Below are 85,642 nucleotides of genomic sequence, written 5' to 3'. Positions count from 1 at the left end.
CGGCACCCGCCACCACACCCCACCCACCATCCGGCACCACCCAGCCACAGCAACAAGATCAAACTAAGCTACGTGGCATTGCCGCCGGAGGCGCCTTTAGCCCTTAGCCCTTGACCTCGCCCTTGACCTCGCCCTTGTCCACGCGAACCACCGGCCGCCAGTGCCGTGTGTGGAACGACGCGGCGGGCGGCCGGGTGAGACCACAGTGACGTCCTCCCGCCGTGCCCGCTCGGTTGTGCCCGGATCAGGACCCGCCCGGTTGCTGCGGAGGCTGCCCGTGCAGCACGGTCAGCCGCGCGGTGTACTCCTTCTCGTCGATCTCGCCGGCGGCGAAGCGCCGGGCCAAGACCTGCTCGGCGTCCTGGTCTGGCGGGGGTGCGGTGGGCAGGTGCGCGTGGGCGGAGCTCAGGCGGTAGAGCGTCACCCCGACGGCGATCAGGAGCGCCCAGAAGGCCAGCATGCCGAGGGTCATCAGGAAGCCCCAGGCTCCGATGCCGTGGTGTCCGTACTGGTACATCATCGCGGTCGTCTCCTTCAGGTCGGTCTCCACGAGATCAGCGTGGCGACCGGTCGCGCTGGGCCGTAGGGCCTCGGGACCCGCGCACGGCGGGTCCAAGGGCACTGTCCGGGCCGGCCGGACGCCACGAGGCTGGCTCCGGCACCCACCACCGACCAGCCCTTCGAGGAGGAGACCGCTGTGAGCCAGCCCGTCATCGTCGGATTCGACGACACCGAGCACAGCACGTACGCCGTGAGCTGCGCCGTCCGGGAAGCCGTCGCCAGAGACGCGACGCTGCGCCTGGTCCACGCCTATCAGTGGATCCCGCCGGGGACCTTCGGCCTGCCGCCGGGGATCGCGGCGGAGGCGGCCGTCGCCGCCGCGTCCCAGGCCATGCTGGACAAGGCCGCCGTCCGACTGCGTGCGGAGAATCCCGGCCTGACCGTGCACACCGTGTCGGCCGGCGGCGACCCGGCCGGGGCGCTCGCCGGCCAGGGACGTGACGCCTCGCTCGTGGTGGTCGGGGGACGCGGCCGCGGCGGGTTCGTCGGCCAGCTGCTGGGCTCGGTGGCGCTGCGTGTGCTGGACCTCGCGACCTGCCCGGTCATGGTCGCCCGCGGCGCCGGGTCGCCGGCCACCGGCCGGATCATGGCCGGCATCGACGTCGACCGTCCGGGTGCCGGTGCCGGGATCCTGGAGTTCGCGTTCGCCGAGGCGGCGCTCCGGAACGCGGAGGTCTTCGCCCTCCACGTCTGGGACGACCCGTCGCCGCTGTACGTCGCCGACAGCGGGTTCGCGGACGAGATCATCGACGCTGTCCGGGTCAACCGCGTGAACCTGCTCGCGGCGGCGCTTGAGCCGTGGCAGGAGAAGTATCCGAACGTCCGCGTCTCGTGCCAGGCGTTCCCCGGGACGCCCAGCCGCATGCTCGTCGACTCCACCCGGCTCGTCGACGCGCTCGTCATCGGCGGCCTCGCGCGCACCGGGGAACAGCCGGGCATGCGGGTCGGCGCGCTGGCGCACACCGTGCTGCACCACGCGCACTGCCCGGTGATCATCGTCCCCGAAGGCTGAACGCCGCGTCGGGTGCCCGGGGTCAGGGTCGAAAGTCCCGCTTCCCGCCCCTCCGTTGGCCTCTGCCAGGGTCCTGTCGCGCGGACGACGCTGAGGGTGAGTTTTCGTGGGCCGATCGAGCCCGACGCAGCGAGGAGCTGGTGATGGACAAATACGTGTACAGATTCGCCGAAGGCGGCCGGGGCATGGCCGAGTTGCTCGGCGGCAAGGGCGCCGGGCTGGCGGAGATGACGCGGATGGGGCTGGACGTCCCGCCGGGGTTCACCGTCACCACCGAGGCGTGCCGCGTCTTCCTGGAGACCGGAGCCGAACCGGCGAGCCTCCAGGACCAGGTGACCGACGCCTGGAAGCAGTTCGAGGACGAAGTCCGCGAGCGCTTCGACGCCGACCGCCCGGTGCTCGTCGCGGTCCGCTCCGGAGCGAAGCGCTCGATGCCGGGCATGATGGACACCGTCTTGAACGTCGGGCTCAACGATCAGAGCGTCGAACGGCTCGCCGTCTGGTCGGGCGACGAGCGCTTCGCCTGGGAGAGCTACGCCAGGTTCGTCCGCTCTTTCGCCCTGACCGTCCTGGGTATGGACGAGGAGCCGTTCGAGGCGGTCTTCCAGGAGTACCGGGACGCCGCCGGCGACTGGCGCGACAGTCTGACGACCGAGCATCTTCGTTCTCTGAGCCGGGTCTACCTGAACATCGTCGAGGAGGAGACCGGACGTCCGTTCCCGCAGGATCCGCGGCGACAGCTGGATCTGGCCATCCGTGCGGTGTTCGGGTCCTGGGACGGCGAACGCGCCCGGGTCTATCGCAAGCGCGAACACATCCCCGACGACCTAGGTACCGCGGTCAACGTCTGCCTGATGGTCTTCGGCAACCTCGGCACGGACTCCGGGACCGGCGTGGCGTTCACGCGCGATCCCGCCACCGGCGCCCCCGGTGTGTACGGCGACTACCTGCGGCACGCGGTCGGCGAGGACATCGTCGCCGGCGTCCGCAACGCGGTGGCGCTGCAGGAGTTGGAGCGGTTGGACCCGAAGTCCTTCGCCGAGCTGTGCGACAACCTCCGCGCGCTGGAGAACCACTACCGCGACATGTGCGACATCGAGTTCACCGTCGAGCGCGGGAAGCTGTGGATGCTGCAGACCCGCGTCGGGCAGCGCAGCGCGGCGGCGGCGTTCCGGATCGCCGCCGATCTCGTCGACGAGGGACACATCACGCGCGAGGAGGCGGTGCTGCGCGTCACCGGCGACCGTCTGGCGCAGCTGCTGTTCCCGCGGTTCGACGACCGGGCCCTGCCGGCACGGCTCGCGACCGGTGTGGCCGCGTCCCCCGGCGCCGCTGTCGGACGCGTGGTGTTCGACGCCCACGCGGCCGCGAGCCGCAACGCCCGCGGCGAGACGGTGATCCTGGTGCGCCCGCAGACCCGGCCCGAGGACCTGCCGGGGATGCTGGCCGCGGCCGGCATCCTGACCAGCCAGGGCGGCAAGACCTCGCACGCGGCCGTCGTCGCGCGCGGTCTGGGCCGGCCGTGTGTCTGCGGCGCCGAGGAGCTCACCGTCGACGTCGACCACAAGCGGTTCACCACCGCCGACGGCACCGTCGTGCACGACGGCGAGTACATCTCGATCGACGGCACGAGCGGGCACGTCTACGCCGGCGAGGTCCCGTTGATCGCCTCGCCGCTGGTCCGGCACTTCCAGGGGACGCCGGACGACGGATCCGGCACCGAGGACGCCTCGGTGCCGGCCGTGGACAGGATCCTCGGGTGGGCCGACGACTGCCGCCGCCTGGGCGTCCTGGCCAATGCCGACACGGTCGCCGACGCCGAGCAGGCGCGGCGCTTCGGCGCGGCCGGCATCGGCCTGTGCCGCACCGAGCACATGTTCCTGGGCGAGCGGCGCCCGCTGGTCGAGGCCCTGATCCTGGCCGACACCCCGACCGGACGGCGGGAGGCGCTGGATGCGCTGCTGCCGCTGCAACGTACGGACTTCACCGGGATCCTTCGGGCGATGGACGGCCTGCCGGTGACGGTCCGGCTGATCGACCCCCCGCTGCACGAGTTCCTCCCGGACCTCACCGAGCTGTCGGTGAAGGTCGCGATCGCCGACGGCCACGATCCGTCCTGGGTGCACGACACCCACGTGCTCGAAGCGGTGCGCCGGATGCACGAGCAGAACCCGATGCTCGGCCTGCGCGGCGTCCGTCTCGGCCTGACCGTCCCGGGCCTGTTCGCGATGCAGGTGCGGGCCCTGGCCGAGGCGGCGGCGGCGTTGCGCGCGGACGGATTCGACCCGCGGCCGGAGATCATGGTCCCGCTCGTGGGCGACGCCCGCGAGCTGCGCATCGTCCGGCTGGAGGTCGAGCAGGTCCTGGCCGAGGTCGCCGCGGCCACCGGCGTCACCGTGCCCTGCCCGATCGGCACCATGATCGAGCTGCCGCGCGCGGCGCTCACCGCCGGTCAGATCGCCGAGGCCGCCGACTTCTTCTCCTTCGGCACCAACGATCTGACCCAGACGACCTGGGGCTTCTCCCGCGACGACGTCGAGGCCTCGTTCTTCCCCGCGTACCTGGACCGCGCGGTGTTCCAGACGTCCCCCTTCCAGACCATCGACCCGGTGGTGGGGCAGCTGGTCCGCACGGCGGCGGTGGCGGGCCGCGCGGTGAAGCCCGACCTGGGGCTCGGCGTGTGCGGCGAACACGGAGGCGACCCGGAGTCGATCCGGTACTTCGACGAGGCCGGGTTGGACTATGTCTCCTGCTCGCCCTACCGGGTCCCGGCCGCGCGGCTGGAGGCCGGACGCGCCACCCTGCTCGGCAAGGCGCCCTGATCGCGCGGCGCCTCGGGCCCCGGCGGCGGCACCGCCGTCGAAACGGGACCATCGGCCCTGTTCGTCCATGTATCCAGGACATGTCCTGGATACATGGACGAACATCGTCTCGACGAAGTGATGGCATACCTGGTCCTGGCCGTGCAGTCCGGGGCCGCTGCCGGGGACTCGATGTCCTGGCCGGCGTTCGCCGCGGTCGAGCGCCCGCTCCGGGAGCACGCGACATGACCGGCACCGGTCACCGCGTGGTCGTCGGAGTCGACGAGACCGACGACAGCCTCGTCGCCCTCGACGCGGCGGCGGCCGAGGCGGCGCTGCGCCGGTGCCCGCTGCACGTGGTCCATGCCGACCCCTTCGCCACGGCCGCGAGCACGGACGCCGGGCCGTTGCCCGACGCGCCGGGGCGCTGGGTCACCCGGGCGATGAGGCAGGCCTCGGCCGCACATCCAGAGCTCACCGTGACCGGGGAGGTGGCCAGAGGGTTCGCACAGCCGGTGCTGGTTCAGGCGTCGGGCGACGCCGAACTCGTGGTCATCGGCGGATGCGGCCTGCGCGCGCCGGCCCGGGCACTGGTCGAGACGGTCGCCGGCGGCTTGGCCCTGCGCGCGTCATGCCCGGTTCTGGTGACCGCCGGCCGCGGCACTCCGAACGGCTCGATCGCCGTCGGCGTCGACGGCTCGCCGCCTTCCCGGGCCGCGGTGGGCTTCGCCTTCGCCGAGGCGGACCTGCGCGGTCGTCGTCTCGCCGTCGTTCACGCCTGGTCCAGGCCCGGGCCGCGCAACCCGGGCGGGGTGCTTCCGATCGACTTCGACGCCATGTCGGTGCGCGCGGGGGCCGAGCGCATGGTGGCCGAGTCGTTGGCCGGCTGGTGTGAGAAGTACCCCGACGTGCGGGTGCGGACCCTGGTGGTCCACGGACGCCCGCGCGAGGTGCTGACGGAGATCGGGCAGGCCGAGTCGCTGCTCGTCGTCGGCACGCGCGGCCGCACGGTGCCGCCGGTCCCCGAGCTGGGCTCGGTGAGCCGGCATCTGCTGTACCGGGCGCCGTGCCCGGTCGTGGTCGTGCCCCGGTACTGGGCCGAGCCGTAGCCGAGGAGACATCTGGAGACAACCGCGGTCGCCTGCCGGCTCAGCGGAGCGATTGGGGTACGTCGTCAGCGGTCGTGGGCGCCGTTCGCCGACGCCGTCTGTGACGCTCTTTGTGGCTGGGGCAGCACTATTGCCTGCCGCCAAGGCTTCCTGGTCCGCAGGGGGTGGAGGACCTCCGCGCGTTCGATGGCGGAGCACAGCCGTGTGGCGAAACGCGCCGCCTCCGCTTCGCCCACCAGGCCGTGGTCGAAGACCAGGGTCAGGTTGAGGATGTCGTGCCGTTCGATGACGTTGCCCGTCTGGTGCGGGCGGTCGCTGACGCTGCCGATCACCACGTGCAGGGGCATCAGCGTGGACGCCGGAACGCCGAACGCCTCGCCGACGTCGTGCATACCGGTGGTGGTGACCATCACCGTGCCCATCCGCTGGCGCAGCCGCACCGAGCGGTCCAAGACCGTGTACACAGTGCGGACGAGGCCGGGGATCCTGGCGAGCAGGGGGAAGCGCTCGAAGACCCCTGAGACGGATGAGGTTTCGGCGGCGAGCAGTTCCGTGGATATCCGCGTGACGTCGCGCGCGTCGGCGTCGCGGACGACGTGGAACACGGTACGGGACCCCCGTTCATCCTGGACCGGGACCATGACGTCGACGTGGCGATGCACGATCAGCCGTCCGCGCCAGTCCCGGTAGGCGTGCACCGTGGGATGCTCGGCCGCGGCCCGTGCCACGGACGCTGTGACGAAGCCGGTGAGGGACAACGTCTCCGGCGACATCGCCATCAGCCTGCGCGCGGCTGTCACGTCGGCCGTCATCAGGTAGTGCATGGTGGACCGGTGACGGCCCGCCCGATCGGCGCCGATCGCCAGCCGACGGGCCGTCGGCAGCGGGCGGACCTCGATGCCACGGGTCCGCGCCGACCTGGTGTCTTCTTCGGATCGCATGGTGTGCTCCTCGCGTCGGGGGTGCCGGCGCTGATAATGGGCCGACGCTGCGCCGAGGCCGACGCGGCAGTCATCGATGATGAGCTTGACGGGAAGCTTCGAGCGGCGAACCAGGCAGCTCTCGGTCAGCTCCGGCTCAGGACCACCTTGAGCGCGCCGGTGTCCGCGGCGTCGGCGAAGACCTGGTAGGCCTGTTCGAAATCATCGAGGGCGAAGCGGTGGGTGACCATGGGGCCGACGTCGAGCTGCCCGGCCTCCAGCATCCGCAGCAGTGTCGGCGTGGAGAAGGTGTCGACCAGCCCGGTGGTGATCGTGACGTTCTTGATCCACAGGTCTTCCAGGTGCAGGGTCGCGGGCTTGCCGTGCACGCCGATGTTCGCGACGTGGCCGCCGGGGCGGACCAGCGTGGTGCACAGCTCGAAGGTCTCCGGGACGCCCACCGCCTCGATGACGACGTCCGCGCCCAGGCCGCCGGTCAGGGCCCGCACCACCTCGGCCGGGTCCTGGTCGGGCTGAATCGTGGAAGAGGCGCCGAAGTGCTTGGCGGCCTGCAAGCGGGAGGCGGCCTTGTCGATCGCGATGATGTGCGAGGGGGAGAACAGCCGCGCGGTGAGGATGGCGGCCAGGCCGATGGGTCCGGCGCCGACCACGACGACGGTGTCGCCGGGCCGGACGTGTCCGTTGAGGACGCCGACCTCGTAGGAGGTCGGCAGGATGTCCGCGAGCAGCACCGCGGACTCGTCGCTGATGGTGTCCGAGAGCTTGTACGTGGACAGGTCGGCGAACGGCAGCCGGGCGTACTCGGCCTGCACGCCGTCGGTGGTGTGGCCGAGGATCCAGCCGCCGCCGGCCAGGCACTGGCCGTAGGCGCCGGCCCGGCAGAAGCGGCAGGTGCCGCAGGCAGAGATGCACGAGGCCAGGACCCGGTCGCCCGGGGTCAGCGTGCTGACGCCGGATCCGACCTCGACGACGGTGCCGACGGCCTCATGGCCCAGGACGGTGCCCGGCTGCGTCTCGGGCACGTCGCCCTTGAGGATGTGCAGGTCGGTGCCGCAGATGGTGACCGCGTCGACGCGGATGATCGCGTCGCGCGGGTCTGCGATGGCCGGATCGGCCTTGTCAGTCCATACCTTCTTGCCGGGGCCGCCGTAGACGAGCGCCTTCATGACTGGAACCTCCATGGGTCGGATGCGGACTTCCTAGCGGACTTCCTCCGACACCCAGACTCCTGCGACTCCGATCCGGGCCGTAGTGCCGTGGGGCCCGGGGGCGTCGGGCCGAAAGGCCCTGCGCGCCCCGTGACCGGCTAGAGCGCGCTGATCGTCTCGGTCAGCATGGCGGCGAGCCGTCTGCGCTCGTCCTCCAGGTGGGCCTGTTCGGCCAGCCAGGCGTCCCGCCCGGCACGATCGCCGCGGCGCGGTCTGCGCCGGTCCAGGTCGTCGACCGCCATGTGCCAGCACAGGTCCTCCACGGCCAGGCGCAGCAGCATCGGGTCGTTCTCCGCCATGGTCAGCGGCACCGTGGTGCCGGCCGAGGCCAGGTTCAGGCTCCGGGCCCGCAGGGCTGCCCGTTCCCGGCCGCGTCGCGTCGGGAGCTGCCACCGCCTGCGGCGCGGTGCTGGGACGAGGGTGCCCAGCGAAGGAACGGTCATGACACTCGCCTCCTGGAATCCTGTGTCGGCCGGGCATCAGAGCCCTTGTTCGAAGCATCGCCGGGCCGGGGCCGTGGCCGGGAGGGCCCGAGGTCACCTCACCGCGGGACCGACGGCCCGTGCCCGGCCGGGACGTTCAGCCCGGCCCGGAAATCACTGGGGTACCACGGCGACGGGGCATTCGGCGTGTTGCAGCAGTGTTTGTGTGACTGGTCCGATGAGCATGCCGTGGCGTCCTTCGCCGTGTCGGCGTGCGCCGGTGACCAGGAGGTCTGCTCGGTGGGATGCCTCGACCAGCAGGGCGGAGGCTGAGCCGATGGCGAGTTGGTGGAAGGCGTGGACGTCGGGTTGTTTGGCCTGGGCGGCCTGGACGAGGCCGGCCAGGCGGTCGTCGCGTTCGCGTTCGATGCGGGCGACGTCGTCGGCGATGCCGGGGTCTTGTTGGCCGTAGGCGACGATCCAGGGTTCGTCCCATACGTGGGTGACGGTCAGGCCGGCTCCGCGGCGTGAGGCTTCTTCGAAGGCGAAGGCGAGGATGGTGTCGCAGTCGGTGTCGATGTCGACGGCGGCGATGATCCGGTCGTGGGTGTCGTCGGTGTCGCCGCGGGCCACGATGACGGGGCAGCAGGCTTCGGCCAGGGTGCGCATGGAGGTGGAGCCGAGCATGAGGCCGTGGAAGCCGCCGGTGCCGCGGTTGCCGACCACCAGCAGGTCGGCTTCGTGGCTGGCGGCGGCGAGTACTTTGCCGGCGTAGCCGGCGACGGCGCGGGCTTCGACGGGCAGGTCGGGGTGGCGTTCGCGGACGCGGCCGGCGCCGTATTGGGCGATTTCCTCGGCGGCTTTGCGTGCGGTGGCTTCGGTGTCGGCGGGGGTCATGCTGTGCGGCTCGGGCGGGGTGAGCCAGTGGTAGGCGGAGATGACGAGCAGGGATCCGCTGCGGCGGGCGGCTTCGCGGGCGGCGACGCCGAGCGCGTGCTCGCCCGGGCGGGTGCGGTCGTACCCGACGGCGACGGTGGTGTTCATGAGGACCTCCACGGTGGGAGTGGTCTGTGCCTACCTTTCACGCTTGTCGCGGTCGGTGGTCCGGGCCAGGGCTTGAGGTCCCGGTGCCGACCGGGCCGTTGGACCCTGTGGGCCGGCTCTCGCGGTCGGCTTCTGAAGCCGGCTTCAGAAGCCGGCTTCGAGACGGTCCTGCTCGTCGCCTGCCAGTCCGGCCGTGTCGTCGACGACCTGGTGGACCAGGGCCCGGACGTCGTCGGGGCCTCCCGTGCCGAGGCGGCCGGCCAGTGCCTCCGCCTGCGCGACGTGCTCTTCGAGGCGCTTGCGGAGACGGAGCAGCCGGGTCTGCTCGGTGTCCATCGCCTGACGGACATCGAGGAGTTCGGTGAGGAAGGCGTGGGCCTGCAGCCGCTCCTCGCGGAGTTCACGGGCGACGTCGGCGGAGCCGTCGGCGTCAGCGGCCGCGGCGTCGCTTTCCAGCCGGGCGACGGTGGTGCGGCTCCGGGCGATCTCGGTGTCGACGTAGGCCCGCTCATCGGCCAGTTCGTCCAGGTCGCGGAGCAGGTCCGCCAGCATCGCCCGCTGCCGCCAGCGGGCGGTGGTGAGCTGGGCGGCCGGGTCGCTGTGACCGTCCCGGCCGTACCGCAGGGCGTCGGCGATCCGGCGGATGAGTTCCATCGCTCACACCTCCGGCACCATCACGACGGTCACGGTTTCCTCGAGGTCCCTGCGGCCGCGCAGGGCCCGGCGGACCATGCCGGCGGCCTCGGCCCTGGCGATGTCGTCGGACGAGCCCAGGACGTACACGAACACCGCCGTCGACGCCGCGGCGTGGGTGACCGCGACGTCGATGTCGCCGTGGTAGCCGTTGGCCCGCAACGCTTCGCGCGCCACCCGCTCGGCGTCCCGGCGCACCGCCGCCTCGACCGGCCGGGTCAGTTGCTCACAGGTGCCGACCAGCTCATCGGTGGTGCAGACCGCCGCGGCGTCGATCCAGGGGAAGCGTTCGGTGTCCGCCGGCCCGGTCACGATCAGCGGCAGATGGTTGCGCAGCGCACAGCAGGCACCGAACTCACGTGCGGTCGGGAGGGCCGGCGCGTCCGGGGAACGTGCGTCGATCACCGCGCCGATGTCGGCATCGGTGCGCAGCGGGCAGTGCCCGATCCCTCGCAGCACGACGCATCCGTCTTCGTCCGCGCGGTGGTCGGGGTGGCAGAAGGAGATGTCGTAGCCGGCTTCCCGGAGCCGCTGTTCGGCTTGGTCGGCCGCTCCCGGAGCGGACTCCGTCAACAGGACTCTCATGGGCCCGCACCTCCTGGCTCCGGACGCTCTCGTACCTGGACCACTCCCCGCATCTCCAGTCGATCGCGGCGGGAGCGTGTGCTCCAGGGGCGAACGACCCGGATGTCCAGGGGCCGATGGCGCCGGTTCCCCGGAGCCGGCGGGACCTTCGCCCGTGACCGGCTCAAGGCAGGAAGGCGCACCCGCCGACCTTGCTGTCGTCCACGACGGGGATCCGGGCCCTGATCACCGCGTGCGTGCGCCCGGATCCGTCATCACCCCGCGGACCGAGCCGGCCGCGGGCCACGAACAGGACGTGGTCCGGGTTCGGGAGTTCCATGACGTCGGCGTGGAGGGCGTCGGCGTACGCGGCGAGGACCGCCGTGGGGTCACGATGGCCGCCGCCGTTCTCGCGGTCCAGGGAGTGGATCTCCGCGTGCACCGTGTGCGAGGGACCGACGTACCAGTGCAGCAGCGGCAGGGGATGGTCGGCGTCGGGGCCGTGCTCGGTCACGAACACAGCCAGGTCGTGCAGGACGTCGCGTTCGTTTCGCCACATTTCCTGGGCGATGACGGTGGTCATGGCGTCTCACAGAATGATCGTCGGCCGGCTCGGTCGCCCGGCCTGCTTCTCCCACGATGACCGGTGACCGGGGGGCGCCGCCACGGCCGAAGGACCTGTCATGCCAGAGGCGGACGGTCTCAGCCCGCGTCGCCCCGGTGAGCCCCCCGCCGCACCACTGTCCGCGCCGGAGGTGTTCACTGTGGGAAGGACGCCTCGGCGAAGGAGGAACAGGTGAGCCTGGCCGTGCTCGCGCTGGTGCTGGCCGTCGGCCTGGTCGGCCCGCTGCTGGCCGCCGTGCGCCACGGAGCCGTCCCGGTCGCCGTCGGCGAGATCCTGGCCGGGGTGGTCGTCGGCCGCACGGGGTTCGGGTGGGTGGATCCGAGCGAGCCGGTGCTGGTGTTCCTGTCGCAGGCCGGGTTCGCCCTGATCATGCTGGTCGCGGGCAGTCACGTTCCGGTCCGGTCGGCTCGGCTGCGCCCGGCGCTGGGGCGCGGCGCGGCGCTGGCGGCCTTCACCGGGGCGCTGGCGGTCCCGGCGGGGCTGGGCATCGCCGCGCTGGCCGGGACGGGGCACGGCTGGATGTACGCGGTGCTGCTCGCGTCGAGCTCGGCCGCGCTGGTGCTCCCGGTGGTCCAGGACGCCGGACTGTCCTCGACACCGGCGTTGGTGATGATCGCCCAGGTCGCGGTGGCGGACACCGCGGCGATCGTGCTGCTGCCGCTGGCCGAGCAGCCGTCCCGGGCCGGGCACGCCGCGCTCGGGGTGCTGGCGGTGGCCGGTGCCAGCCTGGTGGTGTTCCTGATCGTGCGCCAGGCTCGCAGGCGGGGCTGGCAGCGCCGGTTGCACCGGTTGAGCCGGCGCCGGAATCTCGGGCTGGAGCTGCGCGAGCAGCTGATCATCCTGTTCGGTCTGGCCGGTCTGGCCGAAGCGGTGGGCGTCTCGGTCATGCTCGCGGGGTTCGCGGCCGGTCTGATCCTGGCGGCCCAGGGCGAGCCGCGCCGCCTGGCCCGCCAGCTGTTCGCGGTCGCCGACGGGTTCCTCGGACCGGTGTTCTTCGTCTGGCTCGGTGCGTCGCTGCAGCTCGACGACCTCGTCCGGCACCCTCGCCTGATCGGTCTGGCCGGCGCCCTGGCGGCGGCCACGGTCGCGGTGCACGCCGCGGCCCGGCTGCTGGGCCAGCCGCTGCCGCTGGCGGTTCTGGCCGGAGCGCAGCTGGGAGTGCCGGTGGCGGCGGTCACCATCGGCGAGCGCGCGGGGCTGCTGAAGCCCGGTGAGGGCGCGGCGATCCTGGCCGCCGCGGTGGTCGGTCTCGCGGTGACGGCCTGGGCCGCGGTGATCGCCCGGCGCGACGCGGCGCGGCGAGAGGCGTCCGCGCCCGCCGGCTGAGGCGGTTCGCGGTACGGCACCACGGCGTCGGCGATCGCCGTCGGCCGACTCCTGAGCGCGGTCGCGGAGCGGGTCACCTCCTTGACCTCGGTGCCGGTCAGGGAGATGCCCGCTTCGGCGCGGCTTCGTCACCGCGGGACGACCGCCACCGGGCAGTCGGCGTGGTGCAGCAGGGTCTGCGCGATCGGTCCGGGCCGCATGCCGAGGTGGCCGTCGCCGCGGCGGTGCGCGCCGACGACGATCAGGTCGGCGTCCTCGGTGCGGCCGGTCAGCACCGCGCTCGGGGTGCCGTCCGCGACCTCGACGGTGAGGCGGACGGCAGGGTACTTCGTCCGCCAGTGGTTCAGCCGGGCCTCCATCGTCTTGCGGATGTCGGTCACGGCCTGGGCCTTGGCGGTGTCGAGGTCGTCGGCGGAGTCCGGATCGGCGGAGCCGTTCCAGTCCAGGTCCCAGACGTTGACCGCGCGCAGTCGGGCGCCGCGCGCGGCGGCCTCGGCGAAGGCGAACTCCACGACCTCGTCGGCGGCGTCCTCGATGTCGAGCGCGAGCACGACCGAGTCGGCCGGCTCCCGGGGCTTGCCGCGCACGATCATCGTCGGACACGAGGCCAGGGTCAGGGTGCGCATCGACACCGAGCCGAGCAGCAGGCCGGCGAACCCGCCGCGGCCGCGGTTGCCGAGCACCAGCAGGTCCGCGTCCCGGGACGCCTCGGCCAGCGCCTCGGCGGTCGGGCCGGCGATGACCGCCGAGTCCACCGGCATCCCGGGGTAGCGGTTCCGCAGCCACTGCACGCCGTCGCCGGCGATCTTGCCGGCGATGTTCTTGACCGTGGTCTGGTAGTCCACCGGCATGTAGCCCATCGGCGACACGACGGCGACCGCGTGGTAGCCGGTGACCACGGTGACCGCCGCGTCGCGCCAGGCGGCTTCGCGTCCGGCCTGGGCCAGGGCGCGGTCGCCGGACGGGCTCTGGTCGTAGCCGACGACGATGGTGCGCTTCATGATGTCTCCTTATGTTGCGCTCGGCGCCACTGCTTCGCCTCAGCGAAGGCGGCGCAGGTAGGGGTCGGTGGGGGTACGGGGCTCCACCCGGATGCGGAAGTCCGCCGCTGTGACGCCGTCCGGGGTGGCGATCAAGGGGTTGATCTCGGCCTCGGCCACGCAGGTCTGCTCGGCGGCCAGCAGCGCCAGCCGGGACAGCACGTCGCGGACCTGGCCGATGTCGCCGCCGGGCCGTCCGCGATAGCCGGCCAGCATGCGCGCGGCCCGGGTGGCGTGCACGAGCTCGTCGGCGTCCGCGCCGGTCAGCGGGGCCAACCGGTAGGCGCGGTCGGCGGCCAGGTCGGTGACGGTGCCGCCGATGCCGAAGGCCACCAGCGGGCCGAAGATCGCGTCGCTGTCGACGCCGGCCAGCAGCTCCACACCGTCGGCCGCCATCTCCTGCACCACCACCCCCGAGAGCCTCTCGCCGAACTTGTCGTGCAGCCGGCGCCAGCCGGCACGGACCTCATCGGGACCGGACAGGCCCAGCAGCACGCCGCCGACGTCGCTCTTGTGGACCAGCTCGGGCCAGTACGCCTTCAGCGCGACTGGACCGTCCCACACGTCCGCCGCGGTGAGAGCGGTCTGTTCGTCGGCGGCCAGCACCAGGCGCGCGCAGCGGATGCCATAGCAGGCCAGCAGATCGGCGGCGCGGTCCGGCGGCAGCCAGCCGCCCTCGGGGTGCGCGGCCAGGAACAGCGAGATCAGACGTGCCGCGTCCTGCGAGCGGGCATCCGGCAGCCGCGGAACCTCGCCACCCGGTCTGCGCAGCCATTCCGCGTAGTCGCACGCGTGGCTCAGGGCCCGGACAGCGGTCTCGGCGTCGCCGTAGCACGGCATGAACCGTCCGTCGGCGCCCATCACGGTCTCGACCCCGGCGGCTTGGTCCACCAGGACCGCGACCACGGGCAGCGGACCGGTCCGGGCCTCGACCGCGAGCGTCGGCGGCAGTTCCGCCAGCGCCGTCGGCACCAGCAGCAGGAGCACGGCGTCGACCTCGCCGGAGACGGCCACGGTCTCCACCGCGCCGCGCAGCGCGGCGGCGTCCGCCCCGGCCCCGGCATCGACCGGGTTCGCGCAGGACGCGGCCGGACCGAGCAGGGCGCTGAGACGTTCGCGCAGCGCGGTACTGAACTCCGGGACGGTGAGCCCGGCCTCGGCGCAGGAGTCCGCGGCCAGTACCCCGGTGCCGCCGGCGTTGGACACCACCGCGACCCGGCGCCCGGTCGGCAGTCGGCCGGTCCGCAGCAGCGCGGCGGCCTCGATCAGCTCGGCGACCGAGCGCGTCGCGACCACACCGGCCTGCCGGTACAGCGCCTCGCGCGTGATGCCGGGGGTGACGGCCGCGGCGGTATGGGAGGCCGCGGCCCGGGACCCGGCTGCGGAGCGTCCGGCCGCGACGGCCAGCACCGGCTTGGACCGTGCCACGCGCCGGGCGTAGCGGGCGAACTTGCGGGGGTTGCCGAAGGACTCCAGGTGCAGCAGCACCAACTCGGTGGCCGGATCGGCCGACCACCAGGCGAGCAGGTCGTTGCCGGAGACGTCGGCCTTGTCGCCGAGCGAGGCGAAGGAGCCGGCGCCGATTCCCAATCGGGACAGGTGATCCAGGATCGCGATGCCCACGCCGCCGGACTGCACCCCGATGCCGGCCGTGCCGCCCAGCGGGGTGTGCGGGCCGAAGGTGGCGTCCATCGAGATGCCCGTGCCGAACGAGGCGATGCCCAGGCCGTTCGGGCCCACCAGCCGCATGCCGTAGCGGCGGCAGACCGCCTTCAGCGTGGTGCGCACCGATGCCGGGACCGAGGAGGTGACGGCGGTCAGGGCCCTGATCCCGTGGCGGCCGCACGCGATCGCCGCCTCGACCAGGCCGTCCGCCGGAACGGCCAGGATCGCCAGGTCGATCCGGTCCGGCAGCAGGTCGACCGTGTGCGCGCAGGGCACGCCGGCGATCTGGTCGGCGTGCGGGTTCACCACGAACAGCGGCCGGTCGAACCCCGCGGCCAGCAGATGGTCCAGGATCGCGCGCCCGACTCCGCCCGGGTTGCGTCCGGCGCCGACCACGGCCACCGCGCGCGGCCGGAACAACGGTTCCAGCGACGCGGCGCTCGCCGCGAACTCGCGGTCGGCGACGACCTCCAGATACGCGTCGTCCTCGGTGAGGTCGATCTCGTGGAAGACGGTGCCGCCGTGCTCGAAGGTCGCACTGTGGTGCAGTCCCGCGGAGGCGATGACCCGCTTCATGGCCAGGTTCTCCGACAACGTCTCGGCCACGAAGGTCCGGATGCCCGCTGTCCGTGCGGCGCCGGCGAGGTGTTCCAGCAGCAGGGTGCCGATGCCGAGGCCGCGGTGGCCCTCGGCGACGGTGAAGCCGACCTCGGCGGCGTCGGCGTCCGCCCGCAGCCGCCAGGCCTCGCCCTCGCCGATGATCTCCTCGTCCTGGCCGTGGTGCGCCACGACCACCAGCGCGATCCGGTCCGGATGCGGATCGCACAGCCGCTGCGCGGCGCTGCGTCCGGCGGCGCTGCCGGAGGCGAAGAACCGCATGCGCAGGCTCTCCGGGGACAGCGCGGCGAACATCGCGTTCAAGCCGTCGAGATCCTTCGGCGTCGTCGGACGGAGGGACACCGTGGTGCCGTCGGTGAGCAACGCGTGGACGGCTTCTTTCGCCAGGGCGGGTGGCTGGGCCGTGGGTAGCGTGCCGGTCATGCCGTCCACTTCCATTCCCGGATCTCCGGCATGTCCTCGCCGTGCTCGACGATCCAGCCCCGGTGCCGGGCGCGGGCGTCGGTCATGGCCTGCCGGACCGACGCGGCCTTGGGCGCCAGCCGCGGCACCCGGTCGATGACGTCGCAGACCAGTTGGAAGCGGTCCATGTCGTTGCGGACCAGCATGTCGAAGGGCGTGGTGGTGGTGCCCTGCTCCTTGTAGCCGCGCACGTGCAGGTTCTCGTGGCCGTGGCGGCGATAGGCCAGGCGGTGGATCAGCGAGGGGTAGCCGTGGAAGGCGAAGATGACCGGCTTGTCGACGGTGAAGATCGCGTCGAACTGGGCGTCGGGCAGGCCGTGCGGATGCTCGGATTCGGGCTGCAGGCGCATCAGGTCCACGACGTTCACCACGCGGATCCGTAGTCCGGGCAGGTGCTCGCGCAGCAGCTGCGAGGCGGCCAGGACCTCCAGGGTCGGTACGTCGCCGGCGCAGGCCAGCACCACGTCCGGTTCGGTGGCCAGGTCGTCCTCGGTCCCGGCCCACTCCCAGATGCCCAGACCGCGGGCGCAGTGCAGCTCCGCCTCCTCCGGCGTCAGCCAGTCCGGGCTCGGGTTCTTCCCGGCGACGATGACGTTGACCAGGTCCCGGCTGGTCAGACAGTGCTCTGCGACCGACAGCAGGGTGTTGGCATCCGGCGGCAGGTACAGCCGGACCACATCAGCGGTCTTGTTCGCGACGTGGTCCAGGAATCCGGGGTCCTGGTGGGAGAAGCCGTTGTGGTCCTGGCGCCACACGTGCGAGGTGAGCAGGTAGTTCAGCGACGGCACCGGCGCGCGCCAGGGCAGTGCCCGCGCGGTTTTGAGCCACTTCACATGCTGGTTCAGCATCGAGTCGATGATGTGGATGAAGGCCTCGTAGCAGGAGAACAGTCCGTGCCGGCCGGTGAGCAGGTAGCCCTCCAGCCAGCCCTGGCACAGGTGCTCGGACAGCACTTCCATGACCCGGCCGTCGGGGGCCAGGTGGTCGTCGCCGGGCTTGGTGGGCAGCATCCAGGTCCGGTTGGTGACCTCGAAGACCGGGTCGAGGTGGTTGGAGGCGGTCTCGTCGGGGCCGAACAGCCGGAAGGTGCGGTGCGCGGCGTCGGCGGCGATGACATCGCGCAGCCAGGTGCCGAGCACCCGGGTCGGTTCGTGCAGCGTCTCGCCGGGCTTGGCGACCGGCGCCGCGTAGGGCGCGGTCTGCGGCAGGTCCAGCGAGCGGGTCAGGATGCCGCCGTTGGCGTGCCGGTTGGCACCGATACGTGCCTCGCCGTCCGGGACGCAGGTCAGGACGTCGGGCTTGGGGCGGCCGAAGTGGTCGAACAGTTCGTCGGGCCGGTAGGACTTCATCCAGTCGACCAGCATGTGCCGGTGCTTCGGGTTCTCCCGGACTTCGGCCAGCGGTACCTGGTGCGAGCGGAAGGTGCCCTCGATCTGCACGCCGTCCACGGTGTGCGGGCCGGTCCAGCCCTTGGGCGTGTGCAGGATGATGACCGGCCAGGGCGGGACGCCGTCGTGGGCGGCTTTCGGGTTCCGTTTGGTGCTTTGGATGAGGCGGATGGAGGCCAGCGCGGAGTCCAGAGCCTCGGCCATCTTGTGGTGCATCGTGTGCGGGTCGTCGCCGAACACCCAGCGGGGGTCCCAGCCGTGGGCGGCCAGCAGGCCGTCGAGCTGTTCGCGCGGGATCCGGTCCAGCACGGTCGGGTTGGCGATCTTGTAGCCGTTCAGGTGCAGGATCGGCAGGACCGCGCCGTCAGTGGCCGGGTTCAGGAACCTGATGCTCTGCCAGGAGGTGGCCAGCGGGCCGGTCTCGGCCTCGCCGTCGCCGACGACGCAGGCCACGATCAAATCCGGGTTGTCGAAGGCGGCACCGAAAGCGTGGGCCAGGCTGTACCCGAGCTCGCCGCCCTCGTGGATCGAGCCGGGGACGTTCGCGGCGATGTGGCTGGGGACGCCGCCGGGCGCGGAGAAGGCCGCGAACAGCTTGGTCATGCCGGCCTCGTCGCGGGTGACGTCCGGGTAGTGGTCGGTGTAGGTGCCGTCCAACCACGAGCAGGCCAGCGCGGCCGGACCGCCGTGGCCGGGGCCCAAGACGGTGATCAGGTCCAGGCCGTTCTGTGTGATCAGGCGGTTGAGATGCGCGTGGACGAAGGACAGGCCGGGGCTGGTGCCCCAGTGGCCCAGCAGCCTGGGCTTGATGTCGGACGGCTCCAGGCCGCGGTGCAGCAGGGCGTTGTCCCGCAGATAGATCTGGCCGGCGGACAGGTAGTTCGCGGCACGCCAGTAGCAGTCGACGGCGCCGAGATCAGCGCCCCCGCTTCGGGGGGCGTGGATGGGGGCGTGGATGGTCATGGCAACAGGACCTTTTCTCCCGGGCGGGGGACGACGGTCGTCCACCGCAGGCGTTCGGTGATGCGCTCGCGCAGGAACTCGGCGGCTGTCGGCTCGCCGTGGACCAGGTAGGTGGTGTTCGGGGCCGGCACGGTGCCGAGCCATTCCAGGACTTCGGGGTAGTCGGCGTGGGCCGACAGGCCGGACAGCTGCACGATGCGCGCGCGGACCGGGACGTAGCGGCCGTGGATCTTCAGCGCTGTGGCGCCTTCGGTCAGGTCGCGGGCCCGGGTGCCGGCGGCGGCGAACCCGACGATCAGCACGGTGGTCCGCGGGTTCGGCAGCATCGTCTCCAGGTGGTGCAGGATCCGGCCGCCGGTGGCCATGCCCGAGGCGGAGATCACGATCTGCGGGCCGTTGTGGACGTCGATGCGGCGGGACTCCTCCTGGGTCCGGGCCAGGCGCAGACCCGGCGGATTCAGCTCGGCGAGGCCGTTGTCGGTGACGGTCGGCAGGAACTGGGGACGGCGGTCCTTCAGGGCCTGGGCGTAGACGTCGAGCGCGGACAGGGCCATCGGGCTGTCGACGTAGATCGGGACGTCGCGCAGCACACCGCGCCGGGCCAGGCCGGCCAGCTCGTGCAGGATCATCTCGGTGCGGTCCACGGCGAAGGCCGGGATGAGCACCGTTCCGCCGTGTCTGAGCGTGGAGTCGACGGCGTCCTCGAACCGCGCCGCGGAACCGGCGTCGTCGTGGCGGCGGTCGCCGTAGGTCGACTCCAGGACCAGGGTGTCGGCGCCCTGGAACGGTGCCGGCGGCCGCAGCAGCGGATGGCGCGGGCGTCCCAAGTCGCCGGAGAAGACGATCGTCGAGGGCTGCGACGCGCCGTCCGGCCCCTCCAGGGTCAGCTCGGCCCAGGCCGAGCCGAGGATGTGGCCGGCGTTGCGCAGGCGGGCCTGGACGCCGTCGGCGATGCGGGCCGTGGTGTCGAAGTCGAGCTCGGCGAAGTACTCCAGGCAGCGTTCGACGTCCTTGGTGTCGTACAGCGGCAGCGCCGGCTCGTGCTTGCTCCAGCCGTGCTGGTTGGCGTGCTCGGCGTCCTCCTCCTGCAGATGCGCGGAGTCGCGGAGCACGATCCCGGCCAGCCGGATGGTCTCCGGCGTGGCGTACACCCGGCCGGTGAAACCGTCCCTGACCAACCGGGGCAGGTAGCCGCAGTGGTCCAGGTGGGCGTGCGTCACCACCACCGCGTCGATGTCGGACGCCGCGACCGGCAGCGGCTCCCAGTTGCGCCGCCGCAGCTTGCCCAGCCCCTGGAACAGTCCGCAGTCCACGAGCACGGAGGAGCGCGTGGTGCGGACGAGGTACTTGCTTCCGGTGACGGTGCCGGCGCCGCCCAGGAAGGTCAGCGTGGTATTTCCGGGAAACCGAGCTGCGTCCTGTGGTGCGCTCATGGCTACTCCTCGCCTGCCGAGATGGCCGGTCGGCGGCCACACCGCCAGCATCGTCCGGGGCGTTCCGGCCCGGCAGCGGCGCACGGCCCGGTTCGAACGGGACTTTCGGCCCGGTGGAAAAGGCGCCGCATGGCCGGTTCGGCGGCGGCGCGGTCGCAGGACTCTTTCGGTGGCACCGCAACCAGACATCGAAGAAACCCAGCGAACGTCCAATCGGAGGACACCATGAACATCACCCCCCGCGGCCTGGCCACCGGCATCGCGTCCCTGACCGGTGTGGCGCTGATCGCCGCCGGCCCGGTCATGATCTACGAGGGTGTGCACGGGCAGCACGAGGTCCGCAGCCAGCTCTCCGAGCAGCTGATCAGCTTCCCGGCCAAGGGCTCGGCGAGCCTGCCGGCCGCCCAGGCCGCCTACGCCGGACAGCAGGTCACCACCGGCGGTCAGGCCAAGGCCTACGCCGACATGATCGAGACGCACATCAAGGAGGCCACCGGCGGCAAGACCTACTCGCAGGTCTCCGCCGCGGCCATGGCCGCCCCGAACGACACCAAGCTGGCCGGCCAGAAGCAGACCGCCTTCATGGGCGAGTCGCTGCGCGGCTCCCTGATGGGCGCCTACCAGGCCTGGGAGGTCACCTACCTGGTCACCGGCCTGGGGCTGGCGTTCCTCGGGATCGGCGTGGCCACGCTGGCCGTCACCGGCCTGACCGAGGTCTCCCGCCGCAAGCTCCACGTCCCGGACACCATCGCCGCGCTGGCCGAGAATCCGAGCCCGGGGCAGCCGCTGATGTAGCCGATACCGCTGGTGACGCCGCGGGACCCCGCAAGGCCGGGGTCCCGCGGCGTCGTCGTGGTACCGCGGACGTCAATGGCAGCGTGCTTACTCGGGCACGATGACGACCGGACAGTGCGCGTGGTGCAGCACGGCGTGCGCCAGGCCGCCGAGTCGGACTCCGTCGCCGTCGGAGTTCCGCTGCGCGCCCAGCACCAGAAGGTCGGCCAGACGGCTGGAGTCCACCAGCACCCGGCTGGGCACACCGGTGAGGACCTGCGTCGAGACGTCGGTGTCCGGATGCTTGGTCCGCCACGGCGCCACCAAGGAGTCCAGGCACCGGCGGTGCTCGCTGTTCAGCTCGGTCAGCTGCGGACGAGGAAAGCTGCCGAGGGCGACCGGGTACAGGTAGCCGGGGTCCTGCCAGGCGTTGAGGCCGAGCACGCCGTAGCCGTGCAGGGCGGCCTCCTCGAACGCGAAGCCGAGCACGTCCGCGCCGGTGGTCGGGGCGAGGACGTCGACGCCGACCAGGACCCGCTGGGTCACGGCGGGGCCGGCGGCCGGCTCGCCGCGGACGACGAGCACCGGGCAGCGTGCGTGCACGACGGCGCTCAGTGCGGCCGAGCCCAGCAGCATCCCGGCGAAGCCGCCGCGGCCCCGGCTGCCGACCACCAGCAGCGCGGCATCTTCGGCCAGGTCGGCCAGGCACGGCCCGGGCTGCCCGCTCAGCGCGAAGGTGTGGACGTCCAGGTCCGGGTGCGCGGCGTGAACCGCGGTGAGGGCCCGGGCCAGCAGTTCGGTGGCGGCGTCGCGCACCGCGCCCTCGGGGCTGTCGTTGCCGGGCGTGAGGCCGACGGTCGCCGGCGGCAGCCAGTGGTAGGCGTGGGCGAGCCAGAGCGGTGCGCCGCGCAACCGGGCTTCTCGTGCTGCCGTCGCGATGGCACTGCCGCTGTGTTCGATGTCGTCGATGCCGACGACGACGGGGCGGGTCATGGGTGTCCTCCACTGCCTCGGTGGTGGGGTGCGGTGCCGGGGCTTCAGTACCGGGTTCCCGGCCTGCGGTGCATCGCCGGCTTCATGCCGGCGGCGGTCAGTCCTCTCCGGCTCCGTCGGCGCCGTGCGGAATGCGGCGGCCGGTGATGCGCTCGGCCACGACCCTGATGAACCCCGGCGCCCGACAACGGGCCCTTGCGGGTCCGGAGCACCACGTCACGGCCGTCGAGCTTGAAGTTCACGACGAAGACCGCCGGCAGAGCGTAGCGGCTGTGGACGATTCGCCCGACCGGGACCGTCGAGGCCAGGGCCAAAGCCTCGACTTCGCTGAAGTGTTCCATACTCAGTTCCACGGCCATGGCTCGATCGTCCTCAGAGCTGCGAGTCCTCCGAAAGGGTCTTTGGACCCTGTTCCACACCTGAGCTCCTCTGTTTCCCGGCGGCTGTGGCCGCACTAGTCTGGCCATGACAAGCAAGCCGATGCGGGCTATCGGCTCGCGCACTGTGGGGAAGGACGGTCCGGGGATGGCCGATCGGGAGTCGAGCGAGCCCAAGAGTTCTCTGCTGCCGCAACTGCGGTTCGACGACTTGCTCGACGAGTTGATCTCCCGGGTGACGCAGATCCGGGCCACCCGCGACCGGGTCCAGCAGCTGCTGCAGGGCGTGCTGGCCGTCTCCGGCGGGCTGGACCTGGACCAGGTGCTCAGCACCATCATCGGCACCGCCACTGAGTTGGTGGAGGCTCGGTACGGGGCCCTGGGGGTCATCGACAGCGGCGGAGAGCGCCTGGAGCGCTTCGTCACCGTCGGGCTGAGCCAGCAGGAGATCGACGCCATCGGGCCCTACCCGACCGGGATGGGGCTGCTCGGCCAGCTCATCCGGCATCCGGTGCCTTTGCGGCTGCCGGACATCGCCGCTCACGAGTCCTCGTTCGGGTTCCCCGACAACCACCCGCCGATGCGGGCTTTCCTCGGTGTTCCGATCCGGGTCCGGGACAAGGTCTACGGCAACCTGTACCTGACCGAGAAGCGCGGCGGCGCTTTGTTCGACGCCGACGACGAGACGCTGCTGACCACCCTGGCGGCGGCTGCCGGTGTCGCCATCGACAACGCACGTCTGTACGACGAGGCGCAGCGGCGCCAGCGGCGCATGGAGGTCACCGCCGAGCTGACCCGCGGCCTGCTCTCCGGCGCCGACAGCCACGACGTGCTGGCTGTCCTTGTCGAGCGGGTCCGCGGCCTGGCTGGGGCCGACCTGATGCTGGTATCGCTTCCGGACTCCGGGGGCGAGCGGTTGACAGTCCAAGTGGCCGCTGGGATGGGAGAGGAACGGGCTTGTGGTTCCTCCGCTTCCATCGCCGACTCCGACATCGGCCGGGTGTTCACCGAAGCCTCCGGGCAGGCGGTCGCGGCGGGGGAGTGGGATGACCGGCCGCTGTGGAAGGAACTGGGTCTCGGGCCCGCCTACATCGCGCCGCTGGGCACGGCCGGCAAGGTCCGCGGCGTCCTGGTCGCGGCCAAGCGGTTCGGGGCCCTGCCGTTCGACGCCGGTGTGGTCCGCATGCTGACCGAAGTCGGCGGGCAGGCCGCCGTGGCGCTGGAGCTGGCCGATCGCCGTTCCGACGCCGACCTGCTGGCCCTGTACTCCGATCGGGACCGCATCGGCCGCGACCTGCACGACCTGGCCATCCAGCGACTGTTCGCCACCGGCATGACCCTGCAGTCGGTGCTGAAGATCACTGAGAAGCAGTCGGTGCGAGACCGGGTCAACAAGGCCGTGTCCGAGTTGGACGACACCATCAAGGTGATCCGCTCGACCATCTTCGCGCTGTCCGAGCACGCGACAGGCGACGAAGTGCCCGGACTGCGGTCACAGGTGTTGCAGGTGTGCCAGGACTCGGCGGAAGTGCTGGGCTTCAGCCCGGCGGTGCGGTTCACCGGTCCGGTCGACTTCGAGGTCTCGGACCAGGCCGTCGAACACGCCCTGGCGGTAACCCGCGAAGCCTTGTCCAACGTGGCGCGGCACGCGAAGGCCTCACGGGCCGACGTGGACGTGGCGACCACCGACGGCTATCTCGTGCTGCGCGTCGCCGACGACGGCTGCGGGATGCCGGACGGCGGACGGCGCAGCGGCCTGGGCAACCTCGCGGAGCGGGCCGCGGCCTTGGGCGGAGAGTTCGAGGTCGGACCCGGTGAGGACGGCGGCACCGTTCTGGTGTGGCGGGTGCCGCTGGACGACTGATGCCGAGCGCGGTGCTCACACCGTGTTCTCGATGGTGCACCGCGTTCTCACTGGTGGCGAGTCTGTCCGGACTTGATCTCGGAGACCATCACCGCGGCCTGCACCCGCCTGGTCAGACCGAGCTTGGCCAACAGCGCGGAGACGTAATTCTTCACGGTCTTCTCGGCCAGGAACATCCGCTCGGCGATCTGCCGGTTGGTCAGGCCCTCGCCGATCAGGTCCAGCACCTTGTGCTCCTGCGAGGTCAGCTGCGCCAGCGGGTCCTTCTTCTCGTCGGCGGCGCGGAGCTTGGCCATCACCTTGGCCGCGAGCCTGGGGTCCAGCAGCGACTCGCCGCCGGCCACCGTCCGCACCGCCGACACCAGATCCGGCCCGAGGGTCTGCTTGAGCAGGTAGCCCGAGGCGCCGGCCATGATGGCGTCGAACAGCGCCTCCTCGTCGGCGAAGGACGTCAGCATCAGGCAGGACAGCTCCGGCAGCTTCGAGCGCAGTTCGCGGCACACCGTGACGCCGTCGCCGTCCGGGAGCCGCACGTCCAGCACGGCCACCTGCGGCCGCAGCGCCGGGACCCGGGCCAGGGCCTCGGCGGCGGTGGAGCCCTCGCCGACGACCTCGAAGTCGGGCTCGTCCTCCAGCATGTCCTTCAGCCCCCGCCGTACGACCTGGTGGTCGTCCAGCAGGAACACGCCGATCTTGCCGTCGTTCATGAATCCGCCTCCTGCAGGTCCGCTTCGGTGTCCTCCTGGAGAGGTTAGGGCTTCCGTGGCCGAGCGGGGCGGGCCGAAGGTCCTGTCTTCGGCGATCGGGGGGCGATCGGGGGATCGTGTTCTAGGGTGCGCCGCGCTGAAGGAAGATGACCTTGGTGTAGGGCGCGAGGGACGAGTACGGAGCCAGGGCGGCTCGGACCGCGCCCCGGATGTCCAGGCGGGCCGCGGATCCCGCGGCCCGGATCGTGCTCACGTAGACGGTCGAGATCCCGTTGCGCTCGACCACCGCGATGCGCGGCTGGTCGTCGTCCCAGTTCGCGGCCAGGGCGCGCTGCACCGCGAGCAGGACGTCTCGGTAGGCGTCGTGGTTGTGCTCCGGGTGGTCGCGGACGAGTGGTGCTTCGCGATCGATGGTTGTGCTCATGGCCGGGTCCTTTTGCGAGGGTTCTTCTCTTTCAAGAGTCGTACAACCGAGCCGGGCCGCGAAGCGGTCGATCGGCCTGACCTGACCGGGACTTCGGACCCTGGGACGCCGGCGCCGCAGCCGCGACGGTGGGAGCAGCGCGAGTGCCGCGCAGGCTTCAGCCCTTGTGGAGGAATGATGAACAGCACCGTCGTCGTCGGCTACGACCAGACCCCGCACAGCGACGTCGCGCTGGCCGAGGCGGCCCGCGAGGCGGCGATGCGCGGCGCGGACCTGAACGTCGTCACCGCGTTCCAGCGGCCGGTGGTTCCCGGCTCGTCCGTGCCGCCGGCGGACTCGCAGGACGCCGCGCGCAAGACCGCCGAGGCCGCCGCGCAGCACGGGGCCGACAGCGTCGTCAAGCGTCGTCCCGGGCTCCGGGTGACGCCCTACGCCCTGGTGGGTTCGGCCGGCAAGCTCCTGGCGCAGGCCGCCCACGGCGCCGAACTGCTGGTCGTCGGCAGTCGCGGCAAGGGCGGCTTCAGCGATCTGCAGGTGGGCTCGACCGCGATGCGGGCCGTGGCCGGCGCCTGCTGCCCGGTGCTGGTGGTCCGCGGCGAGACCGACGCCGACCACTCCCGGATCGTGGCGGCGGTGGACATCGACGAACCCTGCGAGACCGTCCTGGAGTTCGCGTTCCTGGAGGCCTCCCGCCGCCAGGCCCGGCTCACCGTGATCCACGTCTGGGACGAGCCCTGGATCCTGGCCTACGGCCAGCAGGACCCGGGCATCGCCGACGACATCGCGGCCATCGAGCGCGAACGCGAGGACCGGCTGTCCGCGCTCATCCACTCCGTCCAGCGCCGGCACCCCGAGGTCGAGCCGTTCCACCAGGTCGCCACCGGCTCGGCCGGCCGGCTCCTGATCGAGGCCTCGCACCGGGCCGACGTGCTCGTCACCGGCGCCCGGCGGCACGGCGAAGGCCACGGGATGCAGATCGGCCCGGTCACGCACACGGTGCTGCACTACTCCACGTGCCCGGTCGCCGTGGTGCCGCTGAGCTGAAGGCTCCGGTCCCGGCCGACAGCGCTCGTCGTCGGCGCCGCGGCCCGCTCCTTCGCCGGCGATCTAGCGGGCCGGCGCGTGCCGGTCGGCGGAGGGCTGCCGAGCCGGGCGGGGTACGGCGCGGACCGGGCCGTGGGGCACGATCACGACCGGGCAGTCGGCCCGCAGAAGCAGCGGGTGGACGGTCGGTCCCACGTGTGCGTCACCGATGGGCCGGCCCTGCGTGCTGTGGTGGTGGGCTCCGGCGACGATGACATCGGCGTGCGAGGAGGCGGCGATGAGGATCGTGGCGGCCGGGCCGTCGGCGAGCTCGCGCCGCACGTGGACCTCGGGGTATTCGGCCTGCCACGGCCTGAGCAGGTCCCGCAGGGCCAGGTCCGCGTTGTCCTCGCCCTGGATCGAGGCCGCCCGCAGCCCGCTGGTGTCGCCGGCGTAGGTGCGGGGCCAGAAGGATTCCCGAACGCTGATCGCCTTCAGCCCGGTTCGACGGAGCCGGGCCTCGTCGAACGCGAAGGCCAGCACTCCGTCGGCGGGTCTGTCGATGTCGACGGCCGCCAGGACGGTGCCCCGCGGCTCGTGCCGGCCACCACGGACGATCATGGTCGGGCGGCCCGGGCGGGTCGCCACCCGCTCGGCCACGGAGCCGAGCACGAGTCCGGCGACGTGCGCGTGGCATCCGACCACCAGCAGATCGGCGTCGCGCGCGGCCTCGGTGAGGACGGTCGCGGTGGAGCCTTCCGTCGCGAGGGTCCGGACTTCCAGGCCGGGATGGCGGGAGCGGACATGGTCGGCGCCCCGTTCGGCGATCCGCTGCGCGCCGGCGTGCGCGGCGTGCTCGGAGATCGGTTCCGTACCAGGTCTGGCCCCCCAAGTAGCCCGCTGGAAAGCGTGCACGATGGTCAGCACGCCTGCGCGCCGGTCGGCTTCGGCGGCTGCCTCGTCCAGGGCGAGCATGGTCTGCGGCATCTGGTCGTAGCCGACGACGATGGTGGGTTTCATGGTCTTGTCCTTTCGCCGTCGCCGGTCAGGAGTGGGGCACGATGATCACCGGGCATGCCGTGCCGCGCAGAAGGGCCTGTGCCACCGGTCCGATCCGCACCCCGTAGCGCTCGCCGCAATGCTCGCCGTGGCGTCGGCGGGCACCGGCGACGACCAGGTCGGCGCCGGCGGCCGCGGCGGTCAGCACCGAGGTCGGCGGTCCGGCGACGACTTCGCCGCCGGCCTGGACCCGCACGCAGCGCTCCTGCCGTTCTGCCAGGATCCGGTCGAGCGCGACCCGGGACCCGGCACGGGGGTCGGGCGCCGGCGCGGTCGCACCGACGAGCGCGCGCAGCTCAGCCGGTTCCACAGCGCTGACCGCGTGCAGGCGCGCCGCATGGAAGCGGGCCTCGGCGAACGCGAAGTCCACCACCTCCTCGGCCCGTTCCGCGAGGTCGATCGCAACCAGTACGACGCCCCGCGGGAAGCGCTCGCCACTGCGGACCACCATGGTCGGGCACGGTGTGCGGGCCAGCGTCTCCTCCGCCACCGGGCCGAGCATCTGCCCGGTGGCGTCGGGGCTGTCCGTGGATCCGAGGACGAGCAGGTCAGCGCCTCGGGCCGCCGAGGCGAGGACCTCGTGCGGGGCTCCCACGAGGGCCTCGGCGCGGATCGTCAGGCCTGGATAGTGGTGCCGCAGAACGCCGGCGCCGAAGGACGCGGTAGAGGCTGACGCTTCGCGTTCGGCGGCGTCCGTTCCGCGGGAAGCGGCTGTGTCCGGACGGCGAACATGGACGACGGTGATATCCGCGTCCCGGTACGCGGCCTCGCGGCCGGCTTCCAGGAGAGCTCTGCCGCTGGGCAGGGTGCGGTCGTAGCCGACTACGACAGTGGTTCTCATGGCGGGCTCTGATCATTCGGAAGGCAGTGGTGGCCTCAGAACCAGCTTTCGGGGCGGCCGAGGGGTTGCGACAGAGCCGAAGGTCCCGGATCGGGCCGGATGTCCGGTCCGGTGCCGGCTACCCGAGCCGGTCTCCCATGTACCGGGCCAGGTCGGCGAGCCGGGCGCAGTAGCCCCACTCGTTGTCGTACCAGCCGAAGACCTTCACCAGGTCGCCCTGGGCCTGGGTGAGCGGCGCGTCGAAGACGCACGAGGCGGGGTCGCCGACGACGTCGCTGGAGACGAACCCCTGCCCGGCCATGCGCAGCACTCCGTGCAGCCGGTCTTCCGACTCCTGCTGGAACGCCGCGTTGACCTCCTCGGCACCGGCCGGCCGGCGCAGCACGGCGGCCAGGTCCACCAGCGATCCGGTGGGGACCGGCACGCGGACGGCGACGCCGTCCAGCAGCCCGGCGACCTCCGGGATGACCAGGCCGACGGTCCTGGCGGCGCCGGTGGTGGTCGGGATGATGTTGCCGGCCGCGGAGCGGGCCCGGCGCAGGTCCTTGTGCGGGGCGTCCAGCAGGCGCTGGTCGCCGGTGTAGGCGTGGACCGTGGTCATGAAGCCGTGGACCAGGCCGAAGTGCCGGTGCAGGACGTCGACCATGGGGGCGACGCAGTTGGTGGTGCACGAGGCGTTGGAGACCACGTCGTGCTCTTGGGGGTCGTAGAACTCCTGGTTGATCCCCATCACGATGGTCGCGTCCACCGGCCCCTTGGCCGGGGCGGACATCAGGACCTTGCGGGCGCCGGCGGTCAGGTGCGCGGCGGCCTGCTCGCGGGTGCGGAACCGTCCGGTGGACTCGATGACCAGATCCACGCCGAGCTCGCCCCAGGGCAGGCGTTCCGGCTCGGTGTGCCGGGTCATCAGGATCTTGCGGCCGTCGAGGAGCAGCGTGCCGTCCTCGTAGGCCACCTCGGCGGCGGGCCGGCCGTAGGTGGAGTCGTGCGCGAACAGGTGGGCCATGGTCGCGGTGTCGGCGGCGTCGTTGACCGCCACCACCTCCAGGCCGCGCTCGGCGGCGATCCGCAGGAAGACCCTGCCGACCCGGCCGAATCCGTTGATGCCGATCCTCATGTCGCCCTCCGAAGTGTCGTGGCTTTTCAGCCGGTGTCCTCGCTGCCCACAGAAGCGCTGACCTGCCCGCGACGACCAGGGCCGAAGGGCCCTGTCCACGGCGATCGACCGACCCTGGCCGCGGTCTGCGGCCAGGCGCAGACTGCCCGGGAACAGGGCGGACACCGATCTCGGCTGGAGCGGGTGTGATGAGCGGAACAGTGATGCGGGCTGTCGGGCTCGGCAAGCGGTACGGCACCACCGATGCGCTGCGTGACCTGGACTTGGAGGTCGGTCAGGGCGAAGTGCTGGGCTACCTCGGTCCCAACGGCGCGGGCAAGACCACGACCATCAGGTTGTTCCTGGGCCTGATCCGGCCGACCTCGGGCCGCGCCGAGTTGTTCGGGCTCGACGCGGCCCGGCGCGCGGTCGAGGTGCACAAGCGGGTCGCCTACGTGCCCGGCGAGGCGGCGCTGTGGCCCTCGCTTACCGGCGCCGAGACGCTGCACCTGCTGGGCCGGGTACACGGCGACGTCGACCTGGGATATCAGCGTGAGCTGGTGGAGCTGTTCGACTTCGACCCGTCCAAGAAGGTCCGGGCGTATTCCAAAGGGAACCGGCAGAAGATCAACCTCATCGCCGCGTTCGCCGCCCGCACCGAGCTGCTGATCCTCGACGAGCCGACCGCCGGGCTGGACCCGCTGATGGAACAGGCGTTCCGGCACAGTGTGCGGCGTGCCAAGCAGACCGGTCGGACGGTGTTCCTGTCCTCCCACATCCTTTCCGAGGTGGAAGCGGTGTGCGACCGGGTGGGGATTCTGCGGGCCGGGACGCTGGTCGAGCTGGGCGCCTTGGCGGAGATGAAGCACTTGTCCGCGGTCTCGGTGGAAGCAGTCTTCGACGGCACGCCGCCGGACGTCAGCGGGGTGTCCGGCGTCAGCGCCGTCGAGGTCGCGGGCCACCGGCTGCGCTGTCAGATGACCGGGCCGGTCGCGCCTTTGCTGGAGGCGCTGTCGGGGACCGGTGTGCGCGAACTGCTCAGCCGGGAGCCCTCGCTGGAGGAGCTGTTCCTGGCGCACTACGGCCGACACGAGGAGAACACTGATGCACTCGCTGTCTGACCGCCCGCGCCTGCCGACGCTGCACCGGGCGTCGACTCCGGCGCTTCGGGCCCAGTCGCCGACGCGCTCGCCGCGTACCGTGGTCGCCTGGCTCACCGGACGGCGCGCCGTGCGCTGGGGTGCGTTGTGGGGCCTGGCCTACGGGTACTACATCGCCGAGTCGGCCCTGGCCTACAAGGCGGTCGGCGGCACGCCGGCAGCTCGGGAGCGGCTCGCGCAGACCCTGGGCACGAACAAGGGCATGGCGGCGTTGTTCGGCCCGGCGTTCGGTCTCGACACCGTCGGCGGGTTCACCGCGTGGCGGGCCTTGGGCTTCCTGTCGCTGGTCGGCGCGGTGATCGGGCTGCTCATGGGCACATCGGCGCTGCGCGGTCAGGAGGAGGCCGGGCGCTGGGAGATGCTGCTGTCCGGACAAGTCACGCGACGCGGGGCCGCGGCACAGGCGATGGCCGGTCTCGGCGCCGGGCTGGCCGCGCTGTTCGCCGTGGCCGCCGCGGTCGCGGTGGCGGGCGGCCGCCGGGTGACGCCTCCGGTGGCGGCGTCCGGGATGCTGATGGTGAGCTTGCTGGCGGTACTGATCACCGCGGTGTTCGTCGCGGTGGGAGTGCTGATGGGCCAGCTTTCGGCCACTCGGCGGCAAGCCAGTGTGCTGTCGGCGGTCGTGTTCGCCGCGGCGTTCCTGATCCGGGCCGCCGCCGACGCGTCCCCGGGTCTGCGCTGGGCCCGGTGGGCCACACCGCTGGGCTGGCCCGCGCAGTTCCACGCGTTCACCGGGTCCCGGCCGGTGGCGCTGATCCCGCCGCTGGCCACGGTGCTGGTGCTGAGCGTGGCCGCACTCGTCGTCGCGGATCGGCGTGACCTGGGCGCGGCGGTCCTGCCCGACCCGGACACAGCCAAGGCGCGCACCGGTTTGCTGGGCGGTCAGGCGGGGCTCGCGGTGCGGCTCACTCGGCCTCTGGCCTACGGCTGGATCGCGGGTCTGGCCGTCGGCGGACTCTTCCTGGGGCTCATCGCCCAGTCCGCGAGCGAATCGGTCTCCGGATCCAAAGCCGTGAACGACGCGCTGGCCCGCCTCGGCGCCCATCGCACCGGGGCCGAGTCCTACTTGGGCTTCGCGTTCGTGATGGTCGCGGTCCTGGTCGCCTTCGCCGGGGCGACCGTGGTGAACGCCACGCGCGGCGAGGAGGCCGGCGGCATGGTGGACAACCTCCTGGTGCGTCCGGTGAGCCGGACCCGGTGGCTGCTGTGCCGGGTGGCGGTCGCCGCCGTGCTGGCGCTGATCTGCGGTGTGGTGGCGGGGCTGGCCGCCTGGGCCGGGGCCGCCAGCCAGCACACCGGGATCGGATTCGGGACCATGGTCCAGGCCGGTCTGAACACGGTCCCGCCCGCGCTGTTGCTGATCGGACTGGGCACCGCGGTCCACGCCGTCGCTCCGCGTGCGACGGCTGTCGCGGTCTACGCGGTGCTCGGCTGGTCGTTCCTGATGCAGATCCTCGGATCCTTCGCAGGGATCGACCACTGGGTGCTGGACACCTCGATCCTGCACCACAGCGCTCCCGCGCCGGCCGCCGATCCGAACTGGGTCGGCGCGGCCGTCATGACGGGACTGGCCGTCGTGGCGGTGGCCGTGGCGGCTGTGGCGTTCCGACGCCGCGATCTGGCCGGGCAGTGACAGCTCCGGCGGTCCGCCGTTCGCCAGGGCCGTTGGACCCGGTGCGACCGGGTCGGACTGGTCTAGTCCACCCGGTGACGTGGCGGGATCCTGACAGTGCCCGGTGACCGGCACCGCGAGCGAGGAGGCAAGGAACATGACCGCTGTAGTGGCCGACATTCCTGTGACGGCCTGGGACGAATTCACCGCGGGCCCGTGGTGCGACGGGATCGACGTGCACGGGTTCATCCAGGCGAACTACACGCCCTACCTCGGCGACGGCGGGTTCCTGGCCGGTTCCACGGAGCGGACCGCCGCGTTGTGGGGGCGGCTGCGGGAGATGTTCGTGGTCGAACGCGCCCGCGGCGTGTACGACGTCGACGCGAGCACGCCGGCCGGCATCACCGCCCACGCCCCCGGTTACATCGACCGCGACCACGAGATCATCGTCGGTCTACAGACCGATGCCCCGCTCAAGCGGGCGATCATGCCGAACGGCGGCTGGCGCCTGGTGGCCGCCGGCCTGAAGGCGTACGGGATCGCCCCGGATCCGCGCGTCCAGGAGATCTTCACCAAGTACCGCAAGACGCACAACGACGGGGTCTTCGACGCCTACACCCCCGAGATCCGCGCGGCCCGCCGGGCCGGGATCATCACCGGGCTGCCGGACGCCTACGGCCGTGGCCGCATCATCGGCGACTACCGGCGCGTGGCGCTGTACGGCGTGGACCGGCTCATCGCGGCCAAGCGCGCCGACCGGGCCGTTCTGGACGCGCGCTGGGCCGACGAGGAGACGATCCGGGCGCGGGAGGAACTGGCCGAACAGACCAGGGCTCTGGAGGAGCTCAAGGAGATGGCCGCGTCCTACGGCTTCGACATCAGCGGGCCCGCCGCCGACGCCCGTCAGGCGGTGCAGTGGCTGTACTTCGGCTACCTGGCCGCGGTGAAGGAGCAGAACGGCGCGGCGATGTCGCTGGGCCGCGTCTCGACCTTCCTCGACGTCTACTTCGAGCGGGACCTCGCCGCCGGCCGGCTCACCGAGCAGCAGGTGCAGGAGATCGTCGACGACTTCGTCATCAAGTTGCGGATCGTGCGCTTCCTGCGCACCCCGGAGTACGACGAGCTGTTCTCCGGCGACCCGACCTGGGTCACCGAGTCCATCGGCGGTATCGGCGAGGACGGCCGGCCGCTGGTGACCCGCACCAGTTTCCGGTTCCTGCAGACGCTCTACAACCTCGGTCCGGCGCCGGAGCCCAACCTCACCGTGCTGTGGTCCCCGGACCTCCCGGCCGGCTTTAAGGAGTTCTGCACACGGGTCTCCATCGACACCAGCTCCATCCAGTACGAGTCCGACGACCTGATCAGGCCCCGCTTCGGCGACGACACCGCGATCGCCTGCTGCGTGTCGGCCATGGCGGTCGGGGAGCAGATGCAGTTCTTCGGCGCCAGGGTCAACCTGGCCAAGGCTCTGTTGTACGCGATCAACGGCGGCCGGGACGAGATGAGCGGCGAGACGGTCGCGCCCGGATTCGAGCCGATCGGCGGGGAGTACCTGGAGTACGAGAAGCTGGACGCCGCCTTCGACGCGATGCTCGACTGGCTGGCCGCGACCTACGTGCACGCGCTGAACGTCATCCACTTCATGCACGACAAGTACGCCTACGAACGCATTGAGATGGCGCTGCACGACAGCGACGTCGAGCGGCTCATGGGCTGCGGTGTCGCGGGGCTCGCGGTCACGGCCGACTCGCTGTCGGCGGTCAAGCACGCGCGGGTGAAAGTGATCCGGGACGCGAGCGGCCTCGCGGTCGACTTCCCGACCGAGGGCGCCTTCCCGGCCTACGGCAACGGGGACGAGCGCGCCGACGCCATCGCGGTCGGCCTGGTCGAGCGATTCATGGCGAAGGTCCGTCAGCACCCGACGTACCGGAACGCGCGGCACACCCAGTCGGTGCTGACCATCACCTCCAACGTCGTCTACGGCCACAAGACCGGCAACACCCCGGACGGCCGCCGGGCCGGGACGCCGTTCTCGCCGGGCGCGAACCCGATGAACGGCCGCGACACCCACGGCCTGGTCGCCGCGGCGGTGTCGGTCGCCAAGCTCCCGTACGACCAGGCGCTGGACGGGATCTCGCTGACCGCCTCGATCGTCCCGGCGGCGCTGGGCCGGGCCGACGCCGAGCGGGCGGTGAACCTGGCCGGGATCCTGGACGGCTACTTCTCCTGCGGCGGATTCCACATGAACGTCAACGTGCTGGACCGCGCGACGCTGGTGGACGCCATGGAGCATCCGGAGAAGTACCCGCAGCTGACCATCCGGGTCTCCGGCTACGCCGTCAACTTCGTGCGGCTGACGCGGGAGCAGCAGCTCGACGTGATCAGCCGTACCTTCCACGAGAAGGCGTGAACCCCTATGACCGCCACCGGACTCCCGGTCGGGACCACGGCCACGGCCGGCGCCAAGCCCGCCGAGGCCGTGGTCGGCTCGGTCAGCAGCTGGGACCTGAGCACCGGCGTCGACGGGCCGGGAACCCGGTTCACCGTCTTCACCGCCGGTTGCCCGTTGCGCTGCCGATATTGCCAGAACCCTGAGACCTGGCGGATGCGCGACGGCACCTCTACCAGCTCCGCCGAGCTGGTGGCCAAGGCCGCGGACTTCGTCCCGTTCATCCGGGCCTGCGGCGGCGGGGCCACGGTCAGCGGCGGCGAGCCGCTGCTTCAGCCGCGCTTCACGGCCGCGCTGTTGAACGGGTTCCGCGGCCTGGGGCTGCATACCGCGCTGGACACCTCGGGATACCTGGGAGTGCGCGCCGACGAGGAGCTGCTGGCGGCGACGAGTCTGGTCCTGCTGGACATCAAGTCCTGGGACCGCGCGCTGTACCGCCGGCTGACCGGCGGCGAGCTGCATCCGACCCTGGTCTTCGCCCGGCGTCTGGCCGAGCGTGCCGTCCCTGTGCACCTGCGGTACGTCCTGGTGCCGGGCCTGACCGACGGCGCCGCGAACGTCTCGGGCGTGGCGCGCTTCGCCGCCTCGCTGGGCAACGTCGAGCGGGTCGACGTCCTGCCGTTCCACAAGCTCGGCGCGGCGAAGTACCGGGCTCTGGGCATCCGGTTCCCGCTGGCCGACACCCCGACCCCGACGCCCGACCAGGTACGCCGGGCCCGGGACCGGTTCGCCGCGGCGGGGCTGCCGGCGTTCTGAGGCTGGAGATATCAGGCCCCGCAGGAACCAGAGGACCCCGACCAGAGGTCGGGGTCCTCTGGTCGCCGTTCCACGACCCGTTCAACAGATCCGTGGCAGCTGCTCGCCGACCAGCATGTCGAGCACCCGCTCCGCGCCGATCCCGGTGCGCACCACCACCCGGCGCGGATGCTCGGCCACTGCCTGCCCGATCCGCACCGCCCCGGGCGATTCCGGGCGCGACCGCATCGCCGCCAGCACCGCGTCGGCCTTGTCCGGGGCGACGAACGCCAGCAGGCAGCCCTCGTTGGCCACGTGCAGCACGTCCAGGCCGAGCAGGTCGCAGGCCGCCGACACCGGCTCCGGCACCGGCAGCGCGGTCTCCTCCACCAGCACGCCCACCCCGGAGGCGGCCGCGAGTTCGTTGAGCGCCGAGGCCACGCCGCCGCGGGTCGGGTCCCGCAGGGCGCGCACCCCGTCGCCGCCGGCGGCCACCGCGGCCGCGACGACCCGGTGCAGCGGCTGGGAATCGGAGCCGATCTCGGTTTCGAAGCCCAGGCTGTCGCGGGTGGACAGGATCGTGACACCGTGCAGGCCGATCGGGCCGGACAACAGCAGCACGTCGCCGGGCCGCACCCGGCCGGCCGACGGGCGCGCCAACGGCATGCGCACACCCAGCCCCGTGGTGGTGATGAACAGCCGGTCCGCGGCGCCGCGCCCGACGACCTTGGTGTCCCCGGTCACCACCTTCACGCCGGCGGCGTGCGCGGCCCGGCCCAGCGACTGGGATATCCGTCCCAGCTCCCGCATGCCGAAGCCCTCCTCGACGATGAACGCCACCGCCAGCGCCACCGGCACCGCCCCCATCATGGCCAGGTCGTTGACCGTGCCGTGGACGGCGAGCGAACCGATGTCCCCGCCGGGGAAGAACAGCGGGTCGACGACGAAGGAGTCGGTGCTCATCACGATCTCGGCCGTGGGCAACGGCAGCACGGCGGCGTCTTCCAGAGGCCGGCCCGCGGAGCCGGCCAGGCCGAACCCCGGCAGGATCACCTCGCTGAGCAGTTCGGCGGAGAGCCGGCCGCCTGAGCCGTGGCCGAGCAGAACGTGCTCGGTCTCGGCGGTGGGTGCCGGACACGCGGTGAACAAGGGGCTGGCGGTCATGGCGGTGTGTCCCTCCTAACTGGTCGCCGCGTTCAGAGCCGGCGATGGAGCGGCGGCGGTTCTTCCCGCCGAGAAGAAGGCCGCGCAGGTGCCCTCCGAGGAGACCATCGGCGCGCCCAGGGGATGGCGGGGCGTGCAGCGCGTGCCGTAAGCGGGGCAGTCGGTCGGAGTCTTCACCCCGGTGAGGATCTGGCCGGCGATGCATTCGGACGCGGACTCGGGGCTGCGGGGACCGGAGGGGAACCACAGCGCGGCGTCGAAGCGTTCGTATCCGTCGGCGAGCACCAGCCCGCTGTCGGGGATCGAACCGATACCGCGCCATTCCTTGTCCGCGACCCGGAAGACACGGCGTATCGCCTCCTGCGCCACCTGGTTTCCGTCCCGGTGGACCGCGCGTGCGTACTGGTTCTCGACCTCGTGCCGGCCGGACTCCAGCTGGTGCACCGCCATAAGGATGCCTTCCAGCAGGTCCAGCGGTTCGAACCCGGTGACCACCAGCGGTACCCGGTATCGCGCGGCGATCGGCTCGTACTCGGTGTACCCCATGACCGAGCAGACGTGGCCGGCGGCCAGGAACCCGTCCACCAGGCACTCCGGATCCTCCAGGATCGCCGTGATCGCCGGCGGCACCAGCACGTGGCTCACCAGCATGCTGAAGTTGGTCAGGCCCAGGGACTCGGCCAGCAGGACGGCCGCGGCGTTCGCCGGGGCCGTGGTCTCGAAGCCGACCGCCAGGAACACCACGCGGCGCCGCGGCTCGGCGGCGGCGATCCGGACCGCGTCGGCGGGGGAGTAGACCACTCGCACGTCGCCGCCGGCCGCCTTGACCTGCAGCAGGCTGGTCGAGGTGCCGGGCACGCGCAGCATGTCGCCGAAGCTGGTGAACACCACGTCGGGGGTGGCCGCCAGCTCCAGGGCGCGGTCGATCACCGCCACCGGGGTCACGCACACCGGGCAGCCGGGGCCGTGGATCATCCGGATCCCGGCCGGCAGCAGCTCGTCGATCCCTTGGCGGACCAGGGTGTGGGTCTGTCCGCCGCAGACCTCCATGAGGCGCCAGGGCCGGGTCGCCACCGCGCCGAGCTCGGCGAGCAGCCGACGGGCCAGCGCGGGGTCGCGGTACTCGTCCAGGTACTTCACGACACACCGCCGGCCAGTTCGGTCTCCACCACGTCGCCCATGGCGCGCAGCACCGCCAGGGTGCGCAGCGCCTCGGCCTCGTCGATCACGCCGATGGCGAAGCCGACGTGGACCAGCACGTAGTCGCCGATCGCGGCCTCGGGGACGAACACCAGGCACACCTGCTTGCGGATGCCGCCGAAGTCGGCGGTGCCGGTCGGGAAGGGGTCGGCCGGCTCGACGCTCTCCAGCCGCCCGGGGATGGCCAGACACATGGCGTTCTCCTCAGCGTTCCGCGAGCCGCGCCGCGGCGATCGCGGCCTGTCCGAAGCTGATGCCGCCGTCGTTGCACGGCACCCGCTGGTTGATCAGGACCCGGTATCCCTCGCCTTCCAGCCCGGCGGCGACGGCCTCGGTGAGCCGGTTGTTCTGCCACACGCCGCCGGACAGGCAGACGGTACGGACCCCGGTGTCGGCCGCGCACTTGTGGACCAGGTCCGCCGTGGCCAGCGCGAGCGCCTCGTGGAAGGCGGCGGCCAGTTCGGGGATCTCGGCGCCCTCCAGGCGGTGCGTGAGCAAAGCGGTCAGGGTCGTCATACAGTCCAGGACCCACAGGCCGTCACGTTCGACGATCCGCCACGGCAGCGGATCGGCGAGCACGCCTTGGGAGGCGGCTTCGAGGGTCACGGCGGCCTGTCCCTCGTAGGAGACGTGGTCGCAGAGCCCGAGCAGGGCCGAGGCGGCGTCGAAGAGCCGTCCGGCGCTGGAGGCCCGCGGCGAGCCGGTCCCGGACAGCGCCAGCCGCAGCACCGTGTCGTACTTGGGCTCCCGGTCCGCGATCCCGGCCAGCGCGGCGGCGACCGTCGCCGGATCCGGCCGGCGGCCGCCCAGGTCCTCACCGCCGGCCAGATAGCCCAGGGCCATGCGCAGCGGATGGCGCACCGCGGCCTCGCCGCCGGGCATCGGGGCGGTGCCGAACCGGGCCAGTCGGCGGAAGCCGCGCAGGTCCGCCAGGAGTACCTCGCCGCCCCACAGGGTTCCGTCGGCGCCCAAGCCCAGTCCGTCGTAGGCGACTCCCAGGACCGGGTCGGTAATGCCGTGCTCGGCGGCGCAGGACGCGATGTGGGCGTGGTGGTGCTGGACCGCGATCCGCCGGTCCGGATTCCCGATGGCGGCTGCGATCTTGGTGGACAGATACTCCGGATGTAGGTCGTGCACAACGGTCTCCGGACGGACGCGGTGGACGCGCTGCATGTGTTCGGCGGCCTCGTCGAACGCCTCCAGAGCCGCCAGGTCGGACAGGTCGCCGGTGTGCGGGCCGACGAACGCGCGGGCCCCGATGGCCAGGGTGAAGGTGTGCTTCAGGTGCGCGCCCACGGCCAGCAGCGGCTCCGGTGAGGCGATCGGCAGGCCGAGGGCGGCCGGTGCGAAGCCCCGCGCGCGCCGGATCACGGTCGTCCGCTCGTGCACGGCCCGCGCCACCGAGTCGTCATACCGCGCGCGGATCGGGCGGTCGTGGGCCAGGACGCCGTCGCAGACCGGGGCGAGGGTCCCGGCCGCGATCCGGTCGTCGACGATGATCGGGGCATCGGCGGTGTTCCCGCTGGTGACGACCAGCGGACGACCGGCCTCGAGCAGCAGGAGCAGGTGCAGCGCGGTGGTCGGGAGGAACAGGCCCAGCCGGGGCGCGTCCGGCGCCACCCCGGGAGCCAGGGCCGGGACTCCGACCGGCCAGGGGCGGACCAGCACGATGGGGCGCGCCGCACCGGCCAGGAGGTTCTCCTCGGTCCTGGTGACGCAGGCCAGGGCCCGCACCGCGGCCAGATCCGGGACCATCACGGCGAACGGCTTGTCAGGACGGTGTTTGATCTCGCGCAGCCGGGCGACGGCGCCGGGGTCGGTGGCGTCGCACACCAGCTGGTAGCCGCCCAGGCCCTTGACGGCGATGACGCCGCCGGCCGCGAGGCGTTGCGCGGCCAGGCTCAGCGCCGTCTCGCCGACGGCTTCGGAGACGTCCGGGAAACCGGGGCGGGAGTACCAGGCCGCCTGGGGGCCGCACTCCGGACAGGCGATCGGTTCGGCGTGGAAGCGGCGGTCCGCCGGGTCCAGGTACTCGGCGCGGCAGCGGGGGCACAGCGGGAAGCCGGCCATGCTGGTGCGGGCGCGGTCATAGGGGAGGTCGTCGATGATCGTGGCGCGCGGGCCGCAGGCCGTGCAGTTGGTGAACGGATAGCGGTGCCGGCGGTCGGCCGGGTCGAGGACTTCGGCACGGCACGCGTCGCAAAGGCCTGCGTCGGGTGGGATCTCGGCGGGCGCGACCTCGGCGGGCGCGCGGCCGTCGCCGCCGAGGTCGGCACTGGCCTGGATGGTGAAGCCGGCGGCGGCTTCGGGCGGGGCCGCGACTCCGGGCCGGCTCTCGACGATCGCGGTGATCGCGGCCAGCGGCGGCGCCTCGGCACTGAGCCGGGTTCGGAACTCCGCCAGCGCCTCGGGCGGGCCGAAGGCGTCGATCTCGACGACTCCGGCGCGGTTGCGCACCGACCCGGACAGTCCGAGTTCGGTCGCCAGCCGGTGGGCGAAGGGCCGGAACCCCACGCCTTGGACGGTGCCGCGCACCTGCCAGTGCCGTGCCGCCGCCGCGGCGGCAGGCGGGGAGTCGACGTCGCTGCTCATGGTTTCAGCCTCGGTCCAGGGGCGTCGTCGGACCAGGACAGGAGTTCCCGGTCGGACCGGGCCGAAAGACCCTCCCGCCGGAGTTCGTCGGCGATGTCGTGGGCCACGGTGTCCACGGCTCGGGCGACGGGTTCGGACAGACCCGGGCCGAGACTGAAGTCGGTGCCGACGACGGCGTACAGCACCAGGCGTTCGGGCACCCGGTCCAGGACGTTCGCCAGGGCGAGCGCGGCACCGGGTCCCAGCGCGTGGCCGGCGGCCGGGCCGAGCGCCGCGGTGACCCGGAGGGCGGCGGCGCCGGCTCGGCCCGTGCCGCCGCTGCCGTGCCCCGGTTCCCAGCGCACCACCTCGCCGGCCGCGAGCCCGGCCCCGGCGTCGGGGACGGCCGCGTCGACCACGATCGCCACCTGCGCGTCCCGCCACAGTTCGATCAACTCGGTCGGCTCGCCGAAACAGACCTCGAGCCGGGTGTCCGGCGGCACCAGGTGGGCGGCGGCCAGCTCGCGGAGCTGTGCGACCACCGCCGGGCCCGCGCCGTCGTCGTGCAGGAACTCCTCACCGACGCCGATCACGATCGGTGTTCCGGCGGACTTCATGATCGCTCCAGGTGCAGTTCGAGGAAGTGTGCGGAGCATGAGATGCACGGGTCGTGGTTGCGGATCGCCCGCTCGCACAGGTCGGTCAGCTCCGCATCCCCGAGCCCCTGGTGCGCCTCCAGCAGTTCGCACAGCTCAGCCTCGATCGCGGCCTGGTTCTGTGCGGTGGGCGGCACGATCCGCGCCTGGGTTATGGTGCCGTCCGCGGCGATGTCGTACCGGTGGTACAGCAGGCCGCGCGGGGCTTCGGTGACACCGTGACCCCGGCCGGCGCGCGGCGGCACCGCCACCCACGGCCGTTCCGGCGGTTCGTAGGCATCGATGATCCGCAGGGCTTCCTCGATCGCGTACACGGTCTCCACCGCGCGCACGATGATGCTCCGGAACGGGTTCCGGCACTCGGCGTCGAGGCCGGCCGCGCGGGCCGCGGCGGCGGCGTGCCGGGTCAGCTTCGCCGAGTGCAGGCTGTAGCGGGCCAGCGGACCGGTCAGGTAGGTGCTGCCGTCGGCGAGTTCGGCGTGCAGGGCCGTGGAGTGCGGGACCTGGTGTTCGAACACGTAGTCCTCGAAGTCGGCGGTCCTGAAGCCGTATCCGGCGTCGGTCGCGATGCCCTGGCCGCCGTCGATCGGATACCGGTCGCCTTGCGCCACCGCCAGCAGCCGGTGCTTGGCCTCGGCCGCGGGGAAGTCGAACCCGGCCACCCAGATCACTGTCTCCAGCGCGAGTTCCAGCGCCCGCCGCAGCTCCGGTGCGAACCGTGCGAGCTCTGACCGCGAGGGGACCCGGTGGAACCCGCCGACTCGGACGTTGACGGGGTGGATCGCCCGGCCGCCCACCAGCGCCATCAGGGCGTTGCCGGTCTTCTTGATCTCCAGGCCCCGTTCGACGTCCGCCCGGTGCTCACGAGCCATGTCGATCCCGCTCGCGTACCCCAGGAAGTCCGGGGCGTGCAGCAGGTGGACGTGCAGCGCGTGGCTCTCGATCCACTCCCCGCAGTACAGCAGCCGGCGCAGCTCGGCCAGTTGCCCGCCGACCGTCACCCCGCACGCGTCCTCCATCGCCAGACAAGCGCTCATCTGGTAGGCCACCGGGCAGATGCCGCACACCCGCGCGGTGATGTCCGGCGCCTCGGTGTACGCGCGCCCGGCCAGGAAGGCCTCGAAGAACCGCGGCGGCTCGTAGATCTCCAGCCGCGCCTCCCGGACGCGGCCGCCGGCGTCCAACCGGACGTGCATCGCGCCCTCGCCCTCGACGCGGGCCAGGGATCCCACGCGCAGCGTGCGCTCGTGCCGGTGTGTCATGACCGAACCTCCCGATCGGGGTCGTCGACGGACTCGGCTGCCGCCCGGAACGCGGGACTGGCGGCGTTGAAGGTTCGGAACACCCGCGCGATGTGCTCCGGGGCCTCGCCCTGCTCCCGAAGCAGCCGGACCAGCGCGGGGGTGTTGGGTTCACGCGCCGGCCCGAAGCAGCCGAAGCAGCCGCGCCGGAACGCCGGGCAGATCGCGCCGCATCCGGCGTGCGTCACCGGCCCCAGGCAGGGCGTGCCGTCGGCGACGCTCACGCACACGACTCCGCGGGCCTTGCACTCATAGCAGACGCTGCGGTCCGGGATCCGGGGCTTGCGGCCGGCCAGATACGCGGTGATCACCTCGAGCAGCTGGCCGCGGTCGATCGGACAGCCGCGCAGCTCGAAGTCGACCGGCACATGATCGGCGATCGCCGTGGAGTGCTCCAGCGTGCTGATGTAGTCGGGCCGGGCGTACACGGTCTCGGTGAACCCGCGGACGTCGCCGAAGTTCCGCAGCGCCTGGATCCCGCCGGCGGTTGCGCACGCGCCGAGCACCACCAGGAACCGGGAGTCGGCGCGTACCCGTTCGATCCGCTCGGCGTCCTCGGGGGTGGTGATGGAGCCCTCCACGAGGGCGAGGTCGTACGGGCCGGGCAACGAGGTCCGCGTGGCCTCGGTGAAGTGCGCGATCTCGAGGGTGTCGGCCAGCGCCAAGAGCTCGTCCTCGCAGTCCAGCAGGGTCAGCTGGCAGCCGTCGCAGGAGGCGAACTTGAACACGGCCAGTCGGGGCTTGCCGGTCATGGTCTGCCCTTTCACAGCTCTGGAACCGCGAGCAGCGGCTCGGCGTGGTCGTAGGTGGTCACCGGGCCGTCCAGACAGACGAAGTCCGGGCCGAGCTGGCAGTGTCCGCACAGGCCCGCGCCGCAGCGCATGTTCCGCTCCAGGGACAGCTCGATGTCCTCCGGACGCAGACCGAGCCGGATCAAGGCGGCGCCGGTGTGCGTCATCATCGCCTCGGGGCCGCACAGGTAGGCGGTGGTCCGCCCCGGACGCAGCCGCACCCGCGGCAGCACCTCGGTCACCAGGCCGGTCGAACCGGTCCACGGCCGCGGCAGACCGGTGCACGGATCCGTCTGCCGCCGGTCGACGGTGCGCAGCACCGCCACTCCGTTGGCGCGCCAGCACTCGTCCTCGACGCCGAAGAGATGCTCCGGCGGGGTCTTGGCGCCGGCGACCACCGAGACGAGCCCGTAGTCGCGGCGCGAGGCGAGGGCTTCCAACAGCGCCGGACGCAGCGGTGCCAGCCCGATACCGCCCGCTATGAACAACAGATCCCGGCCGCGGGAACGTCCCACGTCCCAACTGGTCCCGAACGGGCCCCGGACCCCGATCACGGTTCCGGGCTCGGCCCGGCACAGCGCCGCGGAGACCGCGCCGACCGCTCGGACGGTGTGGACCAAGGTCTGGTCACGCACCAGGGGCGAGCCGCTGACCGACAGCGGGATCTCGCCCACGCCGAAGACGTACACCATCGTGAACTGGCCCGAGGCGAAGCGGGGGAGCGGTTCGTCGACAGGCGCCAGAGACAGGGTTCTGGTGTCCGCGTTCTCCCGGCAGTTCTCGGTCACGCGGTAGCGCCTGGGCAGCATCGGGGCGGTCATCGTGATCCCCGCGTCTCTTCCAGGGACTGCTCGGCGCCGCCGATCCGGTCGATCCGGTCGATCCGGTCGATCCCGTCGTTCAGCGCCGCCAGTTCCTCGGTGACGTCGATCCCCACCGGACACCAGGCGATGCAGCGTCCGCAGCCGACGCAGCCGGAGGTGCCGAACTGGTCGTGCCAGGTCCCGAACTTGTGCGTGAGCCACTGGCGGTAGCGGCTCTTCGCCGAGGTGCGGACCGAACCGCCGTGGATGTAGGAGTAGTCGATGTCGAAGCAGGAATCCCAGGATTCCCATCGTTCGGCGTGGTCGCCGGACAGGTCGGTGGTGTCCTCGACCGAGGTGCAGAAGCAGGTGGGGCAGACCATGGTGCAGTTGCCGCAGGTCAGGCAGCGCGCTGCGACGTCGTCCCAGCGTTCGGCGTCCGCCGAGCGCGCCAGCAGCACCCGCAGGTCGGTGGCCGGCAGCGTGCGGCCCATGCGGCCCGCGGCGGCGGCGACGGCGGCCCGTGCCCTCTGGACGAGCCCGTCGGGGACCGGTCCGTGCGGCACCGCGTCCAAGATCGCGTCGCCGCGCTCGCTGCCCACGGTGACCAGGAACCGGTGTGCGGGCTCGCCGACGAGCTCCACCAGCGCCAGATCGAACTCGCCGGAGCGGTCGGCGCACCCCGGACCGGTCCCGGCCGACGCGCAGAAGCAGGTCGCGCCGGGCTCGGTGCACTCCACGGCGACGATGAACGGCCCGCGATCGGCGTCCGGTGCACGGCGCAGCGCCCGATTCAGGATCTTGACGGCGGCCAGATCGCAGGGCCGCACGCCGATGAAGGCGTAGTGGACCGGTTCGCTGTCCTCCGGCTCGGGGATGAAGTCACCGGTGGCCGGATCCCGGTCGGCGCTGAACAGCAGGCGCCGGGCGGGGTGCAGGAACTGCTTCCACGACTGCGGCCCGGCCGAGTGGCCGAACACCGCTCCGTCCTCGCGCTCCACGAGCCGGTACGCTCCGGGCGCCGTCGCCGAACCGCGGCCGTGCGGCAGGTCTGCCGCCGACCCCAGTTCGTCCAGGACGATCGCGCCGTCGCGGACCGTCGGGCCCACCGGCCGCAGGCCCGCGGTCCGCAGCGCGGTGATGAGGTCCTGGAGGGCGTCGGCGGTGATCACCGCCCGCCGCGGCTGACGCTGTGCGGCTGGTTCGGGTACGACAGTGCTCATAGCGTCAATGTGGCGCGCGTCCCGTGCCCTGCTCAGAGGACGGAGACCCGATGTCCACAGGGCCGAAGGTCCCGACTCTCACGGATCACGCCGTCCCCCGGAGTAAGACGGTCACGGCGGGTCCGGCCCAGGGGAGAAAGACCACTGACATCGGGTCGTTCGGCCCTGCTATGCGCTGCTTCATAGGAGTTGTCTGATAACCGTCCGAACCACCCCATCGAAAGGAGAGCCGCCTATGACCGAGATCAGCCGCCGCAACCAGTTCGTCCCGCTTCCGGACCTGCGAGACTGGTTCGACCCGTTCGCGATGCTGGACTGGCGTCCGAAGCTGGACTTCCACCCCATCCGCGTGGAGGACCGCTTCGAGCACGACGGCACCTACGTGCTGTCCGCCGAGATGCCCGGCATCGACCCCGAACACGACGTCGAGCTGGTGGTCTCCGAGGGCACGCTGACCATCCTGGCCGAGCGCTCGTCCGAGAAGCACGACAAGCGGCACAGCGAGTTCCGCTACGGCGCGTTCAGCCGCTCCGTGCGGCTCCCGGCCGGCGCCCTGGAGGAGGAGATCACCGCCTCCTACGTCGGTGGGATCCTCTCCATGCGGGTCCCGGTCGCGCAGCCGCAGAAGGCCGCCACCCGCAAGATCCCCGTCGCGGGCGAATCGCAGCCGGCCACGGCCAAGGCGACCGAGCCGAAGGCGAAGAAGAGCTGACCGCATCGAAAGGTGGCGACGGCCGCTAGCCCGGGGGGCAGCGGCCGCCGCCACCCGGCAGGGCCGCCAGACCGAAACTGCGCCGGCCGCCGAAGCCGAGCCGGGAGGCGCCGCCTCCGCTGCTCGTCGGCTCCGACGGCGCTCACCACTGCCTGAGCCCTCCGGGCTCGCCCGTGCCTGATCCGGTGCTGCGCGCTGAACTGCCTGCCGTGACCTGCCGCTTCCGATGACCGCCGGTGTCGTCGGCGAAGTGAGCCATCACAGAGTTCGAACACATGAGGTGTCCAAGCGATGAGAAGCACGACGAGCCGGCCCCTGGCTTCCAGGTACGGCGAGTTCCTGATCGGGGCCGCCCTCGGTTTCGCCGGCGGCCTGCTGCTCCCGGACCGGCGGTCCGGCGCGGCTCGGGTCGGGCCGGCCGCGCCGCGTCCTATCGAGGTGCCGATCAGGGCGCCGCATGAGGAGCCGGTCCGCCTGCCGCTCCGGCACGCGGCTTGACCGCGGCTGGGGCGGTTAGAGAGACCAAGCGGCCGCCGATGCTGATGTGGGCGCGCACTGCCAAGCTGGACCTGCTGGAGTCACTGGCGGCCCAGTAGGCGGTTTGTGCCGGCCTGGGCAGCCCTTGGACAATCCGTATGCGAGGAAGTGGATGCGAACAGATCAATTCGTCGACGACCTGGAGCAGGCCCTGCTGTCGGCGGCCGTCGCATGCATCGAGACCCTTTCACGCGACGCTGCCGGGGAGCAGGTTTACGCCTTCTGCCTGTACTCCACGTCCGGGTGTACGGGTGTGGGGTTCGCCGCCCAGACATCCGAGGCGCTCGACAGGGCGAACAACGCCCGCGAGCGCGATCAGCGTGCTGGGTTCGCGAATCTGGTTTGCGCCGACGAGTGGAGCTTCATCTACATGGATGCCGAGTCGCTTGTGCCTGCGGACCAGCTCATCGACGAGTTCTACGACGTGCTGTACCACGGCGACTTCGAGGACGTGGTTCTTGCCGATGATGCTCCGCCTGCGGAGCTGCAGACCTTCGTGGACGATCTGTTCTGCCGGGTGTTCGTTCGAGTCTTCCTGGCGCTCAAGGCGGCCGGGGCCTTCGACGCGGCGATCTTCACCGAGGACGTGTTCCTCGGTCTGCAGTTCGCCGACGCGTCGGACCATGACGCGAGCCTGATCGAACGTGTCTCCGCCCAGGTCAACTCTGTCGCGTGGCACGAGGATGTCAGGCTCTACCGCTCGTACTTGGGCTAGGCCGTGTCTGGTGAATGGCTCTGCTCGTTGATCGATTCGTGAACGGACCTGTGAGTGGTCGTGGTGACATGCCGGTGGCGGTGTGCCCGAGCGGTATGGGCCGTGGCAGACGGTGTAAGCCGGAGCGCAAAAAGGGGCGGAGCTGTCGAGTCGACAAGTCCCCCGACCGCGCAAGCGGCGGTACACCCCGAACCTGACCATCACGGGCTCGGGCGCTCGCGCGGCGGACTGACGACCAAGACCCACCCGGTGGCCGACGCCCGCCGCCGCCCGCTGGGCTTCGTGGTCACCGAAGGTCAGGCCTCTGACATCGCCCACGCCCAGGCCGCGCTGGAGGCCGTCGCGGTGCCTAGGCCTCGCGGGCCGGCGCGCACGGTCGACAAGGGCAGCGCCGGTGGCCGACCGACCGGATTCGACAAGCCCACATACAAGATCCGCAACACGGTTGAGCGTTGCTTCTCCAAACTCAAGCAGTTCAGAGGCTTCGCCCCCCGCTACGACAAGCTCAGCACCCGCTACCAGGCCGGAATCCAGCTCGTCTCCACCATCATCTGGCTCCGCACCCGCTGAATCAGCGGCGGCGTGTCGTCACGCCCACCAGTCCCAGGCGTGGAACAGGTCGAACAGCCCTGGGTCCCCGCAGCGATCCGAACACCGCGACTCCGAGCGCGCCGCCGATCTGCAGGGCCGAGCCGTTGGTCGCCGATCCGACGCCGGCGCGGTCGCGCGGCAGCGTCGCGGCCATCGCGGCGGTCGCCGGGGCGATCGCCGACCCCGCGCCCAGGCCCAGCAGGAGCAGCCCGGGCAGCGCGTGGGCGAATCCGTCGCCGGGGGTCGTCCCCGCCAGGACCCACAACCCGCCGGCCAGGCAGGCCAGCGCCGAGGCCACGACCGCCTTGGTGCCGAACCACCGGTCCAGCGCCGTCGAGGCGGGGGCGGCGACCGCGACGACCCCGGCGACCGGCAATATCCGCAGCCCGGCCGCCATCGGCGAATAGCCCAGGGCGAACTGGAGGTACTGGGTGAGCAGGAACATCGTGCCCATGAGGACGAACACCGCGAACGCCACCGCCGTCACCGACACCGAGAACCGGCGATCGCCGAACGGATCCAGCACGAGCATCGGGCTGGCCGTGCGCCGTTCCCAGAACACGAAGAAACCCAGGACCGCCAGGGCCGCCGTGCCGGCGCCCAGGACCATCGGCGAGTGCCAGCCCTGTTGTGGACTCTCGATGACCGCCCACAACAGTCCGGACAGTCCGGCCACCGAAGCCGCCGCCCCCACCGGGTCGAGCCGCCGGCGTTCGGTGTCCCGCGACTCCGGTACCAGCGCCAGTGCGGCCACCGCGCCCAGGACCACGAACGGGATGTTGACGAAGAACACCGAGCCCCACCAGAAGCGGGCCAGCAGCCAGCCGCCGGCGATCGGGCCGATGGCGATCCCCAGGCCGCTGGTCGCCGACCACAGGCCGATGGCCCGCGCCCGGCCGCGGTCGTCCCGGAACAGGTCCATGATGATCGACAGTGTGGCCGGCATGACGGCGGCCGCGCCCAGGCCCATCACCGCCCGCGAGACGACCTGGGCGTCGACGCCGGTGGCGAACGCCGATCCGGCCGACCCGGCGCCGAAGCCGAGCAGCCCGGCCAGGAACACCCGCTTGCGCCCGATCCGGTCGCCCAGGCTGCCGGCGACCAGCAGCAGGCCGCCGAACACCACCGCGTAGGCGTCGACGATCCACTGCAGCTGGGTCGAGGTGGCGTGCAGTTGGACGACCAGGGCCGGCAGCGCGATGTTCAGAATGGTGTTGTCGAGCGACACCACCAGCAGCGACACGCAAAGGACCGCCAGCGCGCAGGCGCGGCGGCGTGCCGACAACAGCCCGGATTCCGGGCATGTGATCCTTCTGATTCCCATGACACCCAGTCAGCTCCGCCCGCGGAGGGGGCGACCAGTGCCGAAGGACACCGTGGACGAGGGAGTCAGGACCCTGGTCGGGACCGGTGCGCGAGATCGGCACCGCGGACACTCCCGTCCGGTCCGTCATGACCATCGGCCCTGACAGTCGGGACTTTCGGCACGGTACCGCCGCCCGGCCGGTCGGCCACACTCCGTGGTGAGACAACACGGGACGGCGAATTCAGACCCCTGATGGGAGACAGCGCGATGAGCACAGAGCACGGTGGGGCCCACCTGACCGGTCGGTTCCACTTCACGCGGCGTTCGGCGAAGGCGTCGATCGCCACCGAGCGGTCGACGGCCGCCGTCGAGGCGAAGGAGGCGTCCATCGCCGCGCTGCGCATCGGCGTGGGCTTCATTTTCCTGTGGGCCTTCCTGGACAAGGCCTTCGGCCTGCACTACTCCACGTCCTCCAAGAACGCCTGGATCCACGGCGGCTCTCCGACCAAGGGCTTCCTGGGCCATGTGGCCGTCGGACCGTTCCAGTCCGCGTTCCACTCCATGGCCGGCAACGGCTTCGTCGACTGGGCGTTCATGCTCGGCCTGCTGGGCATCGGCGGCGCCCTGATCCTGGGCGTCGGCCTGCGCGTCGCGGCGGTCTCCGGCGTGGTCCTGGTCGCGATGATGTGGTTCGCGGTCTACCCGCCGGCCCAGCACACCGCCGCCGGCGCCGCCACCTCCTCGGTCAACCCCTTCGTCGACGACCACGTGCTGGAAGCCCTCGTCCTGATCGCCGTCGCCGCCTTCGGCACCGCCAGCCGCCTGGGCCTGGGCGCCTGGTGGGCCCGGCTCCCGTTCGTCCAGAAGCACCGCTCGCTGATCTGAACACCTGATCTGAGCACCTGATCTGAACACCTGGTCGGCACCTGCGCGATCGACCACTTGGCCCGGACCGTCGCGGTCCGGGCCCTGCTGACCGTCACGGCCTCGCCCGACGCCGCCCGAACCGCAGGTACAGCGAAGGCACTACGAACAACGTCAGCAACGTCGAGGTGACCAGCCCCCCGAGGATCACCACCGCCAGCGGGTACTCGATCTCGTGCCCCGGCAGGTTCCCCCGCAGCACCAGCGGCACCAGGGCCAGCCCGGTGGCCAGCGAGGTCATCAGGATCGGCGAGAGCCGCTCGCGCGCGCCGCGCACCACCAGCGCCGGTCCGAACTCCACGCCCTCGCGGCGTTCCAGGTGCTGGCAGTGGTTGATCAGCAGGATGCCGTTGCGGGCCGCGATGCCGAACACCGTGAAGAAGCCGACCAGGGCGCCGATGGTGATGACGCCGCCGCCCATGCTGATGGCGATGATGCCGCCGACGAGCGCCATCGGCAGGGTCACGAACAGCAGTGCGGCCAGCCGCCACGATCCGAACGCCAGTTGCAGCAGCAACAGGATCGCGATCGCGGCCGCGACCGCCGTGGTGAGCAGCGTCCGCTGGGCGGCCTGCCGTTCCTTGTACTCGCCGAGCATCGCGTAGTGCATGCCGGCCGGCAGCGGCACGGCGCTCAGGCGGTGGCGGATGTCGTTGGCCACGGCTCCCAGGTCGCGGCCCTTCACGTCGGTGCTGACGTCCAGGTAGCGCGAGTTCCCGTCGCGCGTCACGCGGTAGGGGTCGCTGCGCATCGAGACCGTGGCGATGTCGCCGAGGCGGACGTGGGCGCCGGCCGGGGTGTCCAACTGCATCGCGGCGATCGCGCTGGTGCTGTTGCGCGCCGCCGGCACGCTCCAGACGTAGACGCCGTAGACCTCGCTTCCCATGAAGATGTTGCCCATCTCCTGGCCCGCCACCACCGCCGCGGCCTGGCGCCGCACGTCGCCCGGCTTCAGGCCGACGGCGGCCGCCTTGGCCAGATCCACCTCGATCTGGATCTGCGGGGTGTCCACCGAGATGTCCATGTGCGGGTCCTGCACGCCGGGCACCTGCGTCACCTGTTGCAGCACGTTGGTCGCGGTGGTGCGCATCTGGCCGAGATCCTGCCCGTAGACGCGGACGGTCACCGCCTGCCGGGAACCGGACAAGACCTCTTCGATACGTTCGTTGAGATACGTCTCCACGTCCCGGTACAGCCCGGGGTAGGTGTTCACGACGTCCCGCACCTGCCCGACCAGCTTGTCGTAGTCCGCGTTGGGATCGGTGCTGATCCACGCCTCGGCGGCGTCGATGCCCACGACCTCCTCGCCGCCGCGGGCCCGGCCGATGTGCGCGCCGAAGCTCCGGACGCCGGGGATCGCCTGCAGCCGTTGGGACAGCATCGTCGTGGCACGGACCATCTCGGTGTCCGAGGTGCCGGGCACGGCGTCGAAGTGGATCAGCAGATCGCGTTGCTTGAACGTGGGGAACAGCGATTGGCCCAGCTGCGGCACGATCAGCGCACCGGCCAGGACCGCGACCGCGAACACCGAGTACGCCGCGGCCGGGCGCCGCACGATGCGGGCCAACAGGGCCGAGTAGCCGCGCTGGAGCCACCGCACCAGCGGCGACGGGCCGTGCCGCAGCGGCGCGCGCCGCAGCATGATCAGGGTCAGGGCCGGGGTGACGGTCAGCGCGACGCACAGCGAGGCCACGATCGCCAGCGTGTAGGCCAGCGCCAGCGGTTTGAAGAACGCGGCGGTCAGGCCGTGCAGCAGGAACACCGGGACGGCCGCCGCGACGATGATCAGCGTCGCGTAGACGATCGGCGAGCGGACCTCCAGCGAGGCCTCCAGGATGATCCGGGCGGTGGGGGTGTCGCTGCCGGCGGCCCGGGCGTCGCGCAGCCGCCGCAGGATGTTCTCGACGTCGATGATCGCGTCGTCCACGACCGCGCCGAGCGCGATGATCAGCCCGGCCAGGATCATGGTGTTGATCGTGGCGCCGGTGTAGTGCAGGACCAGCAGCGCGGTGACCAGCGACATCGGGATCGTCAGCAGGCTGATCAGCGCCACCCGCCACTCGAACAGGAACAGCACCAGGATCACCGTGACCAGCGCGAAGCCGATCAGCAGCGAGGTGCGAAGGCCCGCGATCGACTCGTCGATGAACGTCGCGGGCCGGAAGATGGTGCTGTCGAACGTGACGCCGGGCAGCCCCGGCTGCAACTGCTTCAGCGCGCTCTGGACGCCCGAGGTGATCTTCAGCGTGTCGCCCCAGGGCAGCTTCTCCACCACGAGCAGCAGCCCGGCCTGACCGTTGATCACCGCGTCGCCGATGATCGGCAGGCTGTCCTGGACGACCGGCCCGACCGCGCTCAACGGCACCAGCGAACCCTTGGCCGCGTGGTCCTCCAGCGGCACCTTGGCCAGTTCCGCGGGGCTGGACACCGACAGCTGGTGCACGATCTGCAGCCGTCGGCTCGCGGTGTCCAGGAACCCGCCGGCGCCGACGACGCTGCCGTTGGAGAAGCTCAGCGCCCCGGAGTCCAGCGCGTCGGAGGTGGTGCGCTCGACCTCGTCCAGGCTCGCGTGCGCGGCGGCGAGCTTGGCTGGATCGACCTGCACCTGGAACGTCGGCTGCCGCTCGTTCCAGATCGACACGTCCGCCACGCCGTCGACGGCCAGCAGCCGGGTCTTGACCCGCCACAGCGCCAGCCGGGACAGCTCCTCGGTCGAATACCCGGGCCCCACCATGCCGATCTGCACCACCCGCGCGGTCGCCGACACCGGCGGCAGCATCACCGGCGGCGAGGCCCACTTCGGCAGCGTGGGACGCACCGTGCCCAGGCGCTCCTGCACCAGCTGCCGGGCGTGCAGCAGGTCGGTCCCGGGCTTGAAGACCATGACGATCGAGGACAGCGTCGGCACCGACGTCGAGCGCAGCTGGTCCAGTCCGGGCATGCCGTTCATGGCCAGCTCCAGCGGCACCGTCACCAGCGACTCGACGTCGGAGGTGGACAGGCCCAGGCTCTCGGTCTGGACCTCCACCTGCGGCGGGGCGAACTCGGGGAAGACGTCGACGGCGCTGGAGCCGATGGTGGCCGCACCGAAGGCCATCAGCGCGACCGCCGCCGCGACGACCAGGAACCGGTAGGTCAGGCTCCAGGAGACGATCGCGCGCATCACCGTGGGGCGCGTCATGGCCCTCACTCCTCGCCCACGCCGTATTCGGCGCCGAGCAGTTCCGGCGCGCCGATCGTGACCACCGGGGTTCCGACCGCCGGTCCGGAGCTCAGGAACGCCTCGGTCCCGGTGACGTGGGCGATGACGATCGCGTGCCGCAGGTAGGACCGCGGCCCGACCGCCGCGTAGGTCCAGGCGGCGCCGTCCGGGCTGTAGATGACGGCGGTCATCGGGATCGCCATTCCGCCGCTGGCGGCCCGCACCTGCTCGGTCCTCACCCGCACCGCGGTGAACGCCGACGCGCTCAGCTTCACGGTCGGCAGTGCGGCTCCGGGCGCCGGCTCGAGGGCCGCCGGGGGAGCGGGCGGGCTATCGGCGGACTGGCGCGAACAGCCGGCCGAGGCCAGGAGTGTCGCGAGGACCGCGCCCAGGCGCGCCGCGCGGGAGCGGCTGCTGGTCATGCGCCCCATCAGGTGTCCCCTCATGCGCGCGCCTCCTTGTAGAACCAGTGGAACCACCGGAGGGAAAGCGCGGGCAGCAGGACCAGCATCACCAGGGTCGTGGTCACCATGCCGCCGATGACGACCAGCGCCAACGGCCGCATCACCTCCATCCCGGAGATGTCGCCGACGACCGCGAACGGCAGCGCGACCAGCACCAGCCCCACAGCCGTCACCACGGTCGGGAACACAGACCGGCGCACGGCCTTGTCCACCGCGTCAGCCTCCGAACGCTCCATGTCCCGCATGAGCACCAGTCCGGCGCGGACCGCGACGCCGAACACCGCCAGGAACCCGGCCAACGCCCCCAGCGTGAGCGGCCCGCCCGCGATCGGCGCCGTGGCCACACCGCCGGCCAGGGCGAGCGGCACCGCGCAGAACAGCAGCACGGCACGCCGCCAGCTGCGAAGCGCCGCCTGGAACACCAGGAACACACCGACCGCGACAGCACCGACGTACAGCAGGGTATTGCGATCAGCATCCTGGTTCACCACCACGTCGCTGGACACCTCGATGTGGTAGCCGACCGGGAGCGGCAGGTTCTTGACCGCGGACCGGACCCTGTCAACGGTTCCGTGCACATCGCCGCCCGGCACCTCCGCGGTGACGTCGAGGTAGCGGGAGGCCTGATCGTGGTCGATCTCGGCCGGCGCCGGCTGCATCGACACCGTCGCGATGTCCTTCAGCGGCACCTGGCCGCCGCCGGGAGTGTCCAGCGGCAGGTTCGAGATCGCCGTCAGATCACCGCGCATCCCCGGCTCGCTCCACACCGCGACGTCGAAGATCTGCTGCTGCTCGTAGTAGCTGCCGACGGGGATGCCGGCGATCAGGACGGCCGTGGCCCGCCGGACGTCGCCGGGTTTGAGGCCGTGCGCGGCGGCGGCGTCGACGTTGGTCGCGATCTGGATGGACGGTTCGGTGGCGGGTGTCTGCACCGTCGCGCTGGCCGTCCCCCGCACCGCGGAGACGGCCTGCCGCAGCTGTCCGCCCATCGCGGACAGCGCGGCCGGGTCGGTACCGTAGAGCCGGACCCGCACCGGCGGCCCGGTGAGCGTGCGGTTGTCCGCCAGCGCGGCGTCGGTGAAGGTGAGCACTGTGTGCTGCATACCGGGGTAGTTGTTCAGGACCCGGCCGACCGCCGTCCTGGCCGCGCCGTAATCAGCCTTCGACGACAGGGTGATCCAGGTCTGCGCGCAGTCCACGTCGACCGGCCGGTCGCCGAGCAGCGCCTGCCCGACGTCGCTGGCCACGTCGGTCACGCCCGGCAGCGTGCGCAGCGCCTGGCCGACCGATGTCGTGGTCTGCTCCATCGCCGTCAGCGAGGTCCCGGCCGGCGCCTGCCAGCGCACCAGGAGGCTGCGCTCCTGCATCGGCGGGATCAGCGAGCGGTTCCCGAACTGCGGGATGACGAGGAAGCAGGCCACGAGCAGTACCGCGGCCGTGCCGAACAGGACGGTCGCGTTCGTCGTGAACACTGACAGCACCGAGTCGTAGGCACGCCTGAGCCGCAGTGCTGGGCGGCGGGGCGTGGCGCGCCGGAGCAGCAGATGCGCCAGCGCCGGCACGAACGTGATCGCGACGATCGCGGCACACGCCACGGCCAGCAGGTAGGCGCCCATCATCGGTCGGGCGAGGGCTCCGGCGCGATGCTGGAGGGTCAGGATCGGGATCGTCGCCAACGCGATCACCACGAGGGCGAAGGTCAGCGGACGGCGCGCCTCGCCGATGGATCCGGCGATCCCGTCGGCACCCGCCGCGCGGTCGGCGAGGCGGACCGCCTCGGCCGTGCGGACGGCGTCGTCCACGGCCACGCCGAGCGCCGCCGCGAGGCCCGCGAGTGTCAGGACCGTCAAGGTGGAGCCAAGAAGGTAGAGCACGTATGCCGCGGCCAGGACCGGCAGCACCGTCCCGGCCAGCGCGATGAGCAGCACCCGCCAGGACCGCCAGCACACGCCGAACCACACCGCCAGCAGCACCAGCGCGGCCAGCGCCGTCCAGGCCAGGTGGACCAGCGCGCCGTGGACATAGACGGCGGGCTCGAAGACGCCGGTGTCCACGGTGATGCCGCGCAGCCCCGGCGCTAGCTCGGCCAGCGCCGCCTTGATGCCGTTCGCGACCTTGATCGGGTCCGCGCCGGGCAGCTTCTCCACCACGAGCAGGAATCCCGGGCCGCTTTGCAGTACCGCGTCCCCGCGCAGCGGCGGGTGGTCGGCTACGACGGTCGCCACGTCCCGCAGCTGGACCGATTGGCCGGTGGTGTCCTCGATCGGCACCGCCGCCAGGTCCGCGGGCGTGTTGATGGGCAGCACGTGCTGGATCGTCAGCCGCTGGTTCGGGTTGTCGATGAAGCCGTCCGCGCCCGGCGAGGCGGCCTCGACGAAGGTCAGCGGCGAGGTCCACATGGCGTCGCCGGCGGTGTTGATCACCTGGTTCAGCGTCACGCCCCGGCTGTTCATCCGCGCCGGGTCGACCAGGACCTGAAGCTGCAGGTCCCGCTGGCCCCAGAGCACCACGTTGGCCACGCCCGGCACGGCCAGCAGCCGCGGCCGGATCCGCCAGCGCGCGGTCGTGGACAGGTCCGTGGCCGACATCGAGGACGAGGACAGCGCCACCGCCGTGGCCCGGGCCTGGACCGACAGGGGCTGGATCATCACCGGGGGAGTGCCGACCGCGACCAGCGCGGGTCCCTGGGACACGCGCTCGGTGAGCAGCTGGCGCGCGCGGTAGACGTCGGTGCCCGGCTTGAAGGAGAGGTCGATGACGCTGAGCCCGGGCAGCGAGGCCGACCGGATGCGGTCCAGGAACGCCAGGCCGTTGAACTCGTCCTCCAACGGCACCGTGACCAGCTGTTCGACCTCGCTGACGGACAGGCCCAGGGCCTCGGTCTGCACCTGGACCTGGGGCGGCTGGAACTCCGGCAGCACGTCGACCGGCGCGTGCCGGAGCCCGGCCACGGCGACCACGAGCAGTACGGCCGCGGCGGCCGTCAGGACCGCCGCGAGCCGGATGCTCGATGCGATGATCCAGCGCACGACGGCCCCGTTTCAGTAGTTCCTCATCGCTTATCCGAAGTGCCGCCGACGGCGGTCAGCGGGGCTTGTGTCCCCAGATGTAGACGACGTCGCCGAGGCCCAGCATCGGGAACAGCCGCGCCGAGTCGGCGACCGTCAGGTTGACGCATCCGTTGGACCCGCCCCTGCGGACGTCCTGGTAGGTGCCGTGCAGGGCGTAGTCGCCGTGGAAGAAGCTGCTGAACGGCATCGGCTCGTGGAACAGGTGCGAGTACTGGTGGCGGTTGCGCAGCCAGATGTGGAACAGGCCGTCCGGGGTCCGGCGCCCGGGCATGCCGGTGCGGATCCGCACCGCCGGGAAGACGACCTTGTGGCCCTGCTGGACCCACAGCGTCTGATGGTTCTGGTCGACGCAGACGACTTTGCGCGTCAACTGGGGGCAGTGCGGCGACACCGCTCGCGTGGCGGCGGCCTCGGCGGTGGACGGCGCGGCGACGGCGAACACCGCCGAGCACGCCGCCAGGAAGATCGCGGCACGGCGGGCCCCGGTCGGACGCTGCCGATCCCGGCGCCGCGATGCGGAGTCTGGGGTTGTGGCCATATCCGATAGATGGACAGTACGTAGTCTGATCTACCGGCGCGGTCCTGAGAGCCACCCGTTTGCCAGTGCGTATCACCTGTTTGTCCGCTCGGAGGTTTGGCACGGCGGGCCGCCGGCCCGGCAGGGACGCCGGACCATCAAAACCCTGGCAACCGCTGTCGTGTCGTGACGCCAGATCGCCGCAAACCGGAATAATCACCTCACATGCACACATCGATTCTCCGGAACCGTGTCACGCGCTGGGGCACCGCCGTCCTGCTGGCCGCGGTCCCCGCCGCCACCGCCGTGCCGGCCCAGGCCCGCCCCGTCTCCTCCGCGCTGCCGGCGACCGGCCAGGCGGCCCTGTGGTCGGCCGGGCGCCTCACGGTCAGCGGCCCGGTGGCCAAGCCGCAGCCGATCGCCAGCGTCACCAAGGTCATGACGGCCTACCGGGTCCTGGCGGACCATCCGCTGAAGCCCGGTGAGCAGGGCCCGATGATCACGGTCCTGGCATCGGAGGTCAGCGCGTACCACGCGGCGCGCCGCAACGGCGAATCGGTGATCCCGGTGGCCGCCGGCGAGCAGATCAGCGAGCACAAGGCGCTGGAGGCGATGCTCCTGCCCTCCGCCAACGACATGGCCCGCATCCTTGCCCGGTGGGACGCCGGCAGCATCGACGGCTTCGTGGCGCGGATGAACGAGACCGCCGCGCAGGTGGGAATGGACAACACGCACTACGCCGACCCGGCGGGCGTGAACACCGCGACCGTCTCGACGGCCCCCGACCTGCTGCGGCTCGACCAGAACGCGATGGCGAACCCGGTGCTGGCCGGCGTGGTCGGCGAGAAGTCGGCAGCGGTGCCGGTGGCCGGGAAAGTGCGCAACTCGAACCCGCTGCTGGGAACCGACGGCTTCGTCGGCACGAAGACCGGCTGGACCTCCGCGGCCGGCTCCTGCCTGATGTTCGCCGTGCGCCAGGGCGCCGGGCACGACCGCGACCGCCTGGCGTACGGGGTCCTGCTCGGCCAGCCCGGCGGGCCCGAGTCGGGAACGATCTTCATGGCGGCGCGGCGGATGGCGGCCGCGGCCCGCGCGGGCCGGTAGCGAACGGGGGCCTGGAACGAATCGGTCCGGTAAACCGGGCCTGTAGCGCACGCGGGGCTTTTCTGGTGAGCCGTTCGGATGGATCGCCCGCCCGTTTCCAGGCCTGCCGTCGGGTCGGCGGTAGCGCAGCTGGGTGATCGTACTGCGGCAAGCGGGTGACTCCGATCCGCCGCGTGCACACCCGGCACCGCCGTGGAGCATCGATGAACTGTGAATCGCACCTTCTACCGAGCCGGCCTCCGAGCCCTCCCGCGTGCCAGAGCGGCGGCTGCGGTCGTCGCGGCGGGCTTCGCGCTCATCGCCCTCACCCCGGCCGTCGCCGCCGCCGACGCGAAACCGGACCGGTCGAACCTGTGTCCGCACCGGCCGGGCCGCGTCGTCTGCGTCGATCAGGACCACCAGCGGATGTGGGTGCAGAAAGGGTCGCGGATCGTCTTCGAACCGGTCCTGATCCGGACCGGCTACCGCGGGATGTGGACCCCCAACGGCACGTTCCACGTCTACGCGCGGCACGAGTGGCCGGCCTCGCCGCTGCTGCCCTACAGCCAGTTCTTCCACCGCCACTACGCTCTGCACGGTTCCCGCGACGACCTCCACAAGGGCAAGTCGAAGGGGTGTGTGAACATGAGCGTGGCGGACGCGCGGCGGCTGTGGAAGACGTTGGAGATCGGGGACACGGTCTACATCTGGGGACACAAGCCCGGTACATGAAAAACCGGGCCCCGGCACCCCGCGAGGTCTCAACTGACGAATTCACTGATCCAAACGGGCGCTAAGTATGAACAAAGCGTGAAGATGCTCGGCGATGGCGGAATAGGGCGAAGTGGGTGCAGAGACCGCCTCTGCGACCACATTCGTCAGGAGGACCCCACATGCGCGTATCGCGCATCGCTGCCATCACCGTCATGGGAGCGACAGCCTTCGGAGTGTCGGCCACGTCCGCTTACGCGAACGAGGGCAGGTCTGGAAGGATCGAAGCCTCGCCCCACGTGGTGAAGCCCGGCCACGTCGTGCGTCTGTCCACCGAGTCCTGCCACCAGTGCGGGCCGGCGAAGGTGCACGTCACCATCGACGGCAAGCGCCACTGGATCAAGCTCGCCAAGTGGACCCCCGAGGGGAAGACCGGCTGGTTCAAGGTCCCGCGGGACACCGACCCCGGCCGGTACGAGGTAGAAGGCCACTGCAAGTGGGGCCGCAACATCGAAGGCGCCTTCTGGGTCCCGCGGGAGCACAAGGCACGCCACCGCGTGGTGCACCACCACCACCATCACTGCGCGCACTGACGCGATCGACCGGGAACCGTTCAGCGCCGCGACTGTCCGTCCGGACAGCCGCGGCGCTTCGTCGTCCCGTACGGCGGGGTGCTACAGGAAGCGCTGCGCACCCTCGATCAGCCTCACGGCCGCGTCGAAGGAACGCCCGGCCGGCGGCGGCCCGGGCTGTCCGAGCACGACGCCGTACACCGTGTGGTACTGGTGCGAACGCCCGCCCTTGACCCGCGCGGCGAACATCAGACAGCCGCCGGCCGCGCCGGTCCAGCCGGTTTTCACACCGAGCACGCCGTTGTGGCCGAGCAGCCGGTTGTGGTTGCGTACCACCCCGGCGACCGGCACCCGGGCCGAGGTCTCCCCGACAACCTGTGCGAAAACGGCGACCCCCATCGCGGCCTCGTCCAACCGGATCAGGTCCGGCGCGGTGGAGACGGTGCGCGAGTCGGTCCCGGCCGGGTCCGCGAAGTGCGTGTGGCCCATGCCCAGCCGCGAGGCGGTCCGGTTCTCCCGCGCCACGAACCGGTCGATGGAGCCGCCGTCCCAGCGCGCCAGGATGCGGGCCATGTTGTTCCCCGAGGGCAGCAGCATCGCCTCCAGGGCCTTGCGCTCACTGATCCGCTCGCCGCCGGCGACCGCGACCAGGGTCTGGCCGCTGTGGATCTCGGCCCGATAGGCGGCGGCCTCGTACGGCAGGACGGTGATCGTCGGACCGCTGTCGTGCACGCCCAGCGGATGGTCGAGCAGCACCTGGTAGGCGTCCATGACCTTCGCCACGCTGGCGGTCGGGTGCGGCCGGCCCACCGCGCCGGAGGTACCCATCGGCGCCCGGCCGTCGGCGGCGACCGCGGACTGCCCGTAACCGGGCCACGGGATGCGGGCCGCGGAGGCGGAGGCGGAGACGGAGACGGAGGCGGTCGCGGTGGCGGTGGCGGTGGCAGCGGTGCCGGCGACGACCGCGAGCAGCAGCGGAGCCAGGGTCCGCCGGGCGACTCTGCGCGAGGATCCGAGGCGATCCCTGGAAACGATGTGTCTCATGACATCAGTTGTTGACCGGGACAAACCGGAGCTACCCGAAGCTGGGGCTAATGGGTGACGGGGTAGGCCGTTAGGGCGGGGCCCAGGCTTGACCGAGTTCTTCACACCTTCGAGCGCAGCGCCAGGATCACCAACTGGACCCGGTCGCGGGCGCCGAGTTTGGCCAGCAGGTGGCCGACGTGGGTCTTGGCCGTGCCTGGTGTGATGTGCAGGCGCGCGCCGATCTCCGCGTTGGAGAGCCCTTCGGCCACCAGTCGCAGGACATCGCGCTCCCGTTGGGTGATGCCGGCGATCTGACTGTGAACCGCGGTCTGCGCGGACGGTTCCGGGGCGGCGCTGGTCACGAACCGCTCGATCAGCCGCCGGGTCACCGGCGGCGCCAGGAGCGCCTCGCCGGCGGCGACCACGCGGATCGCCGCGATCAGGTCGGCCGGCGGCACGTCCTTGAGCAGGAATCCGCTGGCCCCGGCACGCAGCGCGCCGTAGACGTACTCGTCCATGTCGAAGGTCGTCAGCATCAGCACTCTGGTGCCGGGTAGCGACGAGGTCACCATGCGGGTGGCCGCTATGCCGTCCAGCGCGGGCATCCGCACGTCCATGAGTACCACGTCCGGCGCCGTGTCGCGGGCGACCTGGACCGCCTCGTTCCCGTCGCCGGCCTCGCCGACGACCGCCAGGTCCGGCGCGGTCCGGATGATGCCGCTCAGCCCGGCGCGCAGCAGGGCCTGGTCGTCGGCGACGACCACCCGGGTGACGGCCCGGGTGCTCACGCGGTGCTCGCGGCGTTCGTGAAGTTCGTGGCGTTCGTGGCGGTGTCGGGCGCGGGTCGCAGCGGCAGGCGGGTCATGACCCGGAAGCCGCCGTCGGGGCGCGGCCCGGCGCGGAACCAGCCCTCGTACATGGCCGCGCGCTCCCGCATCCCGACGATGCCGTGGCCGGTGGGCGCCTGCGACAGGTCGCAGCCCGACCCGCGGTCGCTGATCTCCAGCGTCAACGCGTCCGGCTCGTAGGTCACGCCCACGACCGCGCTGGGTGCGCCCGAGTGCCGCACCACGTTGGTCAGTGCCTCTTGGACGATCCGGTATGCGGCCAGCTCGATCCCGGCTGCCAGCTGCCTTTCCTCTCCCTCGACGATCAGCGATACCCGGACTCCGGCCCGGGCGGTCTGCTCGGCCAGCGTCGGCAGCGCGGCCAGGCCGGGCGCGGGAGCGAGCGAGGCGGCTTCGGGATTCTCCTCCCGCAACACCCCGAGCAGCCGCCGCATCTCGGTCAGGGCCGCGCGCCCGGCGTCCTCGATCGTCGCCAGGGCGGCGGCGGCCTCCTCGGGCTCGGAGCCGGCGACCAGACGGCCGTAGCCGGCCTGGACGGTGATCAGGCTCATGCTGTGCGCGACCACGTCGTGCAGTTCCCGGGCGATCCGCATCCGTTCCTCGGCCGCTTCCCGGCCCGCCTTCTGCGCCGATGCCTGCGCCAGCCCGGCGTGATAGCGCACGACCTGGGCGGTGTAGCGTCTGCGCTCGCCGATCGCGTAACCGACCGTCCACGCCGTGACCAGGAGCATCGCGGACGGAAACGACGCCCCGGCCTTGTGGACCCCGGTGGTCAGCGGTGCCAGGAACGGCAGGACGGTGCCGCAGGCGAGCAGCGCGGCCCTGGTCCGGGCTCCGCGGGAGGCCGCAGCGAGGTAGAGCACGTATGCGGCCGGGGCCACGGCCAGGCCGGCGAGCGCCATCGTCCCGACGGGCAGCGCGACCGCGACGGGGAAGAGCGCGAAGGCCGCGACCGGCGTCCGCCGCCCGATCACGATCGGTATGACCACCAGCAGCGTTCCGATCGCGACCACCGCCACGGCCAGACGCTGGTGCGCCAGCGTGCCCCAGGTGACCAGCCCGAAGACGAGGGCGCAGGCCAACGCGAGTCCGTCCCATTGGCGCGGGCGGACCCGGTGCAGCAGCGGCGGGCGCGGTTCGGCGGGCATTCCCCCAGCGTAGGCAGGCCGAGCTCGGAAAGCATCGCCCTTGCCGCCTATGCCGCAAGGCATAGACGGCGAGGCGAAGACATCCCCGCGAGGCGATGACCGGACCCCGCGCCGGTGGCGAGTGTGGACCGTACCCATCCGCGACCGACCAGGGAGCTGAAATGATCGAAGTGCGGGACCTGACACGCCGCTACGGCGGGACCACGGCCGTGGACCGGCTCACCTTCACCGTCGAGCCCGGCCGGGTGACCGGCTTCCTCGGCCCGAACGGCGCCGGCAAGTCCACCACGATGCGCATGATCATCGGACTGGACACCCCGGACGGCGGCCACGCGCACGTGGCCGGCATGGCCTATCGCGCGCTCAAACGGCCGCTGCGGCACGTCGGCGCGCTGCTGGACGCCGACGCCGTCCATCCCGGCCGCAGCGCCCGCACCCACCTGCTCGCCCTGGCCGCGACGAACGCCGTCCCCGATCGGCGTGCTGACGAAGTGCTGGGCCTGGTCGGGCTCGAGGGTGTCGCGCGCAAGCGCGTCGGGACCTTCTCGCTCGGTATGAAGCAGCGCCTGGGTATCGCGGCGGCGCTGCTGGGCGATCCGCCGGTGCTCCTGTTCGACGAGCCGGTCAACGGCCTCGACCCGGAGGGGATCGTCTGGATCAGGAACCTGATGAAGGGCTTCGCCGCCGAGGGGCGCACGATCCTGGTCTCCAGCCACCTGATGAGCGAGATGGCCCTGACCGCCGATCACCTGCTCGTCATCGGACGCGGCCGGCTGCTCGCCGACACCACCATGGCCGCCTTCACCGCCGCGTACGGCTCGCTGGAGGAGGCCTACCTCACGCTTACTGGCGCCGCCGTCGAATACCGCGCCGGCGGCACTGCCTACCCGACCTCCGAGAGCACCTCCGACAGCACCTCCGACACCACCAACGCGGACAAGAAGGTCTGGCGATGACCACGGCGAACTTCGCAATTCCCAAGGGCGTGCTCCGGGCCGAATGGCTCAAACTGCGCTCCGTACGCTCCACCTACGCCGCCCTCGGACTGGCCATGGCCCTCGCGGTCTTCGTCGGCGTCACCTCCGCCTCCGGAGACGCCCAGCACTGGGCCACCATGACGCCCGCCGATCGCGCGAACTTCGACCCGGTCGGCGACTCGCTGAGCGGGTTCGTCTTCGGCGAACTGGCCCTCGGCGCCCTCGGCGTCCTGGTCGCCACCAGCGAGTACGCCACCGGTCTGATCCGCGCCACGTTCACCGCGGTGCCCCGGCGCGGCCAGGTCTTCGCCGCCAAGGCGCTCACCCTGGCCGGCCTGACCCTCGTCGTCGGACAGGTCTTCGTCTTCATCTGCTACGGCCTGGGACAGGCGGCGCTCACCGCCTCCTCGGCCCACCTCGCCGTCGGTCTCGGCCACCCCGGGGTGCTACGTGCCCTGATTTGCGCGAACCTGTACCTGACGGCGGTCACGCTCATCGGCTTCGGTCTCGGCACGCTCGTGCGGCACACCGGTGCCGGCATCGCGCTCGTCTTCACCGTCACGTATCTGGCGTATCCGGTGGCCGGCGCCTTCAACGCCTGGACCTACGTCCCGGACCGCTGGCTGTTGTCGAACATCGCGGACACGCTCGCGAGCGTCTCGCGCCATCCCTCGCCCAAAGACCCGGGTTCTCTCAGTGCGGCCCTTGCCGAGCTGGCGATTTACCTGGCGGTCGTCCTGGGCCTGGGAGCGTGGCGGATGCGGAAGGACGCCTGATAGGGCTGAAGTCGCGGACCGGGCACGGGCTCCGGCGTCGCACTACGCCGGGGTGATCGTGGCCAAGCCCAAGAAGTTCGTCCGTGAAGACATCCGCATGCCCGACGGGGTGGAAATCGACTGGTTACTTCATGGACACGCCCGCCTCGGTGATGGTTGTGGCCGCCATCGAGAGCGGGACACTGGTCATGGTTCGGCAGTACAGGCATAACCTCAAGCGCCACACCGTCGAGCTGTCTGTCGGCGGAGTCTCCGACGGCGAGGACCCCGAAGACGCGGCGCTAGTGGTCAAGGACCGGGAGCCGATCCTCGACAACGTGATCGAGCAGTACTTCGACATGAGCGTGGTGGAGATCCCAGTCGTTGAAGTCTTCGACCGTCTGGGACACGACATCGACGGCATGGAAACCGTTGGCGCTCTGCTGCTAGCGCGCCCCCACCTGATCTCTGTCGAAAATCGCTGCACCTGACCGAGGGCCTCTTCGCCGCTGCGAACCGAGCCTCGCGCTTAAGGAGCTGGCCGATACAGAATACTGTGATCGTCCCGGCGCACTGCGATGGGCATGGCCCGGTGGGTCACGGCAAGCTGACACGAGGGAGTTCAAGCGTGGCCGTCCCCTGGGACCTGCTGATAACGGCAACAGGTGGCATCACAGCCACCGTCGTGGGTGTCGTCGCAGGTGGCTTCGTAGGGCGGCGCAGCCAGAATCGACAATGGCTGCAAGCAGCCCAAACAGCCGCCTACGAGAAGTTCCTCCAGGCGTTCGGGGCCGTGGAGGCGGAGCTGCGCGAGGCATTCCTGGACGAGCGCAGGCCGGCCGTTGACTGGGTCCCGTTCGTGGCGGCCACCCATTCGGTCAGTCTGGTGGCGGACAGGGAGACCAGTGCGGCCGCCGAGCAGATGTGCGAGGTCATGGAGGACTTCGCCATCTTGTTCCACGGCCGCCAGCCAACTGATCTTGAGGAGCTGCGGCCGATCCATGCCGCACTCGGCGTGGCGCACCTCGCGTTCGTCAACGCCGCCCGCCGTTCACTCGACCCGTCGCAGGATCGCCTCGATCGGTCGTTGGGCGGCCCGTCGCCGTGGCGCGGTGTCGAGTCCTTCCATGCCCGACCTGACAGGACCCTCGACTGAGCGGGAAGACTCATTCCTCGCCGATCAGGCCCGCGTCCTTAAGAAGCTCGCCGATCTCATTGGTGTCGAGCTTGCGCCCCAGCCACTTGCGCAGCTTCGCCGGGCCGCGCAGGCTCAGCGTCTCGCCGTCGCGCAGTCGGGTGGTGGCCTCGAGTAGGACTCTGATGTCGTACGTGGAGCCGAACACCTCCGGCACGCCGCGCTCCACGCCGAGGAGCCGGTAGGCCGCTTCCATGCCGGTGCGTACCGAGTACTCGGTGGTGAAGATGCAGTCGCGGGTGGTCTGGCGAACTACTCGAAGTGGTTCTCCATCTCCCGGCCGCCGCGGATCACGAAGCCCTTCTTCGGCTTGGCGATGCCGTCCAGGGCCCCGCCGGGCAGTTTGAGCCGCTCCAGGACCGTGATGCGCTCCCCGGGCATCTGCCCGTCCCGGATCAGGAAAGCCGCGGCGGCCATCGAGGCCAGGCCCGCACCCACGAACCACGCCGTCTTGTCCTCGACCCCGACCGGCTTGCGCGGCCGGGCGAACGCCTCGTAGTTGCCGTTGCTGTAGTACACGGTCCTGGGCTCCGAAGGCATGCCTCGACGCTAGGCGGCGCCCTCAGCTGCCGGCCTGCGCTGCTACGCCGCCCGGTTGACGTCGAATGATGTCGGACTCCGTGAGCGGTTCATGAGCCGGGCGTGGTGAAATCGTGTTCCGATTCAATAGGCTTGCGGCGGTGCGCCGGGAAGTCTGGTCGGCTCGGGTCTTCCCGATACCTGCCAGAGGTGTCGGACCCGACGATCGGATTCAGGGGTCTTCCGGTGCCGCACGCGGTCGTCATCATCTTGCTGTTGGTCGTGTTGGGCACCGCCGTGGCGACCTTCGCGGGCCGGTGGGGGATCCCGGCGCCGTCGCTGCTGGTGCTGGCCGGGATCGGGGTGGCCTTGGTGCCGGGCGCGCCCACGGTGCATGTGGCCCCGGACGTGATCGCGATGGTCGTGCTGCCGCCCCTACTGTATGCCTCCGCCGAGGAGATCTCGGCACGGGACCTGCGGCGCGTGTGGGCGCCGGTGCTGGTCCTGGCGCTCGGCCTGGTGCTGGCCACGGCCGCGGTGATCGCTTCGCTGGCGCTGGCGTTGACAGCGCTCTCGGCGTCGATGGCGTTCGTGCTGGGGTCCGTGCTGGCCTCCACCGACCCGGTGGCGGTCACGGCGCTGGGCCGGCGGCTGCCGCTGCCGGGGCGGATCCAGGTACTCGTGCAGTCCGAGAGCCTGTTCAACGACGCCACGTCCCTGGTGCTGTTCAAGGTCGCCGTGGCCGGCGCGGCGGCGGGCTCGGTGAGTGCGCCGGGGGCGGTGGGGAAGTTCTTCGTGCTCGCCGGCGGAGGGATCGCGGTCGGGGCGGCGCTCGCCGGCACGGTGGCGTTCCTGCGCTCGAGCATCGCCGATCCGGTGCTGGAGACCGTGATCGTCCTGGTCACCCCGTATACGGCGTACGTCCTCGCGGAGAGCATCGATGTCTCCGGCGTGACCGCGGTGGTGGTGGCCGGCGTCGTCGCCGGCAGCCTGGCGCACCGGATCACCGACGCCCGCACCCGGCTGCACCTGCACAGCGTGTACGCCGTGGTGGTGTTCGGACTGGAGTCGGTGGTGTTCGCGCTGATCGGACTGCAGCTGCCGACGCTGGTCCGGGACCTGGGCCCGGGCCACCGCTGGTGGCCCGCGCAGGCGGCACTGCTGGCCGCGGCGCTGATCGGCATCAGGATGGCCTGGGTCTGGCCGACCACCGCGCTGGCCCGGCCGATGCGGAGCTACCCGACCTGGCCGCTGGCCCGGGTGGTCACGTGGGCCGGGACGCGCGGGGTGATGCCGCTGGCCGCCGCGCTGTCGATCCCGCTGGCCGCCGCCGACGGTACGCCCCTGCCCGGACGGCCGCTCGTTCTGGTGCTGACCACCGCCGTGGTCGCCGCGACGCTGACGGTCCAGGGCCTGAGCCTGGCCGGGATCGTGCGCACCTCCGGCCTGGCTGTGGCTCCGGAACGAGCCGAGGCAAAGGAGACGGCGGCCCGTGCGGCGATGGACCGCGCTGCCGTGGAGTACCTGGACGACCTCGCGGCGGTCGGCGGCGTCAACGAGGCGGCAGCGGCCCGGTTGCGCGAGCGCTACGCCGAGCGCCTGGACCCGGACACCGACGCCGCGCTCCTGGCCGACCTGGCCGCACTGCGCCGCGACGTCCTGGGGGTCCAGGCCGCCGAACTGCGGAGGTTGTCCGCCGAGGAGCAGATCGGCGACGGACTCCGGCGGCGGCTGCAAGCCGAACTCGACCGCCGGGAAGCCGGGCTTGATGCTTGAGAGCCAGGTGACGGTGGCGGGAGGTCGCTGCCCTTGTCGAGCACATGCCGTCGAGCACATGTCGGCAGTCCGATCAACGCTTTCGGTGGGCGTCCGTGCTACGGCGCGCGTGTGCCTTGGCCTCGGCGCCGAGCACCTGGCAGGTCCGCTCCCACGCCAGGGAGGCCCCGCGGGCCGCCTCCACCGCCTTCTGCAGGTCCCGGCCAGACGCCGCGATCTTCTGCGGGTCGCCGCTGAGTTGTGCGGCGGTCAGGCTCCGCTGGGCGATCTCGCAACGGACTTCCGCCCGCTCGATCGCCGCTTCCATCTCCAGGCAGCGATCGGTCAGCTGGTCGATCCAGCAGAGGTGGACGATGCCCTCGGCTTCGCGGACCGATCGGTTCACCGCGGCATCGGAGGTCGCCTTGCGTGAACGGATCACTTTTCGCAGATTGCACATCGCCGGGCGTCCTTCCTGTGTTGCGGCTCACCAGTGGTTCGGATCCGGCCCGGATTCCGGATTGGACCCCGGTCCTCAGCGGATGGCGACCGGGATCTGCACGGTCGTCTCGTCCACGTCGTCGGTCCGCACGGTGACGGCCAGGCGCCAGGTCCCGGCGATGGGCAGAGCCGCGTCGCCGATCAGGTGGCCGGCTCCGGCGATGCGCAGCGTCACCGGCAGCGGGCCCAGGGCGCGCGATGTGAGCGTGAAGGACGCCTGGACCTGCAGGACCTGTTCCTGCTTACCGGTCGGGCCGAGGGTGTAGAGGTGGACCGTGTCGGCGCCGGTCTTCGCCGGGTCGACGGTCACCTGGACGGTCCCGCTGCCGCCGGGGCCGCCGGTGTCGAACGCGGCCGAGGCGCTGACCGGCCCGGCGGAGGCCGCGTGGGCGGTGCGTGCGGGTGGGGCGTTGACCAGCGCGGCGGTCACGGCGAGCACGCAGATCCCCACGCCGACTTCGCCGGCCACGGAGCGGCGCAGTCGGGAGATCGCGGCGCGGTCGGTGGTCCCCGGGTTCCGGTCCTCGCGGTGTCGGGCGATCCACGCGCGTGCCAGATAGCCCAAGCCGATCAACAGGGCCACGCCGAGCAGCTTGAGCAGCAGCAGCTTTCCGTAGGCCGTGCCGGTCAGCGCGGAAAAGGAGCCCACCTGCCGCCAGCTCTGGTAGGTCCCCGTGCCGACCAGCACGATCACGCACGACAGCGCGACCGGCGAGAAGCCCTGCACCATCCGGGCCCGCTCGCCCGGCGTTCCGCGGCCGCCGCGGCGCAGGACGATCGCGGCCAGCATGGTCAGACCGCCGATCCAGACAGCCATCGCACACAGGTGGGCGACGTCGACCGGCACCGCCAGGGCGACCTGGATCCCGGTGCCGGCATGCCCGGACACGGCCCACGTCGCGGCGATCCCGACGGTCAGGGCGACTCCGGCCGCCGCTGCCGGCAGCCGGGCCCGCCGCGAGGCCGCGGGCAGCCGGGTGAACAGCCAGGCCAGCAGAGTGGCGGCGAGCGCCAGGAGGACCAGCCGCACCGAAAGCGCCTCACCCAGGCGCGTCGACAGCGTCGTGCGCAGCACTCCGGTGTCCAGTGCGCGGCTGAGTCCGAACCCCGCGCCATAAGGGCCCTGCAATACCAGCACGCCGACTGTCGCGACGAGCAGTCCGCCCCACGCCGACGCGAGCAGGATCCGGACCGCCTTGGTCCGTGCGCCGTTCGGCCACCACGCGAACACGAACACCGCCGCACCGACCAGGACGGCGAACGCGAAGTAGGCCACGAAGCGCGCCACCGCGTACAGGGCACCAACGGTCTTGCTGCCTGTGGGGTTCAGGGTCGAGGAGTTGACTGTGGAGACGGACGCCTTGCCGACGCTGAAGGTGAACGCGCCCTGGACCGGATGAGAGTCCGCGGAGACGACCCGCCAGGAGACGGTGTACGTACCCTGACTCAGTCCGTTCGGCACGGCGACGGCGACCTCGTCGGCATGGCCGGCCGGATGGGCCGGACTGCCCTCGTCGACCCTGGCGCCCGTGGGCGAGAACACCCTCAGGGCGCCGAACTGCAGGGCCACCGGCTCGTCGAAGGTCACCGAGACCTGATGCGGTGCCGAGGCGACGGTCTGCCCGTCGCCGGGCGAGGTCGCGACCACCGTGGCGTGGGCGAAGGCGCCCTGCGCGGTCAGCAGGACCAGGCACAGGATCAGGGCTGGGAGGACCAGCAGCCGACGGAGCACGAGGACCGCCTCAGTCCGTGGGCGTTGAGCCGGAGGACTTGCGGCGGGCCCTGGACCAGCCGAGTGCGCCGACCGTCAGACCGGCCACGCCGGCGCCGATACCGACGCCGGCCAGCGTGCGCGCGGTGGTGTCGCTGCTGCTCGGGCTCGCGGTGGAAGCGCTGGCCGTGACCGACGGCGTGCCGGCCGACGTGTTCGAGGCCTGCGAACCGGAGCCCGAACCGGAACCGGAACCGGTCAGGACCAGCACGGGCGCCGGATGGTCCGGCGCGGGCTGGCCGGGCTGCGCGAGGTCGATCCAGCGCACCACATCGCCGTCGGAGTAGGTCTGCACAGCCTTGAACACCAGCTGGTTCGTGTCGTCGGGCAGCTTGCCGAGCATGACGTGGAAGCCTTGGTACTGCCCCGGTGGCAGTGCGCCGCCGGTCCAGGTGAGCTCGGAGACGACTTGCGTGACGGTGCCGTCGTCGGTGGTGATGGGCTTGGGCAGGGTGGTGTTGGTGACCGCGACCGTCCAGCCGGGGGTGGGTTCGGGCAGCACTCCGGTGATCGGGTGGTCGGTGGGGAAGACGACCTCGAGCTTCGTGGTGTTCGCCGCCTCCTCCTCGTCGGGGACGCGGAAGGTCAGCTCCACGTCGCTGCCGCCCTTGGCTGTCGCGTTCGGACCGATGGTGACGTGTGCCGAGGCCAGGCCCGCCGACGTGAAGACGAACAGCGTCGCGGCTGCGAGCACGGCTGCCAGCGGCCTCCCGGAAGGGAGTGCCCCCGGGGATCGTCGATGACCGGACATCACAGGCCTCCTAGCCGACCGTCAGCATGCCGTGCATCGAGGTGTGGATGGTGCAGGAGTACGGGTAGGAGCCGGCGGTGGCCGGGGCGGTGACCGTCGCGGACATCCCGGGGTCGATGGTGCCGGTGTCGAACTTGCCGGAGTCGGCTGTCAGCGTGTGGGCCACGGAGTCGTGGTTGACGACGGTGACGCTCTGTCCGGGGTGCACCGTGAGGTTCGCGGGGCTGAACGTGTAGTTGGCGATGGTGATCTGCATCGCCGTGGAACCCGGTGTCGCCGTGGAACCCGGGGTCGGACTCGGGGCCGTGGTCATCGGCGGTGCGGTGGTCATCGACGGTGCGGTGGGGGAGCTCGGGGTCGTCGCCGGCGGCGGGCTGCTCTTGGCCCCGGTCGAGGAGGAGCAGCCGACAGCGGCGAGGATCACTGCCGCGACCGGGATCGCGACGCGCCGAAGGGTTCTGGCTCTGGACATGACAGGTCCTTTCTACTTTCCGGTCCAGCAGCCGAGGATGTCGGTGGCGATCTCATAGGCCACGTCGGCGCGGCTGAGCTTGCTCGGGCCGGATGCCGCCGACAGCCCGGTGGCGTCGACGTGCAGGGTCTTGTCGTCCTTGAGGATGACGACGTTCCCGGCGGCGTTCTGGAACCCGGGGAAGCCCAGGCCCTGGCTGCCGGTGAGTGCGGTGGTGGAGCCCAGCTGGTGCTGGAGTGCCGCGAGGTAGGTGTTCGCGGACGCGGCGTCCGGCGATTCCTTCACCGACAGCACCAGCGTGCCGGACGCCAGGTGGTAGGTGCAGGTGTAGAGGTGATCGCTCCAGGTGGACGTCTTGGTCGGGGCCGGCGAGGCGGCCAGGATCGTGTTGACGTCGCCGGCGATCTCCGTCCCGCACACCATCAGTGCGGACACTGACGGCCCGGCGGCGGACGAGCTGGGAGCTGATGAACTGGGTGCGGATGAACCGGGTGCGGCGGAACTGGGCGCCGCGGAACTGGGAGCGGAGGCGGCTGGAGCGGCGGCTTTCGCCGAGGCGCAGCCGGCCATCACGGCCGCCGTGGCGATGGCCGCGAACAGTTTCAGTGCCCTCATGATGTCCGCCTCCGCGGGCTAGTCCGAGTGGGTCCCGGTCAAAGTGGCGTAGACGACGATGTCGTCCTGGTAGTGCTGGTTCTCGAACGGTCCGGCGCAGGTGATCAGCCGGAGTTGCGGGTTGGTGGTGTTGCCGTAGACGGTCAGGGTGGGGAAGGAGCTCTTGGCGTACTTCTCGACGCCGTCGATCCGGAACACGGCCACGGTGTTGTCGCTGCGGGTCACGTCCACGGTGTCGCCGGGCCGGAGTGCGCCCAGGTTGTAGAAGACGCCCTCGGCACCGGTGGTGCCGTCGATGTGGCCGACGATGACGGCCGGGCCCACCTGCCCCGGCGCGGGGGAGTAGCGGTACCAGCCGGGTACCGACGGGTCGGTCAGCGGCGGTGTCTGGATGCTGCCGTCAGAGCTCTGACCCAGCTGGATCAGCGAGTGGTGCACACCGATCTCGGGGATGCTGATCGCGGTGGGTGTGGCCGCCGGCGAGGCCGGAGGCTGTGGTGTCGGAGTTGGCGTTGTCGGTACTGTCGTCGGGCTCGCCGCCGTCGTCGGAGGCGTGCTACTGGGACTCGCCGGCTCCGGCACCCCCGTGGCCGGCAGTGCTGCCGAAGCCGGGGGCTGCGGCGGATGGTGCTGCACGGCGAATCCGAGCGCCAGCGTTCCCACGGAAGCCAGCAGCAGGACGGCGGCCGCCGACGCCAGCAGACGCCGGCGGCCATTGCCGAACAGCCTTGTCAGCCAAGACATGACTGCCTACTTCTGGTCGGCGTTCCGGCGCCGCAGATACAGCGCGCCACCAGCGGCGGCCGCCAGGCCGGCGCTCGCGCCGAACATCCACGGCTCCTGCAGCCCGGCGGTCCCGCCACCGCCGGTGTTCACACCGCCGCCGGGGACCGACGACATCTGCGACACCTGCAGCGGACCGCACAGTGCCGGCGACGTCGCGGCCAGCGGCAGCGACGGAACCAGGTCACTGGGCTCGGCCTGCGCCTGGGCGCTGAGGGTTGCCGGGTCCAGGCCGTGGACCACGATCACGGCCTTGCCGGCCTGGATCGAGGACACGGTCGCCGCGTCCAGGGTGATGGTGCGGGAGTAGCTGAACGAACCACCGGACGGTGCGATCTTGACGTCGGTTCCGGCCGCGGGGCTGGTGTCCCCGCTGACGCTCAGCGTGGTGCCGATGCCGCCGTAGAACGGCGCGCCCTCGGTGGTGCTGACCACGCCGTCGCCGTTCTTGTCGGCCGAGGCGCCCGGGCAGGTGCCCGCCGCACCGATGTGGATGTGCTGCACGTGCGGATAGGCCGCGCCCATGAAGGTCGTGGCCAGTCCCTGCACGTTCTCGGTGATGACGGCCTGGTCGCCGGTCAGCTTAAGCATCAGCGTCCCGGAGCCGGAGGCGTGGTTCAGCGGGTCCAGCGTCGCCATGTAGGTGGCGGTGCCGGACGACTGCGCGCCGGCCGTGCCGGCCACCATGGCGATCGGTATGGTCGCGAAGGCTGTCACCGCTGCCGCCGCCGTTATTCTTCCGGTGATTCTCCCTGCTCTGCTCATCGCTCGCTCCTCCAGACTCAACGGTCTTTTAGGCCGGATTGATGTGTCACTGGGAGTTCGAAGGCGTCAGGTGATTGGATTGGCGGGATATCGAACTTTTTGCAAAGGGAATTTGTTTCCCGTTCAAGCAGGCATGGGAAGCAGCATGACCGGCGCGGTGGTCGGTTGAGCCGATCCCGCGGCCGGCTCGACGGTGAGCCCGATCGTCTGTGCGTCGCCGAGTCCGTGTGCGAGCACTGAATCAGAGGTCCCGGCCGGCAGCACACCGCCGGAGCGGGCGCCCGAGGGCCCCATCATCCACAGCTGATACGCCTTGCCCGGCGCCGGTTCGGTCAGTCCGCTCACGGTGATCGCGGCCTCGTCGTGGGACCGGGACACCACCACGGTGCCGGTTCCGCCAGTGCTGATGACCACGCTTCCGGTGTGCACGTCGGGGGCGGCCAGCAACGCAGAGATCGAGGTGGCGCGCTGGTCGGCCTGATCGATCCGGCCCTGCTGGTCGTTCACCTGCACGCCCAGCACCGCGACGGCGGCGGCCAGACCGGTGGCGACACCCCAGCCCAGGGCGGTGAACCAGCGCCGCCTGGGCTGTCTGGGCTGCTTGGACTGCTTGGACTGCTTGGACTGCCTGGGGTGCATGGGCCGCGCGGTGTGCCGGGCCGGGACGCGGCTGATGATCGGCGCGATCTGCCGGGTGATCGCGATCCGCGCGTCCACCGCGGCCTTCAACCGCGCCGGCGGGGTCTCGGCGACGGCCGAGGCGAGCAGCGCCGTGGTCTCCCGCAACTCGGCCACTTCCTGCACACAGGTCGGGCACTGGACCAGATGCCGCTCGAATGCCTCGCGTTCGGCGGGGTCCAGCGCGTGGCACACGTAAGCGCCGGTCAGGGAGTGGACTTCGGGGTACATCACGTTCATCCTCCAACTCCCATGCAGTCGCGCAGTCGGGCCAAACCGTCGCGCAAACGGGTTTTCACAGTCCCCAGCGGGGTGTCGAGCAAATGCGCCACCTGCGAATAGGTGTAGCCGCCGTAATAGGCGAGCGTGACGCACTGCCGCTGCAATTCGGTCAGGCCGCCCAGGCAATGCCGGACCCGTTGCCGGTCCAAGCGTGCCTCCACTGCCTCCACCACCTGATCGAACGGCGCCTCGGGCATCAACTCCACGCACCGCGCCTCCCGCCGCGCGGCGGCCTCGGCGGAACGCACCCGATCCACGGCGCGCGCGTGAGCCATGGTCAGAGCCCAGGCCCGGGCCGACCCGCGATCCGGATCGAACCGGCTGGCAGTGCGCCAGATCTCCAGCAACACCTCCTGTGCCACCTCCTCGGCCTGGGCCGGATCGCGCACGATCCGCCGGGCCACGCCCAGAATCGGGCCCGCGAGCTGGTCGTAGACCGCGTCGAAGGCCCCGCGGTCGCCCAGCGCCACCCGGCGCAGATGGGATTCCAGGGTGTCCTGCCCCTCGGCAGCGGCGGGTTTGGAGCCGGTGCGTCCGAGCATGCTCTGTCGTCTCCGGATCTGGACGTCGACGGGGCCGGGGCGGCGCGGCGGCTGTCCCGATTCATGCCTCACGTATGCGATTCGATGCCGGGGTGGCTTCGGATTGGTCTGCGGCCTCGATGGCCACGCACACGCAGAGGTGAGCGCCCGATCCGCCGCCATGAAATCCTGGTCGGGTATGCCCATCCTCGTCGGGACGTCGGGCTGGCAGTACAAGGACTGGTCCGGGATCCTCTACCCGCGGGACATCCCGCACCGCCTGTGGCTGGAGACCTACGCGGCAGCCTTCGCCACGGTCGAGGTCAACGCGGCCTTCTACCGGCTCCCCGAGCGCGAGACCTTCACCGGCTGGCGGGCCCGGACGCCCGGGGACTTCACGATGGCGGTCAAGGCCAGTCGTTACCTCACCCACATCCGGCGGCTTCGGGATCCGGAGGGGCCGGTGCGTCGCCTCATGGCCGCTGCGTCGGGGCTTGGGCCGCGTCTTGGGCCGGTGCTGCTCCAGTTGCCGCCGACGCTCGTGGCCGAGCCGTCGGATCTGGACGCCTGCCTGCGCTGCTTTCCCACCGGTCAGCGCGTTGCCGTCGAGCCGCGGCATGAGTCGTGGTGGGTGCCGGAGGTGCGTGAGGTTCTGGAGCGCAACGGTGCGGCGCTGTGTTGGGTCGATCGGGGTTCGCGTCCGGTGTCGCCCCTGTGGCAGACCGCGGACTGGGGGTACGTGCGGCTGCACGGAGGCAGTGGCGCCGGGCACCACTACGGCAGGAGCGCGCTGCACCACTGGGTCGAGCGGATTCAGGGCGGGTGGACTCCCGGCGCGGCCGTCCACGTCTACTTCAACAACGACGCAGGTGGCGCGGCCGTGGACGACGCGTTCGCGTTCGCGCGCATGGCCCGGCACGCGGGCCTTGAAGTGAGCCGGACGTCGCGAACGCCCGAACCAGCCGAACCGTCCGAACCGTCCGAACCGCCCGAACACGCTGGGCCGTCCCGATGACCACCCTCTTCCTCGCCGGCGACGTCATGACCGGCCGCGGCATCGACAGCATCCTGCCGCACCCCGGTGACCCACAGCTGCGCGAGGCCTTCCTCCACGACGCCGCCGGCTACGTCCGCCTCGCCGAGGCGGTCAACGGCCCGATCCCGCGACCGGTGCCCTTCGACTGGCCCTGGGGCGACGCCCTGGCGCTGCTCGACCGCCGTTCGCCGGCCGTCCGGCTGGTCAACCTGGAGACCGCGATCACCCGCGGCGGGCAGTTCGCGCCGGGCAAGGCCGTCTGCTACCGGATGAGCCCGGCCAACGTCCCGTGCCTGCTCGCCGCCCGCCTCGACGTCTGCGTCCTGGCGAACAACCACATCCTCGACTTCGGCCGGGCAGGTCTGCTCGACACGATCAGAGCCCTGACCGACGCCGGGATCGCGGTGGCCGGCGCCGGAGCCGACATCGAGCAGGCGCGCCGTCCGGCCGTCGTCGACCTGCCGGGCGGCGGCGGCCGAGCCGTGATCCTGGCCGCGGCCTCGCCGTCCGCCGGCGTGCCGCTCGCCTGGGCGGCAACGGGAGATCGTCCCGGTGTGAACCTGATTGCCGAGGACGATGACACCTCAGCCGACGACCTCGTCGCGCAAGCCGCCGCGGCCCGCCGCCCCGGGGACATCGTCGCCGTATCAGTGCACTGGGGCAAGAACTGGGGCCACCACATCCCGGACCAGCAGATCGCCTTCGCACACCGCCTCGTGGACGGGGGTGTCGACCTCGTGTACGGCCACTCCTCGCACCATCCCCGCGCGTTAGAGGTCTACCGGGACCACCTGATCCTCTACGGCTGCGGCGACCTGATCAACGACTACGAAGGCATCGTGGGCGATCCGGCCACCGACGCCTTCCGCGACGATCTGCACCTGCTGTACTTCGCCGACGTCGACCCCGACACCGGACGCCTGGCTTCCCTGGCCATGGATGCCGTTCGCAGCCGCAGAATGCGTCTGGAACAAGCCTCCGACAGCGATGCCGAATGGCTCGGCGAGCAGTTGGCCGCAGCCGGCCGTCATATGGGCACCCGGTGACCACCCGAGTGGGTGCGGGCCATTCGAGGGACGATGGGCGCGCCTCCCAATAGCCGGCAGTGCACGCCGGTTAACTGTCGACGTTCTGTCGATCTAGTGAACTGAGGTCGGACGTGGGTCACGCACCGAGTCGCCGGACCCTACTGCGCACCCTTGTGGGCGGCGCAGTGGTGGTCGGCTTCGATACCACCATGCGCGTTTGGGCGTCGGCCGATACCGGCGGTGGCGCCGGCTTGGAGCCGGTGCCGCCCCTGGACGGGCGACTGCTGTTCGACCCGGCCGATCTCGCGCCGTTCGAGGACGACTTCGGGCATCTGATCCACCGCACGCCGCGCGCGGTGCTCGAGCCCGGATCCGTCAACGACATCGCGGTGATGATCGCGTTCTGCGCGCGCCAGGGGTTGCCGGTCGCTCCGCGCGGCCAGGGCCACCAGACCTACGGCCAGGCGCAGGTCGACGGCGGTCTGGTGATCGACATGACCCCGCTGAGCTCGATCACCGTCGACCCGGCCGCCGGCACGGCGTCGGTGGGCGCCGGCGCGCTGTGGAGCGCGCTGCTGCACGCGAGCCTCACGCACGGCCTGACGCCCCCGGTGTTCACCGACTACATCGAGCTGTCGGTGGGCGGCACGCTGGCGGCCGGCGGGTTCGGCGGGGCCTCGCAGCGTTTCGGCGCGCAGGTGGACAACGTGACCGAGCTCGAGGTGGTCACCGGGACCGGCGAGGTGCACACCTGCTCCGCGGCCGTGAACGCCGACCTGTTCCACGCCGCGCTCGCCGGGCTCGGACAGGTCGCGGTGATCACCCGGTGCACGGTGCGCCTGGTGCCGGCGCCGACCATGGTGCGCACCTACAACCTGGCGTACCCCACGGCGGCGGGCCTGATGGCGGCCCAGCGCCTGGCCGCGCGCGAGGGCCGGTTCGACTGGCTCGAGGGCTCGGTCAGCCCGGTCGGCGCCGCCGCGCAGTTCGCCCTCCAAGGGGCGTCCTACTTCACCACCACCCCGCCGGACGACGCCGCGCTGCTCGCCGGCCTCGGCTTCACCGGGACGCCCCAGACCCAGGACGTCGCCTACGCCGACTTCATCAACCAGCTCGCGCCGGTCGTCGCGTTCCTGAAGTCCACCGGCGAATGGTTCGACCCCCACCCCTGGCTCAACCTGCTGGTCCCCGATGCGGACGCCGACACGTTCGTCAGCACGACCGTCGCAGGTCTGACCGCGGACGACATCGGGGCCAGCGGACTGGTCCTGGTCTACCCGGTCCCCACCCAGAAGCTGAAAGAGCCGCTGCTGCGGGTGCCGCGGGACGGCGAGTTCGCTTTCCTGTTCTCGATTCTGCGCACCGCGTCACCGGACACTGACGCGCTGCCCGCATCGGCGATGCTCGCCGCGAACAGCGTGCTCTACCACGACAACCAGTCGCTCGGCGGTACCCAATACCCGGTCGGGTCCATTCCGGGCTTGACCGCGCGCGACTGGCGCCAGCAGTACGGCGGGCAGTGGCCGTTCTTCGCCGCCGCCAAGCATCGGTACGACCCGCAGCGGATCCTGACTCCGGGACAGGGCATCTTCCCGCCGCCCGTGGCTTCCCGCAGCGAGATCAAGCCCGGCGTGACCGGTCAGGGGTAGAGGCCGCCGGCCGAGCGGCGGTTCGGGTGTTGGTTCGGGTGTCAGCGCGGCGGCTCAGGCGTCGCGCTGACACGCGAGGAACAGCTGGATCTCCGGCTGGGCATAGCGGCCGACGGGTGCATAGCGTTCGATGTCCTGGTCGACGATGCGGAATCCGGCTTCGCTCACAACCCGGCGCAACCTCTCCTCGAAGTAGCCTGTGACGTGCACCGACACCCCGAGGAACGAGATGGGCACGTGGTCGAGGTCGGCCTCGACCATGCTGAGGATCAGCCAGCCGCCGGGATGCAGCACGGAGCGCAGCGCCTCGAGCGCGGCCGGGATCTCCGAACGCGGCAGCATGAGCAGCGAGAAGAACGCGACGACCGCGTCGAAGACGCCGAGCGAGGAGTCCACCTCGGTGGCGTCCAGCAGGAGGAACTCTGCCTCGGGGACGTTGGCCCGGGCCAGCGCGAGCATCACCGGCGAGATGTCGATGCCGGTGACGTCGGCGCCGGACTCGACCAGCTGGCGGGCCGTCGGCAGGCCGGTACCGCACCCGACGTCCAGGATGCGCGCCCCCGGGCGTAAGCGCTCGATGAGCCACTGGGCGACGGCGATCTGGCCCTCCTTGTGCGGGAAGGCCTCGTCGTAGCGCTCGCCGATGTGGTCGAACGCCGCCGCCTGTGCGGTGCGCTGGAAGGCACGCAGCTGCGCTGCCGAATTTATCGAATCCGCAGAATCCGTCGAGTCCGTCGAATCCGCCGACATTTCGCGCCTCCTCGGTCACCGCCATTGTCGCGCCGGACCGTCGACCGACGCGACCGATGCGCCCCGTAAGGCTCAGTGAGGTTGCCGGCCGCCCCGGCGCTGCGCAGACTCGAGGAAATATCCAGCACAGAGGTGAGGCAACGGAGTGAGGCGGCCTGGCGTGGCGGCGGATCGGGGAAAACGCCGGTGACCTCCGGCCCCGGCCCCGCGGGATCCAGCGCCGCACGACGCGGGCTGCTCGCAGCGGCATCCGCGCTGCGGCGCGCGCCGCTGCTGGTCGGCATGGCTGTCCTCGTCGTCGTGGCCGGCGTTGTCTCCGTGCTCGTGCTGGTTCTCGCCTCGGCCGGCGCGTCGCCGTCCCGGACGACCGCGATCGCCGTCGCGGTCGCTGATGTCGCCGTCCTAGGGGTCGCAGGGCTGGTCGTCGCGGGCGCCGCCACCCGGGCGAAGGCGGGGGAGCGCCGCGAGCAGGCGGGGCTGCTGGAGGCCACGAAGGAGAGCGGCCAACTGTGGAAGGTGATCGACAACACCTCCGTGGTGATCTACATGCGCGATATCGAGGGCCGCTACATCCTGGTCAACCGGGAGTACGAGCAGCTGTTCAACGTCCGGCGGGAGAGCATGGTCGGGCTGACCGACCACGACCTGTTCCCGAAGGAGACGGCGGACAAGTTCCGGGCCAACGATCTCAAGGCCTTGAAGCGCGGCGTCCCGATCCAGGTGGAGGAGGTCGCTCCGCACCCCGACGGCCCCCACACCTACCTCACGGTGAAGTACCCGATCACCGATCCGGACGGCCGTCCGAACGGGGTCTGCGGGATCTCCACGGACATCACCGACCTCAAGCGCGCCGAGCAGCATGTCAGCACGCTGATCACCGAGCTGGAGAGCCGGGTGCGGGAGCGTACCGCCGAGCTCGAGGCGACCACCCGCGAGCTCGACGCGTTCGCCTACTCCGTCTCCCACGACCTGCGTGCTCCGCTGCGCAGGATCGGCAGCTTCAGCGAGATCCTGCTCGAGGAGCACGCCGCACAGCTCGACGCGACGGGCCGGGACTACCTCGAACGCGTGCACACCGCCACGAACCGCATGTCCGACCTGATCGACGCCCTGATCAGCCTGTCCCACGCCGGCCGCACCGAACTGCTGCGCCGTCCGGTCAACCTCGGCGACCAGGCCCGCGAGATCCTCGCCGACCTGGCCGGCGCGGATCCCGAACGCGAGGTCGAGACCGTTGTCGAGGACCTGCCCGCCACCGGGGACCCGCGGCTGCTGGCCGTGGTGCTGCAGAACCTGCTCGCGAACGCCTGGAAGTTCACCGCCGGCCGCGCGCCCGCCCGCATCCACGTGGGATCCCTCGGGACGGACGACGCCCGGACCTACTTCGTGGCCGACAACGGGGTGGGGTTCGACACTCAGTACGCCGCGAAGCTGTTCGTGCCCTTCCAGCGCCTGCACAGCGCCGACGAATTCGCGGGCACCGGCATCGGCCTGGCCATCGTCGCGCGCATCATCGCCCGGCACGGGGGGCGGGTTTGGGCCCGGAGCGCTCCTGGCGAGGGCGCCACGTTCTACTTCACGCTCGCCCCCACGGCTGAGGGCGAAACGCCACACTCTTAGGCCTTGTGGACCGCGGGTGGGCTCCAGCGTCCGTCGAGCACTTCGGGTTCCGGGGCGTAGATGCGCATGGTGACGCCCAGCGGGCCGGTGGGGGCCGGCAGCCAGTTGGCTCGCCGTTCGAGGCCGGGGTCGTTGTGCGAGAAGAGGATGTCCAGCGAACTGTCGGCGTTGTAGACCAGGGGATCGCGGTCGCCGAGTGCGAAGCGGCCGATGGGGTTTGCTGCCTGGAAGCCCTGGCCGTCGTACATCGTCACCGACCAGAAGGCGCCGGCCGGGGGCAGGGCGCCGGCGTCGAAGTGCAGGATGTAGTCGCGCTCGCCGAGCAGCGGCTCGCCGTCCGCGTCCACGGCCAGGATCGGGTAGACGGCGTCCTCCGGCGGGTTGGCGCCGAGCCCGCCGGCGGCGACCGCCGCGCGCTTGAAGTAGGTGTTCCCGTAGGTGCCCATCGTGTCGGTCGAGGTCCGCCAGCCGTTGGCCGCGGTGCCGAATCCGGTCAGCGAGGCGAGCCGGTCAGCGTGTAGCCGTCCTGGACGCGATGGACCGCGTCGTAGTCGGCCGTGCCGTTGGTCTGCGTGCGCCCGATGATCCACACCCGCGTGGTCGGTGAGCGGATCACGGTCGTGTGCTCCGGTGCCTCGGCCGGGGGTGCGCCGGGGCTGTCGGGGCCGACGATGAGGTAGTCCTGGTCACCGGTGCCAGTGGTGCGCGATCCGATGGCGGCGAACACGTCGGTCCACATGTCCATCAACGGCAGCATGTAGTACCGGCCGGCGGTGTCGCGGACGTGTAGTAGCACCGGACCCGCGGTCAAGTCCAGCCAGGCGTTCGAGTACAAGGTGTCGAAGTTGGGGCGCACCACCGCGCGGAAGTCCGCGGGCGGGAACGCCCGCAGGTGGTGGAACTGGTTCGGCGGCCCGTAGCCCGGCTTCGCATCCGGCGGTACCGCGGTCGCCTGCTCGCGGGTCACGTCCATCATCACCGGCGGATACAGGTAGACGTAGGCTTCGCGTCCGAGCGTTTTCAGGTCGGCCGACAGCACGCTCACGGTGCCTCGCAATCGCCGCAGGATGGGAACCGGTGGTCCCTCCACGATGTCGGCCGGCGGGCCGGTCAGCGAGATCAGGCGCCCGAACGAGCGAGCCGTCGCCGGCCTCGCACGGCTATCTGCTCAGGTGGACAGGATGCCCCTCGATCACCTCGATGTCCTGCTCGGTCTCCTGCAGCAACTGCCGCCCCAGGTCCATCAGCGCCCGGCCGGCGGCAAGCTCGTCGCCGATCCGCGGGACGTCGGGGTCGTAGGGGCTGCGGTGCGCCTGCCCGCGGCCGGTCAGCTCCCGGTCCCGGGCGGTGAGCAGCGCGCGGGCGCCGGTCTCGGTGCGGTTCTCGGACAGGTGGATGGTGACGTGCCAGTCGTCGGCGGGCCCCGGGTCGGCGGGGGTGGTGTCGTCGCTCATGATCGCCTCCGTGGCGTGCTCGATCATCCCAGTCAAGCAGCGTCGGCTTCGGACCGGCAGGGCCGTTGGCCCCATTTCCCGGCTCCGGAGGAGGATGAAGGGATGGAAGACTCACGACGGCCGGTGAACCCGCCGTGGATCCCGGCCACACCTCTCAGCGGCGATCAGCTCAGGCGGCTGTCCGCGGTGGGCTCGGAGACCATCGCCGCCGCCGGCGAGGTCCTCTTCGCGGCCGGCGACCCGTCCTACGACCTGTTCGTGGTCCTGGAGGGCGCCGCCGACGTCGTGGAGCGGTCGGGGCGGGCCGGCGAGCGCCTCGTCGCGTCCTACGGACCGGCCGAGTTCCTGGGGGAAGTCGGCATGCTCACCGGGCAGCGTGCGCGCTTCGACGGTGTCATGAGGCAGGCGGGACGGCTGTTGCGGGTGCCGGTGAGCCGGGTGCTGGAGGTCATGGCGCAGGACGCCGACCTGAGCGAGTACATCCTCCGCACGTTCTTGGAACGCAGCGCCAACCTGGTCAGGAGGGGCGCGGGGCTGACGGTGATCGGCTCCCGGTACGACGAGCGCTGCCGGGCTCTGCTGCAGGCGTTCGCGCTGAGCAGGATCGGCGTCGACTGGATGGACCTGGAGGACCAGCTGGATGCCGAGACGCTTCTGCGGAACCTCCAGGTACCGGCCGGCGACCTGCCCATCGTGCTCATCCCCGGCCGGCCCCTGATGCGCAACCCGCAGCCCGCCGACATCGCCGCGGAGTTCGGGGAGCCGGCCGCGCCGGACGAGGCCGGCCAGGACGACCAAGGGGTCTGCGACCTGCTCGTGGTGGGCGGCGGCCCGGGAGGTCTGGCGGCGGCGGTGTACGGGGCGTCCGAAGGGCTGCAGACCGTGCTCATCGACGCCGCGGCCTTCGGCGGGCAGGCCGGGACGTCATCAAGGATCGAGAACTATCTGGGCTTCCCCGCGGGGCTGTCGGGCGCGGAGTTGGCCACCCGCGGCGCGATCCAGGCGGCGAAGTTCGGCGTGCGGCTGCACCGCAACGCCCGGGCGGTGGCGTTCGCCGCCGGCGCCGGGAAGCACACGGTCACGTGCGACGACGGACGGACCTTCCAGGCCCGGGACGTCATCGTCTCCACCGGCGCCGAGTACCGGCGCCTGGCCGTGCCCGGCATCGACGGCTGGGAGGGCAACGGCGTCTACTACGCCGCCACCGTCGCCGAGGCCAGATACTGCCTCGGGAAGCCGGTCGCCGTCGTCGGAGGAGCGAACTCGGCGGGCCAGGCGGCGATGTTCCTGTCCCGGACCTCGAATCCGGTGTACCTGCTGGTGCGCGGGCCCGACCTGGAGCACTCCATGTCGCGGTACCTCATCGACGCGATCGAGGCCAGTCCGAACGTTCGGGTGCTGCTTCAGACGGAAGTCGCCGGAATCTCGACGGATACCACGGTCACCGGGATCGAAGTGGTCGATCATGCCTCCGGTGCTCGTACGGGCCTGGAGATCGGCGGGTTGTTCGTCTTCATCGGCGCCACGCCGTGCACCGGCTGGCTTGCCGGCCAGCTCGCCACCGACGCTGCGGGGTTCCTGCTGACCGGCCACGACCTCCCTGGGCACGACCTACCCGGCCACGACCTGACCGGCCAGGTGCCGGGCCGGCGACCGGCGTTCCCCTTCGAGACCAGCGTGCCCGGCGTGTTCTGTGTCGGGGACGTGCGCGCCGGGAGTGTCAAGCGGGTCGCGGCCGCGGTGGGCGAGGGTTCGGCCGCGGTCCGGCTGGTGTTCGAACGGCGCAGGGCCGACGAGGTGGCCGTGATCTGAAACTGAACGCCCGGCTGGTCCGCCCGGACGGCCGCGTCGGTCGCGGTCGCGGGCGGACCAGCCCCGGATATGCCGGATGGCTTCGCCGGGACAGCCCGGTTCAGGAGGCGACGATGCCCTCGCCGCCGACCGCGTTCGGCACGGTTTCGGAGCCGATCGGGGTGAGCGTGCCATCCGGGTTGATCGCGAACGCGTCCAGGATGCCCTCGCCGCCGGTCTGCACGTATAGATACCGGCCGTCGCGGGACGCGGCCGAGTCCACGGTGCCGGGGTCGGTGGCCGCGGTGCCGACCGGGTGCAGCGAGCCGTCGCGGCCGGCGCGGTAGATGCTGACGGTGGCGCTGCCGGCGTTGGAGACGTACAGCAGGTCGCCGACCGCGGTGATCCAGCAGGTCGCCTGCTGGCCGGTGGCGGCTGTCCGGAGAGGTGCGAGGGTTCCGTCGCGGTTGATGCGGAACGACGCCACCGCGTTCGGCCCGGCCTCCGTCACGTACAACGTCCCGGTCTTCGGGTCCGTGGTGAAGGCGAACGGCACCGCTGCCGGCAGGTTGTTGACGACCGGGGCCGGCGCGGGGGCGCCGTCGTCGTCGAGGGCGAAGACGTCGACGTTGTCGCCGTTGGCCTTGGTGGTCACGATCAGCTTGCGGCCCCAGTCGGCGAACCCGACCTGTCCGGGGGTGTTGGTGAACTGCGGCGTGGCGTTCGGGTCCAGCCCGAGCGGGCGGTTCCAGTCGCGGCGCGGAAGCAGGCGTCCGTCCTCGACGGTGTAGCCCTGGACCGAGCCGCCGTCCAGAGCATTGAGGACGTAGACCGTGTCGTCGTGTACGGCGATGCTCACCGGGAAGGTGCCGCCGGAGGGGACGACCTGCCGCAGCCGGAGCAGGTCCCCGTAGACGGCGAAGACCGAGACCGTGTCGCTGCCGGCGTTCACCGCGTACAGCAGCTTGTTCTCCCGGTCGTAGGTCAGGGAGCCCTGCGAGGCCAGATGGTCGACCATCGAGCCGTCCAGGACGCCGCCGAGCCCGCCGGTGTCGTAGGTCGCGAGCCGGGTGAGGCTGCCGTCGTCACCCCGGTGGTAGACGACGACCTGGTTGCCGGTCGTGGCGTCGGTCTGGGCGAACACGACCCCGCCGTCGCCCCGGTCGAAGGCAGGGCGGCCGTGCTCGGCCGCCGAGGCCGCGCCGGTCGAAACGCTTGTGGCGGTGAGGAACGCTGCGGCTGTGGCGCCGATACGCATGACTGTCTGCATGGGGATCCCTCCTGGAACCGAATCGGTCGGCGGTGCACCGCGCGGCTTGCTGGCTTGCCGACTTGCAGGCTTGCCGGCCCTGGCCGGCACCAGCCGCGCTGTGCTCGCCGATGGGAGGTTATGTCAGGCTTCATTCCAGAATGTGCAGACTCACTGGACGGTCAGAGGACTTACCCCGTTGGGCCTAGCCGGTGCCCCTTCCCCTGGCTACGTCCCCTGAGCCGAAGTGCTTCCGGTACGGTCGCTTCGTTGATCACGCCAGGAGGGTGGGAGCTGCTCAAAATGACTCCAGGAGAGGACCTCCGCGAGATCACGTTCGCCGCGGAGCTGCGCCGGCTTCGGCAGCGAGCCCGGCTGACCCTCGAGGCGCTGGCCGAGACATCCGGTGTCAGCGCCCGGACGATCGGCGGGCTGGAGCGGGGCCACAGCCTGGGGCCGCAGCGGCGCACGGTGATGGCGTTGGCCGACGGGCTGGGCCTGGACGAGGCCGAGCGCGATGCGCTGGAGCAGCTGGCCCTCGCCGGCCGTCCGAGGCCGGTGACCGCCCCGGCGGGATGGGGCGTGCCGCCGCGGCCGGTT

80 protein-coding genes and 2 pseudogenes (1 of these 82 running past the window's edge) are annotated in these 85,642 nt (G+C 71.5%); 31 read left to right on the top strand and 51 right to left on the bottom strand.

What is annotated here, in order from left to right; genetic code table 11:
- Positions 1-244: 244 nt before the first annotated feature.
- Positions 245-550: an SHOCT domain-containing protein gene (locus tag ABH926_RS32295; RefSeq protein ID WP_370369685.1), complete on the bottom strand. Its 306-nt coding sequence runs from the start codon at positions 548-550 to the stop codon at positions 245-247.
- Positions 551-697: 147 nt separating this feature from the next.
- Between ABH926_RS32295 and ABH926_RS32290 the strand changes: the two genes are divergently transcribed.
- The 4 genes from ABH926_RS32290 to ABH926_RS32275 all read left to right on the top strand — a co-directional run bounded on the left by ABH926_RS32290 (position 698) and on the right by ABH926_RS32275 (position 5,483).
- A complete protein-coding gene (locus ABH926_RS32290; protein ID WP_370369684.1) occupies positions 698-1,573 on the top strand; it encodes a universal stress protein in 876 nt (291 codons plus the stop codon).
- Positions 1,574-1,716: 143 nt separating this feature from the next.
- Positions 1,717-4,395 (top strand): pyruvate, phosphate dikinase, encoded by a 2,679-nt coding sequence (gene ppdK, locus ABH926_RS32285; RefSeq protein ID WP_370369683.1) that lies wholly within the window; start codon positions 1,717-1,719, stop codon positions 4,393-4,395.
- Positions 4,396-4,488: 93 nt separating this feature from the next.
- Complete coding sequence (locus tag ABH926_RS32280) at positions 4,489-4,623, top strand: hypothetical protein (RefSeq protein WP_370369682.1); 135 nt, start codon at positions 4,489-4,491, stop codon at positions 4,621-4,623.
- Positions 4,620-5,483, top strand: coding sequence for a universal stress protein (locus ABH926_RS32275; RefSeq protein ID WP_370369681.1), 864 nt, complete (start codon positions 4,620-4,622; stop codon positions 5,481-5,483). Before ABH926_RS32280 ends, ABH926_RS32275 begins: the two co-directional genes overlap by 4 nt.
- Positions 5,484-5,548: 65 nt before the next feature.
- Here the strand turns inward: ABH926_RS32275 and ABH926_RS32270 are convergent, their stop codons facing one another.
- The 7 genes from ABH926_RS32270 to ABH926_RS32240 form a co-directional block, all read right to left on the bottom strand.
- On the bottom strand, positions 5,549-6,424 hold the full coding sequence (locus ABH926_RS32270; protein WP_370369680.1) for a 2-oxo acid dehydrogenase subunit E2: 876 nt from the start codon (positions 6,422-6,424) through the stop codon (positions 5,549-5,551).
- Between the two features lie 125 nt (positions 6,425-6,549).
- Positions 6,550-7,590, bottom strand: coding sequence for a zinc-dependent alcohol dehydrogenase family protein (locus ABH926_RS32265; RefSeq protein ID WP_370369679.1), 1,041 nt, complete (start codon positions 7,588-7,590; stop codon positions 6,550-6,552).
- 140 nt (positions 7,591-7,730) lie between these two features.
- Positions 7,731-8,075: a hypothetical protein gene (locus tag ABH926_RS32260; RefSeq protein ID WP_370369678.1), complete on the bottom strand. Its 345-nt coding sequence runs from the start codon at positions 8,073-8,075 to the stop codon at positions 7,731-7,733.
- Positions 8,076-8,228: 153 nt separating this feature from the next.
- Complete coding sequence (locus ABH926_RS32255) at positions 8,229-9,098, bottom strand: universal stress protein (protein ID WP_370369677.1); 870 nt, start codon at positions 9,096-9,098, stop codon at positions 8,229-8,231.
- Between the two features lie 144 nt (positions 9,099-9,242).
- Positions 9,243-9,752 carry a hypothetical protein gene (locus ABH926_RS32250; RefSeq protein ID WP_370369676.1) on the bottom strand — a complete coding sequence of 170 codons (510 nt, stop codon included), beginning with the start codon at positions 9,750-9,752 and terminating at the stop codon, positions 9,243-9,245.
- A 3-nt stretch (positions 9,753-9,755) separates the two neighbouring features.
- Complete coding sequence (locus tag ABH926_RS32245; RefSeq protein ID WP_370369675.1) at positions 9,756-10,376, bottom strand: hypothetical protein; 621 nt, start codon at positions 10,374-10,376, stop codon at positions 9,756-9,758.
- Positions 10,377-10,539: 163 nt separating this feature from the next.
- Positions 10,540-10,938, bottom strand: a complete 399-nt coding sequence (locus ABH926_RS32240; protein ID WP_370369674.1) for a hypothetical protein — start codon at positions 10,936-10,938, stop codon at positions 10,540-10,542.
- A gap of 213 nt (positions 10,939-11,151) precedes the next feature.
- On the opposite strand from ABH926_RS32240, the gene ABH926_RS32235 reads away from it, so the two are divergent.
- A complete protein-coding gene (locus ABH926_RS32235) occupies positions 11,152-12,306 on the top strand; it encodes a cation:proton antiporter (protein WP_370369673.1) in 1,155 nt (384 codons plus the stop codon).
- A gap of 128 nt (positions 12,307-12,434) precedes the next feature.
- On the opposite strand, the gene ABH926_RS32230 is transcribed toward ABH926_RS32235, so the two are convergent.
- Genes ABH926_RS32230 through ABH926_RS32215 form a run of 4 tightly spaced genes read right to left on the bottom strand, consistent with a single transcriptional unit; the run spans position 12,435 to position 19,875 of the window.
- Entirely contained in the window at positions 12,435-13,307 is an 873-nt protein-coding gene (locus ABH926_RS32230; RefSeq protein ID WP_370369672.1) for a universal stress protein, read from the bottom strand.
- A 39-nt stretch (positions 13,308-13,346) separates the two neighbouring features.
- Positions 13,347-16,052, bottom strand: a complete 2,706-nt coding sequence (locus ABH926_RS32225) for a GNAT family N-acetyltransferase (RefSeq protein ID WP_370369671.1) — start codon at positions 16,050-16,052, stop codon at positions 13,347-13,349.
- Positions 16,049-18,442, bottom strand: a complete 2,394-nt coding sequence (locus ABH926_RS32220; protein WP_370369670.1) for a phosphoketolase — start codon at positions 18,440-18,442, stop codon at positions 16,049-16,051. Before ABH926_RS32220 ends, ABH926_RS32225 begins: the two co-directional genes overlap by 4 nt.
- Positions 18,439-19,875, bottom strand: coding sequence for an MBL fold metallo-hydrolase RNA specificity domain-containing protein (locus tag ABH926_RS32215; protein WP_370369669.1), 1,437 nt, complete (start codon positions 19,873-19,875; stop codon positions 18,439-18,441). Before ABH926_RS32215 ends, ABH926_RS32220 begins: the two co-directional genes overlap by 4 nt.
- 225 nt (positions 19,876-20,100) lie before the next feature.
- Here ABH926_RS32215 and ABH926_RS32210 point away from each other — a divergent pair, with 225 nt between their 5' ends.
- Entirely contained in the window at positions 20,101-20,670 is a 570-nt protein-coding gene (locus ABH926_RS32210) for a hypothetical protein (protein ID WP_370369667.1), read from the top strand.
- Positions 20,671-20,757: 87 nt separating this feature from the next.
- Here the strand turns inward: ABH926_RS32210 and ABH926_RS32205 are convergent, their stop codons facing one another.
- Both ABH926_RS32205 and ABH926_RS32200 read right to left on the bottom strand, forming a co-directional pair.
- Positions 20,758-21,642 carry a universal stress protein gene (locus tag ABH926_RS32205; protein WP_370369666.1) on the bottom strand — a complete coding sequence of 295 codons (885 nt, stop codon included), beginning with the start codon at positions 21,640-21,642 and terminating at the stop codon, positions 20,758-20,760.
- A gap of 44 nt (positions 21,643-21,686) precedes the next feature.
- Positions 21,687-22,001 (bottom strand): hypothetical protein, encoded by a 315-nt coding sequence (locus tag ABH926_RS32200; protein WP_370369665.1) that lies wholly within the window; start codon positions 21,999-22,001, stop codon positions 21,687-21,689.
- Positions 22,002-22,167: 166 nt separating this feature from the next.
- Between ABH926_RS32200 and ABH926_RS32195 the strand changes: the two genes are divergently transcribed.
- Entirely contained in the window at positions 22,168-23,883 is a 1,716-nt protein-coding gene (locus ABH926_RS32195; protein ID WP_370369664.1) for a GAF domain-containing protein, read from the top strand.
- 47 nt (positions 23,884-23,930) lie between these two features.
- Here ABH926_RS32195 and ABH926_RS32190 read toward each other — a convergent pair whose 3' ends face one another.
- Both ABH926_RS32190 and ABH926_RS32185 read right to left on the bottom strand, forming a co-directional pair.
- Positions 23,931-24,590: a response regulator gene (locus ABH926_RS32190; RefSeq protein ID WP_370369663.1), complete on the bottom strand. Its 660-nt coding sequence runs from the start codon at positions 24,588-24,590 to the stop codon at positions 23,931-23,933.
- A gap of 121 nt (positions 24,591-24,711) precedes the next feature.
- Positions 24,712-25,014, bottom strand: a complete 303-nt coding sequence (locus tag ABH926_RS32185; protein ID WP_370369662.1) for a hypothetical protein — start codon at positions 25,012-25,014, stop codon at positions 24,712-24,714.
- Positions 25,015-25,188: 174 nt separating this feature from the next.
- On the opposite strand from ABH926_RS32185, the gene ABH926_RS32180 reads away from it, so the two are divergent.
- Complete coding sequence (locus ABH926_RS32180; protein WP_370369661.1) at positions 25,189-26,058, top strand: universal stress protein; 870 nt, start codon at positions 25,189-25,191, stop codon at positions 26,056-26,058.
- 63 nt (positions 26,059-26,121) lie between these two features.
- Here ABH926_RS32180 and ABH926_RS32175 read toward each other — a convergent pair whose 3' ends face one another.
- The 3 genes from ABH926_RS32175 to gap form a co-directional block, all read right to left on the bottom strand.
- Positions 26,122-27,057 carry a universal stress protein gene (locus ABH926_RS32175; protein WP_370369660.1) on the bottom strand — a complete coding sequence of 312 codons (936 nt, stop codon included), beginning with the start codon at positions 27,055-27,057 and terminating at the stop codon, positions 26,122-26,124.
- A 25-nt stretch (positions 27,058-27,082) separates the two neighbouring features.
- Complete coding sequence (locus tag ABH926_RS32170; RefSeq protein WP_370369659.1) at positions 27,083-27,937, bottom strand: universal stress protein; 855 nt, start codon at positions 27,935-27,937, stop codon at positions 27,083-27,085.
- Positions 27,938-28,055: 118 nt separating this feature from the next.
- Complete coding sequence (gene gap / locus ABH926_RS32165; RefSeq protein WP_370369658.1) at positions 28,056-29,054, bottom strand: type I glyceraldehyde-3-phosphate dehydrogenase; 999 nt, start codon at positions 29,052-29,054, stop codon at positions 28,056-28,058.
- 188 nt (positions 29,055-29,242) lie between these two features.
- Here gap and ABH926_RS32160 point away from each other — a divergent pair, with 188 nt between their 5' ends.
- From ABH926_RS32160 to pflA, 4 genes are all read left to right on the top strand, one after another.
- Positions 29,243-30,154, top strand: a complete 912-nt coding sequence (locus ABH926_RS32160; protein ID WP_370369657.1) for an ATP-binding cassette domain-containing protein — start codon at positions 29,243-29,245, stop codon at positions 30,152-30,154.
- Positions 30,138-31,826 carry a hypothetical protein gene (locus ABH926_RS32155; protein WP_370369656.1) on the top strand — a complete coding sequence of 563 codons (1,689 nt, stop codon included), beginning with the start codon at positions 30,138-30,140 and terminating at the stop codon, positions 31,824-31,826. Before ABH926_RS32160 ends, ABH926_RS32155 begins: the two co-directional genes overlap by 17 nt.
- Positions 31,827-31,962: 136 nt before the next feature.
- A complete protein-coding gene (gene pflB / locus ABH926_RS32150; RefSeq protein ID WP_370369655.1) occupies positions 31,963-34,215 on the top strand; it encodes a formate C-acetyltransferase in 2,253 nt (750 codons plus the stop codon).
- A 6-nt stretch (positions 34,216-34,221) separates the two neighbouring features.
- Entirely contained in the window at positions 34,222-35,010 is a 789-nt protein-coding gene (gene pflA, locus ABH926_RS32145; protein WP_370369654.1) for a pyruvate formate-lyase-activating protein, read from the top strand.
- 81 nt (positions 35,011-35,091) lie between these two features.
- On the opposite strand, the gene hypE is transcribed toward pflA, so the two are convergent.
- Genes hypE through ABH926_RS32100 form a run of 9 tightly spaced genes read right to left on the bottom strand, consistent with a single transcriptional unit; the run spans position 35,092 to position 44,698 of the window.
- Positions 35,092-36,153 carry a hydrogenase expression/formation protein HypE gene (hypE, locus tag ABH926_RS32140; protein WP_370369653.1) on the bottom strand — a complete coding sequence of 354 codons (1,062 nt, stop codon included), beginning with the start codon at positions 36,151-36,153 and terminating at the stop codon, positions 35,092-35,094.
- Positions 36,154-36,168: 15 nt separating this feature from the next.
- Positions 36,169-37,293, bottom strand: a complete 1,125-nt coding sequence (gene hypD, locus ABH926_RS32135) for a hydrogenase formation protein HypD (RefSeq protein WP_370369652.1) — start codon at positions 37,291-37,293, stop codon at positions 36,169-36,171.
- Positions 37,290-37,547, bottom strand: coding sequence for a HypC/HybG/HupF family hydrogenase formation chaperone (locus ABH926_RS32130; RefSeq protein WP_370369651.1), 258 nt, complete (start codon positions 37,545-37,547; stop codon positions 37,290-37,292). Before ABH926_RS32130 ends, hypD begins: the two co-directional genes overlap by 4 nt.
- A gap of 10 nt (positions 37,548-37,557) precedes the next feature.
- Positions 37,558-39,945 carry a carbamoyltransferase HypF gene (hypF, locus tag ABH926_RS32125; protein WP_370369650.1) on the bottom strand — a complete coding sequence of 796 codons (2,388 nt, stop codon included), beginning with the start codon at positions 39,943-39,945 and terminating at the stop codon, positions 37,558-37,560.
- A complete protein-coding gene (locus ABH926_RS32120; protein WP_370369649.1) occupies positions 39,942-40,541 on the bottom strand; it encodes a hydrogenase maturation protease in 600 nt (199 codons plus the stop codon). The genes hypF and ABH926_RS32120 overlap by 4 nt, the downstream gene beginning before the upstream one ends.
- Entirely contained in the window at positions 40,538-41,842 is a 1,305-nt protein-coding gene (locus ABH926_RS32115; RefSeq protein ID WP_370369648.1) for a Ni/Fe hydrogenase subunit alpha, read from the bottom strand. The genes ABH926_RS32120 and ABH926_RS32115 overlap by 4 nt, the downstream gene beginning before the upstream one ends.
- A complete protein-coding gene (locus tag ABH926_RS32110) occupies positions 41,839-42,633 on the bottom strand; it encodes an oxidoreductase (RefSeq protein WP_370369647.1) in 795 nt (264 codons plus the stop codon). The genes ABH926_RS32115 and ABH926_RS32110 overlap by 4 nt, the downstream gene beginning before the upstream one ends.
- 11 nt (positions 42,634-42,644) lie before the next feature.
- Complete coding sequence (locus tag ABH926_RS32105; protein WP_370369646.1) at positions 42,645-43,493, bottom strand: FAD/NAD(P)-binding protein; 849 nt, start codon at positions 43,491-43,493, stop codon at positions 42,645-42,647.
- On the bottom strand, positions 43,490-44,698 hold the full coding sequence (locus ABH926_RS32100; protein ID WP_370369645.1) for a 4Fe-4S dicluster domain-containing protein: 1,209 nt from the start codon (positions 44,696-44,698) through the stop codon (positions 43,490-43,492). The genes ABH926_RS32105 and ABH926_RS32100 overlap by 4 nt, the downstream gene beginning before the upstream one ends.
- Before the next feature lie 235 nt (positions 44,699-44,933).
- On the opposite strand from ABH926_RS32100, the gene ABH926_RS32095 reads away from it, so the two are divergent.
- From ABH926_RS32095 to ABH926_RS32080, 4 genes are all read left to right on the top strand, one after another.
- Positions 44,934-45,410, top strand: coding sequence for an Hsp20/alpha crystallin family protein (locus ABH926_RS32095; protein ID WP_370369644.1), 477 nt, complete (start codon positions 44,934-44,936; stop codon positions 45,408-45,410).
- A 291-nt stretch (positions 45,411-45,701) separates the two neighbouring features.
- Entirely contained in the window at positions 45,702-45,908 is a 207-nt protein-coding gene (locus tag ABH926_RS32090; RefSeq protein WP_370369643.1) for a hypothetical protein, read from the top strand.
- A gap of 124 nt (positions 45,909-46,032) precedes the next feature.
- Complete coding sequence (locus tag ABH926_RS32085; RefSeq protein WP_370369642.1) at positions 46,033-46,662, top strand: DUF4303 domain-containing protein; 630 nt, start codon at positions 46,033-46,035, stop codon at positions 46,660-46,662.
- Positions 46,663-46,911: 249 nt separating this feature from the next.
- The gene (locus ABH926_RS32080) at positions 46,912-47,232 is read left to right on the top strand and encodes a hypothetical protein (RefSeq protein WP_370369641.1); all 321 of its coding nucleotides are present in this window, start codon (positions 46,912-46,914) and stop codon (positions 47,230-47,232) included.
- A gap of 1 nt (position 47,233) precedes the next feature.
- Here ABH926_RS32080 and ABH926_RS32075 read toward each other — a convergent pair whose 3' ends face one another.
- Complete coding sequence (locus tag ABH926_RS32075) at positions 47,234-48,577, bottom strand: MFS transporter (RefSeq protein ID WP_370369640.1); 1,344 nt, start codon at positions 48,575-48,577, stop codon at positions 47,234-47,236.
- Positions 48,578-48,826: 249 nt separating this feature from the next.
- Here ABH926_RS32075 and ABH926_RS32070 point away from each other — a divergent pair, with 249 nt between their 5' ends.
- On the top strand, positions 48,827-49,444 hold the full coding sequence (locus tag ABH926_RS32070) for a hypothetical protein (RefSeq protein WP_370369639.1): 618 nt from the start codon (positions 48,827-48,829) through the stop codon (positions 49,442-49,444).
- Between the two features lie 94 nt (positions 49,445-49,538).
- Here the strand turns inward: ABH926_RS32070 and ABH926_RS32065 are convergent, their stop codons facing one another.
- The 4 genes from ABH926_RS32065 to ABH926_RS32050 are packed head-to-tail and all read right to left on the bottom strand — an operon-like array spanning position 49,539 to position 56,758.
- Positions 49,539-52,664 carry an efflux RND transporter permease subunit gene (locus ABH926_RS32065; protein WP_370369638.1) on the bottom strand — a complete coding sequence of 1,042 codons (3,126 nt, stop codon included), beginning with the start codon at positions 52,662-52,664 and terminating at the stop codon, positions 49,539-49,541.
- A gap of 5 nt (positions 52,665-52,669) precedes the next feature.
- Complete coding sequence (locus ABH926_RS32060; protein WP_370369637.1) at positions 52,670-53,131, bottom strand: hypothetical protein; 462 nt, start codon at positions 53,129-53,131, stop codon at positions 52,670-52,672.
- A complete protein-coding gene (locus ABH926_RS32055) occupies positions 53,128-56,178 on the bottom strand; it encodes an efflux RND transporter permease subunit (protein WP_370369636.1) in 3,051 nt (1,016 codons plus the stop codon). The genes ABH926_RS32060 and ABH926_RS32055 overlap by 4 nt, the downstream gene beginning before the upstream one ends.
- Positions 56,179-56,233: 55 nt before the next feature.
- A complete protein-coding gene (locus ABH926_RS32050) occupies positions 56,234-56,758 on the bottom strand; it encodes a L,D-transpeptidase (protein WP_370369635.1) in 525 nt (174 codons plus the stop codon).
- 204 nt (positions 56,759-56,962) lie between these two features.
- Between ABH926_RS32050 and ABH926_RS32045 the strand changes: the two genes are divergently transcribed.
- The 3 genes from ABH926_RS32045 (at position 56,963) to ABH926_RS32035 (ending at position 59,124) form a co-directional block, all read left to right on the top strand.
- Positions 56,963-57,841: a D-alanyl-D-alanine carboxypeptidase family protein gene (locus tag ABH926_RS32045; RefSeq protein ID WP_370369633.1), complete on the top strand. Its 879-nt coding sequence runs from the start codon at positions 56,963-56,965 to the stop codon at positions 57,839-57,841.
- A gap of 210 nt (positions 57,842-58,051) precedes the next feature.
- A complete protein-coding gene (locus ABH926_RS32040) occupies positions 58,052-58,552 on the top strand; it encodes a L,D-transpeptidase (protein ID WP_370369632.1) in 501 nt (166 codons plus the stop codon).
- A 161-nt stretch (positions 58,553-58,713) separates the two neighbouring features.
- Positions 58,714-59,124, top strand: a complete 411-nt coding sequence (locus ABH926_RS32035; RefSeq protein ID WP_370369631.1) for a hypothetical protein — start codon at positions 58,714-58,716, stop codon at positions 59,122-59,124.
- An 81-nt stretch (positions 59,125-59,205) separates the two neighbouring features.
- On the opposite strand, the gene ABH926_RS32030 is transcribed toward ABH926_RS32035, so the two are convergent.
- The 3 genes from ABH926_RS32030 to ABH926_RS32020 form a co-directional block, all read right to left on the bottom strand.
- Entirely contained in the window at positions 59,206-60,147 is a 942-nt protein-coding gene (locus tag ABH926_RS32030; protein ID WP_370369630.1) for a D-alanyl-D-alanine carboxypeptidase family protein, read from the bottom strand.
- A gap of 101 nt (positions 60,148-60,248) precedes the next feature.
- The gene (locus tag ABH926_RS32025) at positions 60,249-60,917 is read right to left on the bottom strand and encodes a response regulator (protein WP_370369629.1); all 669 of its coding nucleotides are present in this window, start codon (positions 60,915-60,917) and stop codon (positions 60,249-60,251) included.
- On the bottom strand, positions 60,914-62,125 hold the full coding sequence (locus ABH926_RS32020; protein ID WP_370369628.1) for a sensor histidine kinase: 1,212 nt from the start codon (positions 62,123-62,125) through the stop codon (positions 60,914-60,916). The genes ABH926_RS32025 and ABH926_RS32020 overlap by 4 nt, the downstream gene beginning before the upstream one ends.
- Before the next feature lie 161 nt (positions 62,126-62,286).
- On the opposite strand from ABH926_RS32020, the gene ABH926_RS32015 reads away from it, so the two are divergent.
- The 4 genes from ABH926_RS32015 to ABH926_RS32000 all read left to right on the top strand — a co-directional run bounded on the left by ABH926_RS32015 (position 62,287) and on the right by ABH926_RS32000 (position 65,013).
- A complete protein-coding gene (locus ABH926_RS32015; protein WP_370369627.1) occupies positions 62,287-63,081 on the top strand; it encodes an ABC transporter ATP-binding protein in 795 nt (264 codons plus the stop codon).
- Entirely contained in the window at positions 63,078-63,878 is an 801-nt protein-coding gene (locus tag ABH926_RS32010; RefSeq protein ID WP_370369626.1) for an ABC transporter permease, read from the top strand. Before ABH926_RS32015 ends, ABH926_RS32010 begins: the two co-directional genes overlap by 4 nt.
- Before the next feature lie 83 nt (positions 63,879-63,961).
- Complete coding sequence (locus ABH926_RS32005) at positions 63,962-64,348, top strand: hypothetical protein (protein ID WP_370369625.1); 387 nt, start codon at positions 63,962-63,964, stop codon at positions 64,346-64,348.
- A gap of 137 nt (positions 64,349-64,485) precedes the next feature.
- Complete coding sequence (locus ABH926_RS32000; RefSeq protein ID WP_370369624.1) at positions 64,486-65,013, top strand: hypothetical protein; 528 nt, start codon at positions 64,486-64,488, stop codon at positions 65,011-65,013.
- 10 nt (positions 65,014-65,023) lie between these two features.
- Here the strand turns inward: ABH926_RS32000 and ABH926_RS31995 are convergent, their stop codons facing one another.
- Complete coding sequence (locus tag ABH926_RS31995) at positions 65,024-65,248, bottom strand: hypothetical protein (protein ID WP_370369623.1); 225 nt, start codon at positions 65,246-65,248, stop codon at positions 65,024-65,026.
- Positions 65,249-65,307: 59 nt separating this feature from the next.
- Positions 65,308-65,571: pseudogene (locus ABH926_RS31990) on the bottom strand (oleate hydratase); the annotation flags it as partial.
- 246 nt (positions 65,572-65,817) lie between these two features.
- Between ABH926_RS31990 and ABH926_RS31985 the strand changes: the two are divergent.
- Entirely contained in the window at positions 65,818-67,347 is a 1,530-nt protein-coding gene (locus ABH926_RS31985; protein ID WP_370369622.1) for a Na+/H+ antiporter, read from the top strand.
- 73 nt (positions 67,348-67,420) lie between these two features.
- Here the strand turns inward: ABH926_RS31985 and ABH926_RS31980 are convergent, their stop codons facing one another.
- The 9 genes from ABH926_RS31980 to sigK form a co-directional block, all read right to left on the bottom strand.
- The gene (locus tag ABH926_RS31980; protein WP_370369621.1) at positions 67,421-67,768 is read right to left on the bottom strand and encodes a hypothetical protein; all 348 of its coding nucleotides are present in this window, start codon (positions 67,766-67,768) and stop codon (positions 67,421-67,423) included.
- Between the two features lie 93 nt (positions 67,769-67,861).
- On the bottom strand, positions 67,862-69,559 hold the full coding sequence (locus ABH926_RS31975; protein WP_370369620.1) for a copper resistance CopC/CopD family protein: 1,698 nt from the start codon (positions 69,557-69,559) through the stop codon (positions 67,862-67,864).
- Positions 69,560-69,569: 10 nt separating this feature from the next.
- A complete protein-coding gene (locus tag ABH926_RS31970; RefSeq protein ID WP_370369619.1) occupies positions 69,570-70,292 on the bottom strand; it encodes a YcnI family protein in 723 nt (240 codons plus the stop codon).
- 67 nt (positions 70,293-70,359) lie between these two features.
- The gene (locus ABH926_RS31965) at positions 70,360-70,821 is read right to left on the bottom strand and encodes a cupredoxin domain-containing protein (protein ID WP_370369618.1); all 462 of its coding nucleotides are present in this window, start codon (positions 70,819-70,821) and stop codon (positions 70,360-70,362) included.
- 12 nt (positions 70,822-70,833) lie between these two features.
- Positions 70,834-71,436 (bottom strand): hypothetical protein, encoded by a 603-nt coding sequence (locus ABH926_RS31960; RefSeq protein WP_370369617.1) that lies wholly within the window; start codon positions 71,434-71,436, stop codon positions 70,834-70,836.
- Positions 71,437-71,454: 18 nt separating this feature from the next.
- Positions 71,455-72,180, bottom strand: a complete 726-nt coding sequence (locus tag ABH926_RS31955; RefSeq protein ID WP_370369616.1) for a class F sortase — start codon at positions 72,178-72,180, stop codon at positions 71,455-71,457.
- Positions 72,181-72,186: 6 nt separating this feature from the next.
- Positions 72,187-72,936 (bottom strand): hypothetical protein, encoded by a 750-nt coding sequence (locus ABH926_RS31950; protein ID WP_370369615.1) that lies wholly within the window; start codon positions 72,934-72,936, stop codon positions 72,187-72,189.
- 171 nt (positions 72,937-73,107) lie between these two features.
- Positions 73,108-73,902 carry an anti-sigma factor domain-containing protein gene (locus ABH926_RS31945; RefSeq protein ID WP_370369614.1) on the bottom strand — a complete coding sequence of 265 codons (795 nt, stop codon included), beginning with the start codon at positions 73,900-73,902 and terminating at the stop codon, positions 73,108-73,110.
- Complete coding sequence (gene sigK, locus ABH926_RS31940; RefSeq protein ID WP_370369613.1) at positions 73,899-74,486, bottom strand: ECF RNA polymerase sigma factor SigK; 588 nt, start codon at positions 74,484-74,486, stop codon at positions 73,899-73,901. Before sigK ends, ABH926_RS31945 begins: the two co-directional genes overlap by 4 nt.
- A 178-nt stretch (positions 74,487-74,664) precedes the next feature.
- Between sigK and ABH926_RS31935 the strand changes: the two genes are divergently transcribed.
- The 3 genes from ABH926_RS31935 (at position 74,665) to ABH926_RS31925 (ending at position 78,178) form a co-directional block, all read left to right on the top strand.
- Positions 74,665-75,480: a DUF72 domain-containing protein gene (locus ABH926_RS31935; RefSeq protein WP_370369612.1), complete on the top strand. Its 816-nt coding sequence runs from the start codon at positions 74,665-74,667 to the stop codon at positions 75,478-75,480.
- Entirely contained in the window at positions 75,477-76,547 is a 1,071-nt protein-coding gene (locus tag ABH926_RS31930; RefSeq protein ID WP_370369611.1) for a CapA family protein, read from the top strand. Before ABH926_RS31935 ends, ABH926_RS31930 begins: the two co-directional genes overlap by 4 nt.
- Before the next feature lie 191 nt (positions 76,548-76,738).
- Positions 76,739-78,178 (top strand): FAD-binding protein, encoded by a 1,440-nt coding sequence (locus ABH926_RS31925; RefSeq protein WP_370369610.1) that lies wholly within the window; start codon positions 76,739-76,741, stop codon positions 78,176-78,178.
- Between the two features lie 54 nt (positions 78,179-78,232).
- Here the strand turns inward: ABH926_RS31925 and ABH926_RS31920 are convergent, their stop codons facing one another.
- Entirely contained in the window at positions 78,233-78,928 is a 696-nt protein-coding gene (locus ABH926_RS31920) for a class I SAM-dependent methyltransferase (RefSeq protein WP_370369609.1), read from the bottom strand.
- Between the two features lie 186 nt (positions 78,929-79,114).
- Here ABH926_RS31920 and ABH926_RS31915 point away from each other — a divergent pair, with 186 nt between their 5' ends.
- Complete coding sequence (locus tag ABH926_RS31915) at positions 79,115-80,548, top strand: PAS domain-containing protein (protein ID WP_370369608.1); 1,434 nt, start codon at positions 79,115-79,117, stop codon at positions 80,546-80,548.
- On the opposite strand, the pseudogene ABH926_RS31910 reads toward ABH926_RS31915, so the two are convergent.
- Positions 80,545-81,593, bottom strand: a pseudogene (locus ABH926_RS31910) (DUF1254 domain-containing protein). The gene ABH926_RS31915 and the pseudogene ABH926_RS31910 overlap by 4 nt on opposite strands.
- A gap of 115 nt (positions 81,594-81,708) precedes the next feature.
- A complete protein-coding gene (locus ABH926_RS31905) occupies positions 81,709-82,002 on the bottom strand; it encodes a DUF1876 domain-containing protein (RefSeq protein ID WP_370369607.1) in 294 nt (97 codons plus the stop codon).
- 102 nt (positions 82,003-82,104) lie between these two features.
- Between ABH926_RS31905 and ABH926_RS31900 the strand changes: the two genes are divergently transcribed.
- Positions 82,105-83,814, top strand: a complete 1,710-nt coding sequence (locus ABH926_RS31900) for an FAD-dependent oxidoreductase (protein ID WP_370369606.1) — start codon at positions 82,105-82,107, stop codon at positions 83,812-83,814.
- Between the two features lie 100 nt (positions 83,815-83,914).
- Here ABH926_RS31900 and ABH926_RS31895 read toward each other — a convergent pair whose 3' ends face one another.
- Entirely contained in the window at positions 83,915-85,063 is a 1,149-nt protein-coding gene (locus ABH926_RS31895) for a lactonase family protein (protein ID WP_370369605.1), read from the bottom strand.
- A 282-nt stretch (positions 85,064-85,345) separates the two neighbouring features.
- Between ABH926_RS31895 and ABH926_RS31890 the strand changes: the two genes are divergently transcribed.
- Positions 85,346-85,642 carry the 5' portion of a helix-turn-helix domain-containing protein gene (locus ABH926_RS31890; protein ID WP_370369604.1) on the top strand. 1,974 nt of this gene lie beyond the right edge of the window, so only the first 297 of its 2,271 coding nucleotides appear in the window; the start codon lies at positions 85,346-85,348; its stop codon lies off the right edge, out of view.

Source organism: Catenulispora sp. GP43 (assembly GCF_041260665.1).
Classification (GTDB): Bacteria; Actinomycetota; Actinomycetes; order Streptomycetales; family Catenulisporaceae; genus Catenulispora.
This window is presented reverse-complemented; position numbering and strand designations above follow the sequence as displayed.

Excerpts from the sequence above, each read along its gene's own strand:
- ABH926_RS32115 (WP_370369648.1), bottom strand. The coding sequence starts at position 41,842 with ATGACACACCGGCACGAGCGCACGCTGCGCGTGGGATCCCTGGCCCGC.
- ABH926_RS31930 (WP_370369611.1), top strand. The coding sequence starts at position 75,477 with ATGACCACCCTCTTCCTCGCCGGCGACGTCATGACCGGCCGCGGCATC.
- ABH926_RS32100 (WP_370369645.1), bottom strand. The coding sequence starts at position 44,698 with ATGAGCACTGTCGTACCCGAACCAGCCGCACAGCGTCAGCCGCGGCGG.
- ABH926_RS32170 (WP_370369659.1), bottom strand. The coding sequence starts at position 27,937 with ATGAGAACCACTGTCGTAGTCGGCTACGACCGCACCCTGCCCAGCGGC.
- ABH926_RS32265 (WP_370369679.1), bottom strand. The coding sequence starts at position 7,590 with ATGAAGGCGCTCGTCTACGGCGGCCCCGGCAAGAAGGTATGGACTGAC.
- ABH926_RS31945 (WP_370369614.1), bottom strand. The coding sequence starts at position 73,902 with ATGAACGTGATGTACCCCGAAGTCCACTCCCTGACCGGCGCTTACGTG.
- ABH926_RS32205 (WP_370369666.1), bottom strand. The coding sequence starts at position 21,642 with ATGACCCGCCCCGTCGTCGTCGGCATCGACGACATCGAACACAGCGGC.
- ABH926_RS32210 (WP_370369667.1), top strand. The coding sequence starts at position 20,101 with ATGAACATCACCCCCCGCGGCCTGGCCACCGGCATCGCGTCCCTGACC.
- ABH926_RS32050 (WP_370369635.1), bottom strand. The coding sequence starts at position 56,758 with ATGGCCACAACCCCAGACTCCGCATCGCGGCGCCGGGATCGGCAGCGT.
- ABH926_RS31965 (WP_370369618.1), bottom strand. The coding sequence starts at position 70,821 with ATGTCCAGAGCCAGAACCCTTCGGCGCGTCGCGATCCCGGTCGCGGCA.
- ABH926_RS31920 (WP_370369609.1), bottom strand. The coding sequence starts at position 78,928 with ATGTCGGCGGATTCGACGGACTCGACGGATTCTGCGGATTCGATAAAT.
- ABH926_RS32020 (WP_370369628.1), bottom strand. The coding sequence starts at position 62,125 with ATGCCCGCCGAACCGCGCCCGCCGCTGCTGCACCGGGTCCGCCCGCGC.
- ABH926_RS32130 (WP_370369651.1), bottom strand. The coding sequence starts at position 37,547 with ATGTGTCTGGCCATCCCCGGGCGGCTGGAGAGCGTCGAGCCGGCCGAC.
- ABH926_RS32010 (WP_370369626.1), top strand. The coding sequence starts at position 63,078 with ATGACCACGGCGAACTTCGCAATTCCCAAGGGCGTGCTCCGGGCCGAA.
- ABH926_RS32280 (WP_370369682.1), top strand. The coding sequence starts at position 4,489 with ATGGACGAACATCGTCTCGACGAAGTGATGGCATACCTGGTCCTGGCC.
- ABH926_RS31955 (WP_370369616.1), bottom strand. The coding sequence starts at position 72,180 with ATGTCTTGGCTGACAAGGCTGTTCGGCAATGGCCGCCGGCGTCTGCTG.
- pflA (WP_370369654.1), top strand. The coding sequence starts at position 34,222 with ATGACCGCCACCGGACTCCCGGTCGGGACCACGGCCACGGCCGGCGCC.
- ABH926_RS32260 (WP_370369678.1), bottom strand. The coding sequence starts at position 8,075 with ATGACCGTTCCTTCGCTGGGCACCCTCGTCCCAGCACCGCGCCGCAGG.
- ABH926_RS32045 (WP_370369633.1), top strand. The coding sequence starts at position 56,963 with ATGCACACATCGATTCTCCGGAACCGTGTCACGCGCTGGGGCACCGCC.
- ABH926_RS32095 (WP_370369644.1), top strand. The coding sequence starts at position 44,934 with ATGACCGAGATCAGCCGCCGCAACCAGTTCGTCCCGCTTCCGGACCTG.
- ABH926_RS32105 (WP_370369646.1), bottom strand. The coding sequence starts at position 43,493 with ATGACCGCCCCGATGCTGCCCAGGCGCTACCGCGTGACCGAGAACTGC.
- ABH926_RS32230 (WP_370369672.1), bottom strand. The coding sequence starts at position 13,307 with ATGAAGCGCACCATCGTCGTCGGCTACGACCAGAGCCCGTCCGGCGAC.
- ABH926_RS32060 (WP_370369637.1), bottom strand. The coding sequence starts at position 53,131 with ATGAGGGGACACCTGATGGGGCGCATGACCAGCAGCCGCTCCCGCGCG.
- ABH926_RS32175 (WP_370369660.1), bottom strand. The coding sequence starts at position 27,057 with ATGAAACCCACCATCGTCGTCGGCTACGACCAGATGCCGCAGACCATG.
- pflB (WP_370369655.1), top strand. The coding sequence starts at position 31,963 with ATGACCGCTGTAGTGGCCGACATTCCTGTGACGGCCTGGGACGAATTC.
- ABH926_RS32250 (WP_370369676.1), bottom strand. The coding sequence starts at position 9,752 with ATGGAACTCATCCGCCGGATCGCCGACGCCCTGCGGTACGGCCGGGAC.
- ABH926_RS32035 (WP_370369631.1), top strand. The coding sequence starts at position 58,714 with ATGCGCGTATCGCGCATCGCTGCCATCACCGTCATGGGAGCGACAGCC.
- ABH926_RS32120 (WP_370369649.1), bottom strand. The coding sequence starts at position 40,541 with ATGAAGTCCGCCGGAACACCGATCGTGATCGGCGTCGGTGAGGAGTTC.
- ABH926_RS32160 (WP_370369657.1), top strand. The coding sequence starts at position 29,243 with ATGAGCGGAACAGTGATGCGGGCTGTCGGGCTCGGCAAGCGGTACGGC.
- ABH926_RS32030 (WP_370369630.1), bottom strand. The coding sequence starts at position 60,147 with ATGAGACACATCGTTTCCAGGGATCGCCTCGGATCCTCGCGCAGAGTC.
- ABH926_RS31905 (WP_370369607.1), bottom strand. The coding sequence starts at position 82,002 with ATGAGCGACGACACCACCCCCGCCGACCCGGGGCCCGCCGACGACTGG.
- ABH926_RS32185 (WP_370369662.1), bottom strand. The coding sequence starts at position 25,014 with ATGAGCACAACCATCGATCGCGAAGCACCACTCGTCCGCGACCACCCG.
- ABH926_RS32155 (WP_370369656.1), top strand. The coding sequence starts at position 30,138 with ATGCACTCGCTGTCTGACCGCCCGCGCCTGCCGACGCTGCACCGGGCG.
- ABH926_RS32240 (WP_370369674.1), bottom strand. The coding sequence starts at position 10,938 with ATGACCACCGTCATCGCCCAGGAAATGTGGCGAAACGAACGCGACGTC.
- ABH926_RS32195 (WP_370369664.1), top strand. The coding sequence starts at position 22,168 with ATGGCCGATCGGGAGTCGAGCGAGCCCAAGAGTTCTCTGCTGCCGCAA.
- ABH926_RS31900 (WP_370369606.1), top strand. The coding sequence starts at position 82,105 with ATGGAAGACTCACGACGGCCGGTGAACCCGCCGTGGATCCCGGCCACA.
- ABH926_RS32190 (WP_370369663.1), bottom strand. The coding sequence starts at position 24,590 with ATGAACGACGGCAAGATCGGCGTGTTCCTGCTGGACGACCACCAGGTC.
- ABH926_RS32070 (WP_370369639.1), top strand. The coding sequence starts at position 48,827 with ATGAGCACAGAGCACGGTGGGGCCCACCTGACCGGTCGGTTCCACTTC.
- ABH926_RS31995 (WP_370369623.1), bottom strand. The coding sequence starts at position 65,248 with ATGGAAGCGGCCTACCGGCTCCTCGGCGTGGAGCGCGGCGTGCCGGAG.
- ABH926_RS32245 (WP_370369675.1), bottom strand. The coding sequence starts at position 10,376 with ATGAGAGTCCTGTTGACGGAGTCCGCTCCGGGAGCGGCCGACCAAGCC.
- ABH926_RS31895 (WP_370369605.1), bottom strand. The coding sequence starts at position 85,063 with ATGCAGACAGTCATGCGTATCGGCGCCACAGCCGCAGCGTTCCTCACC.
- gap (WP_370369658.1), bottom strand. The coding sequence starts at position 29,054 with ATGAGGATCGGCATCAACGGATTCGGCCGGGTCGGCAGGGTCTTCCTG.
- ABH926_RS31960 (WP_370369617.1), bottom strand. The coding sequence starts at position 71,436 with ATGAGGGCACTGAAACTGTTCGCGGCCATCGCCACGGCGGCCGTGATG.
- ABH926_RS32180 (WP_370369661.1), top strand. The coding sequence starts at position 25,189 with ATGATGAACAGCACCGTCGTCGTCGGCTACGACCAGACCCCGCACAGC.
- ABH926_RS32200 (WP_370369665.1), bottom strand. The coding sequence starts at position 22,001 with ATGGCCGTGGAACTGAGTATGGAACACTTCAGCGAAGTCGAGGCTTTG.
- sigK (WP_370369613.1), bottom strand. The coding sequence starts at position 74,486 with ATGCTCGGACGCACCGGCTCCAAACCCGCCGCTGCCGAGGGGCAGGAC.
- ABH926_RS32065 (WP_370369638.1), bottom strand. The coding sequence starts at position 52,664 with ATGACGCGCCCCACGGTGATGCGCGCGATCGTCTCCTGGAGCCTGACC.
- ppdK (WP_370369683.1), top strand. The coding sequence starts at position 1,717 with ATGGACAAATACGTGTACAGATTCGCCGAAGGCGGCCGGGGCATGGCC.
- ABH926_RS32275 (WP_370369681.1), top strand. The coding sequence starts at position 4,620 with ATGACCGGCACCGGTCACCGCGTGGTCGTCGGAGTCGACGAGACCGAC.
- ABH926_RS31925 (WP_370369610.1), top strand. The coding sequence starts at position 76,739 with ATGCGCGTTTGGGCGTCGGCCGATACCGGCGGTGGCGCCGGCTTGGAG.
- ABH926_RS32270 (WP_370369680.1), bottom strand. The coding sequence starts at position 6,424 with ATGCGATCCGAAGAAGACACCAGGTCGGCGCGGACCCGTGGCATCGAG.
- ABH926_RS32225 (WP_370369671.1), bottom strand. The coding sequence starts at position 16,052 with ATGACCGGCACGCTACCCACGGCCCAGCCACCCGCCCTGGCGAAAGAA.
- ABH926_RS32255 (WP_370369677.1), bottom strand. The coding sequence starts at position 9,098 with ATGAACACCACCGTCGCCGTCGGGTACGACCGCACCCGCCCGGGCGAG.
- ABH926_RS32220 (WP_370369670.1), bottom strand. The coding sequence starts at position 18,442 with ATGACCATCCACGCCCCCATCCACGCCCCCCGAAGCGGGGGCGCTGAT.
- ABH926_RS32075 (WP_370369640.1), bottom strand. The coding sequence starts at position 48,577 with ATGGGAATCAGAAGGATCACATGCCCGGAATCCGGGCTGTTGTCGGCA.
- hypF (WP_370369650.1), bottom strand. The coding sequence starts at position 39,945 with ATGAGCAGCGACGTCGACTCCCCGCCTGCCGCCGCGGCGGCGGCACGG.
- ABH926_RS32110 (WP_370369647.1), bottom strand. The coding sequence starts at position 42,633 with ATGACCGGCAAGCCCCGACTGGCCGTGTTCAAGTTCGCCTCCTGCGAC.
- ABH926_RS31935 (WP_370369612.1), top strand. The coding sequence starts at position 74,665 with ATGCCCATCCTCGTCGGGACGTCGGGCTGGCAGTACAAGGACTGGTCC.
- ABH926_RS32015 (WP_370369627.1), top strand. The coding sequence starts at position 62,287 with ATGATCGAAGTGCGGGACCTGACACGCCGCTACGGCGGGACCACGGCC.
- hypE (WP_370369653.1), bottom strand. The coding sequence starts at position 36,153 with ATGACCGCCAGCCCCTTGTTCACCGCGTGTCCGGCACCCACCGCCGAG.
- ABH926_RS32215 (WP_370369669.1), bottom strand. The coding sequence starts at position 19,875 with ATGAGCGCACCACAGGACGCAGCTCGGTTTCCCGGAAATACCACGCTG.
- ABH926_RS32090 (WP_370369643.1), top strand. The coding sequence starts at position 45,702 with ATGAGAAGCACGACGAGCCGGCCCCTGGCTTCCAGGTACGGCGAGTTC.